Origin of the sequence: Marinobacterium aestuariivivens (genome assembly GCF_042661465.1) — a bacterium.
Lineage (GTDB): Bacteria > Pseudomonadota > Gammaproteobacteria > Pseudomonadales > Balneatricaceae > Marinobacterium_A > Marinobacterium_A aestuariivivens.
Genome location: NZ_JBHSWE010000001.1, coordinates 963733 through 1079075 on the forward strand (window position 1 = coordinate 963733; position 115343 = coordinate 1079075).

Below are 115343 nucleotides of genomic sequence, written 5' to 3' on the forward strand. Positions count from 1 at the left end.
TTAGCGGCGCAATGGCGATCGATTCGACCGTCCGGCACCCGGTTCGGGCGCCGCGTAACCCGTCATAGGCGCCGCAGGCGCCTTGATCTCCGCCGGCAGAGTCCCAATGGGGGTTTGCCCCCTATTACCCTTTACTCGAAAAACGCTATCGGCCGGTGCACCGAAACCTGCAGCCGCACCTGATCGCCGACCCTGTGGTTGGCCTGCTGCCGCACCTCCGACTCGACACGGCGCCCATTGGGCAGCTCCAGGGTGTACAGCGTCTGTCCACCCAGGAATTCCCGCGTCAGGATGCGTGCTTCGACCGAGCCGTCGCTCCCCGGATGCAGGTCGGCCGGCCGGATAAAGAGCCTGACGGTCCGTCCGGCCGGCGCACAGAAGGGCTCGGCGAACTCGAGCAGTCCGAGCTCCGTCTCGACACAGGTCTCGCTGACGCAGATGCCCTCGAACAGGCTGCCCTTGCCGACGAAACCGGCGACCATAGGATTGGCCGGTTCGTAATAGAGGGTCTCCGGCCGTCCCCACTGCTGCAGCTGACCGCCGGCGAGTATTCCGAGCCGGTCGCTGATGGCAAAGGCCTCCTCCTGATCGTGGGTCACGACAATGGCCGCTATACCCTGATGCTTGAGAATATCCCGCACTTCGAGCGAGAGTTGCCGGCGCAGCTCGGTGTCGAGGTTCGAGAAGGGCTCGTCCATCAGCAACAGCCGGGGCTTGGGTGCCAGCGCCCGGGCCAGCGCCACACGCTGCTGCTGACCACCCGAGAGTTCGTGGGGGTAGCGTTTGGAGAGGTCGGGCAGCTGCACCAGCTCCAGCATTTCGGCGACCGCACGCCCCTTGTCGGCCCGACCGGCCCCGTTCAGACCAAAGGCGATATTTTCGAAAACGGTCAGATGCGGGAAGAGCGCATAGTCCTGAAACACCATGCCCATCCGGCGCTTTTCCGGCGCCAGCGCAAGCTCAGGTGTCGAAACGACCTCGCCCTCCATGCGGATGGCACCGCCCCTGAGCCGATTGAAGCCGGCCAGGGCCCGCAGCACCGTCGTCTTGCCACAGCCACTGGGTCCGAGCAGACAGGCGATTTCGCCGACGCCCACCGCAAAGGACAGGTCACGTACCACCACGCTGTTCTGATAGGCACAACTGACCGACTCGACTTGCAGCAACTGACTCATGTTTCTCCGATGGAACTGGATGTTCGGTGGCAGCGACCGATCACCGGTGATTCTTTAAGGTGACGCGTGACGCATTACGCAGGGCGCCAAGAGCGCAGCGAATCGCGCCGCGCCCAACCAACGCAGTCCAATGATAAACGAAACCATTTCCCAGCTAAATCAATAGATTCGACAACGCCTCAGCTGTTATCCGTGACTGTCGCCGACTATCGTGCCGTCGGTGACAAATCGATCTGCAATACGATCGATATGATGGGTCCGCGATGCCCGGGCCGCGAGGTAACTGGAAGACAGTGTCGTTGCATCGCTTGACCCATCCTACGTATTGTCACACGTACCGCTTAACCGGTAACTCCGTCAATATATCCGCGTCTCCAGTCCGGCCACCGCCATCAGCGCGATGAAGAGCAGCCAGAGCAGCAGCGCGCGACCGCTGAGCCGCTGCAGCGCCTCCATTTCATCGGCGCCGCGCTGCGCCAGGTTGCCGGCGGGACCGGAGCTTCCCGCATAGTCGCCCACCGCGCCGAGGGCGATCCGGAACAGCCAGCGGATATCGTTGCGCTGAAGGCTGCTGCGCCTCAGAGCCTCCCAGGCACCGACCCCGCTGCCGGCGATAAAGAAACTGAACCCGAGCAGACGCACCGGCAGCCATTGCACGGCATAGGCCAGCTTCGACGGCCTGGTCAACTCGAGCTGGGGCTGCATCAGGACCGCCAGCAGCAGGCCGGGAATGCCCGCGAGCCAGAACCAGAACAACGGTACGAAGAGTGTCACCAGAAGCTGCTGCAGGTAGCACTGGCAGATACGGTAATGCAGACGCTGCGGCCTATCCGCCCGCTCATGCCGGTGCATTCCCAGCTCCGCTTCCGCATGGCGCGAAGCGCCCTCGTAGGCCCCGCAACGCCACAGAGCGGCGTATTCGCGCAGCAGGTTGCCCGGTGTCGAACGCCCGAGCCAGTAGCCCAGCAGCAGCACCTCGAGCAGCAGAACCGGCAGACCATAGCCGACCCCGGCATTTTGCCAGAGGGCCCACTCCAGGCAGAGCGACAGGAATACCCAGATGATGAGCCGGTCCCGGGTAGCGCCCGCGCCGGGATTGAAGGGCCGGCTGTGGGGCGAAAACAGGAGCCGGCTGACGAACATTGCCAGCAGGATGGCGAGAAACTTCATGGAAGCGCCTCCCCGAGCAGAGAACGGTAACGCCCCCAGTCGAAGGCAGGCCCCGGATCCGTCTTGCGACCGGGCGCTATATCGCTGTGCCCCCGGATCCTGTCCGTCGTAATCCGCGGATAACGCCCTTGCAGCTCCCGGGTGACCTCGACAAGCACCCGATACTGGTGGTCGGTATAGGGCTCGTCGTCGGTGCCCTCGAGTTCGATACCGATCGAAAAATCGTTGCAGTTGTCACGTCCGCAAAACGAGGAACGCCCCGCATGCCAGGCCCTTTTGTCGAAGGGCACGAACTGCACGATTTCACCACTGCGCTCGATCAGCAGGTGAGCCGACACCTCGAGCCCCTCTATCGACCTGAAATAGGGATGGGCCTCCCGGTCGAGCCGGTTGCAGAAGAACCGCTCGATACAGCCGCCGCCGAACTGGCCGGGCGGCAGGCTGATATTGTGGATCACCAGCAGCGAGATCTCGACGCCGTCGGGACGTTCGTTGAAATTCGGACTCGGCACGAAACGGGCCTGCTTCAAGATTGCAGTTTCTTCTGGCATCGATATTCCATCTTCTCCAAAGCCGGGCAGATTTAACCCATGCCGGAGCACACTGCAGGAGCCCACTCTGTGGGCGAATGATCTCGGTGCCACATTTGTTCGCCCAGAGACTGGGCTCCTACAACAAGGGGACTCCGTCCCCCAACACTGTTAGCTCTAGGCACTTTCCGTTATATTACGCAGCTCGACAGCCAACCGAAACAGACCGATCCCATGCTGACCGAAGAAAACCTCAAAGACAGTATCCAGCAAAGCGTTGCCATTGCCCTGGCGGAGGATATCGGCGATGGTGACATTACGGCCCGCCTGATACCCGAGGAACAGCAGGGCCATGCCCGGGTGATTTCACGCCAGCAGGCGGTCATATGCGGCCAGGACTGGGTCAACGAGGTTTTCCGTCAGGTCGACCCGAATGTCGAACTGAGCTGGCATGTCAGCGACGAGGAGAGCGTACAGCCGGATCAGCTGCTGTTCGAGGCCAGGGGCGCCGCCCGTTCGCTGCTGACCGCCGAGCGCGCGGCACTGAACTTCCTGCAGACGCTCTCCGGCACCGCAACCATCAGCCGTCACTATGCGGACCTTGTCAGGGATACCGGCGTCAAGCTGCTGGATACCCGCAAGACCCTGCCGGGCCTGCGCAAGGCGCAGAAATACGCCGTCACCTGCGGCGGCTGCTTCAACCACCGCATCGGCCTCTACGACGCCTTCCTGATCAAGGAAAACCATATCCTCGCCTGCGGCGGCATCGAGGCGGCCATCCGCACCGCCCGCACGAACGAGCCCGGCAAGCCGGTCGAAATCGAGGTCGAAACCCTGGCCCAGCTCGACGAAGCCCTCGCCGCCGGCGCCGATATCGTGATGCTGGACAACTTCAGCCTCGGGGACATGCGCACCGCCGTCAAGACCACCGCCGGCCGCGCCAGCTCGAAGCCTCCGGCGGCGTCAGCGAAGAAACCTTGAGGGGATCGCCGAAACCGGCGTGGACTATATCTCGATCGGCGCCCTGACCAAGCACTGCCAAGCAGTCGATCTGTCGATGCGGTTGGTTTAAGAGGTTGTAAGTACGTAGGGTGGAATGAACGCCGAAGGCGTGAATTCCAGCGTCACTTGATGTACCCCGGTCTCATGGCGGAATTCGGTTCCCTCATTCCACCCTACAGGGCGCCTTGCCGATAAGCTTCCACTCATCCTCCTGCTGAATTCTCAGCAGGTCGTAGACTTCCACTGACGTTTCGTTCAGCCCCCTGGCCTGCAGCAGCTTGCAGACATCCCCGGCCGCGCCATCCTTGTTGCCGCCGTCGTTGATCATGCCGACGGCCAGAATCGAGCCTTCGTGCCACCAGACGGGGCGCGCGGGGAAGCGGGGGTCCTGCATCAGCTCCTGCTCGAGGGCGACACGAACGGGATCAGGCACCGACTCCTGCTGCTGGTTCAGGTAGAGGGTCACGCCGACGGACAGTGCAATCAGGGCAATCAGGATTATTCTTTTCATGGAGCAGAGTCTGGCGTGAACAGCGGCGGGAGGGAATTAGACGTTGGTGGAGATGGACGAGTTTACAGTTTGTAGATAACAGTGAACAGTTTGGCGACCGTAGTGCGCCTCCCTCGTACTTCAAGGGAGCACGCTTGGTTATCGCGAACCTCCATCCAATGGACTCGATAGGGCCGTCATTAAAAGCAAGAACCCCGGACCAAAGCCGGGGCTCTTAATTGGGGTCTGTTCCCTATTTCCCTAGTTACGGTTTGCATGCACTAGGAAGGATTTCGGGAGCAGTGGTTAACAAACTACCTGCATCACCACTAATGCCACCAGGAGCAGTCGCCCATCCTCCGTCACCATTACAAATCCAATCCACCTCAGTACCAGCATTCAGATTGCCAACGACATAAAGAGTTTCATCGGTGAGCTTAGAAGCCACCTCACCAGCGCCTCTGTATGTTACGAGCATGCCACAGTACGCGGCAGACGCATCATCTGCCCCTACCTGAACTGATAAAACATAACTGCCGTCAATGTTTTCATCATCATCGATACCGTATGTGGTAGCGTCAGAAGCTACGTTATTTGGGCATACCCCTAAATCGGCATAATGCTCCTGAATTGCAACCTTTATCCCATCAGTAATAGTTAAACCTTCAGACGCTTGGCTTCGTGCCACGTAGTCCTGGTAGGCCGGGATTGCCAGCGCGGCCAGGATACCGATGATCGCGACCACGATCATCAGTTCGATCAGGGTAAAACCCTTTTGTACCATCTTGATCGATCTGTTCATTTTTTCTGTCTCCAGCGAGTTTTCCATTTCTTCAGTCTTCCTTGATCGGGCGAGCCCGACCGGCCGGCACTGTTACAGTACAGTCAGATGCGTCCGGACCACCTTAACAGGATCGCACCGAACCGTATCAAATCTGTTACACCCCAGTGACCAAGGTTCAGTATAGTCGGCATTTTCAAAGAATCACGCAAGTGCTATGTTACATCCTGATCCGAATCAATATATGGACAGGTCTTTCCGGGAGCCAAGGTGAACGCTTTTCAACCCCTGAGCGGTTTGGCCAAGCGGCTGGTCAATGACGGCGTCTTCTCGGCCGAGGTGGCCATGGATGCGATCCAGCAGGCCCGGGCGGCGCAGAAGCCCTTTATCAGTCATATCATCGAGAAGCGCCTGGTCAGCGCGCACCGGGCGGCCTGCGCGGCGTCCGACGAGTTCGGCCTGCCGCTGCTCGACCTCGATGTGATCGCCCGCGAGGCCCTGCCCCAGGGGCTGGTCTCCGAGGCCCTGATCAGCAAGCACCGGGCGCTGCCGCTGATGAAGCGGGAGAACCGCCTCTTTATCGCCATCGCCGACCCGACCAATATCCAGGCGCTGGACGAGATTAAATTTCATACCGGCACCACCACCGAAGGCGTCATCGTCGAGGAGGACAAGCTGCGCCGGATGATCGACGCCTTCCTCGACAACCAGCACAGCGCCCTGGACGACCTGGCCGATGCCGACCTCGAGAACCTGGATATCAGCCAGGGCGAGCCGGAACAGTCCGATACCGCCGAGGAGGCGGCCAACGATGCGCCCATCGTCCGCTTCGTCAACAAGATCCTGCTCGACGCCATCAAGAACGGCGCCTCCGATATTCACTTCGAGCCCTACGAGCGCAGCTACCGCATCCGCAGCCGCATCGACGGCATCCTGCAGGAGATCGCCAAGCCGCCCTCGAACCTGGCACCCCGTCTTGCCGCGCGACTCAAGGTGATGTCGAAGATGGACATCTCCGAGCGGCGGATGCCGCAGGACGGCCGTATCAAGATGAAGATCTCGGCCAAGCGCTCGATCGATTTCCGTGTCAACAGCCTGCCGACCCTCTGGGGCGAGAAGATCGTGCTGCGTATCCTCGATCCGGCCAGCGCCAAGATCGGCGTCGATGCGCTGGGCTTCGAACCGGATCAGAAGGAAGCCTACCTGACGACCCTCGCCAGACCCCAGGGCATGATACTGGTCACGGGTCCGACCGGCAGCGGCAAGACCGTCACCCTCTATACCGGTCTCAATATCCTCAACGAGGAAGAGCGCAATATCTCCACCGCGGAAGACCCGGTCGAGATCAACCTCGAGGGCATCAACCAGGTCCACGTCAACACCAAGGTCGGCCTGACCTTTGCCGAATCGCTGCGCGCCTTCCTGCGCCAGGACCCCGATGTCGTGATGGTCGGCGAAATCCGCGACCTCGAAACCGCCGAGATCGCGATCAAGGCCGCCCAGACCGGCCATATGGTGCTCTCGACCCTGCATACCAACAGCTCGCCCGAGACGCTCACGCGGCTGCGCAACATGGGCGTGCCGGCCTTCAATATCGCCACCTCGGTCTCGCTGATCATCGCCCAGCGACTGGCGCGCCGGCTCTGCGAATCCTGCAAACGCCCGGCCAGCATTCCGGAAGTCGCGCTGCTCGAAGAAGGCTTTACCCGGGAACAGCTGGAAAAGGCTACACTCTACGAAGCCAACCCGGATGGCTGCCCGAAGTGCAATCGCGGTTACAAGGGGCGGGTCGGCATCTACGAGATGCTGCCGATGAGCGGGGAGATCGCCGATGTGATCATGAACAACGGCAACTCGCACGATATCGTCAAGGTCGCCTTGACCCAGGGCTTCAAGACACTGCGGATGTCGGGACTTATCAAGGTCGCCAAGGGCATTACCAGCCTCGAAGAGATGAACAGGGTAATCGTGACATAAGTATGTGTAGGAGCGGCGCCTCGCTGCGAACAAAGGCGGCACCTTTGATTGATCGTGAGGCGTGAGGCGTGAGGCGTGAGGCGTGGCCAGTGTGCAGGATGGGTTAGCCGCCGGCGGCACTGTCGGTCCGATTACGACAGACCTGTAGCGGCGGCGTAACCCGTCGCAGGCGCCGGAGGCGCCTTGCCTTCGGTTGGCACATTGCAGTGACGCTCCACCGGGTGGCGTTCCACCGGGTGGCGCTCCACCGGGTAACGGCATTTCATTGGTGGAGTTCGCAAGCTCATTCCACCCTACAGAACAGAGATGGATCATCTATGGCCGTAAAACAGATAGAACTCAAGACCTTCGAGTGGCAGGGCAAGGACAAGAGCGGCAACGCCACCAAGGGCAAACTCGATGCGGCCGACCTGGCGGCGGCCAAGGCCCACCTGCGGCGCCAGGGCATTATTCCGAAGAAGGTTTCCAAGGAACGCTCCTCGATCTTCAGCAACAAGAACAAGGCGATCAAACCGCTCGATATCGCCTTCTTCACCCGCCAGATGGCAACGATGCTGAAATCCGGCGTACCGCTGATCCAGGGGCTGGAGATCGTCGCCAACGGCGCGGAGAAGGACAAGCTCAAGAAGATGATCTACCAGGTCCGCGACAGCGTCAGCAGCGGTACCGACTTCTCCACCGCCCTGTCCCAGTTCCCGATCCATTTCGACGATCTCTACTGCAACCTGGTGAAGGCGGGCGAGCAGTCCGGCGCCCTGGAAACCATGCTCGACCGCATCGCCTCCTACAAGGAAAAGGTCGAGGCGCTGAAAGCCAAGATCCGCAAGGCCATGACCTACCCGGCGGCGGTGGTGGTGGTCGGCATACTGGTCACGGCGATCCTGCTGGTCAAGGTGGTACCGGTATTCGAGGACCTCTTCGTCAGCTTTGGCGCCGATCTGCCCGCCTTTACCCGCTTTGTCGTGACGCTGTCCGAATACGCGCAGAAATGGTGGTTCGTCGCCCTGCTGCTGCTGGCGCTCGCGGGCTATCTGTTCCAGTCGACCCACCGCAAATCGGAAAAATTCCGCAACTGGGTCGACCGAACGGTCCTGAAAATTCCCGTGATCGGCAAGATTTTGCACAAGGCGGCCATCGCACGCTTCGCGCGCACCCTGTCCACCACCTTTGCGGCCGGCGTACCCCTGGTCGAAGCGCTCGACTCCGCGGCCGGCGCGGTCGGCAATGTGGTCTACCGCAATGCCATTCTGCAGATCCGCAACGGGGTTTCCACCGGCCAGTCACTGCAGAACGCCGTGCAGATGACGGGGATCTTTCCCAATATGGCGATCCAGATGATCGGCATCGGCGAGGAAGCGGGCTCGCTGGAAACGATGCTCGACAAGGTCGCGAGCTTCTACGAAGACGAAGTCGACAACGCGGTCGATGCTCTTTCGAGCCTGATGGAACCGATGATCATGGTCGTGCTCGGCACCCTGGTCGGCGGCCTGGTGATTGCGATGTACCTGCCCATCTTCCAGCTCGGCAACGTGGTGGGGTAAGAAGGTGACGGGTGACGGGTTACGCGTGATGATTGTAGGATGGGCGGAGCGCAGCGAAGCCCATCAGCTCGGGCTCAGCCAGGTGCCAACCGCGACCAATCGATCTGCAATGCGACCGCTATGGCGGGTTTCGCGTTGCCCATACAGAGTGCGAAACGTTTCGGCTGGTTGTACTGCATCGCTCTACCCACCCTCCGGTCCGTGCCTTCGACAACACCGAGAACGTAACAACTCACAAATTACTCCGAACAGGTAACGCGTCACGCGTAACCCTTAAATGGTGAGCAGACTGCCACCCCGTCCAACAATCACGGACTTGGACTGAACCTTCAGATGCATTTCGAATTCCTGGCGGACACGCCCATCGCCGCCGTCGCCCTCGCCTTTGTCTTCTCGCTGCTGGTCGGCAGTTTCCTCAACGTGGTGATCTATCGCCTGCCGCTGATGATGGAGCGGGAATGGCAGCTAATGGCCTCGCAAGCCCAGGACAGCGCCACTGCCGACGAGGAACCGCCACCCTTCAACCTGGCGGTACCCGCCTCCCGCTGCCCCCATTGCGAGCACAGGATCCGCTGGTACGAGAACATCCCGCTGATCAGCTATCTGGCGCTGCGCGGCAGGTGCTCGAACTGTTCGGCGTCGATTCCGCTGCGATACCCTGTGGTGGAACTGCTGACAGGCCTGGCAAGCGCCCTGGTGGTCTGGCAGTTCGGCCTCAACGAACAGGGGCTGAGCCTGATGCTGCTGAGCTGGGCGCTGCTGGCACTGACCTTTATCGACCTCGATCATCAACTGCTGCCCGACCGCATCACCCTGCCGCTGCTCTGGCTCGGCCTGATCCTGAACAGCTTCGAGGTCTTCACCAGCCTGCAGTCGGCACTCTGGGGCGCCGTGATCGGCTACCTGTCGTTCTGGTCCATCTACTGGGTCTTCAAACTGCTGACCGGCAAGGAAGGCATGGGCTACGGCGACTTCAAGCTGCTCGCTGCCCTAGGCGCCTGGTGCGGTGCCCTGCAGCTGCCCCTGATCATCCTGCTGTCGTCCTTTGTCGGCGTTATACTGGCGCTGATACTGATGCTGCTGCGCCGTCACCAGGCCGCCAACCCCTGCCCTTCGGCCCCTACCTCGCCATCGCCGGCTGGATCGCCGTGATCTGGGGACCGGATATCACCGGCGCCTATCTGGGGATGTTTTGATGTACATCGTCGGCCTTACCGGCGGCATCGGCAGCGGCAAGAGCGCTGCCGCCCGGATTCTCGAACAGCAGGGCATCCTCGCCGTCGATGCCGACCAGGTGGCTAGAGAGGTGGTCGAGCCGGGCGAGCCGGCGCTGACACGGATTGCGGAGCATTTCGGTGCCGACGTCATCCAGGCCGATGGCCGGCTGGATCGCGCCCGGCTGCGCCAGATCGTCTTTGCCGACGAGCAGGGCCGGCACTGGCTCGAGGCGCTGCTTCATCCGCTGATCCGCCAGCGTATCGAAGAGCGGCTCGGAAACGCTAGCTCCCTCTACGCCCTGCTGGTTTCACCGCTGCTGCTGGAAACCGATCAGCGCCGGCTGGTCGATCACGTCGTGGTGATCGACGTCCCGGAAGAGACCCAGATCGAACGCACGGTATCACGGGACCATAACAGCCGCGAGCAGGTCGAGCGGATCATCGCGGCCCAGATGGATCGGCAGAGCCGCCTTGCGAAGGCGGACAGCATCATCGACAATTCGGGAACACCGGAGGCTCTGACCGAAGCAATGCTGAAACTGCACCAGAGGTTGCTGGGCCTCGCCCCCAAACGGAGAGACCGATGACCCGAAAGAGTACCGCGAAAACCATCAAATGCCCGCAGTGCGGCAAACCGTCCGAATGGAGCCAGGACAACAGCAACAGACCCTTCTGCAGCGAACGCTGCCGCATGATCGACCTCGGCGCCTGGGCCAGCGAGGAATACCAGATCCCGGTGGACAAGTCCGAAGACGAATACAGCACCGGACTGGACGAAGACGAGCGCAGGTTTACGCCCGTGAGGCATTGAGGAAGGTGACGCGTTACGCGTAACCCGTCACGCGTCACGCGTCACCGTTTTTTCACCACCACTCGCTGATTGCGGCGATGCCCTGGGCGCCATTTACCCAGGCGGTCTCGAGGTCCGCTTCGCCCATGCCACCGAGGGCGTAGACCGGCAGCGTCGCCTCGCCGCAAAGTTCGGCGAAACGACGCCAGCCCAGCGGCGCTGTTTCGGGATGGGAAGCGGTCGTTGCGACTGGCGACAGCGTCACGAAATCGAGCCCGAGCGCCGCCGCCATCGCCAGCTGGTCGCTATCGTGGCAAGACGCGCTGAGCCAGCGAAATTGGGGACAGACCCCACTTCTGCGAAATGGGGTCTGTCCCCAATTCGCCAGCCGCTCGCCGTTCAGGTGCAGGGCCCGGGCGCCCAGGCGATTCGCCAGTTCGACACTGCAATTGACGGCGAGCATGGCGCCGGCCGCATCGCAGACGGGCCTTAGCGCCCGGTACAGTTCCGCGAAGGCCTCCTCCGAAACTTCCGGCGCCCTCAACATGACCCAGCGGATTCCGCCTTCGAGCGCCTTCAGCGTTCTCGCACGCAAGTCATCGACCGAGACGACCGGGCCCGTGATCAGCAGCCGGTCCGGCAACCGGGCCGCGGCCAGTATTGGCCGGTTGGCCGCCGGGAAGTCGTAATCGTCGAGTTCCGACGCCCTGACCCAGCGCACCGGCTGGCCTTCGCGGCCGTGGGCCTCTCCGCTGAAGCCATCCACCAGGAAGACATCGAGCAGCACCGACTTGTCGGCATAATGGTGCGGTATGCGAATCAGCGGCCGGGCCTGTTCGACCCGGATACCCAGCTCTTCATGCAGTTCGCGATCGAGCGCATCGAGCACGGGCTCGCCCGGTTCGACCTTGCCTCCCGGAAACTCCCAGAGCCCGCCCTGATGCTTGTCATCGGGCCGGCGCGCCAGCAGGATACGACGGTCCTTATCGAGGATAACGGCGGCGGCGACATGGATGAGTTTTGCGGGCGTTTGAGACATGGGGATTCTGGCAGATTGGTTGGTCGCGGTTGGCACCTGGCTGGGTGGGGTTGATGGGCTCGCTGCGCTCCGCCCATCCTACAATCGTCACCCGTCACGCTTCCTTCAGCTGCGGTAATCCGCATTGATGCTGACGTATTCCTGGGAGAAGTCGGTGGTCCAGACCGTTTCGGTCACATCGCCCCGCGCCAGCACCACGCGAATCAGGATCTCCTCCTGCCGCATGACCCGCTGGCCCTGCTCTTCGGTATAACCCGGCGAGCGGCCACCGTTTTCGACAATGCAGACATTGTCCAGGTAGATGCGCAGCGCATCGAGATCCAGGTTCTCGATACCGGCACGGCCGACCGCAGCCAGGATGCGGCCCCAGTTCGGGTCGCTGGCGAAGAGCGCGGTCTTCACCAGCGGCGAATGGGCGATGGTGTAGGCCGTCTGCAGCGCCTCCTTGCCGTCGCGCGCCTCCTCGACACGGATGGTGACGAACTTGGTCGCCCCCTCGCCGTCGCGGACGATGGCGTGTGACAGCTCCAGCAACACCGCCTCGACGGCCTCGACGAACTGCGCCATAAGCGCCGGGTCCTGGTCGCCGACCTCGACACCGCTCTGACCGGTCGCCGCCAGAATGCAGCTGTCGTTGGTCGAGGTGTCGCCGTCGATGGTGATGCGGTTGAACGACTTGTCGGCCGCCGCGGCGAGAATGCGCTGCAGCAGGGTCGCCTCGACCTTCGCATCGGTGCCGATATAGGCCAGCATTGTCGCCATGTTCGGCATGATCATGCCGGCACCCTTGGAAATACCGGTCAGGGTGACGGTCTTGCCCTGGTACTCGAACCGGCGCGAACTGGCCTTGGGACGGGTGTCGGTGGTCATGATGCCGCTGGCCGCTTTTTCCCAGCCGTTGTCATCGAGCGCCGCAAGCGCCGCCGGCAGCGCATTGACGATCTTGTCGACCGGCAGCTTCTCGCCGATGACGCCGGTGGAAAACGGCAGCACCCGTGTGGGCGGCTCGCCGACCAGGTCCGCCAGAGTTTCACAGCAGCGAACCGCATCCCGGTAGCCTTCCTGACCGGTGCCGGCATTAGCGTTGCCGGTGTTGATCAGCAGGTAGCGCGGTGCCGACTGCAGATGCTTCCTGGCGATCTGTACGGGAGCTGCACAGAACGCATTGAGCGTGAACACGCCGGCAACGGACGCGCCTTCGCACAGCTCCATCACCACCAGATCCTGCCGGCCGGGCTTCTTGATGCCCGCCGAAGTGGTACCCAGGCGCATGCCCTTGACAGCATGCAGTGTCGGTAAGGTTCCGGGACCTACAGCCATAATTCGTTATCCTATGAAATAAACCGCAAATCAGAAACGTAGGATGGGTGAAGCCGCCGTGGCACGCCTTTACCTGTGAGCAGCGGACTCGCCGCGGCGCAACCGCCAGGGACGGCGGAAATCCGACCGCGGCCCGCCCGAAAATGCAGGAGCCTTTTTCGGGGAACCCATCAATAATGCCAGCAGGTACGGCGCTAAACCGGCACCCCGCGATGGGTTACACGACGCTTCAGCAGCCTCAGGATCGGATAATCCGTGCCCGAGCGTCGTTCCACCCATCCTACAAACTGTGCCAACCGATGCCAATCGATCTGCAATACGATCGATATGACGGATCCGCGATGCCCGGGCAACGAGGCAGCTGGAAAATGGTGCCTTTGCATCGCTTGACCCATCCTACGGCGGTTAACTCAGCTGTCCGTGACAGTGCTTGTACTTCCTGCCGGAGCCACAGGGGCAGGGGTCGTTGCGCCCGACCTTGGGGGCCTCGCGCACGAAAGTTTCGCCATGCTCGGCCTGCTTTTCGCCTTCCGGCGCCGCCTCGGGCTCGCCGGCCTTCATGGCACTGGTCTCGGCATGCTGGTAGTTCATCTGCTGACGCTCGGCCTGCTCGCGACGCTGCTGCTCCATCGCCTCGACCTCTTCCGGCTGTCGCACCTGGACATGACAGAGAATCTTGACGACGTCGCGCTTGATGTTCTCGAGCAGCTCCTGGAACAGCTGGAACGCTTCGCGCTTGTATTCCTGCTTCGGGTTCTTCTGTGCATAGCCGCGCAGATGAATGCCCTGACGCAGCTGGTCCATGGTCTGCAGGTGTTCCTTCCAGAGGGTATCGAGCACCTGCAGCATCACCTGCTTCTCGAAGGTGCGCATGCCCTGGGCGCCCACCAGCGCCTCCTTCTGCTCGTACTGCTCGACGACCGCGGCGAGGATCTTCTCGCGCAGCGTCTCCTCGTGCAGGGATTCATCCTCGTCCAGCCACTGCTGAACCGGCATCCGCACCCCGAACTCCGCGTCCAGCGCCTTCTCGAGCCCCGGAATATCCCACTGCTCCGACAGGCTCTGCGGCGGGATGTACTCGCTGATGGTGTTCTCGACCACCTCGGCGCGCACATCGCGCACGATCTCGGAGATATCGTCACTGGCCATCAGCTCGTTGCGCTGGCGGTAGATGACGGTACGCTGATCGTTCGCGACATCGTCGTATTCGAGCAGGGTCTTGCGGATGTCGAAGTTGCGTCCCTCGACCTTGCGCTGCGCCTTCTCGATGGCGTTGGTGACCATCTTGTGCTCGATCGCCTCGCCACGCTCCATGCCCAGCGCCTGCATGAACTGACGCACCCGCTCGGAGGCGAAGATGCGCATCAGGTCATCCTCCAGCGACAGGAAGAAACGGGACGAGCCCGGGTCGCCCTGGCGGCCGGCACGGCCACGCAGCTGGTTGTCGATACGACGGGATTCGTGACGCTCGGTACCGATAATATGCAGACCGCCGGCTTCGAGCACCTGCTCGTGCCGTTCCCGCCAGGCCTCGGTGGCCGCCGCGACCTGCTCCTCGGTGGGATTTTCCAGCGCCGCCAGCTCCGCCTCGAGCTTGCCGCCGAGCATGATATCGGTACCGCGACCGGCCATGTTGGTGGCGATGGTCACGGCCCCCGGCCGGCCGGCATCGGCGATGATGCCGGCTTCCATCGCATGGTTCTTGGCATTGAGCACGTTGTGCGGCAGCTTCTGTTGCGCAGCAGCGTGGAGATCAGCTCGGACGACTCGACCGAGGCGGTACCGACCAGCACCGGCCGCCCCTGCTCCTGGCACTCGCGGATCTCCCTGATGATCGCTTCGTACTTCTCTTCCATCGTCAGGAAAACGATGTCGTTGGAATCCTTGCGCGCGACCGGGCGGTTGGTCGGGATCACGACCACGTCGAGACCATAGATCTGGCGCAGTTCGAATGCCTCCGTATCGGCGGTGCCGGTCATGCCGGACAGCTTGTCGTAGAGGCGGAAGTAGTTCTGGAAGGTGGTCGACGCCAGGGTCTGGCTCTCGAGCTGCACCGGCACGTTTTCCTTCGCCTCGACCGCCTGGTGCAGCCCCTCCGACCAGCGTCGCCCCGGCATGATGCGGCCGGTGTGCTCGTCGACGATCACCACCTGGTTGTCCTGGACGATATAGTCGACGTCGCGCTGGAACAGGTTGTGCGCCCGCAGGGCCGCCAGCACATGGTGCAGCAGGCTCAGGTTCTGCGGCGCATAGAGGCTCTCGCCCTCGCCCAGCAGGTCGTTCTTGACCAGGATCTCTTCGACCAGCTGATGGCCGGCTTCGGTCAGCTCGACGGTGCGGTTCTTCTCGTCGACGACAAAGTGTTCGTTGATGACCTGGGTGTCGTCCTTCGGATCGATCTCGCCCTCGAAACGCTTGAGCTGCGGAATCAGGGTATTGATCTTGCGGTACATCGCCGAGCTGTCCTCGGCGGGCCCGGAGATGATCAGCGGGGTGCGCGCCTCGTCGATCAGGATGGAGTCGACCTCGTCGACCACGGCGAAATTGAAATCGCGCTGCACCTTGTCGGCGAGGCTGAACGCCATGTTGTCGCGCAGGTAGTCGAAACCGAATTCGTTGTTGGTGCCGTAGGTGACATCGCAGCCATAGGCGGCACGCTTGGTGGACTGGTCCTGACCGGACAACACCACACCGACGCTGAGCCCCAGGGCCTCGTAAAGCGGGCGCATCCATTCGGCATCGCGGCGGGCGAGATAGTCGTTGACGGTCACGACATGGACCCCCTGACCGCCCAGCGCATTGAGATAGACCGCCAGGGTCGCCACCAGGGTCTTGCCCTCGCCGGTGCGCATCTCGGCCACCTTGCCTTCGTGCAGCGCGATGCCGCCGATCAGCTGAACATCGAAATGGCGCATGCCCATGGCACGCTTCGAGGCCTCCCGCACCACCGCAAAGGCTTCGGGCAACAGCTGATCGAGGCTTTCACCCTGCTCCAGCCGCTGACGGAACTCCGCCGTTTTGGCCTTGAGCGCTTCATCACCCAACTGCTCGATTTCGGACTCGAGCGCATTGACCTGATCGACAACCTTGCCCATGCGCTTGAGTTCCCGGTCGTTTTTGCTCCCGAAAACCTTTTTCAGTAGTGATGTCAGCATAATCCGAATTTCAACCAGTTGAATACAAAGCGTTTTACGCACCCATGACGAAAAACAACTCGACATTCTACCCATATTGGGGCGCCGAGTAGAATGTTAAAGGCAATTATTTTGGGGGACAGTATGACGGGGGACCGGGGGACGGATGTAGGATGGGTGGAGCGCAGCGCAACCCATCACCTCGCCGCAGCCAAGTGCCAGCCACAACCAATCGATCTGTAATGCGATCGATATGGCGGGTTCCCTGACAACTGCTCCTGCGTTGTCAGGATTTCCACCGTCCCTGGAGGTTTCGCGATGCCCATACAAGATGCGAAGCGTTTCGGCTGGTTGCAATGCATCGCTCTACCCACCCTCCGGTCCGTGCTTTCGAAAACACCGAGATCGTAGGATGGGCGACCCATCAACCAGTGTTGGGTTTCGCGTCACACGTAACCCGTCACCTTTTTACGCCACCGCCGGGCCGGCATAGGAGATCGGCGACTTCTCGGTCTCGTCCTCGAAGGTGACGACCTCGTAGGCATCCTCGGTCGCCAGCAGCTCGCGCAGCAGCATGTTGTTGAGATAGTGACCGGACTTGTGGCCGATGAACTCGCCGATCAGGCTCTTGCCCAGCAGGTAGAGATCGCCGACTGCGTCGAGGATCTTGTGCTTGACGAATTCGTCGTCGTAGCGCAGCCCATCGCTGTTCAGAATGCGGTAATCATCGACGACGATGGCATTGTCGAAACTGCCGCCGAGCGCCAGGTTCTGAGAACGCAGATACTCGATATCGCGCATGAAACCGAAGGTCCGGGCCCGGCTGACCTCCTTGACGAACGAGGTGCTGGAGAAATCCAGACTGGCTTTCATGTTGCGGTTGGCAAACGCCGGATGATCGAATTCAATGGTGAAGCCGACCTTGAAACCGTCGAACGGCTTGAAGGTCGCCGACTTGTCGTCCGCGGTCACGGTCACTTCGCGCTTGATGCGGATAAACTGCTTCGGCGCGTCCTGCTCGAGAATGCCGGCGGACTGAATCAGAAACACGAAAGGCGCGGCGCTGCCGTCCATGATCGGCACTTCCTCGGCACTGAGCTCGACGATGACATTGTCGATACCCAGGCCTGCCAAGGCCGACAGCAGATGCTCGACGGTCGCCACCCGCACGCCGTCCTCGTTGGACAGGTTGCTGGACAGGGTGGTATCGACCACCTTGTCGGCGAACGCCTTGATCTCGACGACGGGATCGAGGTCGACACGACGGAACAGTATCCCGGCATCGACCGGCGCAGGCTTCAGGGTCAGATACACTTTCTGACCGGTATGCAGGCCAATCCCCGTCGCCTTGATGCTGTTCTTCAGAGTACGTTGTCTGATCATGCTCCCCGCCAGAAAAATAGAGTTCACCCAGAATAGCGGCGAATAGTAACAAAGGTGCGGCAACCGAGGCAAACCGGCCTACTTGGTGACGCGTCACCGCCAGGGATGGCGGGACGACTAAAATTGCAGGAGCTAACTTCAGCGAAACGTGCCGTCTCTGCCGCGCAGTTCGCTTCACGTAGGGCACCTTGAGCGCAGCGAAACGTGCCTCTCTACCGCGCAGTTCGCGTCGCTCAGTGCGCCCTACGTCCCTGCAATCCCATCAATCCGCCTGGCGGCGCAGGAAGGTCGGAATGTCCAGGGCGCCGTACTCCGACTGACCGGTACCGGTCTGGCGCAGCTTGGTGCTCCGGGGTTCCTGCTCGATCTGCCCCTCCGGCTCGTCCAGCAGCGCCTCCTGACGGCGGCGGCGCAGCACCGTCGGCAGTTCGATCTGCTGCATGTCGAGGCCCGGCTCGGGCTTGTGGGCCCGGTTGTCGCTGACCACGCGGATCTCCTCGCGGCGCTTGTCGAGACCGGTGGCCACGACCGTCACCTTGATATCGTCGGTCAGTTCCGGATCGATGACGGTGCCGACCACGATGGTGGCATCGTCCGAGGCGTATTCCTCGACGATATTGCCGACTTCGGTGAACTCGCCCAGGCTCAGATCGAGACCGGCCGTGATATTGACCAAAATACCGCTGGCGCCCTTGAGGTCGACGTCCTCGAGCAGCGGGCTCTTGATCGCCGCCTCGGCCGCCAGGGTCGCGCGCTCGTCGCCGCGGGCCACACCGGTGCCCATCATCGCCATGCCCATCTCGGACATCACGGTGCGCACGTCGGCGAAGTCGACGTTGATCATGCCCGGACGGGTGATCAGGTCGGCAATGCCCTGCACCGCGCCCTTGAGCACGTCGTTGGCGGTGTTGAAGGCGTTCATCAGGCTGCAGTTGCGCCCCAGCACCTGCATCAGCTTCTCGTTGGGAATGATGATCAGGGAGTCCACCGATTCGCGCAGCTCCTTGATCCCCTCGTCGGCGATGGTCATGCGCTTGCGACCTTCGAACGGGAACGGCTTGGTCACCACCGCCACCGTCAGGATGCCCATTTCCCGCGCCACTTCGGCGACGATCGGCGCCGCCCCGGTGCCGGTACCGCCGCCCATGCCAGCGGTGATGAACACCATGTCGGCCCCGCGGATCATCTCGGCGATGCGCTCGCGGTCCTCCAGCGCCGCCTGCCGTCCGACCTCCGGGTTGGCGCCAGCGCCGAGCCCCTTGGTCAGTTCGCCGCCGATCTGCAGCACAGACCGGGAGGCCATGTTGTTGAGTGCCTGGGCATCCGTGTTGGCACAGATGAACTCGACGCCCTCGACTTCACTGCTCACCATGTGGTGAACCGCGTTGCCGCCGCCGCCGCCGACACCGATCACTTTGATTACCGCGCTTTGCGGAACATTATCGACTAGTTCAAACATCTCCCCTTCCCTCCGTTGTAGCGCCTTTTGCTAACTTCCGGCACTTTGACAGACCCGTCGGGCCTGCCGAACTTTAGAATCCGTGGCTGAGCCGCCAGCGGCTCAGAAATTGCCCTGAAACCAGGTTTTCATGCGCCCGAACAGGCTGCCGAGGCTCGGCACCTCCGCGCGGCTGCGCGGCGGCTGCGGCTTCGGCGCCCGTGCCGGCCCGCGCACCGCCGGCAGCTTCTCGGCCGGTGCCTGGTACTGATGTTCCTGACGCGCATAGTGCAGCAGGCCGATGCCGGTGGCGTAAATCGGGTTGCGCAGCACATCCTCCATGCCGAAGACGCCGCTGGGCAGCGACAGCCTCACCGGCATATGGAAGATCTCCTCGGCCAGCTCGACTGCACCCTCCATCTTGGCGGTGCCACCGGTCAGCACGATGCCGGCTGCCACCAGGTCCTCGAAACCGCTGCGCCGCAGTTCCGCCTGGATCAGCGAAAACAGCTCGTCGTAACGCGGCTCGACGACTTCGGCGAGGGCCTGGCGCGAAAGATCCCGCGCCGGCCGGTCGCCGACACTGGGCACCTTGATGGTTTCGCCGACGCCGGCCAGCTGGGCCAGGGCACAGGCGTACTTGATCTTGATCTGCTCGGCATGGGGCGTGGGCGTGCGCAGCGCCATGGCGATATCGTTGGTGACCTGGTCACCGGCGATCGGAATCACCGCCGTATGGCGGATGGCGCCGGCGATGAAGATGGCGATGTCGGTGGTACCGCCGCCGATATCCACCATGCAGACGCCCAGCTCCTTCTCATCGTCGGTCAGCACCGCAAAGCTCGAGGCCAGCTGCTCGAGCACGATATGATCGACTTCGAGGCCGCAGCGGCGGATGCACTTCTCGATATTCTGCACCGCATTGGTGGCGCCGCTGACCAGGTGCACCCGCGCCTCCAGCCGCACGCCGGACATCCCCAGCGGCTCACGGATCCCTTCCTGATTGTCGATCAGGTACTCCTGCGGCAGGATATGCAGGATCTTCTGATCCGCCGGAATCGCCACTGCCCGGGCCGCGTCGATCACCCGCTCAAGGTCGTGCTCGGTGACCTCCCGGTCCTTGACCGCGACGATGCCGTGGGAATTCATGCTGCTGATATGGCTGCCGGCGATACCCACCGTCACCGAATGGATCTTGCACCCGGCCATCAGCTCCGCCTCCTCGACCGCCCGCTGTATCGAGCTGACCGTCGATTCGATATTGACCACCACGCCGCGCTTGAGGCCGCGGGATGGCTGCGAGCCGACACCGACGATCTCGATGCGGCCGTCCGGCCCGACTTCGCCGACCAGGCACACCACCTTGGAGGTGCCGATGTCGAGCGCTACGATCATATTACTGTCAGACATAGTCTTAACCCGCTGTTGTGTCTGCCTCGGGCTGCGGTTTCCACTTCACCGCAACCCCGTTGGTATACCTGATATCCACCTGTTCGATCCGCTGGGCCTCCGATGCCAGGCGCTGGCGATAGACCTGGATGAAGCGTCCCAGGCGTTCGGTCACCCGCTCGCGGCCCAGCAGTACCCGGATGCCGTTGTCCAGTTCCAGGGTCCAGGCCCCGCGGGCTTCCAGCGAGAGCCCGCTCAGTTTCAGCCCCGACGCCTGAAACATCCGGTTCAGGTCGTGGAACTGCGCCATCACCCGGCCGGTATCGCTGGCCGGCCCGTTCAGGCGCGGCAGCACGCCGTACTCGGGCTTGAGCTCGGGCCAGAAGATATCGCCCTGGTGATTCAGCAAGCCCTTGTCGCCCCAGCGCGCCACCGGCACCTCCTCGTCGACCCGTATCTCGATCGCCGGCGGCCAGTCCCGCTTCACCCTTGCCCCGTGCACCCAGGGTTCCTCGAGCAGCCGTTCCTGCAGCCGCTCGAGATCAAGCTGCAGCAGAGGCTTGTCGAGCCCTGCCGCCAGATGACCCGCCAGGGCAGCCTTGTTCAGATGGCGCGCCTCGCCCAGCACCCGCACCTCGGTCACCGGCCGGTCCAGCCACTGCCAGACCTGTTGCGCCAGCGACCAGAGCAGCGCAGCGAACAGCCCCAGCGTGCCCAGCAGCACCAGGGACCGTCCCCAGCCACCGCCGTTGCCGGGCTGTACAGCCGCTTCCGGTTGCCGGGCCGCCGCATTCATCAGCCGGCACCCTTCAGGATGCGCACCGCCAGCTCCCCGAAACCGATCCCGGCCCGCTGCGCCGCCATCGGCACCAGGCTGTGATCGGTCATGCCGGGCGCCGTGTTGACCTCGAGCAGGTAGAACCGCCCCGCGTCATCCTGCATCACGTCGATGCGCCCCCAGCCACGGCAGCCGACCACCTCGAATGCCTCGATGGCCAGTTTTCTGAGCTCGGCCTCCCGCTCCGGCTCGAGACCGTGCTCGAACAGGTAGCGGGTATCGTTCGCCTGGTATTTGGCGTCATAGTCGTAGAACTCGTGGGGCGTCTCCAGACGGATGACCGGCAAGGCCTCGCCGTCGAGTACCGCCACCGTGAACTCGGCGCCGGAGATCCACTGTTCGGCAATGACGCTGCGATCGAAGCGGACCGCCTCGCCGAAGGCACGGTCCAGCTGATCGCGATCACGCACCTTGCTCATGCCGATACTCGAGCCCTCGTGGGCAGGCTTGATCATCATCGGGTAGCCCAGGCGCTGCTCGGCCTCGTCGAGCCGGTCCGCCGACGCGAGTACCGCAAAAGGCGCCGTCGGCAGGCCGGCGCCGACGAACAGCTGCTTGGAGCGCAGCTTGTCCATGCCCAGCGCCGAGGCTTCGACCCCGCTGCCGGTATAGGGGATGCGCAGCATCTCCAGCACGCCCTGGATGACCCCGTCCTCGCCGCCGCGCCCGTGCAGGATCAGGAAGGCACGGTCGATCGGCTGCGCCTGCAGCTGGGCGATCGGACACTGGTCGCCCTGCTCGCCGTAGAGGTCGATACCGAAGGCATCGACGCCGGCGCGCTGCAGTGCGCTCAACACAGCGTCGCCGCTCTTGAGCGAAACGGGACGCTCGGCCGAGTCGCCGCCCATGATCACGGCGACGCGGCCGAGGCTCGCGGCCTCTTCGGCGGTCACTCGAAATTCGGTAGCAGCTTGCATCCTTCTATGCCTCTCGGTTGTGCGTCAGCGTCAGCGACTTCAGTTCATGGGCCAGGGCGGTAATGTTCCCCGCCCCTTGGGTCAACAGCAGGTCACCCGGGCGCAGAATGTCCCTGAGCACCTCGGATACCTGTTCGGGACTCTCGACATAGACCGGATCGAGCCGTCCGCGCTGGCGGATACTGCGACACAGGCTGCGGCTGTCCGCCCCCGGGATCGACTCTTCACCGGCCGCGTAAACCTCCATCAGCAGCAGGGTGTCGACGTCGGACAGCACCTGCACGAAATCCTCGTACAGATCGCGGGTCCGGCTGTAGCGATGCGGCTGGTAGATCATCACCAGCCGGCGATCGGGCCAGCCCTCGCGCACCGCGCTGATCACCGCCTGCACCTCGCGCGGATGATGACCGTAATCGTCGACCAGCATCGCGCTGCCGCCATCGACCGGCACCTCGCCCAGTACCTGGAAACGGCGGCCGACGCCTTCGAACCGCTCCAGCGCCCGGCAGATCGCTTCGTCGCCGATACCCTCGTCGGTCGCCACGGCGATAGTGGCCAGGGCATTGAGCACGTTGTGACGGCCCGGCATGTTCAGCCTGACCTCGAGATCGGCATGGCCATCCGGGCGCACGGCCCGGAAGCGGGTCTGCATACCGTTCTGAGTCACGTCGACCGCGCGGAAGTCGGCCTCCTCGTTGAAGCCGTAGGTCAGCATTGGTCGACCGACCTCCGGGAGGATCTCGCGTACCGTCTCGTCGTCGGTGCAGACCACGGCCAGGCCGTAGAACGGCAGGTTGTGCAGGAAATCGACGAAGGTCTTCTTCAGGCGGTTGAAGTCGCCGGCATAGGTGTCCATATGGTCGGCGTCGATATTGGTGACGATCGCGACCATCGGCTGCAGGTGCAGGAAGGATGCATCGCTCTCGTCTGCTTCCGCCACCAGGTAGCGGCTGCCGCCGAGCTTGGCGTTGGTGCCGGCACTGTTGAGACGTCCGCCGATGACGAAGGTCGGATCCAGGCCGCCCTCGGCCAGCACCGATGCCATCAGGCTGGTGGTGGTGGTCTTGCCGTGGGTGCCGGCAACCGCGATGCCGTGGCGGTAGCGCATCAGCTCGGCCAGCATCTCGGCCCGGCGCACCACCGGTACCCGGCGCTCCCGCGCCGCGGCCACTTCCGGGTTCTGCTCGTTGACCGCGGTCGAAGTCACGACCACATCCGCCTCGGCTACATGCCCGGCGGCATGGCCGATGAAGATGCCGGCGCCCAGGGACTCCAGACGCTCGGTGGTGGCGGACTCGCGGATATCGGAGCCGGTGACGCTGTAGCCCTGGTTCAGCAGTACCTCGGCGATGCCGCACATGCCGACCCCGCCGATACCGACGAAATGAATGCGGCGGATTCTTCGCATTTCCGGAACTTCAAACACTGTCGGACTCTTCTGCATCATTCTCACTTCATCGATTCAATACTTGTGGAGCGCTGCGACGTCGCGGCTGGCCCCATGCATTTCCGGGCGGCACCCTGGCCGTCACGTCATCGTTTCCATACAGATCCGGGCAACGTCGCGGCTGGCTTCGGGCCGTCCCTGGGCACGCGCGATCCTCGCCATTTCGAGCAGCCTGTCGCGACTGCCCAGCTGTTGCAGTATCTGTTTCAGGCCGGCCTCGTCGAGATCGCGCTGCTGCACCAGCATCGCGGCCCCGGGACCGGCCAGATAACCGGCGTTGCCGGTCTGGTGATCGTCCACCGCATGGGGAAAGGGCACCAGCACCGAGGCGACGCCGGCGATCGACAGCTCGCTCACCGTCAGAGCCCCGGCGCGGCAGAGCACCAGGTCCGCCCAGCCATAGGCCTCGTCCATGCGCTCGATAAAGGGCACCACCTCGGCCTCGACACCGGCCTGGCGGTAGTATTCCCGCGTCTCGTCGAGCAGTTTCCTGCCGGTCTGATGACGTACCAGCGGACGCCTTGCGGCGCCATCGAGGCCAGCACCTTCGGTACCAGCGCGTTGATCGCCCGGGCACCGAGGCTGCCCCCGACCACCAGCAGCCGCAGAGGCCCTCGCGCCCGGCCAGCCGCTCATCGGGCGGCGCCAGCTCGAGGATAGGCCCGCGCACCGGATTGCCGGTCGAGGTCACATCGCCGCGCCCGCCGAAGGCGCCGCTGAAGGCCTCCAGTACCCGACGGGCAAAACGCGCCAGTATCCGGTTGGTCATGCCGGCGATGGCATTCTGCTCGTGGATCACCAGCGGACGCCCCGCCAGCCAGGCAGCAACGCCACCGGGACCGGAGGCGAAACCGCCCATGCCCAGTACCAGATCAGGCCTCGCCCGGCGCACCACCGCCATGGCCTGCCACAGCGCCCGCGCCGGCGCCAGGGCGCCAGCAGCAGGCTCAGGCGTCCCTTGCCGCGCAACCCGGTCACCTCGATGCAGTGCAGCGGGATACCGGCCGCCGGCACGACCTCGGCTTCGATACCCCGACGGGTACCGAGCCACTCGACTTCGACGCCCTGGCGGCGCAGCTCGTCCGCCGTCGCCAGCGCCGGAAAAACATGACCGCCGGTACCGCCGGCCATGATCAGCACCTTTTTCCCCTGACCGGCGTTCATGTTCTCTGCTCCCGCGGGACCGACCCCTTGCGCCGGCTGCGGTTGCCCGCCTTCCTGCCGGCACCGGCGGCGCCGAAACGCTGACACTTGAGTTCGTAATCGATGCGCTGGACGATCGCGATCATCGCCGCGCAGACCAGCAGGCTGCTGCCGCCGTAACTGAGCAGCGGCAGCGTCAGCCCCTTGGTCGGCAACGCGCCGACATTTACGCCGATATTGATCAGCGCCTGACCGGCGAAAATGAAACCGAAGCCATAGGCCGCATAGGCCATGAAAAACGCCTTCTGCTTTTCGGCCTGGCGCCCGATCAGGAATATCCGCGTCACCAGCACAACGTAGAGCGCGATCACCAGCAGCGCGCCGATCAGGCCGAACTCCTCGGCCAGCACCGAAAACACGAAATCGGTATGGGCTTCGGGCAGGTAGAACAGCTTCTGCACGCTGTTGCCAAGCCCCGTACCGAACCAGTCGCCGCGGCCGAAGGCGATCTGCGCCTGGGACAGCTGATAGCCGGCACCGAAGGGATCGGCCCAGGGATCCTGGAACGATTTGAGGCGCTCCATGCGGTAGGGCTGGGCGATCGCCAGCAGCGCGACCAGGCCGCAGGCCACCGCCAGTACCAGCAGGAACTGCCCGAAACGCATGCCTCCGAGAAAGATCATGCCCATGACGGTGCCCATCAGCACCACCGCGGCGCCGTAGTCCGGCTCCATGATCAGCAGGCAGACCAGCAGCGCCAGCGGCAGTGTCGGCTTGATCACGCCGCTCCAGCTGTTGCGTACCTCCGACAGACGCCGCACCAGGTAGCCGCTCAGGTACAGCACCATGAAAAACTTCGCCAGCTCCGACGCCTGCAGGTTGACTGGTCCCAGCCCGATCCAGCGGCGGCTGCCGTTGACCTCGCGACCGATGCCGGGCACCAGCACCAGTACCAGCAATACCGCCCCCACAAGCAGCAGGTGGGGGCCGAAACGGTGCCAGACAGAAACCGGGATCCGCGACACGACGACTGCGGTAATCAGCGCCAGGACCATGAAGACCCCATGGCGGATCGAAAAGAAGAAGGCGCCGCCGTACCTTTCCGCCGCCACATCCATCGACGCCGAGGTGATCATGACGAAGCCAATCAGCACCAGGCAGACGGCGGCCAGCAGCAGCCAGGGATCGAAGGGTATCGTCCCCGGCTGAATCGGCTGCCAGCTCCGCCAGTACCTGCGTATCATTCGAGCCTCCCGACGGCGTCAACGAACTGGCGGCCGCGATCGGCATAACCGGAGAACATGTCGAAACTGGCGCAGGCCGGCGACAGCAGCACGACATCCCCCGGCCGCGCCAGCGCAGCCGCCCGGGCCACGGCGTCCTGCATCGACCCGGCATGGACCTTCGAGCCGAGGCCGGTGACGGCCGCATCGACACGGGGAGCGTCGCGACCGATCAGCACCAGGGCACGGCCGTAACGGGTCAGCGGCGCATCGAGTTCGACGAACTCGGCGCCCTTGCCGTCGCCGCCGGCGATCAGCACGATGCCGGCATCCGGCGCCAGCGTCGGCCCAAGGCCGTTCAGCGCCGCGACGGTGGCGCCGACATTGGTGCCCTTGGAATCGTTGAACCAGGCCACGCCGCCCTTCTCGGCCACCCACTGGCAACGATGCTCGAGACCGGCAAAGGTGCGCAGTGTCCGCAGCATCGCCTCGCGCGGCAGCCCCCGCGGTACCGATTGCCAGCGCCGCCAGCGCATTGGCGACATTGTGCAGACCACGGATGCGCAGTTCCGAGACCGGCAGCAGCCGCTCCAGACCCAGTGCCAGCCAGGGCTGTCCCTGGTCATCGTCGAGCAGGCCGAAGCATTTCAGGTCCGGCTTGCCGAGACGGTAACCCCAGATTTCGACGCCCTTGGGCAGCAGCGGATGGGTCAGCGGATCGTCGCGGTTCTCCACCACCTTGCGGGCACCGCGGAATATGCGATGCTTGGCGCGGTAGTAGTCCTGCATGCTGTCGTAACGGTCGAGGTGATCGGGGCTGACATTGAGCACCGTGGCCACTTCGGCCCGCAGATCCGAGGTGGTTTCGAGCTGGAAACTCGACAGTTCGAGGACGTACAGCGCCTGCTCGCCGTCTGCCAGCATGTCCAGCACCGGCGTGCCCAGGTTGCCGCCGACACCGGTATCGATGCCGGCCGCCTTCGCCATCTCGCCGACCAGGGTGGTGACGGTGCTCTTGGCATTGGAGCCGGTGATGGCGATGATCGGTGCCTTGACCCTGCGGCAGAACAGGTCGATATCGCCGGTCAGCCGGGCTCCGCGGGCCACCGCTTCGCGGATTGCCGGATGCCGCTGGTCGACGCCGGGGCTGAGCACCAGCTCGCAGGCAGCGGCCAGGAATTCGGGATCGAGCTCGCCGCAGCGCACCTCGACCCCGGGTGCCAGCGCCTTGAGCTCTTCGAGCCCCGGCGGCTGTTCGCGGGTATCGGCGACGGCGAATCGCTGCCCCTGGCGCAGCAGATGGCGCACGCAGGAGAGCCCGGTCTGCCCCAGACCGATCACGACCGACAGCCGATCACTCGAAATCAGACTCATGACTGCTTCACCTGCAACAACGTCATTTCCTTCCTTACTCAGCGAATCTTCAGGGTCGCCAGACCCACCAGCACCAGCACCACCGTGATGATCCAGAAGCGCACGATCACGCGCGGTTCCGGCCAGCCTTTCAGTTCGAAATGATGGTGAATCGGCGCCATCCGGAAAATTCTGCGCCCGGTCAGCTTGAACGAGGCCACCTGCAGGATCACCGAGATGGTCTCCATCACGAAGACCCCGCCCATGATCACCAGCACCAGCTCCTGGCGCACGATAACGGCGACGGTGCCGAGTGCCGCACCCAGCGCCAGGGCGCCGACATCACCCATGAACACCTGCGCCGGGTAGGTATTGAACCAGAGGAAACCGAGCCCGGCGCCGACGATCGCACCGCAGAAGATGATCAGCTCGCCGGCACCGGCGACGTAGGGGATGTGCAGGTAATCGGCGAACTGGCTGTGGCCGCTGAGATAGGCAAACACAGCCAGGGCGCCGGCGACCATCACGGTCGGCATGATCGCCAGGCCATCGAGGCCGTCGGTCAGATTGACCGCATTGGAACTGCCAACGATGACGAAATAGGTGAAGACGACGAAGAACAGCCCCAGCGGGATCGCCACCTCCTTGAAGAAAGGTACGATCAGTGCCGTTTCGACCGGCGTCTGGGCGCTGGCATAGAGCGCGATGGCGGCGCCGAAGCCGCCAACCGACTGCCACAGATATTTCCACTTCGCCGGCAGGCCGCGGGAGTTCTTCTGCACCACCTTGCGCCAGTCGTCGACCCAGCCGACGGCACCGAAAATAAAGGTGACGCCGATCAGGATCCAGACGTAGCGGTTGCCGAGGTCGCTCCAGAGCAGTGTGCTGATGCCGATCGCCAGCAGTATCAGGGCCCCGCCCATGGTCGGTGTGCCGGCCTTGCTCAGGTGCGACTGGGGACCATCATTGCGAACCGACTGACCGATCTGGCGACTCTTGAGCTGATCGATCAGCCGCGGTCCCGCCAGTAGCGAGATCGCCAGCGCCGTGAGGACACCGAGGATTCCACGCAGCGTGATGTACTGGAATACGGCAAAGCCCTTGAAATACTGCGCCAGGAATTCGGCGATATAAACCAACATCTATGCTTCCATCAGGCCCTTGACGACCCGCTCCATGGCGGCACTGCGCGAACCCTTGACCAGCAGGGTCAGATCCGCGTGCACCTTTGTTTTAAGGTAATCGATCAGTTGTTCGCGATCGTCGAAGGCGCGGCCGTCGATACCGCCGGCGGCCCTGTAGGCCCGCACCGCCTCCCGGCTCAGCGGGCCGACACCGAAGAAATGGTCGATGCCCTTCTTCGCCGCATGGATACCGATCCCAGCATGCTGGTCGGCCGAATCGGCCCCGAGCTCCGCCATGTCGCCAAGCGCCAGCGCATGAACCCCCGGCAGCCCCGCCAGCACCTCGATGGCGGCGCGCACGGAGGCCGGATTGGCGTTGTAGCTGTCGTCGATCAGCCGGCAGCCGGCAAGACCCGACAGCGGCTTCATGCGACCGTTCACCGCCTCGAAACGCCCGAGGCCCTCGGCGATCGGTGCGGGCTCGAGGCCTACCGCCGTTGCCGCCGCGGCCGCGGCCAGCGCATTGGCGACATTGTGACGCCCCAGCACCTGCAGCCGCACCGGCACCCGCTGCGGCCCCACCGCCAGGTCGAAACCGTAGCAGCCGCTGTCCAGGTGATGGAGTTCCCGGGCCGACACCTCGACATTCTGGCGCTCGAGACCGAACCGCAGCACCCGGCGCCCGGCCAGCTGCGTCAGCCAGACGCCGGCATGGGCATCGTCGGCATTGACGATGGCGGTACCGTCGCCGGCCAGGCCGTTGAAGATCTCGCCCTTGGCCCGCACCACCCCTCGAGGGAGCCGAAGCCTTCGAGATGGGCGCCGGCGGCATTGTTCAGGATGGCGATGTCCGGCTGTGCCAGCCGGCTGACGTAGTCGATCTCGCCGGGACCGCTGGCCCCCATCTCGATCACCGCGTAGCGGTGCTGCGGCTCGAGCCGGAACAAGGTCAGCGGCACCCCGATGTCGTTGTTGAAATTGCCCTTCGTCGCCAGCGTCGGTCCTGCGCCGGCGAGTATGGTAGCAAGCATTTCCTTAACCGAGGTTTTACCGCTGCTGCCGGTCACCGCCACCAGGGTGCCGCGAAAAAGGCGCCGATTGTACTGGGCCAGGCGCCCCAGCGCGAGCCGGGTATCCCTGACCACCAGCTGCGGCAGATCGAGCGCCAGCGCATGATCGACCACCGCCGCGGCGGCGCCCTTTGTCATCGCCTCGGCGACGAAGTCATGGGCGTCGAAATGCTCGCCCTTCAGCGCCACGAAAAGATCGCCGGACTCGATCTGACGGGTATCGGTGCTGATGCGCCCGACGTCGAGATCCGCGCCCTCGAGGCGCGCCTCCAGCGCCTGTGCCAGTTCCGACAATCCGAACGAACGCATCATGATGCCTGCCCCCGCTGTGCCAGCGCCTGCCGGGCGACCTGCTGGTCGCTGAACGGCTGGCGCCGGCCGTTGATTTCCTGGTAATCCTCATGGCCCTTGCCGGCGATCAGCACGATATCGCCCGCCTTCGCCTCGAGCACTGCCCGGCGAATGGCCGTGGCGCGATCCGGCTCGACCTCAACCTCGGCACCGCCCTCGATGCCGGTCAGGATCATCTCGATAATGCGCTGCGGATCCTCGGTGCGCGGATTGTCACTGGTCACCCGGACACGACCGGCAAGCCTTGACGCGATCGCACCCATCTCCGGTCTTTTGCCGGTATCGCGGTCACCGCCGCAGCCGAAGACGCACCAGAGTTCGCCCTCGACATGCGCCGTCAGCGCCTCGAGCGCCTTTTCAAGCGCATCGGGGGTATGGGCATAATCGACCACCACCAGCGGCTGCTCGCCGCCGCCGAAACACTCCATGCGCCCGCACACCGGCTGCAGGCTGCACAGCCCCTGTCGCAGCTGCGGCGCATCCAGCCCGGCCAGCGCCAGCACCGCGGCGCAGAGCAGCAGGTTGCTGAGATTGAAATGACCGAGCAGCCGGTTCTCGACCTCGATCTCGCCGGCCGGCGTATGCAGCCGCGCCCGGAGGCCCGTGCTGTCGAGCCGGCTCTCGAGCGGATAGAGATCGCAGGCGGGCGAGGTGCCGAAAGCCAGCGCCTTCTCTACATGCGGGCCCTGGCGCGACAGCAGGGTGCGGCCGAAGGCATCGTCGGCATTGATCGCCTGTAGCGGCACGTCCATCGCGTCGAACAGCCGCGCCTTGGCCCCGCCGTAAGCCTCCATCGAACCGTGGTAGTCGAGGTGGTCGCGACTGAGGTTACTGAAGGCGGCGATATCGAAGGCGATGCCGGCGACCCGTCCCTGCTCCAGCGCATGGGACGACACCTCCATCACCGCCGCCTTCGCGCCCCGGGCGACATAGTCGGCCAGCAGCCGCTGCAGCGCGATCGGGTCCGGCGTGGTGTGGCTGGCCGGCACCAGGGCGCCGGGAAAACCGTTGCCGACGGTGCCGAGCAGCGCCGTCCTGATGCCGATGCCGTTGAGGGCCTGGGCGATGTAGTGGCTGCAGGAGGTCTTGCCGTTGGTGCCGGTGACGCCGACCATCCTCAGCTGGCGGCTCGGTTCGCCGAAGAACAGAGAAGCCGCCGGGCCGATGCGGAACGCCAGTTGCTCGACCGCCAGTACCGGAATGCCAAAATCCTGCCCGGCCAGCTGCGCCTGCTCGCTGCTGTCGACCAGGGCGGCGACCGCGCCCCGCTCGGCCGCCGCCGCGATGAAGTCCAGGCCGCGATGACGCGTACCGGCGCGGGCGAAGAACAGATCGCCGGGTACGAGGCTGCGGCTGTCCTGGGACAGCCCCCGATAACGAGCGAAGCCAGAGGGGTTCCCACCACCTCTGGCAACAGTTGTTGCAATGTGCACTCTCGGATCCGGGTCATCACTTCATTGCCATTCGCTTGCCTTCATCGCCGGGCCAGCTGTCCGGCGCTACATTGAGCAGTCGCAGCGCACCCGCCGCGATCCGGGAAAATACCGGCGCCGCCACCTCGCCACCGTAATATTCCTGCCCCTTGGGGTTGTCCACCATCACCACCAGCACGATGCGCGGATCGCTGACCGGCGCCACGCCGGCAAACACCGAAACATACTGATCGTTGATATAGCCGCCGGCACCGATCTTGTGGGTGGTGCCTGTCTTGCCGGCAATGCGATAGCCCGGCACCCGGGCGCGGGTGCCGGTACCGCCGCTCTGGGTAACGGTTTCCATCATCGCCAGGACATCGCTCGCGACCTGCTCCGGCATCACCCGGGTCGCCGACGGGACCTCCTGCTGTTTCAGCAGCGAGACCGGACGGATAACGCCGCCGCTGGCGAACGGGAGGTAGGCATGGGCCAGTTGCAGCGGCGTGACCGACAGGCCATAGCCATAGGACATGGTCGCCCGCTCGACCACCTGCTTTTCCGAGATCCAGGGCAGTGAGCCTGTCTGCTCGCCCGGAAACCCGGTGCCGGGCGCCTGACCGAGGCCTACATTGACCATCAGGTTGCGTACCGCGTCGTGATCCATGCTCAGCGTCAGCTTGGTAACACCGACGTTGCTCGACTTGGTGATGATGCCGGTCAGGTCGAGCGTCTTGTAATTGCGGTGGTCGCGAATGGTATGGCCCTTGAGGCGGATATAGCCGGGCGAGACGTCGACTTCGGTATCGGGCCTGTACCGACCGCTCATCAACGCCGCCGCCACTGTCAGCGACTTCATCGGCGAGCCGGGCTCGAAGACGTCGGTCAGGGCGCGGTTGCGCAGGCGCTGCTGCTCAGTTCGCTGCGGTCGTTCGGGTTGTAGGAGGGCTGGTTGACCAGCGCCAGCACCTCGCCGGTGTGGGCATCGAGCGCCACCGCGGCGGCACCGTCGGCGCCATGGGCCTGCACCGCCGCCTTCAGCTCGCGGTAGGCCAGGTATTGCAGCCGCAGATCGATGCTCAGCTGCAGGTCGTCGCCGGCATTGGGCTCTTCCAGGGAACGGATATGCTTGATGGTGCGTCCTAGCCGGTCCTTGAGCACCAGCTTGCGGCCGGGCTCGCCGCGCAGCCAGTCGTTGTACGCCAGCTCCATGCCCTCCTGGCCCTCGCCGTCGACATTGGTGAAGCCCACCAGGTGGCTGCTGACCTCGGCGGCCGGGTAGTATCGCCTGTATTCACGATCGACATGGACACCCGGCACGCGCAGCGTGGCAATCTGCTGTGCCAGTTCAGGCGTGACCTGACGGCGCAGATAGAGGAACTGACGTTCCCGGAACTCGTTGAGACGGCCGATCAGCTCGCTGCGATCCATTTCCAGCAGCGCGGCCAGCCGGCCGACGGAGGGGTGGTTGACATCGGCCTTGCTGGGGTCGGCCCAGATGGTCGCCACCGGCGCACTGACCGCCAGCGGTTCGCCGTTGCGATCGGTGATCTGGCCGCGGTGCGCCGGAATCAGGGTGGTGCGCAGTGTCCGGGCATCCCCTGGCTCTGCAGAAAATCCTGGTCCTGCACGTAGAGCGACAGCAGCTTGAACAGGATCGCCGATGCGATCAGTGCCAACAGGCCGAACAGCAGCAGCAGCCGCCAGCTGCGGGCCGCCTGATTCTCGGTGCTGTCGGAGCTGTTGGCTTCAGCGTTCATGCCGCACTATCTCTATCATCCCTGGCTCGGGAACCAGCATTTCCAAACGTTTGCTTGCAACCTGTTCGATGCGGTTGTTCGCCGCCCAGGCGCTTTCTTCGAGAACCAGCTGGCCCCATTCGACCTGCAGCTCGTCCCAGTTGGTCACCAGATTCTGGTGCTGATTAAACAGCACCCGGTACTGGTAGGCGCTATAGGTAACCGCCAGCGCGCTGCCGACCACCATGAAAACCAGAACGGCCAACACCAGGGCCGGACGCGCCAGCGCATCGGCATCCAGCAGCGGTGCCGGCGCCTCCACCCTGCCCCGGCGGTCACCGGGCGTCGCGTCGCGCCTGGGCAAGCCGGGTACCAGACGGCGCCAGTCCATGGCGGGCAGTTTCACTTTATTCGCTCCGCCACCCGCATCACGGCGCTGCGCGCCCTGGGATTCTGACCGACCTCCGCAGCGCCGGCCTTGACGGCCTTGCCGATGGACTTCAGTCGCTGCGCCAGCATATCCTGGGTCACGGGAATACCCGGAGGCAGATGCTCGTCACCCTTGACATGCTTGCGGATAAACCGCTTGACGATACGGTCCTCCAGCGAATGAAAGCTGATCACCACCAGGCGGCCACCTATCGACAGCAAATCCAGCGCCTGTTCCAGGCAACGCTCGAGGTCTTCCAGCTCCCGGTTTATATGGATCCGGATGGCTTGAAAGGCTCGCGTTGCCGGATGTTTCCCCTTCTCCCAGGCGGGATTTGCATCGGCGATAATTCTGGCCAACTGCGCCGTGGTGGTGATCGCAACCTCTTGCCGCGCCGCAACGATGGCCCGCGCCATCCGCCGTGCGAAGCGGTCTTCTCCGTACGTGAAAATCACGTCGGCGATTTCCTTTTCGTCGGCGCTGGCGACCCATTGCGCCGCACTCTGGCCGACATCGGGGTTCATCCGCATATCCAGCGGCCCCTCGTTGAGAAAACTGAATCCGCGCGCCGGGTCGTCCAGCTGCGGCGAGCTGACGCCCAGGTCCAGCAGGATGCCGCCGACCCGGCCCTCCAGGCCGCGCGCCCGGACGAACGTCTCCATGTCGGCGAAGGATCCGCGCTCGATCTCGAAGCGCGGCTCGTCGGCTAAGCGTGCCCGGGCGTAGGCAATCGCCTCCGGATCCTTGTCGATACCCAGCAGGCGGCCGCCGGACCCGAGGTGCTCGAGGATCAGGGCGCTGTGACCACCGCGCCCGAAGGTGCCGTCTATATAGAAGGCATTGGGATCCTGCACCAGCGCATCGACCGCTTCACGCAGCAGCACGGTGGTATGACTGAAATCCTGAATCATCTGCGCTCGATAACCTGTAAGAGGGACCCGCGAACAGGTCCCTTCGCTGTAATCGTTCCGGTTACAGTGACAGCGTCTGCAGGTCATCCGGCAGCGCCATACCACCCTCTACTTCTTTCAGGTACTGCTCGCGGGTCCGGTTCCAGTGCTCTTCGCTCCAGATCTCGAACTTGCGGCCCTGCCCGAGCAGTACCACTTTTTTGTCCAGTTCGGCGTATTCGCGCAATGGCGCCGGCAACAACAGCCGGCCACTGCCGTCCATCTCCAGATCGGTGGCATGACCGATCAGCAGGCGCTGGATACGCCGGGCCGCGGGATTGAAGCTGGGCAGGGCTTCGATCTTCTGCTGGATACCTTCCCATTCGGGCAGCGGATACAGCAGCAGGCAGCGCTCCTCGGTATCGATCGTCGCCACCAGATAGCCGTCACAGCTCGCCTGGATCTGCTCGCGGTAGCGTGCCGGAATCGCCATGCGACCTTTGGCATCGAGATTGATCGGATTAACGCCCCGGAACATTCAGGCTTTCCTGTGTTCTTTTACGCCACTTTTATCTTGTGGAACCCAAAATTACCCACATTCACCCACTTTATCCCACTCGCGCACACTATAGAAATTAACCACAGGCAATGCAAGGCGACGAGACCTGCGCCATCCGTGGTTATGACAGGGTTAATTAGAAATTTTGAGGCCGGAAATGAGGACCATTCAGCGGCTTGTGGATAACAGCTTTGAAAATCAGCGAATTAGCATCATCACGATGGGCCTGGACGACCCTGAAGGCTGTTTAACATGAGGAAATTACAGCTTATTCAAAAAGGGAAGTGGAGGAGTTCGCCTGTAAGCCGGGTTCTGTCTTGAACAGTCATTCATCTACGGTGGCCGTCACCGGACACCTTTAGCAACCTACCCGGACCCGGCGCGGGCCACGCCTCAAGGGTCCCTATTTGGTCTTGCTCCGAGTGGGGTTTACCGTGCCGTGGAATGTTGCCACCCACGCGGTGCGCTCTTACCGCACCCTTTCACCCTTACCGGCATCCGAAGATGCTTAGGCGGTCTGCTCTCTGTTGCACTGGCCGTCGGCTCACGCCGCCCAGACGTTATCTGGCACTCTGCCCTCTGGAGCCCGGACTTTCCTCCCCTGCGCGAACGCAGCAGCGACTGCCCGGCGAACTCCTCCGGACGCAAGAATACCAGCTTGCAGGTGCCGCGTCACCAGATAAGGTGACGGGTGACGGGTGACGGGTGACGGGGCAATGTTGCGACACCTAGGGCACGAACGGAAAGGGTAGGATGGGTCAAGCGATGCAAGGAAACGATCGCTCAGCCACCTCGCAGCCAGGGCATCGCGGGCCCATCATATCGATCGCATTTCAGATCGATTTGTCACCGAGGGCACGACAACAAACGACAGCTCATAGCCCGGAATGAGTGCAACGAACTCCGGGGCCGATGCCGACGTATGCCTGAAGGCGTTACATGGTGCCCCATCACGCGTCACGCCGATCCAGCGCGGCCTGATAAAGGGCGTTCTTCTTGACGCCGGTGATCTTCGACGCCAGCGCGGCCGCCTGCTTGACGGGCAGCTCTTCGAGCAGCAGATCGAGCACCCGCAACGCCTCGGGGTCAAGCGTATCAGTGTCCGGTGCCGGAGCACCCTGCACCAGCACCACGAATTCCCCTTTCTGCTGATTGCTGTCGGCATGCATCCACTCGAGCAGCTCGCCGAGCGGTGCGCCCTGGACGGTTTCGAAGGTCTTGGTCAGCTCCCGTGCAACCACCACGAAACGCTCCGGACCGAAGCAGGCCTGCATATCCTCCAGCGACGCCAGTATCCGGTGCGGCGACTCGTAGAACACCAGTGTTCTCGGCTCCGCCACCAGGGCCTCGAGATGCTGACGCCGCGCGCCCGCCCTGGCCGCCAGAAAGCCCTCGAAAACGAAGCGGTCGGACGGCAGACCCGCGACACTGAGTGCAGCCACCAGCGCACTGCACCCGGGCACCGGCACCACCCGGAACCCCGCCTCGCGAACGGCCCGCACCAGCACAAAGCCCGGATCCGATATCAGCGGCGTACCGGCATCCGAAATCAACGCGATACTCTCGCCCAGACCCAGTTGCTGCAGTATCCGCTCGATACGCTGCCGTTCATTGTGATCATGCACTGAAATCATCGGCGTTTTAATGTTAAAGTGCGCCATCAGACGTCCACTGTGGCGGGTATCCTCCGCCGCGATCAGTGACACCGACTGCAACACCTCAACCGCACGCGGCGTCATGTCTGCGAGATTGCCGATCGGTGTTGCGACAATATACAGAACCGCTTCCGACATCGTGAATCCATCCATATTTGGGGTGACAGAGTATATGACGAATCCGCTGCGCCTGTCTCTCGCCGCCGGCCTGCTGGCGGCCCTGCTCGCCGGCTGCGGCACGCAAGTCATGCACGAGCCCGCGCCCGCCGCCACGCCGGCCGAACGCCAGCAGAACCAGATCGCGGAACTGCTGGACCAGGCCACCCGGTCGCAGCCGATCCGTGCCGCCGAGCTGCGTACCGAGGCCGCTCGCCTGCTGATCCGGCTCGACCGCCGCGACGAGGCGATCCGCCTCCTCGAACAGATCGACACCCGACTGCTGCCACCGATCCTGCGCTTCGACATCGCCAAACTGAAGGCAGGCACCGCCCTCGAACGCCAGGACAGCCAGCAGGCCCTGTTCTACCTGGCCGAGATGCCCAGCAGCGAACCCCTGCCCACCGCCCAGGCCATCGAGCTCGGCGAACTCCGCGCCCGGGCCTACCAGCAACAGCAGGATCTGGAAGGTGAGCTGCGCGAACTGATTCAGGTGGCGCAGATCCAGCAGGATACGCAGGCCCGCCAGGCACTGCACGAGCGCATCTGGGCCCTGCTGGGCGAAATTCCGACCGAGCAGCTGCAACAGCTGGCCCAGGGCACCAGCGGCTCCTATTACGAGCAGGGCTGGTACGAGCTGGCCTACAGCCTGCGTACCAGCACCGACCTGGCCCGGCAATACAGCAACCTCAACGACTGGCAACTGCTGTGGCAGTCGCATCCGGCCATGCAGCAGCCGCCCCAGGCCGTCAGCGCATTGCTGGACGCAAGCATCGCACCGGCCGGCCGCATCGGCCTGCTGCTCCCCCAGAGCGGCCCCCTGACCAAGGCAGCGGGCGCCATCAGCGACGGCTTCATGGCGGCCTACTTCGAAGCCCGGCGCAACGGCATGCCGGTACCGGAGCTGCAGCTGCTGGACTCGACCCTGGTCAGCAGCCCGGAACAGCTCAACGACCTGATCCGGACACTGCAGCTGGACATGGTGATCGGCCCGCTGGACAAGGACTTCGTTGCAGCCATCGCCCGCGGCGACACCCCGCCGGTACCGATACTGGCACTGAACAACAGCGAGGGACCGACACCGGACAACTTCTTCCAGCTGGGACTCGCCGCCGAGGACGAAGCCGAGGCCGCGGCGCAGCGCGCCTGGCGGGACGGTCACCGCCGCATGCTGATGATGATTCCCGAAACCGACTGGGGCTCCCGTGTCGGCCAGGCCTTTATTCGCCAGTTCGAGCAACTCGGCGGCAGCGTCGTCGGCGCCATCAGCTTCGGCGACCAAAATGCGCTCGCCACCCAGGTATCGGCGCTGCTCAATACCGACCGCAGCGCCGCCCGCGCCAAGCGCCTGCGCCAGGTAATCGGCAACCGCATCGAGTTCGAGGAGCAGCCGCGCACCGACGCCGACGCCCTCTTCCTCAGCGCCCTGCCGGTGGATGCCCGCCAGATCAAGCCACTGCTGGCCTACAACTACGCCGGCGGCCTGCCCGTCTATTCCACCTCGCACCTCTACAGCGGCAGCCCCAACAGCATCAGCGATATCGACCTCAACGGCATCCTGTTCTGCGACATCCCCTGGGTGCTGGGACCGCCCAGCACGCTGAAACTGAGCATGAGCCAGGAGCGCAACGACACCGACAGCCGCTTTGGTCGCCTCTACGCCCTCGGGGCGGACGCGTACCGCCTGCATCCCTACCTGGAACAGCTCCAGGCCAGCCCGATGGCACGGATCGACGGCGAAACCGGTCAGCTGTACCTCAAGGACGGCAGCCGCGTGGCGCGGGACCTGCCCTGGGCCGTGTTTGACAGCGGCGTCCCCAGACTGCTGCCTGCGGACGACAACTGATGGATCGGCAGGCCAGTGGACGCGCCGCCGAGGACCGCGCCCTGAGCTGGCTTCAGCATCAGGGCCTGCACCTGCTCGAGCGCAACTTCCGCTGCCGCCTCGGCGAGATCGACCTGATCATGGAAGACCGGGACTGCCTGGTCTTCGTCGAGGTACGCAAGCGCGGCCGCACCAGCCGGGTCGATGCCGCCTCATCGGTGGACAGCCGCAAGCAACAGAAAATCATTCTTACCGCCCAATACTACCTGAGTCGATTTCCCCAGCGGGCCAACCAGCCCTGCCGCTTCGATCTGATTGCCCTGGCATCGGATTCGGAGACGGCGACCCCGCTATGGTATAAAGACGCCTTCAGACCCTGAGACCGGAACAACTGCTGAATGGAACTTGAAGACCGTATTGTCAGCCAGTTTCACAGCTCGATGGATATCAACGCCCACACCATCGAGCACTACACACCGATGATCGCCCATGCCGGCGAAATGCTGCTGCACTGCCTCGTCAACGAAAGCAAGATTCTCTGCGTCGGCAACGGCGGCTCCGCCGCCCTTGCCCAGCATTTCAGCGCGCTACTGCTGAACCGCTACCGGCACGAGCGCCCGGGACTGCCGGCGATCGCGCTGTCGGCCGACAGCGCCGCCCTGACCGCGATCAGCGAGGACAGCAGTTTCAGCGACATCTACTCCAAGCAGATTCGCGCCCTGGGCCAGCCCGGCGACATCCTGCTGGTGATCTCGACCCACGGCCGCGCCAGCAACCTGGTGCAGGCCATCCAGGCCGCCCATGATCGCGACATGGTGGTCATCGCACTGACCGGTTACGACGGCGGCAACACCACGGCACTTTTGCGCCCCGACGAGATCGAAATCTGCATTCCGGCCGATGACGACGTCCTGATACACGACGCCCACCTGCTGGTACTGCACTGCCTGTGCGACCTGATCGACTACCAACTGTTTGGAGCCTGAAACCGATGAGTAAACGCCTTGCCGCCACCGCCCTGAGCACCCTGGTCCTGCTATCCGGCTGCTCGAGCATGATCAGCGCCACCCGCGAAGCCCCGATCCAGGAAAACCGCGGCCACCGCACCCTGGGCAACTACCTCGAAGACGAAGTCATCGAAACCAAGATCCTGGTCAATCTCGACAAGGCGTCGACTGCACTTCGCACCGCTCACGTCGGCGTGACCAGCTATAACGGCCTGGTTCTGCTGACCGGCCAGGTACCGTCGCCACAGACCCGGGAAGAGGCGGAGCGCGTCGCCGGGCAGATACGGGAAGTACGCAAGATTCACAACGAGCTACAGATCGCCGGCCCGACCTCGGCCATCGTGCGCAGCAACGATGCCTATCTGACCAGCCGGGTCAAACTGCAGCTGCTGGCCGAGCGCAATATAGAAGGCGGCCGCATCAAGGTGGTCACCGAAAACGGCACCGTCTATCTCATGGGCCTGGTGACACAGGCGGAAGCAGACCTCGCGGTCCGGGTGGTACGCCAGATCACCGGCGTACAGAAGATCGTGAAAGTGTTTGAATACATCTGAAATGCGTTACGCGTTACGCATTACGCGTAACGCGTAACGCGTCACCATCGTACCGGCCGCCACCAAAGCCGCCGGCCGACGCGTCACTTCACGACCTTCAGCTTGGGCCGACCGCCACCCTTCGGCGGCTCCGGAGGCTCGGGGCTCCCATCATCCGAAGACGGCTCCGCGACCGGCTGCAGCCGCTCGTACAGATCGGCACCCGGCTCCATGCCGAACCCCATACCCATACCGTTCTCGCGCGCGTAGATCGCCAGCAGGGCACCGTAGGGTACCCGCACCTGCATCGGCACACCGCCGAAACGGGCACCGAAGGTCACCTCGTCACCCTCCATCACCAGATTGCGCACCGCCGATGGCATCACGTTGAGCACGACCTGACCGTCCTGAACGGCCTGCTGCGGCACCACGACGCCGGGCGCCTCGGCATTCACCAGCAGGTGCGGCGTACAGTCGTTGTCGAGTATCCACTCATAGAGAGCCCGGACTATGTAGGGGCGACTCGGATTCATAGTTTTCTCCGGTTGGCGGTGCGGTTCGCGCTGCTCACCAGCACCCTACAAAAGCCGGAAGCGACGTAGGGTGCCGGTAACCACCAAGGACGGTGGGAATGCTGTGAGCGCAGGAGCGGTTCACAGTGAAGCGAAGCGCACCGCACCATTTAAACGTAACGCACAACAGGCGCCAAGGTGTAACGCGACAGACGCCGCTCCTCGGCTTTGGCATCCTGCGTCGCTCTACCTCTTACATCCATGTAATCGTGCGCATAAATGCCATGCGCCCGCGGCATACAACCGCCACGGACGGCGGGAATGCGAAAAATGCAGGAGCATTTTTTCGCCGTTCATCCTGAACATCGCCGCTCCTGCGCATCCATGCGTCCGCGGCATACCGTTCATCCTGAACATAAAAAGGGACGAGGTCTCCCCATCCCTTGAACTCAACCAGAACTACCGCGGCAATCAGTCACGCATTTCGCGTTCGGCGTCGGACAGGCTCTCCTGGAAGGAGTCCCGCTCGAAGATGCGCTTCATGTAACGAACCAGCGGCTTGCACTGCGCCTCGGGCAGCTCGATACCCATCACTGGCAGACGCCACAGCAGCGGCGCCAGGCAGCAGTCCACCAGCGAGAACTCCTCGCTCATGAAGAAGTCCTTCTCGCCGAAGATCGGCGAGATGGCGACCAGGCCATCGCGAAGCTCCTTGCGGCAACGCTCGATTTCTGCATCCGCGGCCTTGCCGGCCAGGATGGTATCAGCCAGCACGCACCAGTCGCGCTGGATGCGATACATGTAAAGCCGGCTTTCGGCACGCGCCACCGGATAGACCGGCAGCAACGGCGGATGCGGAAAACGCTCGTCGAGGTATTCCATCATCACGTTCGGCTCATACAGCACCAGCTCGCGATCCAGCAGAGTCGGCAGGCTGTTGTACGGGTTCAGTGACGACAGATCCTCTGGCAGATCATTTTCTGTGCAGTCGACGATATCGACCGCAACCCCTTTTTCAGCCAGCACGATACGCACGCGGTGGCTGTAATGGTCTTCACCATTGGAAAAGAAGGTCATGGAAGAACGCTTGGCCACTACTCCCATCGGATATTCCCCGTCAGTGTAAAAAAATGGTTGCGGCCTGATCCCTCAGACCGCAATCCGGCAACACCAGACCGCCAGGCGGCTTAGTGTATGTCTTTCCAGTATTCCTTCTTCAGCGCAAACGCGAAGACGAAGAAGATGGCCAGGAAGATCAGCACCTTGGTACCGAGACGCTCGGACTCGAGGCGGTACGGCTCGCCCATGTAAGCCAGGAAGTTGGTCAGATCATAGATGGTCTGATCGAACTCCTCAACGCTCTGCTTGCCGGTACCCTCGACGACCGTCAGACACTGCGACATCCGGTCACCGGTCAACGGATCGATCTCGGTCTTGCCTTGATGCAGCAGCTCTTCCGGCGTGCAGTGATTGACCTGCACACCCTGGAGATCCTCCAGCACGTTCGGCATGCCGACATCCTTGAACACCACGTTGTTCACGCCCCAGGGACGTGACGAATCCTGGTAGAAGCTGCGCAGATAGGTGTAAATCCAGTCCGGACCACGCAGACGCGCCTCCAGCGACAGATCCGGCGGCGGGTTGCCGAACCAGTTCGCCGCATCTTCCTTGCTCATGGCGTTCTTCATCTGCTCGCCAACCTTCTGGTCGCCGAAGATCATGTACTCCTGTACCAGCTCCGGCGGCATTTCCAGGTCAGTGGCCGCGCGCTGATAACGCTGGTAGTCGGCGGAGTGACAGCCCAGACAGCGGTTGACGAAGGTCGCCATGCCGCGCTGCAGCGAGGCCTTGTTCTCCAGGTCCACCTCGATATGGTCCAGCGGCACGCCGGCCCCGGCCGCCATTGCCGGTACCGGCAACACGGCCACGATCAATGCAAAAAGATACTTTTTCATTAGCCTGTAACCCTTTCCGGAACCGGTTTAGTGCTTTCCATCCTGGTATAGATCGGCATCAGCAGGAAGTACGCGAAGTACAGCGCGGTGCAGATCTGGGCCACCAGCGTACGGGTCGGCGTCGAGGCCACAACACCCAGATAGCCGAGGATGACAAAGCTCACCGCGAAGACCGCCAGGAACACCTTGCTGATCATGCCCTTGTAGCGCATGGATTTGACCGGGCTGCGGTCCAGCCAGGGCAGCACGAACAGGATGGCGATCGCCGCACCCATCACCACGACACCCGGGAACTGGGAGCCGGCGATCGGCGGAATCGCCCGCAGCATGGCGTAGAAGGGCGTGAAGTACCAGACCGGCGCGATATGCTCAGGCGTCTTCAGCGGGTTGGCCGGCTCGAAGTTCGGCGCCTCGATGAAGTACCCACCGCCTTCCGGGAAGAAGAAGACCACGACACTGAACACGAACAGGAACACCACCACGCCGACGATATCCTTGACGGTGTAGTAGGGGTGGAACGGAATACCGTCGCGCGGCACGCCGTTCTCGTCCTTGTTGGCCTTGATTTCGATGCCGTCCGGGTTGTTGGAACCGACTTCGTGCAGCGCGATGATGTGCAGCACCACCAGCGCCAGCAACACGATCGGCAGCGCGATGACGTGCAGCGCGAAGAAACGGGTCAGGGTAATGCCGGAGATCAGGTAGTCGCCGCGAATCCAGAGCGCCAGATCTTCACCGACCACCGGTACCGCCGAGAACAGCGAGACGATAACCTGGGCGCCCCAATAGGACATCTGCCCCCAGGGCAGCAGGTAACCCATGAAGGCCTCGGCCATCAGCGCCAGGTAGATGGTCATGCCGAAGATCCACACCAGCTCGCGCGGTTTGCGGTAGGAGCCGTACATCATGCCGCGGAACATGTGCAGATAGACCACCAGGAAGAAGGCGGACGCCCCGGTGGAGTGCATGTAGCGCAGCAGCCAGCCGTACTCGACATCACGCATGATGTATTCGACGGAGGCAAAGGCACCTTCGGCACTGGGGTTGTAGCTCATGGTCAGCCAGATGCCGGTGAGGATCTGGTTGACCAGCACCAGCAGCGCCAGGGAACCGAAGAAGTACCAGAAATTGAAGTTTTTCGGCGCGTAGTACTTGGAAAGATGGTCTTCCCACATCTGGGTCGCCGGAAAGCGATCGTCGATCCAGCGCATCAGGCCGCTTTCGGCCTTGCTCTTGTTCGGGTTAGCCATTATGCGGTCTCCTGATCTACGCCGACGATGATGACGTTCTCGTCTTCGTATGCATGAGGCGGAATCACCAGATTGGAAGGCGCTGGAGACCCTTTCAGCACGCGACCGGAGAGGTCAAAACGGGAACCGTGACAGGGGCAGTAGTATCCACCGACCCAGTCATCCCCAAGATCTTCGGGCGCCACTTCCGGACGGTAGGTCGGAGAACAGCCCAGATGGGTGCAGATGCCGACCAGCACAGCGATATCCTTGCGCAGGGAGCGGCTGGAGTCGTGCGGAATATAGTCCGGCTGCTGCGGCATTTCCGATGCGGGATCCGACAGGCGATCCTCGATCTTTGCCAGATTGGCCAGTGCCTCCTCGCCCCGGCGCACGATCCAGACAGGCTTGCCGCGCCACTTGACGACCATCTGCTGCCCCGGTTCCAGCTTGCTGACATCGGCTCGCACCGGAGCGCCCGCAGAACGCGCCTTGGCACTGGGCTGCCAGGAGGCCACGAACGGAACGGCAACCCCGACTGCGCCGACCGCCCCCACCGCCGAGGTGGCGCCGACCAGCAGCCGACGCCGCCCCTTGTTCACGCCGTCATTGCTCATTAAGTTTCTCTCCCCTCATTCGATCCGCCATAGTGCGACAGCTGTTTCGCACATGATCAGACCGCTCGATAAAAAACCACCAAACACAGGATTTTTAAAATGGCACAAATGGTAATGAAAATACCCTTTTCTTACAAGGACATTAGCCCCATTTGACCGAACCATTGACCTGGGTCCCATAGATAAAAAAAACGCCCGAACCATAAGGGGTTCGGGCGCTTTTTCGAAGCGGCTCTCCGACCAAAGTCGGAAGCGAATTAACGCTTGGAGAACTGCGGACGCTTACGTGCTTTACGCAGGCCGACTTTCTTACGCTCGACCATACGGGCGTCACGGGTCACGAAACCAGCCTGACGCAGAGTCGGGCGCAGGGTCTCGTCGTACTCCATCAGCGCACGGGTGATACCGTGACGGATAGCGCCAGCCTGACCGAAGCCACCGCCACCGGCAACGGTGACATAGACGTCGAATTTCTCGACGGTGTCGGTCAGTTCGAGCGGCTGCTTGACGATCATGCGCGCAGTCTCGCGACCGAAGTATTCTTCCAGGCTGCGATCATTGATCTTGATAGCACCAGTACCCGGACGCAGGAAGACACGGGCAGTGGAGGTTTTACGACGACCGGTACCGTAATACTGAGTAGTGGACATAGTCTGCCTTCCCCTTAAATGTTCAGTTCTTTCGGCTGCTGAGCCTGATGCGGATGTTCGGTGCCAGCGTATACTTTCAGTTTGCTGTGCATGGCACGACCCAGCGGACCTTTCGGCAGCATGCCCTTGACCGCGATCTCGATGACACGCTCCGGATGGGAATCGATCATTTTCTGGAAGGATGCTTCACGCAGACCACCCGGGTAACCGGTGTGACGGTAGTACATCTTGTCCTTGCGCTTGTTGCCGGTCACACCGATTTTCTCGGCGTTGACTACAACAATGTAGTCACCGGTATCAACGTGCGGAGTGTATTCCGGCTTGTGCTTGCCACGCAGACGGCGGGCAATTTCGGTAGACAGACGACCCAGGGTTTTACCCTCGGCATCGATAACATACCAGTCGCGCTTCACTTCGGCTGGTTTAGCAACAAAAGTTTTCATCTGTATATTGCCTTCATTTAACTCAGCTCTCGCCACAGCCCCGAAGGACCTGCCGCCGAACTGACTTATAATTCTTGGTTGTGCCGGGACCCACCCCGACGCAACGGACACACCCTAAAAAAGGGAGGCGCGCATTATAGGCGAGCCGCACCGAAAATGCGATAGCCACCTAAGTAAATTTTGCCCGCCTGCGACGTAGGGTGGAATGAGCGCCGAAGGCGGGAATTCCACCGGTGACATCAGATACCGGCGGGGCTTCTCGCCCCCGGACCAACCTGATACCACCGGTGGAATTCGTTGAACCGCACTCATTCCACCCTACGTCAGAATAAAACGCGGCGCTGCCTCCAGCGTCGTTATGCCCTGTGCGCCCGCGCCAGGTATTCGTGGGACTGCATCTCCAGCAGCCGGCTCTGGGTACGCTGGATCTCGAACTCCAGCCGCCCTTCGGTGTAGATCTCGTGAATGGGCGCGGCGGCCGACAGGATCAGCTTGACGCCGCTGTCGTAGAACTCGTCGACCATGTTGATGAAGCGACGCGCCGCGTCATCGTTGCTGCGACCGAGCCGGGGCACGTTGGACACCAGCACCGCATGGTAGACCTTGGCCAGTTCGATATAGTCGTTCTGGGAACGCGGCCCCAGGCAGATATCGGTGAAATCGAACCAGACCACATCCTCGCAGCAGCGCCGCGAACGGATACCGCGACCGTTGACCTCTAACACCTCACCTTCGACCGCCTCCTCCAGGTCCGGCGCCAGCGCCTCGAAACTGCGGTTGAGGCTCTCGTCGGCACGGCCATCGAGGGGGCAGTGGTAAAGCTCTGCCTGCTCCAGCGCGCGCAGACGGTAGTCGACGCCACTGTCGACATTGACCACGTCGGTGTACCGGTTCAGCAGCGCGATCGCCGGCAGAAAGCGGGCACGCTGCAACCCGTCCCTGTAAAGACCATCGGGAACGATGTTGGACGTGGCGACCAGGGTCACGCCATTGGCGAACAGCTGCTCGAGCAGCCCGCCGAGAATCATCGCATCGGTAATATCGGAGACGAAAAACTCGTCAAAACAGATGACACGCGCCTCGGCGGCATAGCGCCGGCCGATCTCCTCGAGCGGGTTCTTGGTGCCGGCCAGGGTTTTAAGATCCTGATGGACCCGCTGCATGAAGCGATGGAAGTGGGTGCGCGTTTTCTGCTCGAACGGCAGCGTATCGTAGAAGGTGTCCATCAGGTAGGTCTTGCCGCGTCCCACCCCGCCCCAGAAATAGAGCCCCTTCAGCGGTTCGCGCTGCGGTTTTTTCCAGCCTCCCGCCAGACGCTGCATCAGCCCACGCCGGGGCTCGACAGGCGTCGCGACCAGCTCATCGAACAGCCGCTGCAGATGTTTGACCGCCTGCTCCTGTGCCGGATCGTAGGAAAAATCATCCCGCTCGAGATCTCGCTTGTAGCGTTCCAACGGCGTCATACCCGCACAAACCCCTGTCGTTCAAAATTCGTGCGCGCACTTTACCCAGAGGAAAAGAAAGCTTCAAGCCGGAGGAGCCCGGCCTCCGGGCGAAGATTCATATCTATCGCCGGCATTCGCAGCGAGGCGCTGCTCCTACAAGACCTCATCTTCGCTATACTGTCAGCGCCTCAACCTTTTCCGAACGGAGTAGTTGAATGAAAAGGATTTTTTGCCTGTCGCTGACCGCCGCCCTGACGACCGCCCCCACCCTTGCCGCCGAGACCGGCAACGAACAGACCGTCAAGGACGGCATCTATGCGGCCTGCTTTCGCATGAACATCGAAGCCAAGAACACCTACAAGCGCATCGTCGCCAACGACAAGCGCAGCCTGACGATCAGCCAGGAGCATCGCAACGGCCAGCTCAGCGTCGAGGAAGCCCTCGGCGAAGCGGAACAGATCCTGAAGCAGCAACGCGTTGCCTACGACCATCTGGCCAACGTGCTGACGGCCACCAGCCGCCTGGGCTGCCCCGACACCGCCGGCCTCCTGGGTGAAGTCGAAATGCAATAGCCCGTAGCCTGGAATGAGTGAAACGAATTCCGGGAAGATCTCCGGCTTTCATCCGTCGGAATTCGCTACTTCGTTGCTCATTCCAGCCTGTGCCCTTTCAGCTTGCGGCTTTTTCCTCACTAAACATTTGTTTTTAAAAAAACACTTGACATCATTCCGCCCCGGCGTAGAATTTGCGCCCAGTTCAGCGCGATCTGGTTCAAACAGGTCCGCCGGGCACTGGTTCGGGGTGTAGCTCAGCCTGGTAGAGCACTGTCTTCGGGAGGCAGGGGTCGTAGGTTCAAATCCTGTCACCCCGACCAACACAATTTCCCGCTTCAACAACTGCATCGCAGTTGGGCCCCAGGGCCACAATCAGAACGGATATGTCGGGGTGTAGCTCAGCCTGGTAGAGCACTGTCTTCGGGAGGCAGGGGTCGTAGGTTCAAATCCTGTCACCCCGACCATTCTGTTCGATCTTCGCGTCATCTCAGCTTTCAAACCTGTAGCCTGGAATAAGTGAAACGAATTCCGGGAAGATCTCCGGCTTTCATCCGTCGGTATTCGCAACTGCGTTGCTCATTCCAACCTACATACTGCTAGACTTTCCTTTGGTGCTACTCCAGCCCGGACTTGGCGATATGCGGCTGCCGACATTGGCCTGCTTATTGCTACGACAACGGAAACACCAGCCCTACCCGAACCAGCGCCACCAAAAAGGGCACCCAAGCGCCAGCTTGGCACAGGCGACGCCCTGAATAGGTGCCAACGCTGCAACAGGATCTTGCAGAAGGCCTCAGTCATGAGTATCAACTGGAAAGAGTATGACCCTGGCAATATCTTCGACGAACTGATCAGCACGCCCGGCAACCCGCGCGTACCGGCACGCAAGCTTGCGAACTATCTGGCCGGCCTCGAGGAGGCGGAGCTGGAGAAGCGGCGCCAAATGGCCGAAGCCACCATCCAGGAGATGGGCGTCTCCTTTACCGTCTACACGGAGGAGGGCAATATAGACCGCGCCTGGCCCTTCGACCTGATACCGCGCACCATCTCGCGCAAACAGTGGGACAAGACTGCGGCAGGGCTGGAGCAGCGGCTGCGGGCGCTAAACCTCTTTATCGACGACCTCTATCACGACCAGCGCATCCTCAAGGACAAGGTCGTGCCGCGCCATCTGATCGAGAACTCGAGCAACTTCCGCCGCGAATGCATCGGCATTTCGCCGCCGTTCGGCGTCTGGGCCCATATCTGCGGCACCGACCTGGTGCGCGATTCCGACGGCGAGTTCTACGTGCTGGAGGACAACCTGCGGGTCCCCTCCGGCGTCTCCTACATGCTCGAGAACCGCGCCATCACCAAGCGGGTCCTGCCGGAGCTGTTCGAGAACGACAATATCATGCCGATCGACGATTACCCGGCCAGGCTGTTCGATACCCTGGCCGCCCTGTCGCCGCGCCGCGTCAAGCAGCCGGAAATCGTCGTGCTGACCCCCGGCATCTTCAATTCGGCCTATTTCGAGCATGCCTTTCTGGCCCAGCAGATGGGCGCCGAGCTGGTCGAGGGCAGCGATCTGGTGGTCGGCGACGACGACCATGTCTACATGCGTACGATTGATGGCCTGAGCCGGGTCGACGTCATCTACCGCCGCATCGACGACCTCTTCCTCGACCCCGAAGTGTTCAACAAGGAGTCGGTGCTTGGCGTCCCGGGACTGATGCGCGCCTGGAAAAAGGGCACTGTCGCCCTGGCCAATGCACCGGGTGCCGGTGTCGCCGACGACAAGGTGATCTACGCCTACGTACCGAAGATCATCAAGTACTATCTCGACGAGAGCCCGCTGATCAACAACGTCGAAACCTATCTCTGCGAAGATGACAAACAGCGCGAGTATGTACTGGCCAACCTCGACCAGCTGGTCGTCAAGCCGGCCAACGAGTCCGGCGGATACGGCATGCTGGTCGGCCCCCATTCGACCAAGAAGGACCAGGCGCGCTTCGCCGAGCTGATCAAAGCCAACCCGCGCAACTACATTGCCCAGCCAACGCTGGCCCTGTCGACCGCGCCGACCCTGGTCGACAATAACCGCCTGGAACCGCGCCACCTGGACCTGCGCCCCTTCATCCTGCAGGCGGAAAAAACCTATGTCACCACCGGTGGCCTGACCCGGGTGGCGATGAAGAAAGGCTCCCTGGTGGTCAATTCGTCCCAGGGCGGTGGCAGCAAGGATACCTGGATCGTCGATACGGAGGCGAAATGATGCTGTCCCGCGTAGCAGAACGGATGTACTGGGCGGCACGCTACCTGGAGCGTGTCGAAAATACCGCCCGCCTGGTGAGCGTCTACGACAACCTGCTGTTCGACCTGCCCCGCAGCGTCAATATCGGCTGGTTCAACCTGGTGGTGATCAACAGCAGTACCGACCTGTTCCACGAGCGCTATCGGGTGCAGGACGAACGCAACGTGGTGAAGTTTACCCTTGCCGACGATACCAACCCCAGCTCGATGCTGTCGTCGCTGCTGTTGGTGCGCGAGAATATCCGCACCGCCCGCGATGTCCTGCCGAGCGAGGCCTGGGAGCTGGTCAACGAACTGCAGCTGTTTGCCAGTCACAACATCCAGCAGGGCATCAACCGCAACGGCCGCCATGCCTTTCTCAACGAGATCATCGAAGGCTGTCAGGGGATCAACGGCCTGTTCGGCAGCAACATGAGCCGCGACGCCGCCTGGCACTTCCTCCGCCTGGGGTGCAACCTCGAGCGCGCCGACATGACCACCCGCCTGCTCGATGCCGGCGCGGCAGCACTGTTGCTATCCAGCGAAACGGAGGCGGCCAATCTCGATCAGATCGTCTGGGGCAATGTACTGCGTTCGGCCAGCGCCTATATGGCCTACCGCCGTACTGTACGCACCGCCGTCAGCGGCGCCGAGGTGGCACGCTTCCTGCTGCAGGACGAACAGTTCCCCCGCTCGGTGCAGTTCTGCCTTGGCCAGATCGGCTCGGCCGCCGATCGTCTGCCCGGCAGCAGCCAGCAACACCAGGCCATCAGGCCCAGTCTCCCGGCCTACGGCATCGAGGAAGACACGCCACTCGATGAAGACTTCCGCGACTATCTCAACGACCTGCAACTGATGCTGGCCGAAGTCCATCACCGCATTTCCGGCAACTGGTTTCTGCACGACTGAATGGAACGTCCCGGTCCGCCGGCCCCGTCGGCGGTCTCAGACTCAAGAAAGGGGTCAACATGACCATTCGCACCAAGATCCATCACGTGACAGGCTACAAGTTCGATCGACGGGTGAACCTCTCGCCCCATGTGCTGCGCCTGCGCCCGGCCGCCCATTCCCGCACCCGGATCCATGGCTATTCGCTGCGGATCCGCCCGGAAAACCACTTCATCAACTGGCAGCAGGACCCCTTCGGCAACTTTCTGGCACGCCTGGTCTTTCCGGAAAAGAGCGACGAGCTGCGTATCGAGGTCGAGGTGATCGCGGACATGACGGTGATCAACCCCTTCGACTTCTTCGTCGAGGAGTACGCCGAGCACTTCCCGTTCCGCTATGACGCAAGCCTCACCAAAGAGCTGCTTCCCTACCTCGAAGCCTCGGAGCAGGACAGCCCGCTGCTGCAACAGTGGGTCGAATCGGTGCCCCGCGAAAAGATCCACATCATCGACTTCCTGGTGGCGCTGAATCAGCGCCTCGAACAGGAGCTCGAGTATGGCATCCGCCTCGAACCGGGTATCCAGAGCTGCCAGCAGACCCTGGCGCTGAAAAAGGGCTCGTGCCGCGACAGCGCCTGGCTGCTGGTCCAGATTCTGCGCCACCTCGGGCTGGCCGCCCGCTTCGTCTCGGGCTACCTGATCCAACTGACCCCGGACGTCAAGGCGCTGGACGGACCGTCCGGACCCGAAGCCGACTTTACGGACCTGCACGCCTGGTGCGAAGTCTACATTCCCGGCGCCGGCTGGGTCGGTCTCGACCCCACCTCCGGCCTTTTCGCCGGTGAAGGTCATATCCCGCTGGCCTGCACACCGGATCCGGCCTCGGCGGCCCCGATCAGCGGCTTTACCGACGAATGCGAGGTCGAATTCGAATACAGCAACCAGGTCTACCGCATCCACGAGGATCCGCGGGTGACCCGGCCCTACAGCGACGAGCAGTGGCAGCAGATCATGGCCCTCGGCGATGCCGTCGATGCCGACCTCGACGCCCTCGACGTGCGCCTGACCATGGGCGGCGAGCCGACCTTCGTCTCGATCGACGACATGGAATCGGCGCAGTGGAACACCGAGGCCCTCGGCGCCGACAAGCTGCGCCTGGCCAAGGACCTGCTGCTGCGCCTGCGCGAGCGCTTCGCACCGAAGGCCCTGCTGCACTATGGCCAGGGCAAATGGTATCCCGGCGAGGAACTCCCGCGCTGGGCCCTGGGCTGCTTCTGGCGCCTCGACGGCGAGCCACTGTGGCACGACCCGAAACTGCTGGCCCGGGTCGACCAGGATCTCGGTTACGGCCTGGCCGAGGCCGAGCGCTTTGTCCACCAGCTGTGTCTCGAGCTTGGCCTTTCCGCCGACTTCATACATCCGGCCTACGAGGACGCCCTGCACTATCTCGACATGGAGCAGGATCTGCCGATCAATGTCGACCCTCTGAACGCAGACCTATCGGACAGCCTCGAACGCAAACGCCTGGCACGGCTGCTTCAGCGTGGGCTCGATAGCGTCAGCGGCTTTGTGCTGCCGCTTGGCTGGGACCATGACCACTCGGCCTGGCGCAGCTGCCGATGGGAGACGCGCCGCGAGACGCTGGTGCTCATTCCGGGCGACTCGCCGATGGGCTTTAGGCTGCCGCTCGAAGCCCTGCCCTGGGTCCCCCGGGAGAAGCGCGAGATAGAGCCGGAACGCGACCCCTTCGCGGAGCCGGTTCCACTGCCGGCCTACAGCCTCGGCGAGCCCTCCAACCCGGTCGACAGCCGCAGCCTGATGGAAGACTGCGCCGACGACCGGCCTCCGTCCGGAGACGAGGCCCGGGTGCTGCACACCGCCCTCTGCGTCGAGCCGCGCAACGGCCGCCTGCACCTGTTCCTGCCGCCGCTCAAGCACCTCGAGCACTATGTGCTGCTGATCAATGCGCTCGAACGCACCGCCGCGCAATTGCAGCTGCCGGTGGTGATCGAGGGCTACGAACCGCCACGGGATCCGCGTCTGCAGCGCCTGCTGGTCACGCCGGACCCCGGCGTCATCGAGGTCAATGTTCATCCGGCAGGCAGCTGGCGCGAGCTGGTCGGCAATACCCAGGCGCTGTACGACGAAGCCCACCAGTCGCGACTGGGCACCGAGTCCTTCATGCTCGACGGCCGCCACAGCGGTACCGGCGGCGGCAACCACATTACCCTGGGCGGCGCCACGCCGGCCGACAGCCCCCTGCTGCGCCGCCCCGACCTGCTGCGCAGTCTGGTGACCTACTGGCAGCACCATCCGAGCCTGTCGTATCTGTTCTCCGGCATGTTCATCGGCCCCACCAGCCAGGCGCCGAGGGTCGACGAAGGCCGTGACGAGGCTCTCTACGAACTCGAGATCGCCTTCTCCCAGATGCCCGACGGCGTCATCGACCAGCCCTGGCTGGTCGACCGCCTGATGCGCAATCTGCTGGTCGACATCACCGGCAATACCCACCGCTCGGAATTCTGCATCGACAAGCTCTATGCCCCGGGCAGCGCCTCCGGTCGCCAGGGCATCCTCGAGTTTCGCGGCTTCGAGATGCCACCCCACCCGCGCATGGCGCTGGTGCAGGCCCTGCTGCTGCGCGCACTGCTGGCGCGCTTCTGGAAGAAGCCCTATCGCAAGCCACTGGTGCGCTGGGGCACCGAGCTGCACGACCGTTTCATGCTGCCCCACCATGCCTGGGCCGATATCCGCGACGTGGTCCAGGACCTGCAGCGACACGGCTACCCGTTCCAGCTCGACTGGCTGGCACCGTTCGAGGAGTTCCGCTACCCCCATTACGGCCGCGTGAACATCGACGATATCAGCCTCGAGCTGCGCTGGGCCATCGAGCCCTGGCATGTGCTGGGCGAAGAGATCAGCAGTTTCGGTACCGCCCGCTATGTCGACTCCTCGGTGGAGCGCCTGCAGGTCAGGGTCAACGGCCTCACCGACGGGCGCTACGTGCTGGCCTGCAACGGTCGCCGGGTGCCACTGCACAACACCGGCCGCCAGGGCGAATATGTCGCCGGCGTGCGCTTTCGCGCCTGGCAGCCCCCTCGGCGCTGCACCCGACCATCGGCGTCCACAGCCCGCTGGTATTCGACCTTATCGATACCTGGAACGGCCTGTCCATCGGCGGCTGCACCTACCATGTCAGCCACCCCGGTGGCCGTCATTACGACAGCTACCCGGTCAACGCCTTCGAGGCCGAAGCACGGCGCGTCAACCGTTTCTGGGACCATGGCCATACGCCGGGGCCGCTGACCCCGCCGCCCGCCTTCAACGCGATTCGCGAATTTTTCCCGCACCAGACGCCGCCGCGGCCGATGGCGCCCCTCCGGAGGAACCGAGCGACGAATATCCCCATACCCTGGATTTGCGCCGCAACCTGTAAAGCGCGGCACCGACCGCCGTATACTATGACTTTGCCAACAGCGCGCAGGACAACGGGATGACTTTCACCGAACAGCCGGAGGCACCGGACCCGGCCGCCGTCCAGCTCTACCCCCGCCCGCCGGGGCTGACGGACGAGGTCTATGACGCCGACGGCCGGATGCGGCGGCACTGGCAGTACCTGCTTGGCAGCCTGCATCAACTCGGCAGCGACACCCTGCACGAGCGCCAGCGCAAGGCCGAACGCATACTGCGCGACGATGGCGCCACCTATTCCCAGACCAGCGACGACCTGGCCAGCCGCACCTGGGGACTGGACCCGGTACCGCTGCTGCTCGAGAGCGAGGAGTGGAGTCAGATCGAAGCGGGCCTTGCTGAGCGGGCCGAGCTGTTCGACCTGCTGCTCGGCGATATCTATGGCCGGCGCGAACTGGTGCGCTGCGGCCTCCTGCCACCGGAACTGCTGTTCAGCCACAAGGGATTCCTGCGTCCCTGCCAGGGCATCCGGCTGCCGGGCGACAACCAGCTGATCCTGCACAGTGCCGATATGGTGCGCGACGCCGACGGAAAGATCGTGGTGATCGGCGACCGCACCCAGACCCCGAGCGGGGCCGGCTATGCGCTGGAAAACCGTACCGTGATGCGGCGCGTCTTTCCCAGCCTTTTCGCGACAGCCATGTGCACCGGCTGTCGCTGTTCTTCAATACCCTGCGCCGTACCCTGAGCCGGCTGGCGCCGCCGGGCAACCTCTCCGGCGGCGACCTGCCCACGGTGGTGATCCTGACCCCCGGCGCCTACAGCGAGACCTATTTCGAGCACACCTACCTGGCCAACTACCTGGGCTATCCGCTGGTTCAGGGTGGCGACCTGACGGTGCGCAACGGCTTTGTCTGGATGAAATCCCTCGACGGCCTGACCCGGGTCGATGTCATCCTGCGCCGGGTCGACGACAGCTTCTGCGACCCGGTGGAACTGAAAAGCGATTCGCGCCTCGGCGTCCCCGGCCTGCTGGAGGTGGTACGCGCCGGTCGGGTCGCGGTGGCCAACCCGATGGGCAGCAGCGTGCTCGAAAACCCGGCGCTGTTGAAATATCTGCCACAGATCAGTCAGTTCTTCCTCGGCCACGCACTGCAACTGGCGTCGGCACCCGCCTGGTGGTGCGGCGATCCGGACGACCGGGCCTACGTGCTGGCCCACCTCGACCAGCTGGTGATCAAGCGCTGCTCGCGCCAGGCCGGCGAATACAGCCAGTTCGGTTTCGATCTGTCCAGGACCCAAAGGCGCCAACTGGCCGAGCGCATCCGCCTGCATCCGCAGCAGTATGCAGCCCAGGCCTTCGTCTCGCCATCCCAGGTCCCGAGCTGGCAGGGCGGCAACCTGCAGCCGCGACCATCGCTGCTGCGCAGTTTCACCGTCGCGGGCCAGGGCGCCTACGCCGTCATGCCCGGCGGCCTGACCCGGGTCGGCCTCGAGCAGGAAAGCCGCCTGATCGCCAACCAGATCGGCTCGATCAGCAAGGATACCTGGGTGCTGGCCTCGGAACCGGAGAAACAGCTGAGCCTGCAGCCCCGCCCCGGCGCCGACACACTGCCGCAGTTGCGCCAGTACACCAACCTGCCGAGCAGGATGGTGGAAAACCTGTTCTGGATGGGCCGTTATGGCGAGCGTGCCGATACCGCCATCCGCCTGCTGCGCACCGTGTTCGTCCAGCTCAACAGCGCCTACCGGCTGCCGGAAGGCGCCGACCGGCTGCTGCTGCGTGCCGTGACCGAGGTGACCCTCACCCTGCCGGGCTTTACCGTCGACGACCCCGGGCTGTTCCGCAAGCCCGAGCCCGAACTGCTGTCCGTCATCAGCGACAGCCGCCGCACCGGCAGCGTCAAGGCCTCGCTGATGGCGATGCTCAACTGCGCCGAGGAGGTCAAGGAGCTGCTGTCGGCCGATATCCAGCGCATCATCAACGATATCCGCGACGAGCTCAACGGCCTCGAAGGCGCCGTGTCCCGCGGCATGACCTCGGCGCCGGAAGAGACACTGGATCCGCTGATCACCGCCCTGCTGGCACTCAGCGGCCTCTACCAGGACAGCATGTTCCGCGGCCTGGGCTGGCGCTTCCTGCAGATCGGCCGGCGCCTCGAGAAGGCGCAGCAGGTCGCCACCCTGCTGCGCGCGCTGCTGGTGCCCGTGCACGGCGACAGCAGCGAAGACCTGGCCCTGGAGTCGGCACTGCTGACCGCCGAGGCACTGAATACCTACCGCCGCCGTTATCGCGCCGAAACCAATATCGTCAGCGGGCTCGGACTGCTGCTGATCGACCGCAGCAACCCGCGCTCGCTGATCTACCAGCTCGACAAGCTGCGCAAGGACCTGGCCGAACTGCCCGCCCGAAGCAAGGGGCCGGAGCTGCCGCGGGAACAGCGCCTGGTGCTGGAGGTTTATTCAGCCGTCCAGCTCACCGACATGAGCCTGCTGGCCGGCGCCGCAGACAACGACAAGAGCCGCAAGGCGCTCGACGAACTGCTGCGACTCGTACAGCAGCGCCTCAACCAGGTGGCCCTGGCGATCAGCGACGATTTCTTCGATCATACCGGCGGCCCGCAGCAGCTGGTGAATACCGGATGGAACAGCGAACTATGATCTACCGCATCCGCCACCTGACCGAATACCGGTATCAGCAACCGGTCAGCCTCTGCTACAACCTGGCCCACCTGCAGCCACGCAATACGCCGTACCAGAGCTGTGTCAGCAGCAAGCTGCATATCGACCCGATGCCGTCCTACAGCCGCAAGCGCAAGGACTATTTCGGCAACAACATGCTGCACTTCTCGATCGAGGTGCCGCACCGCAAGCTCGCCATCGAAGTGATCAGCGACATCCGCATCGACGAAGCCCGCACCAGCCCCGAGCTGAATCTGGACCTGGGCAACACCTGTGCCCAGGCACTCGAAGCGCTGCATGACAGCCAGAACCGAGCCACCCTCGATGCGCGGGAGTTCGTGCTTGAATCGCCGATGGTGAAAATGATTCCGCAGCTGCGCGAATATGCCGAGGCCTCGTTCCTCCCGGACCGCCCTCTGCTGTCGGCGGCCCGGGATCTGACGCAGCGCATATTCAGCGACTTCACCTACGACCCGCACTTCACCACCGTCGCCACACCGCTGTCGGATGTGCTGGAACATCGCCGCGGGGTCTGCCAGGATTTCGCCCATCTGGCGATCGGCTGCCTGCGCGCCCTGGGCTACCCGGCCCGCTACGTCAGCGGCTATCTGGAGACGCTGCCGCCGCCGGGCAAGGAGAAACTGGTCGGCTCGGATGCCTCCCATGCCTGGTTCGCGGTCTACTCCCCGGACGAAGGCTGGTTCGAATTCGATCCGACCAACAACAACATGCCGGCCCACCAGCACATCACCACGGCCTGGGGACGGGACTACTCCGACGTCGCGCCGCTGCGCGGCGTGATCTTCGACGGCGGCAAGTCCCAGGCACCGAAGGTCGCCGTCGATGTCGAGCGGCTCGATAAACCCTGAGGCATCACGCGCAACCCGAATCAACAGGTCTATCGGAAACTCACTATTTTCCAATAGAATGCGGCCTTTCAACCCAACACCGAGGTTTTTGAGATGCCCAAAGCATCCGAATTGAAGCGGGGCCATGTCGTCGAACTCAATGGCCATGTCTACGTGGTGCAGAATGTCGATGTGCGCAACCCCACCTCCCGTGGCGCCAACACCCTGTACAAGGTCCGTTTCAGCCAGTTGCCCGACGGCGGCAAGCACGATGTCACCTTCACCGGCGACGACACCGTCAAGAACGTCGCCCTGGAACGGCGCCAGGTCTCCTATCTCTACCGCGAGGACGATCTGCTGACTTTCATGGACATCGAGGACTACAACCAGTACAGCCTCAATGCCAGCGCCATCGAAAACCAGGCACCCTTTCTGAGCGACGGTCTCGAGGGCATCACCGCGCTGCTGATCGACGGCCAGATCGTCACCGTCGAGCTGCCCTCCTCGGTGGTACTGGAAGTCACCGAATGCGTTCCGGGCATGCAGGCGGCCAGCGCCACCGGCCGTACCAAGCCGGCGAAGCTGTCCAACGGACTGGAGATCCAGGTGCCCGAGTACATCAAGCAGGGCGAGAAGGTCAAGGTCAATACCGAAACCGGCAAGTTCATGACCCGGGCCTGAGCCCCCGGTCCGAAACAGGAGAGCGAAGCGACTATGCGTACCGTAACCAAGGCCGTCATTCCGGTCGCCGGACTCGGCACCCGCGTACTGCCGGCCAGCAAGGCGATCCCGAAAGAGATGCTGCCCGTCGGCGACAAGCCGGTGATCCAGCATGTCGTCGAGGAAGCGATTGCCGCCGGGATCACCCAGATCATTCTGGTCACCCGTTCGGGCAAGGAGGCGATCGAGAACCACTTCGACGCCAACTACGAGCTCGAGGCCGAACTCGAGATCAAGGGCAAGATCGCCGAGCTGGCCTCGGTGCGCAACATCCAGCCGCCGGAAGTCGAGATCGTCTCGGTACGCCAGCCGCGCGCCCAGGGCTCGGCCATGCGGTGCTCTGCGCCGCCGGCATCGTCGGCAACGAGCCCTTCGCGGTCCTGCTGCCGGATGTGCTGATCAACCGCAGGGTCACGGATCCCCACCCGGCCGATATGGCCGGCATGATGGCCGCCTTCGCCAAAGAGGGCACGGCCCAGATCATGGTCGAACCGGTACCCGAGGCCCATGTCGAGCGCTACGGCATCGTCGACTGCGGCGGCGCCAGCCTGTCGGGCGGCGATTCGCACCCGATTCGCGGCATGGTCGAGAAGCCGGCCCGGGACAGCGCGCCGTCGAATCTTGCCATTGTCGGCCGCTACATCCTGCCGGCACGCATCATGCAACTGCTCAAGACCACGCCCCGCGGCGCCGGCGGCGAAATCCAGCTGACCGATGCCCTGGCCGCGCTGCTGCAGCAGATGCCGGTCGAGGCCTTCCACATGCATGGCAAGTCCTACGATTGCGGCAACAAGCTCGGCTACCTCCAGGCCAACATGGTCTATGGCCTGCAAAACCCGCAAACCGGCGACGAGCTGCGCGCCTTCCTTAAAGAGCAACTGTAGGGTGGAATGAGCCTGCGAATTCCACCGGTGAGTCGCACTCCGGGTGGTCCCGGCCACCGGTGGAGCCGAATCAAAACACCCACGGATCATCGGCCGGGCAATCCGAAACCGCCGGTGGAATTCGTTGAACAGCACTCATTCCACCCTACACAAGAGTTGATCAACGAGGTCAGCGGTGATGCCTCAGCCGTAATACTCCCTGAACCAGCTGACGAAGCGCTCAACACCCTCGTCGAGCCCGGTGCAGGGCCGGAAACCGGTGGCGTCGAACAGCTGTTGTGTCGAGGCCCAGGTGTGCGGCACGTCTCCCGGCTGCATCGGCAGCAGGTTCATCCTCGCCTTCAGGCCCAGCGCTTCCTCCAGGGCACGGATGAAATCCATCAGCCCGACCGGCTGGCCGGCGCCGATATTGTAGACCGCATAGGGCGCCGAGCTATGGTTGCGCGCGCCCGTCTCGGGCGTCCAGCCGGGCCGAGCCTGCGGGATGGTATCCATCACCCGCACCACCCCCTCGACAATATCGTCGATATAGGTGAAGTCGCGGCTCATCTGCCCCCTGTTGTAGACATCGATCGCATCGCCCGCACTGATGGCGCGGGCAAACCTGATCGGCGCCATATCGGGACGCCCCCAGGGGCCATAGACCGTGAAAAAGCGCAGGCCCGTGCTGGGCAGGCCATAGAGGTGGGAATAGGAATGGACCAGCAACTCGCCGGATTTCTTGCTGGCGGCATAGAGCGAAACCGGGTGGTCCACCGCGTCCTCCTCACGGAACGGCACCCGGGTATTGAGGCCGTAGACCGAGCTCGAGGAGGCATAGACCAGATGGGCAAGCTGCTGCGCCCGGCAGCCCTCCAGAATATTGACCAGCCCCGCCAGATTGGCATCGACATAGGCGCGGGGATTGTCGAGTGAATAGCGCACGCCCGCCTGGGCCGCCAGGTGGACAACGCGATCGAATCGGCTCACCTCGAACAGTGCGGCGATGGCCGCGCGATCGGCCAGATCCGCCGCCACGAAACTGAAGCCTGGCTCCGAGTCCAGCCGTGACAGCCGGGCACGCTTGAGCGCCGGGTCGTAGTAATCGTTCAGGTTGTCGAGACCCGTTACCCGACAGCCGCTCGCCAACAGTCGCTGCGCGACATGAAAGCCGATAAAACCGGCGACACCGGTGACCAGCACCTTCATGCATTCTCCTTGCTGCTCCAGCCCCTTGCTGGACGCTCACTATAGCACCGGGAGCCACTTCCCTGTAGGTTGGGTGCAGTGCCGGAGGCACATAACCCAACAACCGCTCTGCCAACCGATACCAATCGATCTGCAATACGATCGATATGGCGGGTTCCCTGAAAACCGCTCCTGCGTTTTCAGGCGGGCCGCGTTCGGATTTCCACGGGGTGGCCTTCCACCATCCCTGGCGGTTTCTCGATGCCCGTACAAGGTACGAGGCGTTTCGGCCAGATGGGACGCATCGCTCTACCCACCCTCCGTCCGCGCCTTCGATAAGCAAAAAGGCCGCTCGTTAGAGCGGCCTTTTCTGTATAAAACCGGGGCCCCGGAGGGGCCAAGCCAAGGGATTTGGAAAGGGTCTTTCCAAAGTGCTACAGCACCAAGCGACGGATATCGCTCAGCAGACTGTTCAGGTAGGTCAGGAAGCGACCGGCATCGCCGCCGTTGATCGCACGGTGGTCGTACGACAGGCACAGCGGCAGCATCAGACGCGGCTCGAACTCCTTGCCGTTCCAGCGCGGTTCGATGTCCGCCTTGGAAACGCCCAGGATACCCACTTCCGGCGTCGGTACGATCGGCGTGAAACCGGTACCGCCGATGCCGCCGAGGCTCGAGATCGTGAAGCAGGAGCCCTGCATCTCGTTCGGCTTCAGCTTGCGGTCCTTGGCCTTGCCGGCCAGCTCGACCGCCTCGCGGGACAGCTCGTAGATCGACTTCTTGTCGGCATCCTTGATCACCGGCACCATCAGGCCGTTCGGCGTATCGACCGCCAGACCGACATTGATGTACTTCTTCAGGACGATATGCTCGCCGTCGGCGTGCAGCGAGGCGTTGAACTTCGGATTTTCCTTCAGCGCCAGCGCCACGGCCTTGATCATGAACGGCAGCGGTGTCAGCTTCACACCCTCTTTGGCCGCCGCATCCTTCATTTCCTTGCGGAAGGCTTCCAGCTCGGTGATATCGGCCTTGTCGAACTGCGTCACATGGGGCACGTTGAGCCAGCAGCGGGTCATGTTCGCCGCCGTGACCTTCGCCACCTTGCTCATCTTCTGCATCTCGATCTCGCCGAACTGGCTGAAATCGATCTCCGGCACAGCCGGGATGCCGCTACCGCCGGTCACCGCCGCCGCTGCCGGCTGCTTGGACAGGCGCTTGAGCGCATCCTTGACGAACCGCTGCACGTCTTCCTTCAGGACACGGCCCTTGCGGCCGCTGCCGCTGACCTGCGCCAGCTCGACACCGAATTCACGGGCGACGGCACGCACCGCGGGACCGGCATGCACCTTGCGATTCTTCTGTTCCAGCGCAACCAGGTCCGCCGTGGCAACCTCTTTGGCCTCCTGGCGGGCAGGTGCAGCAGCCGGCGCCGGGGAAGCGGCTTTCTGCGCCGCAGCCGGAGCCGACACGGCGGCAGCGGATTCAGCCTCGGCTGCCGGGGCGCTGCCGGCCACTTCCAGAATCAGGATCAGATCACCTTCGTTGCAGGTGCCGCCTTCGCTGATCTTGACCTCCTTGACGGTGCCGCCCATCGGCGCCGGCACTTCCATCGAGGCCTTGTCGGTTTCCAGCGCGATCAGGCTGTCGCCCTCGCTGATGACATCGCCGGCCTTGACCAGCACTTCGATGACGTCGACATCGGTGGCGCCGCTCAGATCCGGTACCCGGACCTCTTCAGTGCCGCCTGCTTTCGCAGGCGCCGCGGCCGGAGCTGCGGCAGGTGCTGGTGCCGCGGCCTGGCCGGAGCCGCCGCTGCAGGCGCATCGGCCTGAGCGCTGCCGGCCACTTCCAGCGTCAGAATCAGGTCACCCTCGTTGCAGGTGCCGCCTTCGCTGATCTTGACCTCCTTGACGGTGCCGCCCATCGGGGCCGGCACTTCCATCGAGGCCTTGTCGGTTTCCAGCGCGATCAGGCTGTCGCCTTCGCTGATGACATCGCCGGCCTTGACCAGCACTTCGATGACATCGACGTCGGACGCGCCGCTCAGGTCCGGCACCCGAACCTCTTCGATGCTGGCGGCCGCGGCGGGCGCAGCCGGCTCGGCTTTGGGCGCTTCGGCGGCAGGCTCAGCGGCTGCAGCCGGTGCCGGGTCGGCCTGCGCCGGCGCCTCGGCCGCGGCGGCCGCGGTTTCCAGCACCAGGATCTGGTCGCCTTCGTTGCAGACGCCGCCTTCCTGAATGACCACTTCCTTGACCGTGCCACCGTGGGTGGACGGGACTTCCATCGATGCCTTGTCGGTTTCCAGCGCGATCAGGCTGTCGCCTTCGCTGATCTGGTCGCCCGGCTTGACCAGCACCTCGATGACATCCACATCGGAAGCGCCGCTCAGGTCTGGAACTGTAATGGTGATTGTGCTCACGATAATGTCCTCAAAATCATTCTCAACCGTTACGAAGTTCTGAACGCCCGCCGGACGGATCCGGCGGGCTCGCCGGGAATCAGACGGTCCAGGGCGCCGGCTTTTCCGGGTTCAGATTGAACTTCTGCATCGCCTTGGCGACGTCGGACGCCGGCACCTTGCCCTCTTCCTGCAGCGCTTTCAGCGCAGCCAGAACGACATAGTGACGGTTGACTTCAAAGAACTCGCGCAGCTTGGTGCGGGTGTCGGAACGACCGAAGCCGTCGGTACCCAGCACCTTGTAGCGGGCCGGAATGTACTCGCGCAGCTGATCGGCGTACATCCGCATGTAGTCGGTCGAGGCAATGACCGGCCCCGAGCGATCCTTCAGGCACTCGGTGACGTACGGCACCTTCGGCTCCGCTTCCGGATGCATCAGGTTCCAGCGCTCGGCGGCCTGGGCATCGCGGCGCAGTTCGTTGATCGAGGTGGTGCTCCAGACATCGGCCTCGACACCGAACTCCTCGCGCAGGATGGTGGCGGCTTCGCGCACCTCGCGCAGGATCGAGCCACAGCCCATCAGCTGAACCTTCAGCTCCGCGTCCTTGCCCTCTTCGAGCAGGTACATGCCCTTGACGATGCCCTCTTCGGCACCGACCGGCATCTCCGGATGGCTGTAGTTCTCGTTCAGGGTGGTGACGTAGTAGAACTTGTTCTCCTGATCCCGGTACATGCGCTTGAGGCCGTCCTGGACGATCACCGTGAGCTCGTAGGCATAGGTCGGATCGTAGCTGACGCAGTTCGGAATCATCTGCGCCATCAGGTGGCTGTGACCGTCCTGGTGCTGCAGGCCTTCCCCGTTCAGGGTGGTACGGCCGGAGGTCGCACCGATCAGGAAACCACGCGCCTGGCTGTCGCCGGCGGCCCAGGTCAGGTCCATGACACGCTGGAAGCCGAACATCGAATAGAAGATGTAGAACGGCACCATCGGGCAGTTGTTGTTGCTGTACGAGGTCGCACAGGCCAGCCAGGCGGAGAAGGCACCGGCTTCGTTGATCCCCTCTTCGAGGATCTGACCGGTCTTCGACTCCTTGTAGAACATGATCTGGTCGGAGTCCTGCGGCACATAGCGCTGACCTTCCGAACTGTAGATGCCGAGCTGACGGAACATGCCTTCCATACCGAAGGTACGGGCCTCGTCCGGCACAATCGGCACGATACGGTTACCGATCTGCTTGTCCTTGACCAGGGTGTTGAGCACGCGGTTCAGCGCCATCTGGGTCGAAAGCTCGCGCTCGCCGCTGGATTTCAGCTGGCTGGAGAAGGCATCGAGTGCGGGCGTCTCGAGCTTCTGGAAGTCGGCGCGGCGGGTCGGATAGAAGCCGCCGAGCTGCTTGCGCCGCTCGAACATGTACTTCATTTCCGGCGAGTCGGGCGACGGACGGTAGTACGGCACTTCCTTGAGCTGATCGTCGCTCAGCGGGATGTTGAAGTTGTCGCGGAAACTCTTCAGGTCGTCCATCGCGACCTTCTTGATCGAGTGGGTGTCGTTCTTCGCCTGGCCGGAGGTACCGGTGCCGTAGCCCTTGACGGTCTGCGCGAGGATGACGGTCGGCTGCCCCTTGTGGTGGTAGGCCTCGTGATAGGCCGCGTAGACCTTGTAGGGGTCGTGGCCGCCGCGGTTCAGCTTCATGATGTCGTCGTCGGACAGGTCGGACACCATTTCCGCCAGCTCCGGGTATTTGCCGAAGAAGTGTTCGCGGGTGTAGGCGCCACCGTTGGCCTTGTAGTTCTGCAGCTCGCCGTCGACGACCTCGTCCATGCGCTTCTGCAGCAGACCCTTTTCGTCTTTCTCGAACAGCGGGTCCCAGTGACGGCCCCAGAGGCACTTGATGACGTTCCAGCCGGCACCACGGAAGATGCCTTCGAGTTCCTGGACGATCTTGCCGTTGCCACGAACCGGGCCATCGAGGCGCTGCAGGTTGCAGTTGATGACGAAGATCAGGTTTTCCAGCGACTCGCGGCCGGCCAGGGAGATCGCGCCCAGGGTTTCCGGCTCGTCGCATTCGCCGTCGCCGAGGAAGGCCCAGACCTTGCGGTCGCCGCGATCGATCAGGTCGCGGGCCGACAGGTAGCGCATCACATGCGCCTGGTAGATCGCCTGGATCGGCCCCAGACCCATGGACACGGTCGGGAACTGCCAGAAGTCCGGCATCAGCCAGGGTGCGGGTAGGATGACAGACCGTTGCCGTCGACTTCGCGGCGGAAGTTGTCCAGCTGCTCTTCGGTCAGACGCCCTTCCAGATAGGCGCGGGCATAGATGCCGGGCGCGATATGACCCTGGAAGAACACCATGTCGGAGTCCTGCTCGCCCTCGTTGCCACGAAAGAAATAGTTAAAGCCGATGTCGTACAGTGTTGCCGACGAGGAAAAACTCGAGATGTGGCCGCCCAGCCCTTCCTTGTTGTCGTTGGCACGCATGACCATGGCCATGGCGTTCCAGCGGATAAAGGAACGAATGCGGCGCTCGACGAACAGGTCACCCGGCATGCGGGCTTCATCTCTGGGCGCAATGGTATTGCGGTAGGGGGTGGTCATGGTACCGGCGCCGCCGACACCGATATCGGTCGCTTTCTGACCCAGTTTTTTCAGAATGTAGCGAGCACGCTCATCGCCGTCACTCTTGGCAACGGATTCCAGTGCATCCAGCCACTCCTGGGTTTCAATCGGGTCAATATCTTCAACGAAATCTAGCACTTTGCCTTCTCCACTCATTATTGTTCGAGCAGTCAATCCCACTTAAGCGTCAAGGCTGACAACCTGTTGTGCAGGTCTCGCCCCGCCGACCATCGTCTGGTTCTTATTATCTTGTAGTATTACTACATAATGGTGTCACCGATTATGCACATATCGGTAAAAGATCGCAACATCCCCGGATTTTCCAGACACTCTTGTAGTAAAAATACCTTTCACATCCGAGGCCGGTAAAACCAGGCCCGGGGCGGCGTCCCGACCGGCCCGTCAAGCGGACGCGACGGAAGCCGCTACTGGCTGGTGTTGGCCCGGCGCAACGCGCGCTCCAGGCGGGTATGCTCCCGCTCACCCTCGAGCAGCGCCTCTTCGACGTAGGACAGGTGGTGGTGCGCAGCCTTGCGCGCATTGTCCGGCTCACCGGCAAGGATAGCATCCATCAGCACCCTGTGCTGATCGTGGATCTTTTCCCGGTAGCCCGGGCGCGGATAGATATTCAGCAGGTTGTCGGTTATGTGCTGGCGCAGAAGACTGAACAGTGCGCGCATCATGTGGAGAAGCACCATGTTGTGGGTGGCGGCGGCGATCGCGAGATGAAAGTCCACGTCGGCGTTGACCTCCTTCTCGAACTCCCTTGCGCTATGAAAACGCTGCAGGTCGTCGTAGCGCGCCTGTATCTCCTCGCGGTCGGCGGCGGTGCTGCGCAGGGCGGCATAGTAGGCCGACACGCCCTCCAGCGCATGACGAAACTCAAGCAGGTCGTATTGCGCTTCGGGGTGGGTCTTGAACAGCTCGAGCAGCGGGTCGGAAAAGGACCCGCCAAGCTCCTCGGATACATAGGTACCCCCGCCCTGCCTGCTGATCAGCAGGCCCTTAGCCGTCAGCTTCTGCAACGCTTCGCGCAGCGACGGCCGGGAGACTTCGAACTGCTTGGCGAGCTCCCGTTCCGGCGGCAGTTTCTGCCCCGGTTTGAAGGTACCCTCGAGAATCATCTCTTCCATCTGCTGCACGATGACATCGGAAATCCTGGGTTGTTTTACCCGCTGGTAGGCCACTGAATCTCTCCCTCCGACGACGCTGATGACGGCAACGGCAGGAGCGGTTCGGCACGCCGTCAACGACCGGACCCCCGCCTGTGACTTGAACGCAAAAGCCGGAACGACCGACAGGCAAAATTGGTTTTACCAATTATCAACCTCAAGCGCCCCCAAGTTCAACCACCCCTCCTATCGTCCAGGTATTGAATATCACGAAAGCATTGACAACCGCCGAACAAAAAAAATACAGTACCCACTCAGGCGATGGTAAATTGGTATGACCAATTATGAAAGTGACGGCCAGCGGTGACTTTAGCCTGGCCACCCCCACCGCCGAAGCAACAACAACAACTAAGCCTTACCGAGGATGCTTCATGAAAAAGTTCGCCAAGTCCCTGCTTTCCGTCGCCGTACTGGGCGCCACTCTTGCCGCCGCAACCACCCAGGCACAGGCCGCCGACAAGGTACTGCTGAAAACCCCGGTCGCCTTCGGCACCAACCTGCCGGCCCTCGGCACCACCATCACCTGGGTCGCCGACCGTCTCGACAAGGTCAGCGACGGCTCCATCCGGATGAAGGTCTACGAGCCGGGCAAACTGGTCAGTCCGCCCGAGATCCTCGATGCCGTCTCGTCGGGCAAGGTCAATTCCGGCTATGCCACCGCCGGCTACTGGCAGGGCAAGATCCCGGCCGCGGCGCTGTTCTCCGCCGTGCCCTTCGGCCCCGAGGCCGGCGAATACATGGCCTGGCTCTATTACGGCAACGGCATGAGCCTCTACCAGGAGATGTACGACAGCGCGGGCTACAACGTGAAGGTGCTGCCCTGCTCCATCCTGTCGCCGGAAACCTCGGGCTGGTTCTCCAAGCCGATCGAGAAGCCGGAAGACCTGCAGGGGCTGAACATGCGCTTCTTCGGTCTCGGCGCCTCGGTGATGGAAAAACTCGGTGTCGGCACCGTGCAACTGCCGGGCGGCGAGATCTTCGGCGCGCTGGAGAAGGGCGCCATCGATGCCACCGAGTTCTCCCAGCCGGCGATCGACCAGCGCCTGGGCCTGAACAAGATCGTCAAGTACAACTACTTCCCGGGATGGCACCAGCAGGCCACCATCTTCGAGCTGCTGATCAACAAGGACGCCTGGAACGGCATGAGCGAAGGCCAGCAGGCCATCGTGGAGACCACCTGCATGGCCTCGGTGACCAACTCCATCGCCGAAGGCGAGGCGATGCAGTTCCCGGTGATGGCCGATGCGAAGCAGAACGGTGTCGAGATCCGCTACTGGAACGAGACCATGCTCGATACCTTCAGCGAGAAGTGGCAGGAAGTCGCGGCCGAGAAATCCGTCGAGGATCCCTTCTTCAAGAAGGTCTGGGATGACCTGAGCCAGTTCCGTGAAGGCTACGACCTCTGGGAAGCCAACGCCTTCCTGCCGCGCAAGCAGGCGAATTGATCGAGGTCAGGCGTTACGGGTAACCCGAAAAAGTAGGGTGGAATGAGAGCCGAAGGCCCGAATTCCACCGGTGACATCAGGCAAGCGCGGAACCAGGCCAATCCAGCTTTGGGGCCGGCCAAGAGCACCGGTGGAATTCGCCTCAGGCTCATTCCACCCTACATGTCTAGGTCGATACCCTTTCGTTACTCTCTGCAAGTTTCCTTCGAGGTACATTCAAACGTGCATGACAACAACAAGCTGCCGGCCGTGGCGCTGGCGGACCGCATCGACGCGGCCATCCAGCGCCTGACGCTGGGCATCGGCTGGTGCTATGTGCTGCTGGTGCTGGTCATCATTCTGCAGGTGACGCTGCGCAAGGGCTTCTCCCACGGCCTCATCGCCCTCGAGGAACTGCAGTGGCATCTCTACGCCATCGGCGTGATGTTCGGCCTGGCCTACGCCCAGACCACCAATTCCCATATCCGCGTGGACCTGTTCCACACCGGTTTCAGGACCCGCAACAAGCGCATCATCGAGATCCTCGGCATCCTGGTGCTGCTGCTGCCGTTCCTGGCCGTGATCTTCCTGCACAGCCTCGACTTCGTCGCCGATTCCTGGCGCATCAACGAGAGTTCCTCGGCGCCGTCGGGCCTGCCCTGGCGCTGGCTGATCAAGTCGGTGATCCCGGCCAGCATGGCGCTGCTGGCGCTCGCCGTGCTGTCGCGGCTTTACCGTGAAGTCGTTTTGCTGAGCCGGGGGAGTAGTCCAATGGAAGCGAATGAAATTCTTGTGATCGCGATGTTCCTGTCGTTCATCGCGCTGCTGTTCACCGGCTTTCCGGTGGCCTGGGTGCTGGGCGGCATCGGCATCCTCTTCGCCTTTATCGGCCAGCTCTCCGATACCTATTTCGACACCATCACCGGGCTCGACTTCCTGACCCTGGGGCTGGTGGTGAACCGGCTCTGGAAGATCATGGACAACTGGATCCTGGTGGCCCTGCCGATGTTCATCTTCATGGGCATCATGCTCGACAAGTCCGGCGTCGCCGAGCGGCTGATGCACTCGATGCAGGAGCTGTTCGGGCGGGTGCGCGGCGGGCTCGCGGTCACCGTCACCGCCATCGGCATCATCCTCGCGGCCTCGACCGGCATCATCGGCGCCTCGGTGGTGCTGCTGGCGGTGATGTCGCTGCCGGCGATGACCAAACAGGGCTACTCGATGCCGCTGGCGCTCGGCACCATCGCCTCGGCCGGCACCCTCGGCATCCTGATTCCGCCGAGCATCATGCTGGTGATCATGGCCGATCAGCTGGCGCTGTCGGTGGGCGACCTGTTCATGGGCGCGGTGGCGCCGGGCCTGATGCTGGGCGGCCTCTATATCCTCTATATCCTCGGCTACGGTCTGATCAAACCCGCGGCGGCGCCGGTACCGCATGATGCCAAGCCGGTGACCTTCAAGGTGGTGTTCAACGTGCTGCGCGACGTGCTGCCGACGCTGCTGCTGATCCTTGTGGTGCTGGGCTCGATCTTCGCCGGTATCGCCACCCCGACCGAAGCCTCCGGCGTCGGCGCCCTGGGCGCCACCCTGCTGGCCGTCTACAACCGCAAGTTCAGCCTCAGGGTACTGAAGGACGTGGTGGCCGGCACCACCAACACCACCGCCTACATCTTCGCGATCTTCATCGGCGCCACCTGCTTCGCGCTGGTGCTGCGCGAGCTCGGTGGCGACGAGCTGATCGAGTCCTTCCTCACCGGGCTGCCGTTCGGCCCCTACGGCATCATCTTCTTCATCCTCGGGGTGATCTTCCTGCTCGGCTTCTTCCTCGACTGGATCGAGATCACCCTGATCGTGCTGCTGCTGCTGGCGCCGGTGATCTCGGCACTGGGGCTGTCCATCGACGGCTACGGCGTGGTCGACAACCCTGAGCTGGTGTGGTTCGTGATGCTGGTGGCGATGACGCTGCAGACCAGTTTCCTGACGCCACCGGTCGGCTTCGCGCTCTTCTACCTCAAGGGCGTCTGCCCGCCGGGCGTCAAGCTCAGCCAGATCTACCGCGGCGTGATCCCGTTCATCGTGCTGCAGCTGATCGGCCTGCTGATCCTGGTGTTCAGTCCCGAACTGGTGCTCTGGCTGCCGGCCAAGGCGTACGGCTGAGAGTGCCGTGAGTGGGAGTGGCTTTAGCCGCTCCCACCAACGCCTCAAGCATTTTAAACGAGGTCCATAACAATGAAACCGGCCTATCAGGCTTTTCTGCACGAGCTGAAAACCTTTATTCCCGAATCGCGGCTGATCATCGACCCGCTGCGTACCCTGGCCTATGGCACCGACGCCAGTTTTTACCGGCTGATTCCGCAGATCGTGGTCCGGGTCGAGTCCGAGCAGGAGGTGATCGGGCTGATCGGCCGCGCCCGCGCCGCGCAGATCCCGTTGACGTTCCGCGCCGCCGGTACCAGCCTTTCCGGTCAGGCGATCACCGACTCGGTGCTGGTGCAACTCGGAGACGGCTGGAACGGCTATCGGGTGCTGGACGATGCGCGCCGGATCAGCCTGCAGCCCGGCGTCATCGGCGCCCAGGCCAACCGCGCTCTGGCGCCGTTCAACCGCAAGATAGGCCCGGACCCGGCATCGATCAATGCTGCCAGAATTGGCGGCATTGCCGCCAACAACGCCAGCGGCATGTGCTGCGGCACGGCCCAGAACAGCTACAGAACCCTGGCATCGATGCGCATGGTTCTGGCCGACGGTACCCTGATCGACACCGCCGATCCCGATTCGGTCGCCGCCTTTCGCGAGAGTCACCGGAAAACGCTCGGTGAACTCGACCGCCTGGCCCGTGAAACCCGGGCCAATGCGGCGCTGCGCGCCCGCATCGAGCACAAGTACCGGCTCAAGAACACCACCGGCTATGCCCTCAATGCTCTGGTCGACTTCGAGGATCCCGTCGAAATTCTTCAACACCTGATGATCGGTTCGGAAGGCACTCTCGGTTTCATCGCCGAAATAAGCTACCACACCGTCGACGAGCATCCCCACAAGGCCTCGGCGCTGATCTTTTTCGACCGGGTCCGGACCTGCTGCGAGGCGGTCGCGCTGCTCAAGTCCACCCCGGTCTCGGCGGTGGAGCTGATCGACCGCGCGGGCCTGCACTCGGTCGAGGACCAGCCCGGCCTGCCCGCCTTTATACGCGAGCTGCCCGGGGACGCCGCCGCCCTGCTGGTCGAAACCCGTGCCGCGACGCCGGAACAGCTCGAGACGCAGGTCGCCGTCATCAGCTCGGCGATTGCCCAGCTGCCGACCAGCCAGCCGCTGCGCTTCACTTCGGACGCCGCGGAATACGGCCGCTACTGGGCCATCCGCAAGGGGCTGTTTCCCGCCGTCGGGGCGGTACGGGCGACCGGTACCACCGTGATCATCGAGGATGTCGCCTTCCCGGTGGAGCGACTGGCCGAAGCCGTCGCCGAGCTCCACGGCATCTTCGCGAAGTGGCATTACCCCGAAGCCCTGATCTTCGGCCACGCGCTCGAAGGCAACCTGCATTTCGTCTTCACCCAGGCTTTCGACACACCGCAAGCGCTGGAACGCTACGAAGGGCTGATGGACGACGTGGCGCAGATGGTGGTCGGTCGCTTCGACGGTTCCCTGAAGGCCGAACATGGCACGGGCCGCAACATGGCACCCTATGTCGAACTCGAATGGGGACAGGAGGCGTATGCGCTGATGTGGCAGCTCAAGGCGCTGCTCGATCCCGAAGAGATTCTCAACCCCGGCGTGCTGCTGAACCGCGACCCGCGGGTACACCTGAAAACCTCAAGCCGCTGCCGGCGGCCGACCCGCTGGTCGACAAGTGCATCGAGTGCGGCTTCTGCGAGCCAAGCTGTCCGTCCCGGGACCTGACGCTGACCCCGCGCCAGCGGATCGTCATCTGGCGCGAAATCGCCCGCCTCGAGGCCAGCGGCGAGGACCCGGAACGCCTCGCGGTCCTGCGCGAGGAGTACCGTTACCAGGGCACCGAAACCTGCGCCGGCTGCGGCCTCTGCTCGACCAGCTGCCCGGTCGGCATCAATACCGGCGACCTGACACGCTCGATCCGCAGCCGCGACAATGAAAACCATGCCCGGCTGGCGCAGTGGCTGGCCGACCACTACGGCGGCGTCAGCCGCACCAGCAAAACCCTCTTCAGCCTGGCCGATGCCACCCACGGGCTGATCGGCACCGACCGCATGCAGCGCCTGACCGGCGGTATCCGGCGCCTGTCCGGCAACCGTCTGCAGCAGTGGACACCGGCGATGCCGAGGGCGGCCGCCAAAATCAAACCCGACACCGGGCTCCCCGAAGCTGCGCGGCCAAAGGTGGTCTACCTGCCCAGCTGCGCCAGCCGCACCATGGGGCCGCCCAGGGGCGCTGCCGACAAGCGGTCGCTATTCGAGGTGACCGAACAGCTGCTGCGCAAGGCCGGCTACGAGGTGATCTACCCACAGGACCTCGAAGCACAGTGCTGCGGCATGCCGTTCCAGTCCAAGGGCCTGTTCGATGCCGCCGACCAAAAAGCGCAGGAAACCGAGCGACTGCTGCTGGCGGCGACCGAAAACGGCGCTCTGCCGGTCTATTCCGACACCAGCCCGTGCAGCCTGCGCCTGAAGGACAAGCTGGATCCGCGCATACGCCTCTACGACAGCGTCGACTTCATCGACCGCTTTCTGCTCGACCGGCTGCTGTTCGAGCCGCTCGACGCGCCCGTGGCGCTGCATGTGACCTGCAGCGCCACCCGTATGGGCCAGACCGAGAGCCTGAAGCGGATCGCCGGCCGCTGCAGCCGCCAGTTGGTGATCCCGGAGCAGATCGGCTGCTGCGGCTTTGCCGGCGACAAGGGATTCAGCACGCCGGAACTCAACGCCTCGGCACTGCGTACCCTGAAAGGCGCCGTGCAGCACTGCAGCGAAGGGGTATCGACCAGCCGTACCTGCGAGATCGGTCTGACCCACCACAGCGGCATCGACTACCACTCGATCGTCTACCTGCTAGACCGCTGCAGCAGCGCAAAGGGGACGCCCCGGTAGGGTGCCGGTAACCGCCGCGAACCGCACCGACGCTTTCGGTGCGCTTCACTCCGTTCAGCAGCACCCTACGATAATTCCGCGCCTTGCCCAATGAGCGGCTGCAGAGCGCAGCCTGGATCGCGAGGCATGCCAATACATGCCCATGACGCCCGGCCGGGTTCACAGTATCATGGACGCTGCCTGGCCGGGTCGTCGCTGCAACCGCGGCCGTAAGGAACTCAGGTTACCGGCGGCCTGCCGGCGATCCAGATTAAGGACATTCGATGGACGGTACCACCTACTCGCTGCTGGAGCGGATCTTTCAGGTCGTTTTCCCGTTGCTGGCGATCGTCACGGTCGGCTACTTCTATGCCCGGCGTATCCATACCGACATGTCGGTCGCCAACCGCATCAACATGGATGTGTTCACGCCGGCTCTGATCCTGTCGGTCATGGCCGACAAGTCATTCGATCTGGCGCTCTACCAGCCACTGGCGATCGGCGCCCTCTGCGTGGTGCTCGGCTCCGGCCTGCTGCTGCTGCCGCTGTGCCGCCTGATCGGCATCCACCCGAAGACTTTCCTGCCGCCCATGATGTTCAACAACAGCGGCAACCTCGGCATTCCCCTGGCCGTACTGGCGTTCGGCGAACAGGCGCTGCCCGCCGCCGTGGTGCTTTTCCTGGTCGAGAATACGCTACATTTCACGGTCGGCATGTACATGCTCAACCCGAAGATCCATCCGCTGTCGCTGCTGCGCATACCGATGATCCTGGCCGCCATCGCCGGTCTTGTCTTCAGCAGCACCGGTGCGGTGCTGCCGGTGTATCTCAAGACCTTCATCGACATGCTCGGCCAGATCGCGATTCCGCTGATGCTGTTCTCCCTCGGGGTACGGATGCTGAGCATCGACTTCTCCAACTGGCGCAGCGGCCTGTTCGGTGCCGTGCTCTGCCCGGTCAGCGGTATCCTGATGGCACTGGGCGCCCAGCAGCTGCTGCGGCTCGATCAGACCCAGTTCCACTATCTCCTGCTGTTCGGTGCCCTGCCCCCGGCCCTGCTCAACTACCTGGTGGCCGAACGTTACAACCAGGAACCGCAGCAGGTCGCCTCGATCGTGCTGCTGAGCAATATGGCGAGCCTGATCATCATTCCGCTGACGCTGGCGTTTATTTTGTAAGAGAGTTACGAGTTGACAGGGAACAGCTCACAGCCCTGCACTGGCAACCTGCTTCTGTAAACTGTCTTCTGAAAAATGGCGACCCGAAAGGGCCGCCGGAAGGATTTTTCTGCCTACTCCGCCGGGGCGGGAGAAACGCTGATCAACTCGCGGTTCTTATCGATGGTCGCGCTGCCGATGCCCTTGACGGCTGTCAGCTGGTCGACGCTGGTGAAAGGCCCGTTGGCTTCGCGGTAGTCGACGATCGCTTGAGCCTTTGCAGGCCCGACACCGACCATCACGCTGGATAGCTGGTCGGGGCTTGCGTTGTTGATATCGAGGGTTTCGGCCTGAACGGCCGAGACGGGTATGAATGCAAGGCTGAGCGCCAACAGCAGCGCCCGGATCAGGGGACTGTTCATCATGAACCTCCATGTTTTTCCATTTGGGTCACCGAGCTTCCCGCCCGGTCCTCAAAACGAATAGCACAGAGGTCTCATCCCCGCCAGTCGAATGCGGGAATTCAGGCGCCGCGAGCCGCCTCTATTTCGGCCTGAATGCGATCCAGCATGGCCAGGGGATCTTCGGCCCGGGTTATCGGACGCCCGATCACCAGGTAGTCACTGCCGGCCACAACCGCCTCGCCCGGGGTCATGATGCGACGCTGATCGCCGGCCTCGGCGTCGGCCGGACGGATACCCGGCGTCACCAGTTTGAAGTCCGCGCCGATCCGCTCGCGCAGCGGACGCACCTCCTGCGCCGAGCAGACCACGCCATCAAGACCGCTCTGCTCGGTCAGCGTAGCCAGTCGCTTGACATGCTCGAGCGGCTCGACGTCGATGCCGACCTCACGCAGGTCCTGGTGCTCCATGCTCGTCAACACCGTCACGGCGATCAGCAGCGTACGGCGCGCACCCGCCACCTTCTCCAGCTCATTGCGGGCGGCCTCCATCATTCGCCGGCCACCCGACGCGTGAACGTTGACCATCCAGACACCCAGTTCCGCCGCGGCCCTGACCGCCATCGCCGTGGTGTTGGGGATATCGTGAAACTTGAGATCGAGGAAGACGTCGAAACCGCGCGCCTGCAGGTCTTCGACCACAGCCGGGCCACTGCGGGTGAAAAGCTCCTTGCCGACCTTGAGACGACACCGCTGCGGGTCGAGTCGCTGCGCCATGGCCAGGGCCTGCTCCCGGTCGGGATAATCGAGCGCCACCAGTATCTGTTTGGAATCTTGCGTCATGAAATTTCTCGCCAACTCAACTTATTCGCCCTCCAGGCCCCGGATCGGCCTGGTCGTGCCCCAGCTTTTGCAGGACGGGCATTGCCACAGAAGGGTACGGCCGGAAAAGCCGCAATGATTGCAATGATAGACCGGCTTGCTCTGCTCGAGCTGTCCGGCAAGACCGCGCAGCACCTGCAGACCGTCCCGCGCCTTTTCCGGACCCTGTTCGATATGGATGTCGATCAGCCGATTGAAGCCCTTGATCGACGGCCGTTTTTCCAGTTCTTCGGTGATGAAGGCAGCGGCACTGTCGAGGCCGCGCGCTTCACCTATCCGCTCGGCCAGCGCCAGGATCAGACTGGCAGAGGGCGCCACGCTCATCATCTGGCGCAACCAGCTGTCGTACTCGTCGAGCAGCCCCAGCTCGCGATAGCAGCGGGTCATCGGCGCCAAAACCTCGGATACGAACTGCGCATCCTGCCCGGGCACCCGCTGCAGCGAACGCAGCGCGTCGCGCCAGCGCTGCCGAAGCATCCGCACACGCGCCCGCAACAGGCTGGCGCGTACCGAGTCCGCATCCAGCATGAGCGCCCGCCCGAGCCAGGCATCCGCCGACTCGAGCTTGTCAGCCCTGAGGTCGACCTCGGCCAGCTCACAGCAGTAATGCGCCAGTTCACTGCGAATATCGTTGAAATCGTCCCGACCCAGGCGCTCGGCGGCATCCAGCGCCAGACGCCATTCGCCCTCTTTTTCGTACAGCTTGATCAGCAGACGCAACGCCTCGCAGAGCTGATCCCGGGGCGGGTTTTCCGCCACGATCTCCTGCAACAGGGCTTCGGCCCGGTCCAGCAGCCCCACGGCATCGTAATCACGGGCCAGGGCCATGCGTACACGCAGACGGTCGCTGCCGGACAGGTCCGAACGCCGGAGCAGGTCCTGGTGCAGCCCGATGGCCCGCTCGACATCACCCTTCCTGCGCAGCAGCTTGGCCAGCGCCAGATGGGCCGGAAGGGTATCGGAGTTGACCTCGAGCGCCCGAATGAAGCTTTCGATCGCTTCGTCGGTACGCTCGTTGACGAGGTAATCCAGGCCGGTGAAATAGTCACGGCCGATGGACGGGTGCTGTGCGAGGTTACGCCGCGACCCTTCGCGCCGGCCGAGCCACCAGCCCGAGGCGACCGCCATGAACAGCGGCACCATCAGCAGAACGTCGGCCATTTCAGGCGTGGTCTTTGCTGCCCGCGCTACGAAGCTGATCGAGTTCACGGTGCGCCTGCACAGAACGCCGGCGCGCCGAACGCAACCTTGTTTTCAGGCCCAGTATGGCGAAGCTGCTCAGCAGCACGCCGAGAATGCCGCCGCAGACAAAGGCCGCGATGAGCCAGAGCGACAGGCTGGCCTGCGGCAGTTGCACGAAGATCAGATCGATCGCGACCTTGTCGGTATTGTGTATCGTAAACAGAATACCGACGAGCAGAATAAGCAGGCATACAAGGCCTGTCAGCAAGGATTTCAACCAGCGCACTTGGGTCGGGCCTCCGGCGTGAACAACTACAGACTGGGGTGTTCGGACAAACTGTCATTGACCTGCTCTCGCAGCTCCTTGCCCGGCTTGAAATGGGGTACATGCTTGGCCGTCAGCGGAACCGACTCTCCCGTTTTCGGATTCCGGCCGACGCGCGGCGCGCGATAGTGTAGCGAAAAACTGCCGAAGCCGCGAATCTCGATCCGGTCGCCATGGGCCAGCGCTTCGGTCATGTGGTCCAGCATCGTCTTGACCGCCAGCTCGACATCTTTCACAGACAGCTGATTATGACGATCGATCAGTCGTTCTATCAGTTCCGACTTGGTCATGACAACTCTCCCAAAGATTCAGGCCGCCCTGCAGCCTCAGGTTCCGCAACGCGCCGAACGAAAAAGCCGGGGAGCGCCTCAGCGCTCCCCGGTCCTTCAGTCCTTGTCCGACTTGTTCATCTGCGCCTTGATCAGGTCACCGATAGTCGTGGGCCCGGCGGTCTCGACGGGCTGCTGCTTCATCGACTTCAGCGCCTGCTGCTCGGCCTGCATGTCCACCTGCTTGACCGACAGCTGGATATTGCGGTTGCGGCGATCGATGTTGATGATCGACACCTCCACTTCGTCACCGACCTTGTAGAGGCTGTGCAGGCTGTCGATACGCTCGCGGGACGCTTCGGCAATGCGCAGCTGTCCGGTGATGCCCTCGGCCAGCTGCAGCGTCGCCTGACGATCATCGAGCTCGGTTACGGTACCCTTGACCACGGAACCCTTGCCGTGGGCGACGACGTAATCGCTGAACGGGTCACCTTCCAGCTGCTTCACGCCCAGGGCGATACGTTCGCGTTCGGCATCGATGGACAGTACCACAGCGGTCAGCTCGTCGCCCTTGTTGAGGGTCTTAACCACCTGCTCGCCGGGCTGATCCCATGAGAGATCGGACAGGTGAACCAAGCCGTCGATACCGCCGTCGAGCCCGATGAAGACACCGAAATCGGTGATCGAACGGATCTTGCCGGTGAGGATGTCGCCCTTGCTGTAACGGCTGGCGAAGGCCTGCCAGGGATTTTCGCTGCACTGTTTCATGCCCAGCGAAATGCGGCGGCGTTCGGTATCGATATCGAGAATCATCACCTCGATCTCGTCGCCGATCTGCACCACCTTCGACGGGTGAATGTTCTTGTTGGTCCAGTCCATTTCGGAAACGTGAACCAGACCCTCGACACCGCTCTCGAGCTCCGCGAAGCATCCGTAATCGGCAACATTGGTGACCTTCGCCTTGACCCTCGAGCCGATCGCGTAGTTGTCCATCAGCTGGGTCCAGGGGTCCTCGGTCAGCTGCTTGAGGCCAAGGGAGACACGGTTGCGTTCCCGGTCGAACTTCAGCACCTTGACGTTGATCTCGTCACCGACGTTCAGAACCTCGCTCGGATGCTTGACGCGCTTCCAGGCAATGTCGGTGATGTGCAGCAGGCCGTCGATGCCGCCCAGGTCGATAAAGGCACCGTAATCGGTCAGGTTCTTGACGATACCCTTGAGCACCACGCCTTCCTGCAGTTGCTCGAGCAGTTTCTCGCGCTCTTCGCTGTGGGCTTCCTCGAGCACCGCGCGCCGGGACACGACGATGTTGTTGCGCCGCTCGTCGAGCTTGACCAGCTTGAATTCGAGGTCGCGGCCTTCGAGGTGGGCGGTATCCCGGGTCGGACGCACATCGACCAGGGAGCCGGGCAGGAACGCCTGCACCGTGTCGAGACTGACGGTGAAGCCGCCCCGGACCTTGCCGACGATCTGGCCCTTGACCACTTCGTCGTTCTCGTAGGCCTTCTCCAGTTCCTTCCAGGTCTCGGCGCGCCGGGCCTTCTCGCGTGACAGCAGGGTCGTGCCAAAGCCGTCCTCGACGGCCTCGAGGGCGACCTGCACCTCATCGCCGACGGCGACGGTCAGCTCGCCGTTTTCGTCTTCGAACTGCGAGCGGGGGATGATGCCTTCCGACTTGAGACCGGCATGGACCGTCACAACCTCAGTATCGATCGCCACCACCGTACCGGTCACGATCGATCCGGGCGCCATTTCGATGTCCTTGAGGCTTTCCTCAAAGAGCTCGGCAAAACTTTCGCTCATGAATGCACCACCCTCGCCATGGGGACCCTACCAGGTCAACCCCTTGTGCCTTGCCTGTTCCAGTACCACGCTCAGAACCTCGTCGATCGTCATCGAGGTGGAGTCCAGAATCACCGCATCCGCCGCGGGCTTCAGGGGGGCCACCGGTCGCTTCATATCACGGTCGTCACGTGCCTGAATATCAACCAATATCGCTTCAAGGCTAGCACCGACCCCCTTATTTATCAACTGCTTATAACGGCGCTGAGCACGTTCTTCCGCGCTGGCATCGAGGTATATCTTCAACTCGGCAGCGGGAAACACCACCGTGCCCATGTCGCGGCCATCGGCGATCAGCCCCGGCGCCTCGCGAAACGCCCGCTGGCGCTCGAGCAGCGCCTCGCGCACCGCCCCGCTGGCGGCGACCTTCGAGGCGGCGTTGCCGATCTCCTCGGTACGGATCGCCTGGGTCACCTCCTCCCCTTCGAGGAAGATCTGCACCTCCTCGTCCTCCCCGCGGGCGGTAAAGCGCACATCCAGGTGCGCGGCCAGCACGACCAGCGCCTCCTCGTCATCGAGCGCCACACCGTGGTGGTGAGCCGCCAGCGCCGTCAGCCGGTAAAGAGCGCCGCTGTCGAGCAGATGCCACCCCAGCTGCCGCGCCAGTAGCCGACAGATGGTGCCTTTTCCCGATCCGCTGGGCCCGTCGACACTGATTACCGGCACCGGCTTGTCTTTTGCGGCCATCAGCCTTCCTCCTTACGTATTCTGATCCCCGCCCGGCGGGCGAGGGCTACAAACTCGGGGAACGATGCCGCCACGGCGGCACAGTCCCCTATGCGAATTTCATCTTCGGCACGCAACGCGGCCACCGCCAGCGCCATTGCGACCCGGGTATCGCCGCCACTCTCGAAGTCGCCGCCGCCGAGGCGTCCGCCACGAATGCGGGCACCTTCGTCATCGAGCCGGGCATCGATGCCCAGCGCCACCAGCGTGGTCACCATGGCGCGGAGCCGCTCTGTCACCTTGGCGGCACGCCCGCCCACCGCCGGGACAAGGGTCTCGCCGCTGGCGCAGGCGGCCGCCACCATCAGCAATGGGCACTCGTCGAAAGCCGTCGGCACCAGATCCGCCGGTACCCGGACGCCGCTCAGCGGCCGGTAGCGCACGCGGATATCGGCCACGGGCTCGGCACCCACGTTACCGGCATTGAGCAACTCGATATCGGCGCCCATCAGCCTCAGGATATCGACGATGCCCCGGCGGGTCGGATTGACGCCGACATGCTCGAGTAGAATCTCCGAGCCCGGCGCAATCGCGGCCGCCGTCATGAAAACCGCCGCCAGCGAGATATCCCCCGGCACCGACAGTCGCGACGCCTGCAGCGAGGCCCCCGGCACGACTTCGACGCAGCCGTTCCCCGTGCGGACCTCGCAACCGAGTCCCCGCAGCATGCGCTCGGTGTGATCCCTTGTCTGCGAGGGTTCCAGCACCCGGGTATCCCCGTCGGCATAGAGCCCCGCCAGCAGGATCGCCGACTTGACCTGGGCGCTGGGCGACGGGAGGCGGTGTTCGATACCCTGCAGCCGCTGCCCCCCGCGAATGCGCAGTGGCGGCAGACCGCCGGCGCCGCTGTCGATACAGGCGCCCATCTGTCGCAACGGTTCGATCACCGCCATCATCGAGCGCTTCGAGAGCGTCGCGTCGCCGATCAGCTCCGAATCGAACGGCTGGGCCGTCAGCAATCCCGCCAGCAGCCGCATCGAGGTCCCCGAGCTGCCAAGATAGAGAGGCCCCGGCGGCGAGTGCAGGCCCCAAAGCCCCACCCCGTAGATCTTCACCGCCCCCTGGTGCGGCCCCTCGATCACCACGCCCATGTCACGGAACGCCTGCAGGCTGGCGAGACTGTCCTCGCTTTCGAGAAAGCCCTCGATCTCGGTCACCCCTTCGGCCAGGGAGCCGAGCATGATCGCCCGGTGCGAGATGGATCGGTCGCCCGGCAGGCGCAACCGGCCGGACAGCGCGCCGCCCGGCTGCGCCCTGAAGGTTACAGGACCGGTATTCTGTTGCTGTGAATAGGCGGACGCGGAAAGAATGCGGCTGAAGTGATCCCGGGAGGCCTTGGCGCGGGTGAAGATCCCGAGCATGGCCTGACTGTCGCCGCTGGCGATCGCCTGACGCAGCTTTTCGACGCCTGCCGCGAAACGGTCAATCTGCCCGAGTATGGCATCGCGGTTGGCCAGACAGATGTCGTGCCACATGGTCGGATCCGAGGCGGCAATGCGGGTAAAGTCGCGAAAGCCGCCGGCCGCGTAACGGAAGATATCGGTGCTCTGGGCTTCCGCCGCCAGTGTATCCACCAGCGAAAACGCCAGCATGTGGGGCAGATGGCTGGTCGCCGCCAGCACCTCGTCGTGGCGCCCCACTTCCATCTGCAGCACTTCGGCGCCGGTCGACTGCCACATGCGCGCCACCGCCAGCGTCGCCGCGGCGGAACTGGTTTCGGTCGGGGTCAGGATCACCTTGTGGCGCTCGAACAGCCGGGCATCGGCGGCCGCCACGCCGCTCTTCTCGGAGCCCGCGATCGGGTGCCCCGGGACGAAGGTCGGCGGCAGCTCTCCGAAAATGCTCCGCGCCGCCGCGACCACATTGTTCTTGGTGCTGCCGACATCGGTCAGCAGCGTCTCGGGACGCAGTGCAGGCCGTATCTCGCAGAGCACCGCATCGGTGGCCTTGACCGGGACCGCCAGCACCACCAGATCGGCGCTGCGCACCGCCTCGCACAGGTCGCTGGCGGCCTCGTCGATCACGCCCAGCGCCAGCCCGGCTTCTAGCTCTTCGGCATTGCGGTCGTAGCCGACCACGGTCTGGCAGTAGCGGCGCTGTCGCAACGCCTTGGCCAGAGAACCTCCGATCAGGCCGAGACCGATCACCAGTACACGCTTGATGCTGCTCCTCACGCCGACAGAACCTCGGCCAGTCCCTGCAGACAGCGGGCGTTTTCGACGTCCAGCCCGATGCTGACACGCAGGTGGTTCGGCATCCGGTAGTTGCCCACCGGGCGCAGGATAATGCCAAGCTGCAGCAGCTGCTGATAGAGCGGCCCGGCCGGGCGGCCGAGGTCGACGCAGATAAAGTTGCCGACCGATGGAATGTAGTCGAGACCGAGACCGCGAAAACCCTGCTCCAGCTGCGCCATGCCTGCGCTGTTGGTGGCAATCGTGCGGGCCAGGTAGTCGTGATCCTCCAGTACCGCCTCGGCCGCCGCCAGCGAGGGGCCGGCGACGTTGAACGGCTGACGCACGCGGTTCAGCAGGTCGGTGATGACAGGGTCGGCAGCCGCATAGCCGCAGCGCAGGCCCGCCAGGCCCCAGGCCTTGGAGAAGGTGCGGGTCACCACCAGGTTGGGATAACGCGCCAGCAACGCCAGCCCGTCGGGAAAACCGGGCGCCTGCACATACTCGGTGTAGGCCTCGTCCAGCACCACGATCACCGACGCGGGAACGGCATCGAGAAAGGCCGTCAGCTCGGTTTCGCTGAGCCAGGTGCCGGTGGGGTTGTTGGGGTTGGCGATAAAGATCAGCCGGGTGCGCTCGGTGATCGCCGCCTGCATCGCCGCCAGGTCGTGACCCCAGTTCCGCGCCGGCGTCACGACGGCGGTCGCCCCGCTGGCCTGGGTGACGATGGGGTAGACCAGGAAGGCATATTCGGAATAGATGACTTCGTCGCCGGGACGAATGAAGGCTCGCGCCAGCAGCTCCAGCACATCGTTGGAACCGTTGCCCAGTGTCAGCTGCTCGGGCGCCAGGCCATGGACCCGCTGCAGCGCCGTCTTCAGTCGGTAGCCGCTGGCATCGGGATAGAGGTGCAGACTGCCGAGCGCCTGTTGCGCCGCCGCCAGTGCCACCGGACTCGGCCCCAGCGGGTTTTCGTTGCTGGCAAGCTTGACCACCTGACGCAGGCCGAGCTCGCGCTCCAGCTCATCGGCGGGCTTGCCCGGTACGTAGGGCTGCAGCCCCTGAACGCCAGGCGTAGCCAGGCTGATAAAATCACAATCCATATTGACGACTCCGATACTTCAGCCGCTTTAACCGGACCATACGGCCGTCGCCGTTGCGTCGGTCCCATGGCCCGGACGGGAAATCAGCCCCTGACGGGGCTCCGGTTCTACAGCACCGCCTGCGGGTAGGAACCAAGCAGCTTCAGCTCGACCGACTCCGTCTCCAGCGCCCTGAGCACGTCCTGAACCTGGGGCTCGGAGATATGGCCTTCGAAATCAATATAGAACACCGTATTCCAGGGCCCGGACAGGGTCCGGGTTTCAATACGGGTCAGGCTGATATCCCGCAGCCGGAAAGGCGCCAGCAGGTCGTAGAGCGCCCCCGGCTTGTCGTGGGTGCAGACCAGGATGGAGGTCTTGTCCTGACCACTGGGCCCGACCTCCTGCCGGCCGAGAATCAGGAAACGGTTGCTGCTCTCGGCCTGGTCCTCGATGTTGCGCACCGCGACCTGCAGCGGATAGAGCTCGATTGCCAGTTCGCTGCCGATCGCCGCGCCGAGACCGACATCGACATCGCTGGAGGCCTGCCGCGCCGCCTCGGCGTTGGTGCCCACGGTGATACGCTCCACCGACGGGTAGTGGGCATCGAGCCAGCGCCGGCACTGCGCCAGCGCCTGCTGGGTGGCATAGATACGGCTGACGTGATTGCGATCGCCCCCGGGGGCATCAGCAGATGGTGATGGATTTTCAGCTCCACCTCGCCAACGATCGACAGCTGGAAGCGGCCGAACAGGTCCAGGGTGTGGTTGACCATGCCTTCGCTGGAATTCTCGATCGGCACCACGCCGTAGTGGGCGGTGCCGGCCTCGACCTCGCGAAACACCTCGTCGAGGGTACCCAGGGCGCCGTGATGGCCGAAAGGCCGAAATGCTTGACTGCGGCCTGCTGGGTGAAGGTGCCTTCGGGGCCCAGGAAGGCGATGCGCATCGGCTGTTCCAGCGCCAGGCAGACGGACATGATCTCGCGGAACAGCCGCGCCACATCCGGCGCGGGCAACGGACCGGCATTGCGCTCCATCACACGCCGCAACACCTGGGCTTCGCGCTCGGGACGATAGAACACCGCATCGGCATTACCCTGGTATTTCTGCTTGACTTCCGCCACCTGCTGCGCGCAGGCCGCGCGCTGGTTCAGCAGGGTCTGGATCTGCTGATCGATCCGGTCGATCTGATCGCGCAGTATCCGCAGCTCCTTTTCCTGGTCACTCATCACTATGCCGCTCTTTTTTGTTCATCGCACCTTGCAGGTATCGGTGCTACGCCAACCCGGCACCTTGTCGCCGACCATGCAGGGTGCCGGTGACGCGCAGCGAACCGCACCGCAACGGCTGCACCGCCGGTTTCGGTGCGCACCGGATCTTCAGCCATTATCCTTCTCAAAATCGCGCATAAAGTCGATCAGCACATCCACCGCCGCTTCGGACACGGCATTGTAGAGGCTGGCGCGCATGCCGCCAACCGAGCGATGCCCCTGCAGGTTCAGCAGCCCCGCCGCCTCGGTCTGCTCCAGGAAGAGACCGTCGAGCCGGCTGTCGGCCAGCGTGAAGGGAATGTTCATCCAGGAGCGGCTGCCCGGCTCGATCGGGTTGGCATAGAAACCGCTGCGGTCGATGAAACCATAGAGCTTCTCGGCCTTGCGGCGGTTGACCGCCTCCATGGCCTCGACGCCGCCCTGGCGCTTGAGCCACTGGAACACCAGACCGGCAAGATACCAGCCGAAGGTCGGCGGCGTATTGTTCATCGAGTCCGCATCGGCATGGACCTTGTAATCGAACATCGTCGGCGTGCCCGCGGCCGCCGTGCCGAGCAGGTCCTCGCGCACGATGACCACGGTCAGACCGGCGGGACCGATGTTCTTCTGGGCACCGGCGTAGATCAGCCCGAAGCGGCCGACATCGCAGGGACGCGACAGGATGTTCGAGGACATGTCCGCCACCAGCGGCACCGCGCCGCTGTCGGGCACGTAGCCGAACTCGACACCGCCGATGGTTTCGTTGGGCGTGTAGTGCAGATACGCCGCCTGCGGGTCCAGTTCGAGCTCCTCCTGCGCCGGAGCGCGGGAGAAATTGCTGTCCTCGCTGCTCGCCACGACGCGCACCTCGCCGTAACGGCGGGCCTCCGCGATCGCCTTCTTCGACCAGATGCCGGTATTGATGTAATCGGCACGCCCTGGCACCCAGCAGATTCAACGGCACCATCGAAAACTGGCTGGTGGCGCCGCCCTGCAGGAACAGCACGCGGTAGTTGTCCGGGATACCCAGGAGATCCCGCAGATCCCGGGTCGCCTGCTCGGCGACCGAAACGAAGGCATCGCTGCGGTGGCTCATCTCCATGATCGAGAGCCCCTGGCCATGCCAGTCCAGCATCTCGTCACGGGCCTGCTGTAGAACCTCTTCCGGCAGCGCCGCCGGACCTGCACTGAAATTGAATTTGCGGCTCATTTTCTCGTTCGAACTCGACACTGTTTAGCGAAAACTGTAACCGGGAAGTCGCCGGCCACGCCGGCGGCTCCCGCTGTCAGCCGGGGCGGATCACTCCGCGTTGTCGTCACCGTCGGCCGCCGGTTCCGGCGACGCTTCCGCCGCGGCCGGCACTTCGCCGTCCTCGGCCGTTTCGTCCCCGTCCGGCAGCTCGACCTCTTCCGGCTCCTCGATGCGCGCCAGGCCGACCAGGGTTTCGTCTTCGGCGACCCGGATCAGCATCACGCCCTGGGTATTGCGGCTCAGCTCCGAGATCTCCTCGGTACGGGTCCGCACCAGCGTACCGCGGTTGCTGATCAGCATGACGTCGTCGCCCTCGAATACCTGCACAGCCCCGGCCAGACGGCCGTTGCGATCAGTGCACTGCATCGCGATAACGCCCTGGCCGCCACGGCCCTTGATCGGGAAGTCGTCGATCGGCGTCTTCTTGCCGTAACCGCGTTCGGAAGCGGTCAGCACCTTGCCGCCCTCCAGCGGAATGATCAGCGAGATCACGGCGGCATCGCCCGCCATGCGAATACCGCGTACGCCGCGAGCCGTACGGCCCATGGCACGTACCGGGCTTCGTCGAAACGCATTGCCTTGCCGGCACTGGTCACCAGCAGCACATCATCGTCGCCGCTGGTGATGGCGGCACCGATCAGGGTATCCCCTTCATCCAGTCCCAGCGCGATCAGGCCGCTGGTACGCGGGCGGGAGAAGCTGTCGAGCGGCGTCTTCTTCACGGTGCCGTTGGCGGTGGCCATGAAGACGAAACGGTCTTCGCGGTACTCGTTCACCGGCAGGATGGTGGTGATGCGCTCATCCGCTTCGAGCGGCAGTATGTTGACGATCGGCCGCCCGCGGGAGGTGCGACTGGCCTGCGGGATCTCGAACACCCGCAGCCAGTAGACCTTGCCGCGGCTGGTGAAGCAGAGAATGGTGTCGTGGGTGTTGGCGACCAGCAGATGCTCGATGAAATCCTCGTCCTTCATCGACGTCGCCGACTTGCCGCGACCGCCGCGACGCTGCGCCTGGTAGTCGGCCAGCGGCTGGGTCTTGGCATAGCCGCCGTGGGAGATGGTGACCACCATGTCCTCTTCGGTGATGAGGTCGGCCACGGTCAGGTCGCGACGCGACGCGGTGATCTCGGTGCGGCGTTCGTCGCCATACTCCTCGAGGATCGCCTCGAGTTCTTCCCGGATCACTTCCATCAGGCGGGCATGGGAGCCCAGGATCTTCAGCAGTTCCGCGATTTTTTCCAGCAGCTCGCGGTACTCGGCAATCAGTTTCTCGTGCTCGAGGCCGGTCAGACGGTGCAGGCGCAGATCGAGAATCGCCTGCGCCTGGACAGGCGACAGATGATACTGGCCGTTGCGCAGACCGTACTGTTCTTCCAGGCCTTCGGGGCGGCAGGCATCCTCGCCGGCACGCTCGAGCATCTGCAGCACATCGCCCGGCGCCCAGCCACGCGCGACCAGCGCCTCCTTTGCCTCGGCCGGCGTCGGCGAGGTCTTGATCAGCTCGATGACCGGGTCGATATTGGCCAGCGCAACGGTCAGACCCTCGAGGATATGACCGCGTTCGCGCGCCTTGCGCAGCAGGTACACGGTACGTCGGGTCACCACTTCGCGGCGATGACGGATGAAGTTCTCGAGCAGCGCCTTGAGATCCAGCGTCTTCGGCTGACCGTCGACCAGCGCCACGACGTTGATGCCGAAAACGCTTTCCATCTGGGTCTGGGCGAAGAGATTGTTGACCACCACATCGGGCACCTCGCCGCGGCGCAGTTCGATCACGATGCGCATGCCGTCCTTGTCGGACTCGTCACGCAGTTCGGAGATCCCCTCGAGGCGCTTCTCCTTGACCAGGTCGGCGATCTTCTCGATCAGCCGCGCCTTGTTGAGCTGGTAGGGGATCTCGGTGACGATGATCGCATGGCGATGGGTCTTCGGATCCTCTTCGATATGGTGCCGGCACGAACATAGATACGGCCACGACCGGTGCGGTAGGCCTCGAGGATCCCGGCGCGACCATTGATGATGCCCCCGGTCGGGAAGTCCGGCCCCGGAATGAACTCCATCAGCTCATCGACGCTCAGCTGGCTGTTGTCGATCAGCGCGATACAGCCCCGCACCACTTCCGAGAGGTTGTGCGGCGGGATATTGGTCGCCATGCCCACGGCGATACCGGAAGAGCCATTGATCAGCAGGTTCGGAACCCGGGTCGGCAGGACGTCCGGAATCTGCTCGGTACCGTCGTAGTTGGGCACGTAATCGACGGTTTCCTTGTCCAGATCGGCCAGCAGCTCGTGGGCGATCTTGGCCATGCGGATCTCGGTGTAACGCATCGCCGCCGCGGAGTCGCCATCGACCGAGCCGAAGTTGCCCTGGCCGTCGACCAGCGGATAACGCAGCGAAAAGTCCTGGGCCAGGCGTACGATGGTGTCGTAAACCGCGCTGTCGCCGTGCGGGTGGTATTTACCGATGACATCACCCACGATACGGGCGGACTTCTTGTACGGTTTGTTCCAGTCGTTGCCCAGTTCGCTCATCGCGAACAGCACCCGGCGATGCACCGGCTTGAGCCCGTCACGCACATCCGGCAGCGCCCGGCCGACGATGACGCTCATGGCATAATCAAGGTACGACTGCTTGAGCTCGTCCTCGATATTGACTGGCAGAATCTCTTTGGCTAGATCACCCATTCGTCTCAGCTTTCCTTAGATCCGGTCTGCTCGTAGAGCCGGTATCCCCGGCAGTTTTAACCGACCGAGTATACCACAAAGCAGGGTAAAGACTCCCTATAAAAGAAGGCGTTAACATCGATGACGAGGCGATGATAGAATGACCGGCACCCTTATATACCCCGGCAGCAGCTACCTCCATGACCGATTCGCAGAACCTCAATATCGACCCGGACGAGATCGCCAAATTCGAAGAGCTGGCCAGCCGCTGGTGGGACCGCAACAGCGAATTCAAGCCGCTGCACGACATCAACCCGCTGCGGGTCGGCTATATCGACCGCATCGCCTCGCTGGCGGGCAAGAAGGTGCTGGACGTCGGCTGCGGCGGCGGCATCCTGTCCGAGTCCATGACCCAGCGCGGCGCCACCGTCAGCGGTATCGACATGGGCGAAGCACCACTGAAGGTCGCGAAACTGCACAGCCTCGAGAGCGGCCTCACCATCGACTACCGCCAGGTCACGGTCGAGCAGCTGGCACAGGAAAGCCCGGAAAGCTTCGATGTCGTCACCTGCATGGAGATGCTCGAGCATGTGCCGGACCCGGCCTCCATCGTGCGCGCCTGCGCGCGGCTGACCCGGCCAGGCGGCAAGCTGTTCTTCTCGACCCTGAACAAGAATCCGAAAAGCTACCTGTTCGCGATCGTCGGCGCCGAAAGGCTGCTCAAGCTGGTCCCCAGGGGCACTCATGATTTCAACAAGTTCATCCGCCCGTCACAGCTCGGCGGCTGGGTCCGGGCCGCAGGCCTGCGGCTCGACGACATCACCGGCCTGGTCTACAACCCGCTGACCAGAAGCTACCGGCTCGACCCGAAGGATGTCGACGTCAACTACATGCTCGCCGCCACCAGGCCACAGTGACATGACCCAGCCCCTGGACGCCGTACTGTTCGATCTCGACGGCACGCTGCTCGATACCGCGCCCGACTTCATCTGGGTCATCAACCGCCTGCTGCAACAGGAAGGGCGACCAGCGATGGAGTTCGCCCAGCTGCGCGAACAGGTATCCAACGGCGCCAGCGCCATGATCGGCACAGCCTTCGGCCTGCCCGAGACCGATCCGGCGTTTTCCCGATTGCGACAGCGCTTTCTCGACATCTACGGCGACCACCTGGCCATCGAAACACGCCCCTTCAGCGGCGTCACCGAGTTGCTGGACTGGCTCGACGCGCTGGCCCTGCCCTGGGGCATCGTGACCAACAAGCCGGAACTTTATACCCGGGGCCTGCTGCAGAAACTCGATCTCGAAAGGCGCGCCGGCAGCATCGTCTGCCCGGAGCAGGTACGCGAGCGCAAGCCACACCCGGAATCGCTCTGGCTGGCCTGCCGCGAACTGGACAGCCACCCGGAACGCTGCCTCTATATCGGCGACCACGTCCGCGACATCGAAGCCGGCCGCAATGCCGGCATGACCACGATCGCAGCCCTCTATGGCTACATCGCCCCCGGTGACGACCCGACCCTCTGGCGCAGCGACCACAGTGTCGACAGCGCCGAGGCCATTAAACCGCTGCTACAATCCCTTTATAGCCTGGTCTGACCGAGGCCCACAGTTTGCAAGGAAACGCCATGTTCGACTACAGCGCACCGGAACACCTGCTACAAGACCGCATCATCCTGGTCACCGGAGCGCAGGGTTGCGATCACGGTATCGGCCGCGCGGCGGCCAATAAGCCGCTGCTACAATCCCTTTATAGCCTGGCCTGACCTAGGCCCACCCAGTTTGCAAGGAAACGCCATGTTCGACTACAGCGCACCGGAACACCTGCTACAAGACCGCATCATCCTGGTCACCGGAGCGGGCGACGGCATCGGTCGCGCGGCGGCCAAAGCCTATGCAGCCCATGGCGCGACCGTCATCCTGGTCGGCCGCACCCTGGATAAGCTCGAAAAGGTCTACGACGAAATCGAAGCCGCAGGCCACCCGCAGCCGGCCATCGTGCCCCTGAACCTCGAAAGCGCCACCGAACACGACTACCAGGAGCTGGCCAACACCCTGGAGCAGGAATTCGGCCGCCTCGACGGCCTGCTGCACAACGCCGGCCTGCTCGGCCTGCGCACGCCGATCGAATCCTACGACCCCGTGGTCTGGAACCAGGTCATGCAGGTCAACGTCACGGCCGCCTTCATGCTGACCCAGGCACTGCTGCCACTGCTGGGAGAGTCGGAGGATGCCTCGGTGATCTTCACCAGCTCCAGCGTTGGCCGCAAGGGCCGCGCTTTCTGGGGGCCTACAGTGTGTCCAAATTCGCCACCGAAGGGCTGGCACAGATCCTCGCGGATGAACTGGAGAATACCACCCGGATCCGCATCAACTGCATCAACCCGGGCGCAACCCGCACCCAGATGCGCGCCAATGCCTACCCGGCCGAAGACCCGAGCACCAACCCGGCACCGGAAGAGATCTTGCCGCTATACCTCTATCTGATGGGGCCCGACAGCAAGGACACCAACGGCCAGTCGCTGGATGCGCAGTAAAAGGCAAAAAAGACACCTTCCGGTGCCTTTTTTGCCTTTTCGTAGGAGTGGCGCCCCCGCCGCGAATGTAATCGGCGCCCACCTCGTTCGCTGCGAGGCGCCGCTCCCACACCCCGTCACGCTTTTGGCTTATGCCGCGGTCCTTCCTCGCGGCGGCTGCGCTGACGCTTGTAGCGGCGCTGCAGCACCTCCTTTTCACTGGACTTGAGCCGCGTCGGCTTTTTCTCCTGCAGCCCCAGCATCTTGCCGAGCCCGGCAACTTCCTTGACGGTCAGCTCCTTCCAGGTACCGACCGGCACGTCGCTGGGCAGGAACAACGGCCCGTATCGCACGCGCTTGAGCCGGCTGACCTGCACGCCCTGCGACTCCCAGAGACGACGAACTTCACGGTTGCGCCCTTCCATGACGACACAGTGGAACCATTTGTTGGCCCCCTCGCCATCGAAGAACTGCACATCGGTAAAGCGAGCCATGCCGTCTTCGAGCAACACGCCCTCCTTGAGACGCTCGATCATCGGCTCGTCGACATTCCCGAGCACCCGCACGGCATACTCGCGGTCGATCTGCGCCGACGGATGCATCATCGCATTCGCCAGTTCGCCATCGGTGGTAAACAGCAACAGCCCGGTCGTATTGATATCCAGACGACCGATGGCGATCCAGCGCCCCTGACTCAACGGTGGCAGGTGATCGAACACCGTCTTGCGACCTTCCGGGTCGTGACGGGTCGATATTTCGCCCAGAGGTTTGTTGTAAATCAGCACCCGGCGCTGACTTTCACGCTCGAACACCAGCTTCACCGGCCGGCCGTCGAGCGTCACCCGGGCATCGGGCCCGATGCGATCGCCCAGCCCCGCCGGGTTTCCGTCGATGCTGAACCTGCCTTCTTCTATCCAACGCTCCATCTCACGACGTGAGCCCAAACCGGAGCGCGCCAACACTTTTTGCAGCTTTTCATCTGACATTAGACGCTTCCTGATAAAGTTACGCGTTACGCGCTGGTGACGCGCTACGCGTAACCCGTCACCAAAAATGCCGCTCCTGCGCATCCATGCGCCCGCGGCATACCGTACATCCTGTACATAAAAAAGCCCCCGGGCGGACCCCGGAGAGCTTCGTCGAATCATAGCACGAAGTTACTTGATCCGCGTATCTTCCTTGGTGACGCCGTGCTTCTCGAAATACTCCTTGAATACCACGGGCGTACGGCCGCGACCGGACCACTCGTGCGTCTCGCCATTTTCATCCGTGATGCGATATTTGGCTTCGACCTTGCGCTTGCTGCCTTCGCCTTCCTTAATCGCCTTGAGGTCATCGAGGCCAATTCCGGCCTCCTCCATATGCTTGCGAATTTCTTCAATCTTCGCCAATCGCTGCTGCTCCGCCACCTGACGCTCGGCCTCTTCCGCACGACGCTCCTCGAGAATTTCGTTCAGATCGGCAAGTGCCTTTTCAACGTCGGAAACGGACAGCTCCTGACATTGCTTGCGCAGCGAGTTTTTACGGGTAAGGACTTTCACAAAATCTGACATTGTCGTCGGGCGCTCTTAATTGGATGGAAGTGATAATGCAATTATCGTTATAAATAATACATTTTCAAGGAAGAACATCATTTTTAAAACGACCGCGACAAACTGTCGCAGACAAGCCACAAAGCGATACCCGGGGATTAGCCTTAACCGGAACGAAATGACGACTCATTCAAAGTCGTCGGCTGGCGCTGCGCCATAGCGAATGACCTCGGGCACACCCTCTACCAGATTAACCACCGTGGTCGCCTCCATCCCGCAATAGCCGCCGTCGATGACCAGGTCGACACTATGCTGCAAAAGGTCACGTATCTCATAAGGGTCGGTCAGAGGCTGGTCATCGCCGGGCAGTATAAGGGAGGTACTCATAATGGGCTCTCCGAGCGCCGCCATCAGCTCCAGCGCGATGGGGTTATCCGGTATGCGGATACCGATGGTGCGCCTCTTGGGATGCATCAATCGTCTCGGAACCTCGGAGGTGGCATTCAGTATGAAGGTATAGGCACCGGGCGTATGGGCCTTTATCAGCCGATAGCACTGATTATCCATCTTCGCATAGGTGCCGATCTCGCTGAGATCCTTGCAGACCAGCGTAAAGTTGTGCCTGTCATCAAGCTGACGAATACGCTGAATGCGCTCCATTGCCCGTTTGTCGCCCAAATGGCAGCCGAGCGCATAGGCGCAGTCAGTGGGATAAACCACCACGCCGCCCTTGTTGATAATTTCAACGGCCTGATTGATCAGCCGCTTCTGCGGGTTTTCCGGGTGGATCTGAAAAAACTGACTCACTTTTAACCTGCCCTGTCGTCGACGCTCGATATAGCAGGCAGTGTAGCCGAGGAAGGGCCCCTAAAGAAGCAACTCGAGCACATGCCCCTCGTCGGAGGCAAGCGGCATAAAGCGCCCCAACTCGACCCAGACCTGCTCCGGGCGGTGAAAATCACTGCCGGCCGAGAGCCTTAATTTCAGCTGGCGTGCAACTTTCTGCAATTCACGCTGGTGTTCGGGCTTGACGCCGGAATAACTGACCTCGACCGCCACCCCTCCCGCATCGGCAAACTCGGACAGCAGCGTTCTCAGCCGCGTAAAGGTCAGGCGGTACTTGGTGGGATGAGCCAGCACCGAAACTCCGCCCGTCTGATGCAACAATTCCAGCGCCTCTTTCATCGTCGGCCAGGGCATTTTGACGTCCCCGATCTTGCCCGGACCGAGGTAACGCTTGAATGCCTGCTGCTCGCTTTCACAGACATTGGCCGCCACCAGGGCGGCGGCGAAGTGCGGCCGCCCCACCTGACCGCCGGCCGATCGCTCCAGCACCGCGGGCAGCAGATCGGGCAGATTGCGCTGCTGCAGTTTTTGGGCAATGCGCTGCGCGCGCTCGAAGCGCAGCGCATCCAGCCGGCGCAGATAGTCCTGCAGCGCGGCCGCCTTCCAGTCAAAGCCAAGCCCCACCAGATGGACCACCTGACGCCCCCAGGAAGCGGTCAGCTCGACCCCGGTCAGCAACCGGACACCTTCGGCCGCGGCACTGTCGAACGCCTCGTCGAGGCCGCCGACGGTATCGTGATCGGTGATGGCCAGCACTTCCACCCCCACCCCCGCCGCACGCCGGACCAGCTCGGTCGGCGCCAGGGCTCCGTCCGACGCGGTGGTATGACAATGCAGATCGTACTTCGGTAATGGCATCCCAGGATCCGGTTCAAAAAAGAATGGCAATCCCGGCCAGGCTGTACCCCGGGGCGCAGCAGACCAGAGATTCGTTGAGACTTGTTCGGAGGCTCCTTTATACTGAGGGTCCACCCAGTAGACATCAAGCCCATGAAACTGTTACTCGATTTTCTCCCCGTTATCATTTTCTTCATCGTCTACAAGGCGACGGACAATATCATACTGGCCACGGCCGTGCTGGTCCCGGCCACCCTGCTGCAGATGCTGTACACCTGGGTTCGGACCCATCGCATCGAGAAAATGCAACTGGTCACCCTGGTACTGGTCGTCGCGCTCGGCGGCGCCACCGTGCTGTTCCAGGACAAGACATTCATTCAATGGAAGCCCACCGTCGTTAACTGGCTGTTCGGCATAGCCTTTCTTGGCAGCCAGTTTATCGGCAGCAAGCCCATCGTCCAGCGGCTTATGGAAGCCAACCTGTCACTGCCCGATTATGCTTGGCGCAAGCTCAATTTCGCCTGGGTGGTGTTTTTCTGGTCATGGGCATCCTCAATCTGGTGGTCGCCTACAACCTGAGCGAGGAAGCCTGGGTAAATTTCAAGCTGTTTGGCATGCTGGGACTGACCCTGATCTTCATCCTGGCCCAGGGCCTCTACATGTCCCGCCACATTCAAAGCGATTCCCGGGAATAATAGAAAATCCGGAAACAGGGAGAAACTGTAACATGTATTACGCAATCATGGCCGAAGACAGGGCCAACAGTCTGGAAAAACGCCTCCAGGCCCGCCCGGACCACCTGGCCCGGCTGGAGCAGCTTAAATCCCAAGGACGCCTGCTCGCGGCCGGCCCGCACCCGGCCATCGACAGTGAAGATCCGGGTCCCGCCGGCTTCAGCGGCAGCCTGGTCATCGCCGAATTCGCGTCACTCGACGATGCACGCCGCTGGGCCGATGAAGACCCCTACATAAAAGCCGGCGTTTACGAAAGAGTGGTCGTTAAACCTTACAAAAAAGTTTTACCCTGAGCCCCAAAACGGTATGTTAGTCGGTGGTCGATTTGATGTAATCTAGCCGGCAGCTGACTGCAGCTATCAAACACCTCTGGATACCACGGACTGGTGACGGTTACATTCAATCGTCGTTAAGGAACCGTGGGAGAAAATTTGAGCTATTTTTATAGACTGATCCCCCCACAACAGGCACAAGGAATCTCACGATGAAAAAGTTTGCTCTCTCCGCCGGTGTCGCCCTGGCCATGACGCTGTCTGCCGTGGCGCAGGCGCACCCGACCAACCAGGGCTACGTAGAAGACTCCAGCGCGACCATCTGGCGCAACAGCTTCGGCGAATGCTGGCACACAGGCTTCTGGACCGAAGCCGATGCCAAGGTTGAAGGCTGCGACGGCTACCAGGCCATGGCAGCCGCGCCGGCAGAACCCGCTCCCGCCCCGGCCGAACCGATGATGGTAAGCGCGGACAAGAAATTCAGCCTCTTCTTTGACTTTGACAGCGCCAAAGTCGAAGAAGACATCAGCGCCATCGTCAACCACATCGGCTCCCTGGCCGTGCTGAACAACGTTGACCTGGTCGGCAACGCCGACTTCATCGGCAACGCCGACTACAACATGCGCCTTGGCCAGCGTCGTGCCGAAGCCGTTGCCGCCGAACTGCGCGACGCCGGCGTCGATGGCAGCAAGATCACCGTCAGCTCCATGGGTGAATCCGCTCCGGTCGCCAGCTGCTCAGGCCGCGGTGCCGCTCTGATCGCCTGCCTGCGCGCCGACCGCCGCGTCGACGTCATGATCTCCGGCGAAGCGAAAGAGATGTAAGCACAAAGCGCTACGAAAAAAGCCGACCTCCGGGTCGGCTTTTTTGTTGCTGACTGTTAGCTTGAAGCTTGAAGCTTGAAGCTTGAAGCGACAGGCTACGCCGACGGCGTCACCTGTCGCGCTTTCTTACCCCACCCAGACCCGGGCGTTGCGGAACATGCGCATCCAGGCACCGTCTTCCTGCCACTCGTCCGGTGCCCAGGAGTTCTGCACCGCACGGAACACCCGCTCCGGATGCGGCATCATGATGGTGACGCGACCGTCCGGCGTGGTAACACCGGTGATACCCGCCGGCGAGCCGTTGGGGTTGGCCGGATAGCGCTCGGTTGCCTGGCCGCAATTATCCACATAGCGCAGTGCCACCTTGCCAGCCCCCTGCAGACCGATCAGGTGCGACTCGTCACGGAATTCGGCACGCCCCTCGCCGTGAGCGATGGCGATCGGCATCCGCGATCCCTGCATGCCCTGCAGCAGGATCGAAGCGCTCTGCTGCACCTCGACCATCGCCACCCGCGCCTCGAACTGCTCCGACAGGTTGCGCACGAAGTGCGGCCAGAGCTCGGCACCCGGAATCAGCTCGTGCAGGTTCGACAGCATCTGACAGCCGTTGCAGACACCGAGGGCGAAGGTATCGGTACGATTGAAGTAGGCCTCGAACTGCTCCCGCGCAATGGCGTTGAACAGGATCGATTTGGCCCAGCCTTCCCCGGCCCCCAGGACATCACCGTAGGAGAAGCCGCCACAGGCGACCAGCCCCTTGAACTCCTCGAGCGTGCGACGGCCGGCGATAATATCGCTCATGTGCACGTCGACCGCCGCGAAGCCGGCACGATCGAACGCAGCGGCCATCTCGACCTGGCCATTGACACCCTGCTCGCGCAGCACGGCAATCCGCGGCTTCACCCCGGTATTGATGAAAGGCGCCGCGACATCTTCGTTGATATCGTAGGTCAGTTCGGCGTGCAGGCCCGGATCCTCGCGATCCAGCAGCGCATCGAACTCCTGCCGTGCGCAGTCCGAATTGTCGCGCAGCGCCTGGATGCGATAGGAAGTTTCCGCCCAGCAGCGCTGCAGTTCGCCGCGGGAGGCGCTGTAAACCTCCTCGTCGTCGAAGTAGATGCACAGCCGATCGTCCGGATTCAGTGCGCCGACCACCTTGGCGATGTCGCCGAGGCCCGCCGCATTCAGTTCCGTCAGCACCTGCTCGGTATTTTCACGGGCGACCTGGATGACCGCCCCCAGCTCCTCGGCAAAGAGCGCCGCCGCCAGTTCGCTGTCGTCCTGGGCCAGCAGATCGAGATTCAGATCGACGCCGGTATGACCGGCAAAGGCCATTTCGGCCACCGTTGTCAGCAGGCCGCCGTCGGCACGGTCGTGATAGGCCAGCAGCAGCCCCTGCTCGTTGAGCTCCTGGATCGCCGCAAAGAAGGCCGCCAGCTGCCCGGCATCGTCGACATCGGGCACGTCCCGGCCCACCTCGTTATAGACCTGCGCCAGTGCCGACAGCCCCAGGCGGTTCTGGCCATTGCCAAGATCCAGCAGGATCAGGTCGCTCTCGCCGCGGTCGGTGCGCAGCTGCGGTGTCAGTGTCTTGCGTGCGTCCAGCACCGGCGCGAAGCCCGAGATGATCAGCGACAGCGGTGCCGTGACGCTCTTCTGCTCGCCGTTGTCGTCCCAGACCGTGCGCATCGACATCGAGTCCTTGCCCACCGGAATGGTAATGCCGAGCTCGGGGCAGAGCTCCATGCCGACCGCACGCACGGTGTCGTACAGTTTCTCGTCCTCCCCGGATGACCGGCGGCACACATCCAGTTGGCCGACAGCCGCACCTCGGCGATATCGCCGATACGTGCCGCTGCCAGGTTGGTCAGGGTTTCGCCGATCGCCATGCGACCGGAAGCCGGCGCATCGACCAGTGCCAGCGGTGTACGCTCGCCCATCGCCATCGCCTCACCCGCGTGGGTATCGTAGGCGGCGGTGGTGACGGCACAGTCGGCGACGGGTACCTGCCAGGGGCCGACCATCTGGTCGCGCGCCACCTGACCGGTAATGGAGCGGTCGCCGATGGTGATCAGGAAGGACTTGGACGCCACCGCCGGCAGGCGCAACACCCGCTCGATGGCATCGGCCAGCTCGATACGGGCGGTATCAAAGGCCGGCACCTCGTAGGCGATACGCTCGACACTGCGGTGCATCTTCGGCGGCTTGCCGAACAGCACGCTCATCGGCAGGTCGACCGGTTTGTTCTGGAAGTGGCTGTCGCCGAGGGTCAGGTGGTGCTCTTCGGTCGCCTCGCCGACGACGGCGTAGGGGCAGCGTTCGCGCGCGCAGATCGCTTCGAAACGCGCCATGTCCGCCGGCAGAACCGCCAGTACATAGCGCTCCTGGGCTTCGTTGCACCAGATCGCCAGCGGCGTCATGCCCGGCTCGTCATTATTGACGTTGCGCAGCTCGAAGTCGCCGCCACGCCCGCCATCCTTCACCAGCTCCGGGAAGGCATTGGACAGGCCGCCGGCCCCGACATCGTGAACGAAGGCGATCGGGTTGGCGTCGCCGAGCTGCCAGCACTGGTCGATGACCTCCTGACAACGGCGCTCCAGCTCCGGGTTGTCGCGCTGTACCGAGGCAAAATCGAGATCCTCGGTCGAGGTACCGGAGGACATCGACGATGCCGCACCGCCACCGAGACCTATCTGCATGGCCGGGCCGCCGAGACAGATCAGCTTGGCGCCGACCTCGATCTCGCCCTTCTCGACATGCCCGCCACGGATATTGCCCATGCCGCCGGCGATCATGATCGGCTTGTGGTAGCCACGCACCTCGTCGCCGGCCGCTCCCGCGACCTGCTGCTCGAAGGTACGGAAGTAACCGGTCAGCGCCGGCCGCCCGAACTCGTTGTTGAACGCCGCGCCGCCGATAGGGCCCTCGATCATGATGTCGAGCGCCGAAACGATGCGATCGGGCTTGCCGTAGTTCGACTCCCAGGGCTGCTCGAAGCCCGGGATCTTCAGGTCGGAGACGGAGAAGCCGGTCAGACCCGCCTTGGGCTTGCCGCCACGGCCGGTGGCGCCCTCGTCGCGGATCTCCCCGCCGGAACCGGTGGCAGCGCCGGAATGGGGCGCGATCGCGGTCGGGTGATTGTGGGTCTCGACCTTCATCAGGATGTGGATATCTTCCTGATGGTAACCGTATTCCCGGGTTTCGGGATCGGGGAAGAAGCGGCCTGCACGGGTGCCGGCCACGACCGCCGCGTTGTCCTTGTACGCCGAGAGGACGTTCTCGCCGCCCTGCTCGTAGGTATTCTTGATCATGCCGAACAGCGACTTCTCCTGCTCGACACCGTCGATATCCCAGCTGGCATTGAAGATCTTGTGACGGCAATGCTCGGAGTTCGCCTGGGCGAACATCATCAGCTCGACATCGGTCGGGTTGCGCCCGAGATCCCCGAAACTCTGCACCAGGTAGTCGATCTCGTCATCGGCCAGCGCCAGACCCAGGGCGCTGTTGGCTTCGACCAGGGCTTCGCGGCCGCCGGCGAGGATGTCGACACGGCTCAGCGGCCTCGGCGACTCCTCGACAAAGAGGCCAGCGGCCTGGTCGACGCTTTCCAGCACCGCTTCCACCATGCGATCGTGCAGCTCGGCCCGAATCGCCTGACGCTGTGCTTGATCCAGCGCTGCGGATGACTGAATATAGTACGCCACGCCGCGCTCCAGGCGCTTGACGCTGTCGAGACCGCAGTTGTGGGCGATATCGGTGGCCTTGGACGACCAGGGCGAAATGGTGCCCGGGCGGGGCACGACCAGCATCAGCTCACCGCTGGGTTCGCCGGCTTCGGCCCTGGGACCGTAGCGGAGAATTCGGTCCAGCACTTCCTGCTGGGCTGCGGTCAGGTCCTGCTTGAGGTCGGCAAAATGCATGAACTCGCCATAGAGCGCAGTGATTGCCGGAACCTTGGATTGCAGTGCGGACAGCAGCTTTTCGTGACGGAATGCAGAAAGAGCAGGCGCTCCACGCAGTACGAGCATGTCGTTCTCGAGCCTCTTTGAAAGTGAGTCTGGACGTACAGGGATGACGAAAGAAAAACAGGCCCCGAATTTTACCCGAAACCGCCCTCCGGATACCAGAAAAGCCCGTACGATGTTGCCGAACCTGCGCCATCGCAAGAACACCCTGGCCCTGCTCGGCCTGCTGGTACTGCTGAGTTTTCCGGCCCTGGTCAGCTACAACAGCAAAAGTCACCTCGAGGTGATCCAGGACCGAGGCGTGCTGCGTCTGGCAACCCTCAACAGCCCCAGCGATTACTATCTCGACAAGGGCGAACCGGCCGGATTCGAATACGAACTGGTCCAGGCCTTCGCCAGCGACCTCGGCGTCCGCCTGGAGCTGCAGCTGTCGACCGGCGTGCCGGAGCTGATGCGCCGGGTGAAGCAGCGCGATGCGCACCTCGCCGCCGCAGGCCTTACCGTAACCCCTGCGCGCGAACGCCTGGTGGCGTTCGGCCCCCGCTACCTCGAAAGCGCCGCCACCCTGATCTATCGTGAAACCCGCGGCCAGCCGCCCCCACCCGTATCGAGGACCTGATCGGCAAACAGATCCGGGTGGTCGCAGGCTCCAGCCACAGCGCCCTGCTGCGCCGCTACCGGCAGGATCATCCGCAGCTGAGCTGGGAGGAGAGCAGCGACCGGGGATCAGCGACCTGCTGGAGCAGGTGCAGAACGCCGAGATCGATTACACGGTCGTCGACAGCATCCGCTTCGACGGCCAGTACAGCTTTTTCCCAGCCTGCGCAAGGCGTTCACGCTGGAAGAGCCCCAGCCGCTGGCCTGGATGCTGCCCCGTCTGCAGGACGGCTCCGTCGGTACGGCACTGGAGCGCTTCTTTGACAAGCCGGAGACGGCACTGCTGATCGCCCGGCTGCAGGCGAAATATTTCGAGCGCAGCAACGAACTCAACTACTTCGACACCCAGACGTTCAAGCGCGATCTGCGGGAACGGCTGCCGCGCTACGAACAGTATTTCTACATGGCGGAGCAGGAAACCGATATAGACTGGACACTGCTGGCCTCGGTCGCCTATCAGGAGTCTCACTGGAATCCCGACGCGGTCTCGCCGACGGGCGTGCGCGGCATCATGATGCTGACCAACGATGCCGCCGCCGAAGTCGGCGTCGATGACCGGACCGACCCGATCGAGAGCATCATCGGCGGTGCCCATTACCTGGTCAGCGTCAAGGCCAAGATACCGGACCGCATTCCGGAGCCCGACCATACCGGCTGGCGCTGGCCGGCTACAATGTCGGCTTCGGCCACCTCGAGGACGCCCGGGTCCTGACACAGCGCGCCGGCAAGAACCCGGACCGCTGGGAGGACGTGCGCGAGCATCTGCCACTGCTGACAAGGGAAAAGTATTACAGCACGGTGCGGCTCGGCTACGCCCGGGGCTACGAGCCCGTGCTCTACGTCAGCAACATCCAGAAATATATCGAGCTGCTGAAATGGGAAAAGCGCCTGGACAGGATTCGCAGCAACCGCAGGAACGGACTTTCCGGCGATCACGGCCTGCCGGACGACCTGCTGCCCGACACCCTGCCGCCGACGCTATGACGCCTCGCCACCCTCGCCGGCCAGGCGCTTGCGTGCCTTCTGCTCGGCGCGCCGACGACGAAAGAAGTCGCTGATCCGCTCGCCGCAGCGCTGCGCCTCAACACCGCCCAGCACCTCGACGCGATAGTTCATCCAGGGCTGCGCCAGCAACTGACCATTGCTCGCCACCGCGCCGGACTTCGGCTCGCGGGCGCCATAGACGAGGCGCCGGATACGGGCATGAACGATGGCCCCGGCACACATGGTGCATGGCTCGATGGTGACATAGAGATCGGCGCCGACCAGGCGATAGTTGCCGACAGTCGCGGCGGCGTCGCGCAACGCCATGATCTCGGCATGGGCGGTCGGGTCCTGCCCGCTGATCGGATGGTTCCAGCCGCGTCCGATGACCCGGCCGCCCAGCACCACGACCGCACCGACCGGCACTTCGCCGGCCGCCTCGGCGTTGTCCGCCAGCGCCAGCGCCTCCCGCATCCAGTAGCGGTCCTGCAGTTGCTGCTCGTGGGTGGTCATGGGGATCGCGGGTTATCCGGGCCACGGGAGTGAGCCAAACGTTGTACCGTTAAAGGTGACGCGTGACGGGTTACGCGATACGCGTAACCCGTCACCGCTTCACTCCCACTCGATGGTGGCCGGCGGCTTGCTCGAGACATCGTAGGTCACGCGGGAAACGTGCGCGATCTCGTTGATGATCCGGCTCGAGACGGTTTCCAGCAGCTCGTAGGGCAGATGCGCCCAGCGCGCGGTCATGAAGTCGATCGTCTCGACAGCCCGCAGCGCGATGACGTACTCGTAGCGGCGGCCGTCACCGACCACGCCGACCGACTTGACCGGCAGGAAGACCGCGAAGGCCTGACTGGTCTTGTGGTACCAGTCGAAGCGGTGCAGTTCCTCGATGAAGATCGCATCGGCTTCGCGCAGGATATCGGCGTATTCCTTCTTCACCTCACCCAGGATGCGCACGCCCAGACCCGGCCCCGGGAACGGATGGCGGTATACCATGTCGTAGGGCAGACCCAGCTCCAGACCGATCTTGCGCACTTCGTCCTTGAACAGTTCGCGCAGCGGCTCGACCAGCTCGAACTGCATGTCTTCCGGCAGGCCGCCGACGTTGTGGTGGGACTTGATCACATGCGCCTTGCCGGTCTTGGCGGCGGCCGATTCGATCACGTCCGGATAGATGGTGCCCTGCGCCAGGAACTTCACATCCGTGAGCCTGGTGGCCTCCTCGTCGAACACCTCGATAAAGGTGTTGCCGATCAGCTTGCGCTTGCGTTCCGGGTCGTCGACGCCCTGGAGCCGGCTGAGGAACTTGTCCTCGGCATCGGCGCGAATCACCCGCACGCCCATGTTCCGGGCGAACATGTCCATCACATGATCGCCCTCGTCCTTGCGCAGCAGCCCGTTGTCGACGAAAACACAGGTCAGCTGATCACCGATTGCTTCGTGCAGCAGCGCCGCCACGACCGAGGAGTCGACACCGCCGGACAGACCCAGCAGCACCTTGTTGCCGCCAACCTGCTGGCGCACCTTGTCGACCAGGTCGCTGATGATGTTCGCCGCAGTCCAGAGACCGTCGGTACCGCAGATCTCCTTGACGAAGCGCTCGAGGATACGACCACCCTGCTTGGTATGGGTCACCTCGGGGTGGAACTGCACCGCGTAGAGCTTGCGCTTGGGATCGCACATGGCGGCCACCGGCGCCGAGTCGGTAGACGCTATGGCGGTGAAGCCCTCCGGCAGCACGGTAACCTTGTCGCCGTGACTCATCCAGACATCCAGCAGCAGCGCGCCGTTGTTGGCCAGGTGATCCTCGATCCCCTCGAGCAGACGGCTCGGGCTGTCGGCCAGGCGCACCTTGGCGTAACCGAACTCGCGCTTGTCCGAGGACTCGACCTTGCCGCCGAGCTGCTCGGCCATGGTCTGCATGCCGTAGCAGATACCCAGGATCGGAATACCGAGGTCGAATACCGCCCGGGGTGCCCGCGGCGAATCGAATTCGGTCACCGACTCCGGCCCTCCGGCAAGAATGATCCCCTTGGGCGCGAAGGCGCGAATCGCCTCTTCATCCATATCCCAGGGATGAACTTCACTGTACACACCGATCTCGCGGACCCGGCGCGCAATCAGCTGCGTGTACTGGGAACCGAAGTCCAGGATCAGAATCCGTTGTGCATGAATATCTTGCGTCATTCGTCAGTGTCTCCACCGGATGCCGGCCTCACATCGAGACCCGCAAAAAAACGGAGCGGCTGGATACCGCTCCATTTATCGGAGATTGTTCGGCCTTAGCCGACACGGTAATTCGGCGCTTCCTTGGTGATGCTCACATCGTGCACATGGCTCTCGCTCATGCCGGCACTGGTGATGCGAACGAACTTCGGCTTGGTGCGCATGTCATCGACACTGGCGCTGCCGGTATAACCCATGGAAGCCCTCAGGCCGCCCATCAACTGATGGATCACGCCGGCAACCGGCCCCTTGCAGGGCACGCGCCCCTCGATACCTTCCGGCACCAGCTTCTCGACACCCTTGGAGGCGTCCTGGAAATAACGGTCGGAGGAACCGGTGGTCTGCGCCATTGCCCCCAGCGAACCCATGCCGCGGTAGGACTTGAAGGCACGCCCTGGAACAGCTCCACTTCGCCCGGCGCCTCATCGGTACCGGCCAGCATCGAGCCGACCATGATGCAGGACGCGCCTGCGGCAACCGCCTTGGCCAGATCGCCGGAGAAACGGATACCGCCATCGGCGATCACCGGAATGCCGCGCTCGTTCATCACCGCGGCCACGTTGGCCACCGCGCTGATCTGAGGGACACCGATACCGGCGACGATTCGGGTGGTGCAGATGGAACCCGGACCGATACCGACCTTGACGCCATCAGCGCCGGCGTCGGCCAGCGCGATCGCGGCTTCCGCCGTGGCGATGTTGCCGCCGACCACCTGCACCTGCGGGAAGTTCTGCTTGACCCAGGCCACGCGATCAATCACGCCCTGGAGTGGCCATGGGCGGTATCGACGATGATGACGTCGACGCCGGCCTCGACCAGCGCCTTGACACGCTCCGGGGTGTCGGCGCCGGTGCCGACGGCGGCACCGACGATCAGACGTCCCTGGGAGTCCTTGGCGGCGTTCGGGTAGGCCTTGGCCTTGAACATGTCCTTGACCGTCATCATGCCGGTCAGCTTGAAGTTGTCGTCAACCACCAGGATGCGTTCGATGCGATGCTTGCGCAGCAGGTTGCGGACCTTCTCGGGATCGGCACCCTCCTTGACGGTTACCAGACGCTCCTTCGGCGTCATGATGGTGGAGACCTTCTCGTCCAGGTACTGCTCGAAACGGACATCGCGGCTGGTAACGATACCGACCAGCTCGCCGTCGTCGACCACCGGAAAGCCGGAATAGGTCAGACGCTCGGACAGGTCGCGCAGCTGGCCCACGGTCATGTCGGAGGTGCAGGTCACCGGGTCGTTGACGATGCCGGCCTCGAACTTCTTGACCTTGCGCACTTCATCGGCCTGCTGCTCGATCGGCAGGTTCTTGTGAATAATGCCGATGCCGCCTTCCTGGGCCATGGTGATCGCAAGCCGGGATTCAGTCACGGTGTCCATCGCCGCAGACGCCAGCGGAATGTTCAGCTCGATGCTTTTTGTCAGCCGGCTCTTCAGCGACACATCCTTCGGCAGTACGTCGGAGTACCCCGGCATCAGCAGAACATCATCAAAAGTGAGCGCTTCTTCAACGATTCGCAACATTATCAGCGGCCCATGTTCGTGTTAAAAGGTTTAAAAGTGGCTAAAAAAGTAAACGCGAAATTATACAGGAGCAGCGGGAAAAAGTACAAAGTCCATAACGTAGGTTGGGTGCAGGTCCGCAGGGCCGTAACCCAACACCGTTCCGACGTCGTGCCAGCGGACAGCAATCGATCTGTACGGCGATCGATATGGCGGGTTTCGCGAGGTGCCTCCCGTAGGTTGGGTGGAGGACCGAAGGGCCGTAACCCAACGCTGCTCCACCATCCGTGCCAACCGCAACCAATCGATCTGCACCACGATCGATATGACTTCAGCAATATCACTACAGCCACGGCTTGTCAGTTTCCCACCGCCTCCTTAAGATGCGTGCATGACCGTCGCAGCCCAGACCCACGCCTTTACCGTCTCCGAACTGAACCGCCAGGTACGCTCGCTGCTCGAGAGTTCCTTCATGCTGATTCAGGTTCAGGGAGAGATTTCCAATTTCGTCCGCCCCAGCTCCGGACACTGGTACTTCACGCTGAAGGACGAACGCGCCCAGGTGCGCTGTGCGATGTTCCGCAACCGCAGCCAGTTCCTGAAATACCGCCCGAAGGACGGCGACCAGGTGGTCGTGCGGGCCCGGGTCTCGCTGTACGAGGGGCGCGGGGAATACCAGCTGATCTGCGAATACATGGAAGAAAGCGGCATCGGCCGTCTGCAGCAGGCCTTCGAAGAACTCAAGCGGCGCCTGCTGGCCCAGGGCCTGTTCGCCGCCGAGCACAAGCAGCCGCTGCCGCCCCATCCGCGCCACCTCGGCGTCGTCACCTCACCGACGGGCGCGGCCATCCACGACATTCTCAGCGTGCTGCGACGCCGCTTCCCGGGCCTGCCAGTGACCCTCTATCCCACCGCGGTACAGGGGGACGAGGCGGCGCCGGGCATCGTCCGGGCACTCGAGCAGGCCCAGCGACACGCGGCCTGTGATGTGCTGATCGTCGGTCGCGGCGGCGGCTCCCTCGAGGATCTCTGGCCATTCAACGACGAGCGGGTGGCACGGGCCATCTACAACTGCCGGATTCCGGTGGTCAGCGCCGTCGGGCACGAGACCGACGTGTCGATCAGCGACTTCGTCGCCGATGTGCGGGCACCGACGCCCTCCGCCGCCGCCGAACTGCTCAGCCCGGACAGCCAGGCGCTACAGCAGCGGCTCGACCAGGCCCGCCGACGCCTGCTCCAGCGCCTGCAGCAGCACATCGGCCAGGGCCGAGAACGCATCCGCTCGCTGCAGAGCCGGCTGCGTCACCCCGGTGACCGGCTGCGTGAACGCAGCCAGCGCCTGGACGAGCTGGAACTGCGACTGCGCCGGGCCACACAGCGGCTGCTTCAGGACCGGCGCAGCCGCCTCGACCGCCAGCAGGCGCGACTGGTGCAAATCCGCCCCGAGCGACAACTGCAGCAGCAGCGCGAGCGCATTCGGAACCTGCACCAGCAGCTCGGGCGCCAGATGCAGCACCTGCTGCACGACAAACGCCTGCGCAGCGCGGCCCTCGCCGGCCAGCTCAACGCGGTCAGTCCGCTGGCGACGTTGGAGCGCGGCTACGCCATCGTTCAGGACCCGGCCGGCCGGGTCATCGACGATGTCGCCCAGGTTTCCTGCGGCGAGCTGATCGAAACGCGACTGGCTCGCGGCCGGTTGCGCAGTACCGTCACCGAAACCCTGCCCCCGAGGAAACCGCCTGATGCGCGCCCTGCTCCCCGACCCTGTTTTGTGGTAGCCTGCGCGTTTTCACACAAACAACGGGACTTGCGATGTCTGAAGTGAAACTCGACACCCTGGAACAACATGCCAGCTACGGCATCGGCCGACAGATGGGCGATCAACTCGCCCAGGGCGGCTTCGATGGCCTCGATCTCGATGCGGTCGCCGCCGGCATCAAGGATGCCTACAACAACCAGGCATTGCGCGTGAAAGTGGAGGACATCCAGACCGCCTTCACCGAGATCAACCGCCGCATCCGCGAACAGAAGGAAGCCGAAGCCAAGGAAATGTCCGCGACAGGCGAAGCCTTCCTGGCGGAAAACGCCAAGCGCGACGGCGTCGTGGTGCTCGAATCCGGCCTGCAATACGAAGTGATCAGCGAAGGCGATGGCGGCGAGAGCCCGACCCGCGACTCCAAGGTACGGACCCATTACCACGGCACCTTTATCGACGGCAAGGTCTTCGACAGCTCCTACGACCGCGGCCAGCCGGCCGAATTCCCGGTCGGCGGCGTGATCGCCGGCTGGACCGAAGCACTGCAGCTGATGACCAAAGGCGCCAAGTGGCGTCTCTACGTGCCCTACAAGCTGGCCTACGGTGCCCAGGGCTCGCCGGGCGGCATCCCGCCCTACTCGACCCTGGTCTTCGACGTCGAACTGCTCGAGATTCTTTGATCCGGGTGTTGGGTTTCGCTGCGCTCCACCCAACCTACGTCGGACTGGGATCCAATCGTAGGTTGGGTAGAGCACCGAAGGTGCGAAACCCAACATGAATGCATCGCTGTACCCACCGTCCCCATCATTCCGGAACCGACATGAAACTGCATCACCAGATCCAGGGCGAAGGCCGGCCGCTGCTGATTCTGCACGGCCTGTTCGGCAGCCTCGACAACTGGGCCAGTCAGGCCAAGGCACTGGCGGACGAATACCAGGTCATCAGCGTCGACCTGCGCAACCACGGCCGCTCGCCCCACAGCGATGAGATGAGCTATGACGCCATGGCCGCCGATCTGGTCGAGCTGCTGGACGATCTCGGCATCGCAGGCGCCTGCGTGCTGGGCCACTCGATGGGCGGCAAGGCGGCGATGCAACTGGCACTGAACCATCCCGAACGCATCGAACGCCTGATCGTCGTCGATATCGCGCCGGTACAGTACCCGCACCACCACGACGACGTCTTCAAGGGACTCTTTGCCGTCGACCTGAGCACCGTTCGCTCGAGAGGCGATGCCGAGAAGCAGCTGACCGGCTTTGTCGCGGACCCTATGGTGCGCGCCTTCCTGCTGCGCAATCTCTATCGCACCGAGACCGGCAGCTTTGCCTGGCGCATCAACCTCGAGGGGCTGCACCAGGGCTATGCCGGTATCAGTGCCGCGCCCGAAGGAAAGCCCTTCGACGGTCCCACGCTCTTTATCAAGGGCGGCAACTCCGACTACATCCGTGCAGAGCATCGTGACGCCCTGCTCGGCCTGTTCCCGAAGGCCACCTACAAGGTCGTCGAAGGGGCCGGCCACTGGCCGCAGGCAGAAAAGCCGGCATTGATGACGAGGCTGATCCGAAACTTCCTGGAGAGCTGAATCAGGCCACTGGCACCCTCTCAGGCCCAGAAAAGCCGGCATTGATGTCGAGGCTGATCCGAAACTTCCTGGAGAGCTGAATCAGGCCACTGGCACCCTCTCAGGCCCAGAAAAGCCGGCATTGATGACGAGGCTGATCCGAAACTTCCTGGAGAGCTGAATCAGGCCACTGGCACCCTCTCAGGCCCAGAAAAGCCGGCATTGATGACGAGGCTGATCCGCAGCTTTCTGCAATCATAGAAGGCGGCACGCATCGCTTCGCTCGGGGTGCCCTACGACGTCCGGTGCCGTGTAGGGTGCCGTGAGCGCAGCGAACCGCTGCCATGGATGCGTCACCCGTCACCATCTATTATCCCAAGACTCCAATAGCATTCAGGAAGATCACCAGAATGCCGACCGGAACCGCATAGCGAATTAAAAACAGCCAGACCCTGTAGCCCAGCCCATCACCTACTTCATCGCGAGTGGCCGCCCGGCTCATGATCCAGCCGGTGAAGATCGCCATGGCCAGGCCACTGAGCGGCATGATCCAGCCACTGGTCAGGTAGTCGAGCACGTCGAAGAAGGTCTTGCCAAAGAGCTTGTGCTCCTCCCAGATATTGAACGAGAACACCGAGCCCAGGCTCAGCAGCCAGATGCCGGCGGACGTGAGCACTCCAGCCTTGAGGCGGGACAGGCCGCGCTTTTCCGTCAGCCAGGATACGGCCGGCTCGAGCAGCGAGATGGCCGACGTCAACGCCGCGAATGACAGCATGATGAAGAACAGCGTACCCACCAGCTGACCCAGCGGCATCTGCCCGAAGGCCAGCGGCAGGGTAACGAAGATCAAACCGGGGCCGGCACCGGGCTCGAGGCCGTTGGCGAACACGATCGGGAATATCGCCAGCCCCGCGATCAGCGCGACCAGGGTATCGAGCAGACCGATCGTCAGCACCGTCTTGCCGAGCGAGACCCTCTTCGGCAGGTAGGAGCCGTAGGTCATCATGCCGCCACCGGCGATGCTCAGTGTGAAGAAGGCATGCCCCAACGCCACCAGCACGCTGGAACCGTTCAGCTTGCTGAAGTCCGGGCTGAACATGAACTCGAACCCATGAACGAATTGCCCGGTCGTCATCGAATAGCCGACCAGGATCAGCAGGATCAGCAGAAGCCCCGGCATCATGATGGTGACCGCGCGCTCCAGCCCCTGTTTCACACCCTTGATCACGATCGTGGTCGTGATCGCCAGCACCAGGGTGCCCCAGAGTGTCGAGGCCAGCGGATCCCCCACGAGACTGCCGAACAGGCCGCCGATCCGGTCGCTGGAGGCGCCGGCAAAAGCGCCGCCTCCGGCGTTGAAGACATAGGCCAGGGCCCAGCCGGCCACGACCAGATAAAAGCTCAGCAGCACGAAGCCCGTTATCACCCCGACCCAGCCGACCAGTTGCCAGCGCGGACTGACGCCCGCCTCGATGGCCAGCGTTTTCATCGCATCCGGCGGACTCTGCTTGCCACGGCGGCCGATCAGGATCTCGGCCATCAGCAGCGGTATGCCGATCAGGGCGATGCAGCCCAGATACAGCAGCACGAAGGCGCCGCCGCCATTCTCGCCGGTGATGTAGGGAAACTTCCAGATATTACCCAGACCGACGGCCGAGCCGGTCGCCGCCAGAATGAACGCGAGCCGGGTCGACCACTGGCTACGCCCTGGGCCACCCCGTTCTGAGGGACCGAAGCCGCGCCGGCGACAGCTGAAATACCATTATTGCTCATGAGTAAAAGCTTCCTGATGGTTATAGTTATTTGTAGGAGCCCGGTCCTCCGGGCGAACCGCTCAGGTCACGGCGGTCAGTTTCCTGAACCCGGGCTTGTCCCATTCCCCGCTCGCCATGATCTCGGCCAGCGCCTCGATGCAATCCCAGAGATCGACATAGCGCACGTAGAGCGGCGTGAAACCGAATCGCAGGATATCCGGTGCGCGGAAGTCGCCGATGATGTTGCGGGCGATCAGCGCCTGCATGATGGCGAAGCCCTGCTCATGGGTCAGCGATACCTGGCTGCCACGAACTGCCGGATCCTTCGACGAGGCGAGGCCGAAGCCGTATTCGTCCAGGCGCTGCCCGACCAGCTCGATGAAGAGTTCGCCCATTTTCAGCGACTTTTCGCGGATCTGTTGCATATCGGCCGAGGCCATGATATCGACGCCGACTTCGAGCAGACTGGCGCCGATGACCGGCGTGGTGCCGCAGAGAGTGCGTTCGATGCCGGGTGCAGGCTCGTAGTCGTCACGCATCGCAAATGAATTGGCATGGCCGAACCAGCCGCTGAGCGGCTGTTGCAGCTGAGCCTGATGGCGCTGCGCCACGAACAGGAAGCCCGGCGCGCCCGGACCGCCATTGAGATATTTGTAGCCGCAACCGATGGCAAAATCGGCATCGACTTCGTTCAATGCCACCGGCACCGCACCGGTGCTGTGGCTCAGATCCCAGAGCACCAGCGCCCCCTTTTCATGGGCCCTGTTGGTGATCGCCTTCATATCGAACATGGCGCCGCTCTTGTAGTGGACGTGGGTCAACACCACCAGCGCGGTATCTTCGTCGATCGCATCGAGGATCTCGTCGCGGTGCACTGTGTTCAGACGCACCCGGCCATCGTGGAATTTTTCCAGCCCCTGCAGGATATAAAGGTCGGTCGGGAAGTTGCCGGGCTCGGACAGTATCTTGCCGCGTCCCGGACGCAGCTTCACCGCGGCGGAGGCCAGCTTGAACAGGTTGACCGAGGTGGAATCGGCCACCACCACCTCGCCCGGCGCGGCACCGATAAGCCCGGCAATCTTGTCGCCGACACGGCGTGGCAGGTGGATCCAGTCGGCGCTGTTCCAGCTGCGGATCAGGCCCTGGCCCCACTCCTGTTCGACCACCTCGCGGGCGCGCGCCTTCGCGGCCTTCGGCAGCACACCCAGGGAATTGCCATTGAGATAGATATGCCCTTCCGGCAGGTCGAACTGGTCACGATAATCGGCCAGAACGTCCTGGCAATCCAGTTCGACGAAATATTCACGCGTCAGTGTGGTCATGTTCAGAGACTCCGAAGCAAGGCCCGTACGGGCGAGGCGTCAAGGTTGTTCAGTTTCAGCGGCGGTGCGATCAACTCGTAATGGCCGGTTGGCACGCCATCCAGCACCAGGCCTTCGAGGATCGCCATACGGTTGCGGCGCACGGCCTGGTGCGCCGCCATCGCCTTGGATTCCTGGGGGTCAAGCGACGGGCTGTCGACACCGATCAGCCGGGCGCCGCGTTCGGCCAACAGCTCGACCGCTGCGGCGTCGATCGCGGTAAAGTCCGGCTCCCAGCGCTCGTGGGGGAACTGCCTGAAGGTACGCAACAGCACCCTTTCCACCCGCTCCGGCAGTTGATAGACAATATGCTCCGGCCGTACCAGCCCCTCGGCCGCCGTCACGTCAATCAGTACGCAGGGACCGATGTAGGTCTCCAGCGCCACCCCGGCAATCGGCAGACCGTCCGCGTCGTAGTGCAGCGGCGCATCGGCATGGGTGCCCGAATGGGTCGAGAGGCGAAAACGCCCGACATTGACCGGACAGCCGTCATCCAGCACCCAGTGGGGCTCGGATTCGAAGGCCGTATCCCCGGGCCAGACCGGCAGCCCCTGGCGCAGGGTTTGCGAGATATCCCAGATTCGACTCATGCCCGGCACCTCAGATAGCGGTCCGCGCGGACCAGAGTTCCGGGAAGAACTGCAGGTCCAGCGCCTTGCTCAGGTAGCTCACGCCGGCGGTACCGCCGGTGCCCCGGCGATAGCCAATGATGCGTTCGACCGTCTTCATGTGACTGAAACGCCAGCGCTGAAAGTTGAACTCCATGTCGACCAGCTTCTCGGCCAGTTCGTACAGGTCCCAGTGCCCGGCGGTATTGCGGTAGACCTCGGTCCAGGCCGCCTCGACTTCGGGGCTGGCGCTATAGGGTTCGGCCCAGTCGCGTTCCAGATGGCTTAGAGGGATCGCGAATCCTCGTTTTTTCAGCAGCTGCAGCGTGATGTCATAGAGGCTCGGCGCGTTCAGCACCGCCTGCAGATGCTCGTAGTGCTGCGGATGCGCGCGGTGCGCCTCGGTCATGCGGGCATTCTTGTTGCCCAGCAAAAACTCCAGCTCGCGGTACTGATAGGACTGAAAACCCGAGCTCTGCCCCAGCGCGTCGCGAAAGCTCGCATAGTCGGCCGGCGTCATCGTCACCAGCACTTCCCAGGCCTGGATCAGCTGCTCCTGGATGCGGGCGACGCGTGTCAGCATCTTGAAAGCGGGACGCAGGTTGTCCTGGCGGATATGCCCGGCGGCGCCATAGGCCTCGTGCAGACAGAGTTTCATCCACAGTTCGGAGGCCTGGTGAATAACGATGAACAGCATCTCATCGTGTTCGTCGGAGACCGGATTCTGACAGGCGAGCAGCGGCGCCAGCGCCAGATACTGGCCATAGCTCATGTCCTGGTCCCAATGGACCTTCTCGTCATCGAGGCTGACCTGCTGCTTGCCGGACGGTTGGAACGGGCATCCGCTACTCATCGTTATTCACCACTGTTGTTATTCATTTGCGCAAAGTTTACGCAGCCGGATTTTCAGTGTAAATTTCATAAAATTGACAAAAACTATTAATTTTTTACATACACTATGAGCACCCGCGTCAGTACCCGGCACCTGCAGATGATTCTTGCGATCGCCAGCACCGGTAATGTTTCGGAGGCAGCGGCGCAGATAGGTCTGACCCAGTCGGCGCTGAGCCACCGCATCCGCGAAGCCGAGCGCCTGCTCAATACCGAGCTGTTCTATCGCAAGCACAAGAAGCTGATCCCGACCAGCGCCGGCAAGCGGCTATTGCAGTCGGCACGGGTGGTGCTGGGGGAGCTGGAGCGGGCGGAAAACGACATCAACAAGCTGTCGGTCGGTATCGAGCATGTGGTGCGGATAGGCAACGAGGCCTATGGCAGCTACCACTGGCTGCCGCGATTTCTGACGGGATTCATGGCGGAGCACCCGAGCATCAGCGTCGAGATCATCCCGGACGTCTCGATGGACCCCTATACTGCGCTGCGTAATGGCAGCATCGACCTGACGATCGTTTCCGGCACGATTGTCCAGAGCGGCTTTCGCACCCTGAAACTGTTCCGCGACGAAATGCTGGTGGTCATGCCCGAGGGTCACCCCCGGGCCGGCCAGGACTGGCTCTCACCTGAAGAGATTGCCGACAGCACCTACATCACCTACCACACAAACCCGGGGCCGGGACGCGAATACGAGCAGCTGTTCAGCCGCTATCAGCTGTTGCCGCCGCGGGTCATCCGCGCCGGCGTCACCGAGGCGGTGGTGGAGTTCGTGCGCGCCGGCGCCGGGATCACCATCATGCCGAGCTGGGCACTCGGCCCCTACCTGAAACAGGGTGGCCTCAACACGGCCGGGGTGACGAACGAAGGCCTCCATATCGACTGGCAGGTGGCGCTGCGCAGGGACGACCGTCGCGACTCGCCTGCCACCCTGCTGGCGCGGGCATTGAAGCAGGCGGATCTGCGGGGGCGGCAGTAACCCGACAGGATCATACCGGGCTACTGACTTGATTACTGCGAGGCAATGGCCGGCTGATGAATAACCTTGCCGCCCAGTATCGTCCACTCGGCGATGATATCCCTGATCCTCTCAGCCGGTACAGACAGGGGATCCTCCGAAAGGATCGCAAGGTCGGCCAGCTTGCCCACCTTGATGGAGCCGATCCTGTCCTCCATGCCAAGTCCGCGGGCCGCCCAGAGGGTATGCATTTTCAGAGCTTCCTCGGGCGTCACCGCCTCGCCGGCCCCGAGCACACCGGCCGCCGCTGTCTGCCGGGTCACTTCGCCCCACATCGCCAGGAACGGATCGAAGGGCGCCACCGGCGCGTCGGTACCACCGGCCGGCTGGAGTCCGGCATCGATGTAGGTCCGGTTCGGAATGGAACGGTTTGCCCGTTCAGCCCCCAGTATTCGAGCCATCCGGCCCCGAGCGTGTAGTTGTGCGGAACCTGGGTATGCGGAATCACACCAAGCTGCTTCATCAGGCCGATATCGGCCTCGCTTGGCAGGTAGGGATGCTCCAGTCCCCAACGCAGGTCAGCGATGGGGCAGCTCTCGTTCAGCCGTTGCCAGGCCTGCAGCACATTGGCAATTGCCTGGTCTCCGATGGCATGGACCGACAGTCGCCAGCCGTTAGCACAGGCATATTCTGAAACCGCCTCGACTTTTTCCAGCGGCGTGACCTCGATGCCCTTGAAGCCGGGAATATTGGTAAAATTCTCCTTCAGCAGCGAGGTCTCGACACCACCGTCATAGGTAATCTTGAGGCCGCCGATCCGCAGCATGTCGTCCCCCAGGCCCTGCGCCAGATCCAGCCCGGTCAGCATGCCGATATCCGTTTCGAGCGGTGCCCGCGGGTTGATCGACATCATCAGCACACCCCTCAGGCTCTGCTGCCCGTCAGCCACGACTGACCGCCAGGATTCCAGCAGCTCAGGCATCACATGCTGCGAACGCACAGTGGTGATACCTTTCTCCCCCAAGGCCTTCATTGCGGTCAGCAGAAACTGCCGAGTCTGGCCGGCATCCGGTTGCGGAAGCAGGGACTCGACCTGTTTCACTTTGGCAAATCCCTGAATCCAGCCGGTAAAGAGCCCGTTGTCGTCGCGGTCGTACTTGCCGCCCGCAGGGTCGGGATCGTCTTCGCCGATACCCGCCAGCGCCATCGCGGCGCTATTGATGACGGCATTGATGCCGCCGCGCTTGAGAAAGACTGGATGCTCGGGCGCGACGGCATCGAGCTCGACCCGGGTCGGGAAGCGCCCTTCCGCCAGCTGACTCTCATGCCAGTCGGTTGCGCCGACGACCCAGTGACCGGCGGGAAGCCGCTTCACCGCCTCG

87 protein-coding genes, 2 tRNA genes, 1 other RNA gene and 18 pseudogenes (1 of these 108 running past the window's edge) are annotated in these 115343 nt (G+C 63.2%); 41 read left to right on the plus strand and 67 right to left on the minus strand.

Translation table 11 applies throughout. The annotated features are described in order from the left end of the window. Positions 1–131 precede the first annotated feature (131 nt). From ACFQDL_RS05090 to ampD, 3 genes are all read right to left on the minus strand, one after another. Positions 132–1175: an ABC transporter ATP-binding protein gene (locus ACFQDL_RS05090; protein WP_379908095.1), complete on the minus strand. Its 1044-nt coding sequence runs from the start codon at positions 1173–1175 to the stop codon at positions 132–134. Between the two features lie 357 nt (positions 1176–1532). Continuing rightward, positions 1533–2345, minus strand: coding sequence for a hypothetical protein (locus ACFQDL_RS05095; protein WP_379908096.1), 813 nt, complete (start codon positions 2343–2345; stop codon positions 1533–1535). Further along, positions 2342–2896, minus strand: a complete 555-nt coding sequence (ampD, locus tag ACFQDL_RS05100; RefSeq protein WP_379908097.1) for a 1,6-anhydro-N-acetylmuramyl-L-alanine amidase AmpD — start codon at positions 2894–2896, stop codon at positions 2342–2344. The genes ACFQDL_RS05095 and ampD overlap by 4 nt, the downstream gene beginning before the upstream one ends. Before the next feature lie 213 nt (positions 2897–3109). Here ampD and nadC point away from each other — a divergent pair. Next, positions 3110–3947: pseudogene (gene nadC / locus ACFQDL_RS05105) on the plus strand (carboxylating nicotinate-nucleotide diphosphorylase). A 93-nt stretch (positions 3948–4040) separates the two neighbouring features. On the opposite strand, the gene ACFQDL_RS05110 reads toward nadC, so the two are convergent. Beyond that, a complete protein-coding gene (locus tag ACFQDL_RS05110; RefSeq protein ID WP_379908098.1) occupies positions 4041–4388 on the minus strand; it encodes a hypothetical protein in 348 nt (115 codons plus the stop codon). A 244-nt stretch (positions 4389–4632) separates the two neighbouring features. Further along, the gene (locus tag ACFQDL_RS05115) at positions 4633–5151 is read right to left on the minus strand and encodes a pilin (protein ID WP_379912885.1); all 519 of its coding nucleotides are present in this window, start codon (positions 5149–5151) and stop codon (positions 4633–4635) included. Positions 5152–5418: 267 nt separating this feature from the next. Between ACFQDL_RS05115 and pilB the strand changes: the two genes are divergently transcribed. From pilB to yacG, 5 genes are all read left to right on the plus strand, one after another. Then, on the plus strand, positions 5419–7125 hold the full coding sequence (gene pilB, locus ACFQDL_RS05120) for a type IV-A pilus assembly ATPase PilB (RefSeq protein WP_379908099.1): 1707 nt from the start codon (positions 5419–5421) through the stop codon (positions 7123–7125). A gap of 317 nt (positions 7126–7442) precedes the next feature. Then, positions 7443–8666, plus strand: coding sequence for a type II secretion system F family protein (locus ACFQDL_RS05125; RefSeq protein WP_379908100.1), 1224 nt, complete (start codon positions 7443–7445; stop codon positions 8664–8666). A 333-nt stretch (positions 8667–8999) separates the two neighbouring features. Then, on the plus strand, positions 9000–9818 hold the full coding sequence (locus tag ACFQDL_RS05130) for a prepilin peptidase (RefSeq protein ID WP_379908101.1): 819 nt from the start codon (positions 9000–9002) through the stop codon (positions 9816–9818). Between the two features lie 43 nt (positions 9819–9861). Next, positions 9862–10470 carry a dephospho-CoA kinase gene (gene coaE / locus ACFQDL_RS05135; protein WP_379908102.1) on the plus strand — a complete coding sequence of 203 codons (609 nt, stop codon included), beginning with the start codon at positions 9862–9864 and terminating at the stop codon, positions 10468–10470. Further along, positions 10467–10694 (plus strand): DNA gyrase inhibitor YacG, encoded by a 228-nt coding sequence (gene yacG, locus ACFQDL_RS05140; RefSeq protein WP_379908103.1) that lies wholly within the window; start codon positions 10467–10469, stop codon positions 10692–10694. Before coaE ends, yacG begins: the two co-directional genes overlap by 4 nt. Before the next feature lie 52 nt (positions 10695–10746). On the opposite strand, the gene ACFQDL_RS05145 is transcribed toward yacG, so the two are convergent. From ACFQDL_RS05145 to rsmI, 25 genes and pseudogenes are all read right to left on the minus strand, one after another. After that, positions 10747–11712, minus strand: coding sequence for a Nudix family hydrolase (locus tag ACFQDL_RS05145; RefSeq protein ID WP_379908104.1), 966 nt, complete (start codon positions 11710–11712; stop codon positions 10747–10749). A gap of 105 nt (positions 11713–11817) precedes the next feature. Next, positions 11818–13032, minus strand: a complete 1215-nt coding sequence (gene argJ, locus ACFQDL_RS05150) for a bifunctional glutamate N-acetyltransferase/amino-acid acetyltransferase ArgJ (protein ID WP_379908105.1) — start codon at positions 13030–13032, stop codon at positions 11818–11820. Between the two features lie 405 nt (positions 13033–13437). Then, positions 13438–16187 (minus strand): annotated as a pseudogene (secA, locus tag ACFQDL_RS05155) (preprotein translocase subunit SecA). Between the two features lie 447 nt (positions 16188–16634). After that, positions 16635–17549, minus strand: a complete 915-nt coding sequence (gene lpxC, locus ACFQDL_RS05160) for a UDP-3-O-acyl-N-acetylglucosamine deacetylase (RefSeq protein ID WP_379908106.1) — start codon at positions 17547–17549, stop codon at positions 16635–16637. Positions 17550–17811: 262 nt separating this feature from the next. Then, the gene (gene ftsZ, locus ACFQDL_RS05165; protein WP_379908107.1) at positions 17812–19008 is read right to left on the minus strand and encodes a cell division protein FtsZ; all 1197 of its coding nucleotides are present in this window, start codon (positions 19006–19008) and stop codon (positions 17812–17814) included. Positions 19009–19110: 102 nt separating this feature from the next. After that, entirely contained in the window at positions 19111–20397 is a 1287-nt protein-coding gene (gene ftsA / locus ACFQDL_RS05170) for a cell division protein FtsA (RefSeq protein WP_379908108.1), read from the minus strand. A 4-nt stretch (positions 20398–20401) separates the two neighbouring features. After that, entirely contained in the window at positions 20402–21172 is a 771-nt protein-coding gene (locus ACFQDL_RS05175) for a cell division protein FtsQ/DivIB (protein ID WP_379908109.1), read from the minus strand. Beyond that, positions 21172–22131 carry a D-alanine--D-alanine ligase gene (locus ACFQDL_RS05180; RefSeq protein WP_379908110.1) on the minus strand — a complete coding sequence of 320 codons (960 nt, stop codon included), beginning with the start codon at positions 22129–22131 and terminating at the stop codon, positions 21172–21174. Before ACFQDL_RS05180 ends, ACFQDL_RS05175 begins: the two co-directional genes overlap by 1 nt. 4 nt (positions 22132–22135) lie before the next feature. Next, positions 22136–23575, minus strand: a complete 1440-nt coding sequence (murC, locus tag ACFQDL_RS05185; protein ID WP_379912887.1) for a UDP-N-acetylmuramate--L-alanine ligase — start codon at positions 23573–23575, stop codon at positions 22136–22138. Between the two features lie 84 nt (positions 23576–23659). After that, a pseudogene (murG, locus tag ACFQDL_RS05190) lies at positions 23660–24742 on the minus strand (undecaprenyldiphospho-muramoylpentapeptide beta-N-acetylglucosaminyltransferase). Then, complete coding sequence (gene ftsW / locus ACFQDL_RS05195) at positions 24739–25965, minus strand: putative lipid II flippase FtsW (protein ID WP_379908111.1); 1227 nt, start codon at positions 25963–25965, stop codon at positions 24739–24741. Before ftsW ends, murG begins: the two are co-directional and overlap by 4 nt. Next, positions 25962–26489, minus strand: a complete 528-nt coding sequence (locus ACFQDL_RS05200; RefSeq protein WP_379908112.1) for a glutamate ligase domain-containing protein — start codon at positions 26487–26489, stop codon at positions 25962–25964. Before ACFQDL_RS05200 ends, ftsW begins: the two co-directional genes overlap by 4 nt. Before the next feature lie 22 nt (positions 26490–26511). Further along, positions 26512–27318 (minus strand): annotated as a pseudogene (locus tag ACFQDL_RS05205) (Mur ligase family protein); the annotation flags it as partial. 38 nt (positions 27319–27356) lie between these two features. Further along, on the minus strand, positions 27357–28439 hold the full coding sequence (gene mraY, locus ACFQDL_RS05210) for a phospho-N-acetylmuramoyl-pentapeptide-transferase (protein WP_379908113.1): 1083 nt from the start codon (positions 28437–28439) through the stop codon (positions 27357–27359). Further along, positions 28440–29207: a glutamate ligase domain-containing protein gene (locus ACFQDL_RS05215; RefSeq protein WP_379908114.1), complete on the minus strand. Its 768-nt coding sequence runs from the start codon at positions 29205–29207 to the stop codon at positions 28440–28442. Then, positions 29117–29803: a UDP-N-acetylmuramoyl-tripeptide--D-alanyl-D-alanine ligase gene (locus ACFQDL_RS05220; RefSeq protein WP_379908115.1), complete on the minus strand. Its 687-nt coding sequence runs from the start codon at positions 29801–29803 to the stop codon at positions 29117–29119. Before ACFQDL_RS05220 ends, ACFQDL_RS05215 begins: the two co-directional genes overlap by 91 nt. After that, complete coding sequence (locus ACFQDL_RS05225; RefSeq protein ID WP_379908116.1) at positions 29800–31275, minus strand: UDP-N-acetylmuramoyl-L-alanyl-D-glutamate--2,6-diaminopimelate ligase; 1476 nt, start codon at positions 31273–31275, stop codon at positions 29800–29802. Before ACFQDL_RS05225 ends, ACFQDL_RS05220 begins: the two co-directional genes overlap by 4 nt. 16 nt (positions 31276–31291) lie before the next feature. Further along, positions 31292–32113, minus strand: a complete 822-nt coding sequence (locus tag ACFQDL_RS05230; RefSeq protein ID WP_379908117.1) for a peptidoglycan D,D-transpeptidase FtsI family protein — start codon at positions 32111–32113, stop codon at positions 31292–31294. A gap of 26 nt (positions 32114–32139) precedes the next feature. Beyond that, positions 32140–32841 carry a peptidoglycan D,D-transpeptidase FtsI family protein gene (locus ACFQDL_RS05235; RefSeq protein ID WP_379912889.1) on the minus strand — a complete coding sequence of 234 codons (702 nt, stop codon included), beginning with the start codon at positions 32839–32841 and terminating at the stop codon, positions 32140–32142. Continuing rightward, the gene (locus ACFQDL_RS05240; protein ID WP_379908118.1) at positions 32826–33014 is read right to left on the minus strand and encodes a hypothetical protein; all 189 of its coding nucleotides are present in this window, start codon (positions 33012–33014) and stop codon (positions 32826–32828) included. Before ACFQDL_RS05240 ends, ACFQDL_RS05235 begins: the two co-directional genes overlap by 16 nt. Then, entirely contained in the window at positions 33004–33399 is a 396-nt protein-coding gene (gene ftsL, locus ACFQDL_RS05245; RefSeq protein ID WP_379908119.1) for a cell division protein FtsL, read from the minus strand. The genes ACFQDL_RS05240 and ftsL overlap by 11 nt, the downstream gene beginning before the upstream one ends. Beyond that, positions 33396–34334, minus strand: a complete 939-nt coding sequence (gene rsmH, locus ACFQDL_RS05250; protein WP_379908120.1) for a 16S rRNA (cytosine(1402)-N(4))-methyltransferase RsmH — start codon at positions 34332–34334, stop codon at positions 33396–33398. Before rsmH ends, ftsL begins: the two co-directional genes overlap by 4 nt. Positions 34335–34395: 61 nt before the next feature. Further along, positions 34396–34851 (minus strand): division/cell wall cluster transcriptional repressor MraZ, encoded by a 456-nt coding sequence (gene mraZ, locus ACFQDL_RS05255; protein WP_379908121.1) that lies wholly within the window; start codon positions 34849–34851, stop codon positions 34396–34398. Positions 34852–35157: 306 nt separating this feature from the next. After that, positions 35158–35509, minus strand: an RNA gene (gene rnpB, locus ACFQDL_RS05260) — RNase P RNA component class A. 313 nt (positions 35510–35822) lie between these two features. Next, the gene (gene rsmI / locus ACFQDL_RS05265; protein WP_379908122.1) at positions 35823–36665 is read right to left on the minus strand and encodes a 16S rRNA (cytidine(1402)-2'-O)-methyltransferase; all 843 of its coding nucleotides are present in this window, start codon (positions 36663–36665) and stop codon (positions 35823–35825) included. 34 nt (positions 36666–36699) lie between these two features. On the opposite strand from rsmI, the gene ACFQDL_RS05270 reads away from it, so the two are divergent. From ACFQDL_RS05270 to ACFQDL_RS05285, 4 genes are read left to right on the plus strand one after another with little or no spacing between them, the layout of a single operon-like run. Continuing rightward, the gene (locus tag ACFQDL_RS05270) at positions 36700–38529 is read left to right on the plus strand and encodes a penicillin-binding protein activator (RefSeq protein ID WP_379908123.1); all 1830 of its coding nucleotides are present in this window, start codon (positions 36700–36702) and stop codon (positions 38527–38529) included. After that, the gene (locus ACFQDL_RS05275; protein WP_379908124.1) at positions 38529–38888 is read left to right on the plus strand and encodes a YraN family protein; all 360 of its coding nucleotides are present in this window, start codon (positions 38529–38531) and stop codon (positions 38886–38888) included. The genes ACFQDL_RS05270 and ACFQDL_RS05275 overlap by 1 nt, the downstream gene beginning before the upstream one ends. 18 nt (positions 38889–38906) lie before the next feature. Then, positions 38907–39494 carry an SIS domain-containing protein gene (locus ACFQDL_RS05280; RefSeq protein ID WP_379908125.1) on the plus strand — a complete coding sequence of 196 codons (588 nt, stop codon included), beginning with the start codon at positions 38907–38909 and terminating at the stop codon, positions 39492–39494. 5 nt (positions 39495–39499) lie between these two features. Continuing rightward, positions 39500–40069 carry a BON domain-containing protein gene (locus tag ACFQDL_RS05285; RefSeq protein ID WP_379908126.1) on the plus strand — a complete coding sequence of 190 codons (570 nt, stop codon included), beginning with the start codon at positions 39500–39502 and terminating at the stop codon, positions 40067–40069. Positions 40070–40152: 83 nt separating this feature from the next. Here ACFQDL_RS05285 and ACFQDL_RS05290 read toward each other — a convergent pair whose 3' ends face one another. The 8 genes from ACFQDL_RS05290 to zapE all read right to left on the minus strand — a co-directional run bounded on the left by ACFQDL_RS05290 (position 40153) and on the right by zapE (position 46917). Then, a complete protein-coding gene (locus ACFQDL_RS05290) occupies positions 40153–40581 on the minus strand; it encodes a ClpXP protease specificity-enhancing factor (protein WP_379908127.1) in 429 nt (142 codons plus the stop codon). Positions 40582–41031: 450 nt separating this feature from the next. Further along, complete coding sequence (sspA, locus tag ACFQDL_RS05295) at positions 41032–41664, minus strand: stringent starvation protein SspA (protein ID WP_379908128.1); 633 nt, start codon at positions 41662–41664, stop codon at positions 41032–41034. A gap of 83 nt (positions 41665–41747) precedes the next feature. Further along, positions 41748–42515 (minus strand): cytochrome c1, encoded by a 768-nt coding sequence (locus tag ACFQDL_RS05300; RefSeq protein WP_379908129.1) that lies wholly within the window; start codon positions 42513–42515, stop codon positions 41748–41750. Further along, entirely contained in the window at positions 42515–43765 is a 1251-nt protein-coding gene (locus ACFQDL_RS05305; protein ID WP_379908130.1) for a cytochrome b, read from the minus strand. Before ACFQDL_RS05305 ends, ACFQDL_RS05300 begins: the two co-directional genes overlap by 1 nt. Further along, entirely contained in the window at positions 43765–44361 is a 597-nt protein-coding gene (gene petA / locus ACFQDL_RS05310; protein ID WP_379908131.1) for a ubiquinol-cytochrome c reductase iron-sulfur subunit, read from the minus strand. The genes ACFQDL_RS05305 and petA overlap by 1 nt, the downstream gene beginning before the upstream one ends. 257 nt (positions 44362–44618) lie before the next feature. Further along, positions 44619–45011 (minus strand): 30S ribosomal protein S9, encoded by a 393-nt coding sequence (rpsI, locus tag ACFQDL_RS05315; protein ID WP_379908132.1) that lies wholly within the window; start codon positions 45009–45011, stop codon positions 44619–44621. A gap of 14 nt (positions 45012–45025) precedes the next feature. Beyond that, the gene (gene rplM, locus ACFQDL_RS05320) at positions 45026–45454 is read right to left on the minus strand and encodes a 50S ribosomal protein L13 (RefSeq protein ID WP_379908133.1); all 429 of its coding nucleotides are present in this window, start codon (positions 45452–45454) and stop codon (positions 45026–45028) included. 356 nt (positions 45455–45810) lie between these two features. Continuing rightward, on the minus strand, positions 45811–46917 hold the full coding sequence (gene zapE / locus ACFQDL_RS05325; protein ID WP_379908134.1) for a cell division protein ZapE: 1107 nt from the start codon (positions 46915–46917) through the stop codon (positions 45811–45813). 197 nt (positions 46918–47114) lie between these two features. Here zapE and ACFQDL_RS05330 point away from each other — a divergent pair, with 197 nt between their 5' ends. The 11 genes and pseudogenes from ACFQDL_RS05330 to galU all read left to right on the plus strand — a co-directional run bounded on the left by ACFQDL_RS05330 (position 47115) and on the right by galU (position 59156). Continuing rightward, complete coding sequence (locus ACFQDL_RS05330) at positions 47115–47471, plus strand: hypothetical protein (RefSeq protein ID WP_379908135.1); 357 nt, start codon at positions 47115–47117, stop codon at positions 47469–47471. Positions 47472–47696: 225 nt separating this feature from the next. Then, positions 47697–47773, plus strand: a tRNA-Pro gene (locus ACFQDL_RS05335). A gap of 67 nt (positions 47774–47840) precedes the next feature. Then, positions 47841–47917, plus strand: a tRNA-Pro gene (locus tag ACFQDL_RS05340). 335 nt (positions 47918–48252) lie between these two features. Further along, entirely contained in the window at positions 48253–49707 is a 1455-nt protein-coding gene (locus ACFQDL_RS05345; RefSeq protein WP_379908136.1) for a circularly permuted type 2 ATP-grasp protein, read from the plus strand. Then, positions 49704–50633 carry an alpha-E domain-containing protein gene (locus ACFQDL_RS05350; protein WP_379908137.1) on the plus strand — a complete coding sequence of 310 codons (930 nt, stop codon included), beginning with the start codon at positions 49704–49706 and terminating at the stop codon, positions 50631–50633. Before ACFQDL_RS05345 ends, ACFQDL_RS05350 begins: the two co-directional genes overlap by 4 nt. A 59-nt stretch (positions 50634–50692) precedes the next feature. Next, positions 50693–54047 (plus strand): annotated as a pseudogene (locus ACFQDL_RS05355) (transglutaminase family protein). A 159-nt stretch (positions 54048–54206) separates the two neighbouring features. Further along, positions 54207–55450: pseudogene (locus ACFQDL_RS05360) on the plus strand (circularly permuted type 2 ATP-grasp protein); the annotation flags it as partial. A 243-nt stretch (positions 55451–55693) separates the two neighbouring features. Continuing rightward, positions 55694–56683, plus strand: a complete 990-nt coding sequence (locus ACFQDL_RS05365) for an alpha-E domain-containing protein (RefSeq protein ID WP_379912891.1) — start codon at positions 55694–55696, stop codon at positions 56681–56683. Beyond that, a complete protein-coding gene (locus ACFQDL_RS05370; RefSeq protein ID WP_379908138.1) occupies positions 56665–57573 on the plus strand; it encodes a transglutaminase family protein in 909 nt (302 codons plus the stop codon). Before ACFQDL_RS05365 ends, ACFQDL_RS05370 begins: the two co-directional genes overlap by 19 nt. Positions 57574–57666: 93 nt before the next feature. Continuing rightward, on the plus strand, positions 57667–58233 hold the full coding sequence (gene efpL / locus ACFQDL_RS05375) for an elongation factor P-like protein EfpL (protein WP_379908139.1): 567 nt from the start codon (positions 57667–57669) through the stop codon (positions 58231–58233). A 33-nt stretch (positions 58234–58266) separates the two neighbouring features. After that, a pseudogene (gene galU, locus ACFQDL_RS05380) lies at positions 58267–59156 on the plus strand (UTP--glucose-1-phosphate uridylyltransferase GalU). A 183-nt stretch (positions 59157–59339) separates the two neighbouring features. On the opposite strand, the gene ACFQDL_RS05385 reads toward galU, so the two are convergent. From ACFQDL_RS05385 to pdhR, 4 genes and pseudogenes are all read right to left on the minus strand, one after another. Next, complete coding sequence (locus tag ACFQDL_RS05385) at positions 59340–60344, minus strand: NAD-dependent epimerase (RefSeq protein ID WP_379908140.1); 1005 nt, start codon at positions 60342–60344, stop codon at positions 59340–59342. A gap of 413 nt (positions 60345–60757) precedes the next feature. Continuing rightward, a pseudogene (gene aceF / locus ACFQDL_RS05390) lies at positions 60758–62742 on the minus strand (dihydrolipoyllysine-residue acetyltransferase). 79 nt (positions 62743–62821) lie between these two features. Continuing rightward, positions 62822–65496 (minus strand): annotated as a pseudogene (aceE, locus tag ACFQDL_RS05395) (pyruvate dehydrogenase (acetyl-transferring), homodimeric type). Positions 65497–65765: 269 nt separating this feature from the next. Further along, the gene (pdhR, locus tag ACFQDL_RS05400) at positions 65766–66527 is read right to left on the minus strand and encodes a pyruvate dehydrogenase complex transcriptional repressor PdhR (RefSeq protein ID WP_379908141.1); all 762 of its coding nucleotides are present in this window, start codon (positions 66525–66527) and stop codon (positions 65766–65768) included. Between the two features lie 356 nt (positions 66528–66883). On the opposite strand from pdhR, the gene ACFQDL_RS05405 reads away from it, so the two are divergent. From ACFQDL_RS05405 to ACFQDL_RS05430, 6 genes and pseudogenes are all read left to right on the plus strand, one after another. After that, positions 66884–67957 carry a TRAP transporter substrate-binding protein gene (locus tag ACFQDL_RS05405; RefSeq protein ID WP_379908142.1) on the plus strand — a complete coding sequence of 358 codons (1074 nt, stop codon included), beginning with the start codon at positions 66884–66886 and terminating at the stop codon, positions 67955–67957. Between the two features lie 162 nt (positions 67958–68119). After that, positions 68120–68668, plus strand: a pseudogene (locus ACFQDL_RS05410) (TRAP transporter small permease subunit); the annotation flags it as partial. A 39-nt stretch (positions 68669–68707) separates the two neighbouring features. Continuing rightward, positions 68708–70093 carry a TRAP transporter large permease gene (locus tag ACFQDL_RS05415; RefSeq protein ID WP_379912893.1) on the plus strand — a complete coding sequence of 462 codons (1386 nt, stop codon included), beginning with the start codon at positions 68708–68710 and terminating at the stop codon, positions 70091–70093. Between the two features lie 72 nt (positions 70094–70165). Beyond that, on the plus strand, positions 70166–71833 hold the full coding sequence (locus tag ACFQDL_RS05420) for an FAD-binding oxidoreductase (RefSeq protein WP_379908143.1): 1668 nt from the start codon (positions 70166–70168) through the stop codon (positions 71831–71833). Positions 71834–71835: 2 nt separating this feature from the next. After that, positions 71836–72996: a (Fe-S)-binding protein gene (locus tag ACFQDL_RS05425; protein ID WP_379912895.1), complete on the plus strand. Its 1161-nt coding sequence runs from the start codon at positions 71836–71838 to the stop codon at positions 72994–72996. A 263-nt stretch (positions 72997–73259) separates the two neighbouring features. Further along, positions 73260–74153, plus strand: a complete 894-nt coding sequence (locus tag ACFQDL_RS05430; protein WP_379908144.1) for an AEC family transporter — start codon at positions 73260–73262, stop codon at positions 74151–74153. A 113-nt stretch (positions 74154–74266) separates the two neighbouring features. Here the strand turns inward: ACFQDL_RS05430 and ACFQDL_RS05435 are convergent, their stop codons facing one another. From ACFQDL_RS05435 to gyrA, 12 genes and pseudogenes are all read right to left on the minus strand, one after another. Beyond that, positions 74267–74557 carry a ComEA family DNA-binding protein gene (locus ACFQDL_RS05435; RefSeq protein WP_379908145.1) on the minus strand — a complete coding sequence of 97 codons (291 nt, stop codon included), beginning with the start codon at positions 74555–74557 and terminating at the stop codon, positions 74267–74269. Between the two features lie 98 nt (positions 74558–74655). Next, positions 74656–75375: an orotidine-5'-phosphate decarboxylase gene (pyrF, locus tag ACFQDL_RS05440; protein ID WP_379908146.1), complete on the minus strand. Its 720-nt coding sequence runs from the start codon at positions 75373–75375 to the stop codon at positions 74656–74658. A 21-nt stretch (positions 75376–75396) separates the two neighbouring features. Then, on the minus strand, positions 75397–76575 hold the full coding sequence (gene lapB, locus ACFQDL_RS05445; RefSeq protein ID WP_379908147.1) for a lipopolysaccharide assembly protein LapB: 1179 nt from the start codon (positions 76573–76575) through the stop codon (positions 75397–75399). 1 nt (position 76576) lies between these two features. Continuing rightward, entirely contained in the window at positions 76577–76882 is a 306-nt protein-coding gene (locus ACFQDL_RS05450) for a LapA family protein (protein ID WP_379908148.1), read from the minus strand. Positions 76883–76908: 26 nt separating this feature from the next. Next, positions 76909–77211 (minus strand): integration host factor subunit beta, encoded by a 303-nt coding sequence (gene ihfB / locus ACFQDL_RS05455; RefSeq protein ID WP_379908149.1) that lies wholly within the window; start codon positions 77209–77211, stop codon positions 76909–76911. Positions 77212–77307: 96 nt separating this feature from the next. Next, positions 77308–78993 (minus strand): 30S ribosomal protein S1, encoded by a 1686-nt coding sequence (gene rpsA / locus ACFQDL_RS05460; RefSeq protein WP_379908150.1) that lies wholly within the window; start codon positions 78991–78993, stop codon positions 77308–77310. Between the two features lie 27 nt (positions 78994–79020). Beyond that, positions 79021–79719, minus strand: coding sequence for a (d)CMP kinase (cmk, locus tag ACFQDL_RS05465; RefSeq protein ID WP_379908151.1), 699 nt, complete (start codon positions 79717–79719; stop codon positions 79021–79023). Further along, entirely contained in the window at positions 79719–81932 is a 2214-nt protein-coding gene (locus tag ACFQDL_RS05470; protein ID WP_379908152.1) for a bifunctional prephenate dehydrogenase/3-phosphoshikimate 1-carboxyvinyltransferase, read from the minus strand. Before ACFQDL_RS05470 ends, cmk begins: the two co-directional genes overlap by 1 nt. Further along, a complete protein-coding gene (hisC, locus tag ACFQDL_RS05475) occupies positions 81929–83032 on the minus strand; it encodes a histidinol-phosphate transaminase (RefSeq protein WP_379908153.1) in 1104 nt (367 codons plus the stop codon). Before hisC ends, ACFQDL_RS05470 begins: the two co-directional genes overlap by 4 nt. 107 nt (positions 83033–83139) lie before the next feature. Further along, positions 83140–84241 (minus strand): annotated as a pseudogene (gene pheA / locus ACFQDL_RS05480) (prephenate dehydratase). Between the two features lie 150 nt (positions 84242–84391). Further along, positions 84392–85472, minus strand: a pseudogene (serC, locus tag ACFQDL_RS05485) (3-phosphoserine/phosphohydroxythreonine transaminase). 90 nt (positions 85473–85562) lie between these two features. Continuing rightward, positions 85563–88197: pseudogene (gene gyrA, locus ACFQDL_RS05490) on the minus strand (DNA gyrase subunit A). A 179-nt stretch (positions 88198–88376) separates the two neighbouring features. Between gyrA and ubiG the strand changes: the two are divergent. From ubiG to ACFQDL_RS05510, 4 genes and pseudogenes are all read left to right on the plus strand, one after another. Beyond that, positions 88377–89093 (plus strand): bifunctional 2-polyprenyl-6-hydroxyphenol methylase/3-demethylubiquinol 3-O-methyltransferase UbiG, encoded by a 717-nt coding sequence (gene ubiG / locus ACFQDL_RS05495; RefSeq protein ID WP_379908154.1) that lies wholly within the window; start codon positions 88377–88379, stop codon positions 89091–89093. Between the two features lies 1 nt (position 89094). Beyond that, positions 89095–89772 (plus strand): HAD-IA family hydrolase, encoded by a 678-nt coding sequence (locus ACFQDL_RS05500; protein WP_379908155.1) that lies wholly within the window; start codon positions 89095–89097, stop codon positions 89770–89772. 29 nt (positions 89773–89801) lie between these two features. Further along, entirely contained in the window at positions 89802–89939 is a 138-nt protein-coding gene (locus ACFQDL_RS05505; RefSeq protein WP_379908156.1) for a hypothetical protein, read from the plus strand. Positions 89940–89970: 31 nt separating this feature from the next. Beyond that, a pseudogene (locus ACFQDL_RS05510) lies at positions 89971–90710 on the plus strand (YciK family oxidoreductase). 116 nt (positions 90711–90826) lie between these two features. Here the strand turns inward: ACFQDL_RS05510 and rluB are convergent. From rluB to ACFQDL_RS05530, 4 genes are all read right to left on the minus strand, one after another. Beyond that, positions 90827–91675, minus strand: coding sequence for a 23S rRNA pseudouridine(2605) synthase RluB (gene rluB / locus ACFQDL_RS05515; protein ID WP_379908157.1), 849 nt, complete (start codon positions 91673–91675; stop codon positions 90827–90829). A 171-nt stretch (positions 91676–91846) separates the two neighbouring features. Beyond that, the gene (locus ACFQDL_RS05520; protein WP_379908158.1) at positions 91847–92242 is read right to left on the minus strand and encodes an H-NS histone family protein; all 396 of its coding nucleotides are present in this window, start codon (positions 92240–92242) and stop codon (positions 91847–91849) included. A 165-nt stretch (positions 92243–92407) separates the two neighbouring features. After that, on the minus strand, positions 92408–93028 hold the full coding sequence (locus tag ACFQDL_RS05525; RefSeq protein ID WP_379908159.1) for an L-threonylcarbamoyladenylate synthase: 621 nt from the start codon (positions 93026–93028) through the stop codon (positions 92408–92410). A 60-nt stretch (positions 93029–93088) separates the two neighbouring features. Further along, positions 93089–93925 carry a PHP domain-containing protein gene (locus ACFQDL_RS05530; protein WP_379908160.1) on the minus strand — a complete coding sequence of 279 codons (837 nt, stop codon included), beginning with the start codon at positions 93923–93925 and terminating at the stop codon, positions 93089–93091. A 132-nt stretch (positions 93926–94057) separates the two neighbouring features. Between ACFQDL_RS05530 and ACFQDL_RS05535 the strand changes: the two are divergent. The 3 genes and pseudogenes from ACFQDL_RS05535 to ACFQDL_RS05545 all read left to right on the plus strand — a co-directional run bounded on the left by ACFQDL_RS05535 (position 94058) and on the right by ACFQDL_RS05545 (position 95734). After that, a pseudogene (locus ACFQDL_RS05535) lies at positions 94058–94599 on the plus strand (septation protein A). Positions 94600–94631: 32 nt separating this feature from the next. Beyond that, the gene (locus ACFQDL_RS05540) at positions 94632–94931 is read left to right on the plus strand and encodes a YciI family protein (RefSeq protein WP_379908161.1); all 300 of its coding nucleotides are present in this window, start codon (positions 94632–94634) and stop codon (positions 94929–94931) included. A 191-nt stretch (positions 94932–95122) separates the two neighbouring features. Beyond that, the gene (locus tag ACFQDL_RS05545) at positions 95123–95734 is read left to right on the plus strand and encodes an OmpA family protein (RefSeq protein ID WP_379908162.1); all 612 of its coding nucleotides are present in this window, start codon (positions 95123–95125) and stop codon (positions 95732–95734) included. A 126-nt stretch (positions 95735–95860) separates the two neighbouring features. Here the strand turns inward: ACFQDL_RS05545 and purL are convergent. Continuing rightward, positions 95861–99762 (minus strand): annotated as a pseudogene (gene purL / locus ACFQDL_RS05550) (phosphoribosylformylglycinamidine synthase). Positions 99763–99874: 112 nt separating this feature from the next. Here purL and ACFQDL_RS05555 point away from each other — a divergent pair. The 3 genes from ACFQDL_RS05555 to ACFQDL_RS05565 all read left to right on the plus strand — a co-directional run bounded on the left by ACFQDL_RS05555 (position 99875) and on the right by ACFQDL_RS05565 (position 101340). Next, a complete protein-coding gene (locus ACFQDL_RS05555) occupies positions 99875–100318 on the plus strand; it encodes a transporter substrate-binding domain-containing protein (RefSeq protein WP_379908163.1) in 444 nt (147 codons plus the stop codon). A 246-nt stretch (positions 100319–100564) separates the two neighbouring features. After that, positions 100565–101068 carry a transglycosylase SLT domain-containing protein gene (locus ACFQDL_RS05560; RefSeq protein WP_379908164.1) on the plus strand — a complete coding sequence of 168 codons (504 nt, stop codon included), beginning with the start codon at positions 100565–100567 and terminating at the stop codon, positions 101066–101068. A gap of 38 nt (positions 101069–101106) precedes the next feature. Continuing rightward, positions 101107–101340 carry a hypothetical protein gene (locus ACFQDL_RS05565; RefSeq protein WP_379908165.1) on the plus strand — a complete coding sequence of 78 codons (234 nt, stop codon included), beginning with the start codon at positions 101107–101109 and terminating at the stop codon, positions 101338–101340. Here ACFQDL_RS05565 and tadA read toward each other — a convergent pair. The 3 genes and pseudogenes from tadA to guaB all read right to left on the minus strand — a co-directional run bounded on the left by tadA (position 101335) and on the right by guaB (position 105096). Continuing rightward, positions 101335–101853: a tRNA adenosine(34) deaminase TadA gene (gene tadA, locus ACFQDL_RS05570; protein WP_379908166.1), complete on the minus strand. Its 519-nt coding sequence runs from the start codon at positions 101851–101853 to the stop codon at positions 101335–101337. The two genes, ACFQDL_RS05565 and tadA, sit on opposite strands and share 6 nt — an antisense overlap. Before the next feature lie 99 nt (positions 101854–101952). Next, complete coding sequence (gene guaA / locus ACFQDL_RS05575; protein ID WP_379908167.1) at positions 101953–103533, minus strand: glutamine-hydrolyzing GMP synthase; 1581 nt, start codon at positions 103531–103533, stop codon at positions 101953–101955. Positions 103534–103628: 95 nt separating this feature from the next. Beyond that, a pseudogene (gene guaB / locus ACFQDL_RS05580) lies at positions 103629–105096 on the minus strand (IMP dehydrogenase). Between the two features lie 370 nt (positions 105097–105466). On the opposite strand from guaB, the gene xseA reads away from it, so the two are divergent. From xseA to ACFQDL_RS05595, 3 genes are all read left to right on the plus strand, one after another. Continuing rightward, entirely contained in the window at positions 105467–106900 is a 1434-nt protein-coding gene (xseA, locus tag ACFQDL_RS05585; RefSeq protein WP_379908168.1) for an exodeoxyribonuclease VII large subunit, read from the plus strand. Continuing rightward, positions 106888–107511: an FKBP-type peptidyl-prolyl cis-trans isomerase gene (locus ACFQDL_RS05590; protein WP_379908169.1), complete on the plus strand. Its 624-nt coding sequence runs from the start codon at positions 106888–106890 to the stop codon at positions 107509–107511. Before xseA ends, ACFQDL_RS05590 begins: the two co-directional genes overlap by 13 nt. A gap of 140 nt (positions 107512–107651) precedes the next feature. Next, complete coding sequence (locus ACFQDL_RS05595) at positions 107652–108413, plus strand: alpha/beta fold hydrolase (RefSeq protein WP_379908170.1); 762 nt, start codon at positions 107652–107654, stop codon at positions 108411–108413. Positions 108414–108762: 349 nt separating this feature from the next. Here the strand turns inward: ACFQDL_RS05595 and ACFQDL_RS05600 are convergent, their stop codons facing one another. The 4 genes from ACFQDL_RS05600 to kynA form a co-directional block, all read right to left on the minus strand. Continuing rightward, on the minus strand, positions 108763–110067 hold the full coding sequence (locus ACFQDL_RS05600) for a sodium-dependent transporter (RefSeq protein ID WP_379912897.1): 1305 nt from the start codon (positions 110065–110067) through the stop codon (positions 108763–108765). Positions 110068–110226: 159 nt separating this feature from the next. Next, the gene (gene kynU, locus ACFQDL_RS05605) at positions 110227–111468 is read right to left on the minus strand and encodes a kynureninase (RefSeq protein ID WP_379908171.1); all 1242 of its coding nucleotides are present in this window, start codon (positions 111466–111468) and stop codon (positions 110227–110229) included. A gap of 2 nt (positions 111469–111470) precedes the next feature. Then, the gene (gene kynB / locus ACFQDL_RS05610) at positions 111471–112097 is read right to left on the minus strand and encodes an arylformamidase (protein ID WP_379908172.1); all 627 of its coding nucleotides are present in this window, start codon (positions 112095–112097) and stop codon (positions 111471–111473) included. 10 nt (positions 112098–112107) lie between these two features. Then, complete coding sequence (gene kynA, locus ACFQDL_RS05615) at positions 112108–112968, minus strand: tryptophan 2,3-dioxygenase (protein ID WP_379908173.1); 861 nt, start codon at positions 112966–112968, stop codon at positions 112108–112110. A gap of 138 nt (positions 112969–113106) precedes the next feature. Here kynA and ACFQDL_RS05620 point away from each other — a divergent pair, with 138 nt between their 5' ends. Continuing rightward, positions 113107–113982, plus strand: coding sequence for a LysR family transcriptional regulator (locus ACFQDL_RS05620; protein ID WP_379908174.1), 876 nt, complete (start codon positions 113107–113109; stop codon positions 113980–113982). A 32-nt stretch (positions 113983–114014) separates the two neighbouring features. On the opposite strand, the pseudogene ACFQDL_RS05625 reads toward ACFQDL_RS05620, so the two are convergent. Next, positions 114015–115343: pseudogene (locus ACFQDL_RS05625) on the minus strand (amidohydrolase); it runs 356 nt beyond the window's last position.

Coding starts and splice junctions, on each gene's coding strand:
- ACFQDL_RS05090 (WP_379908095.1), bottom strand. CDS start 1,175: ATGAGTCAGTTGCTGCAAGTCGAGTCGGTCAGTTGTGCCTATCAGAAC.
- ACFQDL_RS05095 (WP_379908096.1), bottom strand. CDS start 2,345: ATGAAGTTTCTCGCCATCCTGCTGGCAATGTTCGTCAGCCGGCTCCTG.
- ampD (WP_379908097.1), bottom strand. CDS start 2,896: ATGCCAGAAGAAACTGCAATCTTGAAGCAGGCCCGTTTCGTGCCGAGT.
- ACFQDL_RS05110 (WP_379908098.1), bottom strand. CDS start 4,388: ATGAAAAGAATAATCCTGATTGCCCTGATTGCACTGTCCGTCGGCGTG.
- ACFQDL_RS05115 (WP_379912885.1), bottom strand. CDS start 5,151: ATGGTACAAAAGGGTTTTACCCTGATCGAACTGATGATCGTGGTCGCG.
- ACFQDL_RS05125 (WP_379908100.1), top strand. CDS start 7,443: ATGGCCGTAAAACAGATAGAACTCAAGACCTTCGAGTGGCAGGGCAAG.
- ACFQDL_RS05130 (WP_379908101.1), top strand. CDS start 9,000: ATGCATTTCGAATTCCTGGCGGACACGCCCATCGCCGCCGTCGCCCTC.
- coaE (WP_379908102.1), top strand. CDS start 9,862: ATGTACATCGTCGGCCTTACCGGCGGCATCGGCAGCGGCAAGAGCGCT.
- yacG (WP_379908103.1), top strand. CDS start 10,467: ATGACCCGAAAGAGTACCGCGAAAACCATCAAATGCCCGCAGTGCGGC.
- ACFQDL_RS05145 (WP_379908104.1), bottom strand. CDS start 11,712: ATGTCTCAAACGCCCGCAAAACTCATCCATGTCGCCGCCGCCGTTATC.
- argJ (WP_379908105.1), bottom strand. CDS start 13,032: ATGGCTGTAGGTCCCGGAACCTTACCGACACTGCATGCTGTCAAGGGC.
- lpxC (WP_379908106.1), bottom strand. CDS start 17,549: ATGATCAGACAACGTACTCTGAAGAACAGCATCAAGGCGACGGGGATT.
- ftsZ (WP_379908107.1), bottom strand. CDS start 19,008: ATGTTTGAACTAGTCGATAATGTTCCGCAAAGCGCGGTAATCAAAGTG.
- ftsA (WP_379908108.1), bottom strand. CDS start 20,397: ATGTCTGACAGTAATATGATCGTAGCGCTCGACATCGGCACCTCCAAG.
- ACFQDL_RS05175 (WP_379908109.1), bottom strand. CDS start 21,172: ATGAATGCGGCGGCCCGGCAACCGGAAGCGGCTGTACAGCCCGGCAAC.
- ACFQDL_RS05180 (WP_379908110.1), bottom strand. CDS start 22,131: ATGCAAGCTGCTACCGAATTTCGAGTGACCGCCGAAGAGGCCGCGAGC.
- murC (WP_379912887.1), bottom strand. CDS start 23,575: ATGCAGAAGAGTCCGACAGTGTTTGAAGTTCCGGAAATGCGAAGAATC.
- ftsW (WP_379908111.1), bottom strand. CDS start 25,965: ATGATACGCAGGTACTGGCGGAGCTGGCAGCCGATTCAGCCGGGGACG.
- ACFQDL_RS05200 (WP_379908112.1), bottom strand. CDS start 26,489: ATGTCGCCAATGCGCTGGCGGCGCTGGCAATCGGTACCGCGGGGGCTG.
- mraY (WP_379908113.1), bottom strand. CDS start 28,439: ATGTTGGTTTATATCGCCGAATTCCTGGCGCAGTATTTCAAGGGCTTT.
- ACFQDL_RS05220 (WP_379908115.1), bottom strand. CDS start 29,803: ATGATGCGTTCGTTCGGATTGTCGGAACTGGCACAGGCGCTGGAGGCG.
- ACFQDL_RS05230 (WP_379908117.1), bottom strand. CDS start 32,113: ATGAAGTCGCTGACAGTGGCGGCGGCGTTGATGAGCGGTCGGTACAGG.
- ACFQDL_RS05240 (WP_379908118.1), bottom strand. CDS start 33,014: ATGAACGCTGAAGCCAACAGCTCCGACAGCACCGAGAATCAGGCGGCC.
- rsmH (WP_379908120.1), bottom strand. CDS start 34,334: ATGATTCAGGATTTCAGTCATACCACCGTGCTGCTGCGTGAAGCGGTC.
- mraZ (WP_379908121.1), bottom strand. CDS start 34,851: ATGTTCCGGGGCGTTAATCCGATCAATCTCGATGCCAAAGGTCGCATG.
- rsmI (WP_379908122.1), bottom strand. CDS start 36,665: ATGTCGGAAGCGGTTCTGTATATTGTCGCAACACCGATCGGCAATCTC.
- ACFQDL_RS05270 (WP_379908123.1), top strand. CDS start 36,700: ATGACGAATCCGCTGCGCCTGTCTCTCGCCGCCGGCCTGCTGGCGGCC.
- ACFQDL_RS05275 (WP_379908124.1), top strand. CDS start 38,529: ATGGATCGGCAGGCCAGTGGACGCGCCGCCGAGGACCGCGCCCTGAGC.
- ACFQDL_RS05280 (WP_379908125.1), top strand. CDS start 38,907: ATGGAACTTGAAGACCGTATTGTCAGCCAGTTTCACAGCTCGATGGAT.
- ACFQDL_RS05285 (WP_379908126.1), top strand. CDS start 39,500: ATGAGTAAACGCCTTGCCGCCACCGCCCTGAGCACCCTGGTCCTGCTA.
- ACFQDL_RS05290 (WP_379908127.1), bottom strand. CDS start 40,581: ATGAATCCGAGTCGCCCCTACATAGTCCGGGCTCTCTATGAGTGGATA.
- sspA (WP_379908128.1), bottom strand. CDS start 41,664: ATGGGAGTAGTGGCCAAGCGTTCTTCCATGACCTTCTTTTCCAATGGT.
- ACFQDL_RS05300 (WP_379908129.1), bottom strand. CDS start 42,515: ATGAAAAAGTATCTTTTTGCATTGATCGTGGCCGTGTTGCCGGTACCG.
- ACFQDL_RS05305 (WP_379908130.1), bottom strand. CDS start 43,765: ATGGCTAACCCGAACAAGAGCAAGGCCGAAAGCGGCCTGATGCGCTGG.
- petA (WP_379908131.1), bottom strand. CDS start 44,361: ATGAGCAATGACGGCGTGAACAAGGGGCGGCGTCGGCTGCTGGTCGGC.
- rpsI (WP_379908132.1), bottom strand. CDS start 45,011: ATGTCCACTACTCAGTATTACGGTACCGGTCGTCGTAAAACCTCCACT.
- rplM (WP_379908133.1), bottom strand. CDS start 45,454: ATGAAAACTTTTGTTGCTAAACCAGCCGAAGTGAAGCGCGACTGGTAT.
- zapE (WP_379908134.1), bottom strand. CDS start 46,917: ATGACGCCGTTGGAACGCTACAAGCGAGATCTCGAGCGGGATGATTTT.
- ACFQDL_RS05330 (WP_379908135.1), top strand. CDS start 47,115: ATGAAAAGGATTTTTTGCCTGTCGCTGACCGCCGCCCTGACGACCGCC.
- ACFQDL_RS05345 (WP_379908136.1), top strand. CDS start 48,253: ATGAGTATCAACTGGAAAGAGTATGACCCTGGCAATATCTTCGACGAA.
- ACFQDL_RS05350 (WP_379908137.1), top strand. CDS start 49,704: ATGATGCTGTCCCGCGTAGCAGAACGGATGTACTGGGCGGCACGCTAC.
- ACFQDL_RS05365 (WP_379912891.1), top strand. CDS start 55,694: ATGGGCCGTTATGGCGAGCGTGCCGATACCGCCATCCGCCTGCTGCGC.
- ACFQDL_RS05370 (WP_379908138.1), top strand. CDS start 56,665: ATGGAACAGCGAACTATGATCTACCGCATCCGCCACCTGACCGAATAC.
- efpL (WP_379908139.1), top strand. CDS start 57,667: ATGCCCAAAGCATCCGAATTGAAGCGGGGCCATGTCGTCGAACTCAAT.
- ACFQDL_RS05385 (WP_379908140.1), bottom strand. CDS start 60,344: ATGAAGGTGCTGGTCACCGGTGTCGCCGGTTTTATCGGCTTTCATGTC.
- ACFQDL_RS05405 (WP_379908142.1), top strand. CDS start 66,884: ATGAAAAAGTTCGCCAAGTCCCTGCTTTCCGTCGCCGTACTGGGCGCC.
- ACFQDL_RS05415 (WP_379912893.1), top strand. CDS start 68,708: ATGGAAGCGAATGAAATTCTTGTGATCGCGATGTTCCTGTCGTTCATC.
- ACFQDL_RS05420 (WP_379908143.1), top strand. CDS start 70,166: ATGAAACCGGCCTATCAGGCTTTTCTGCACGAGCTGAAAACCTTTATT.
- ACFQDL_RS05430 (WP_379908144.1), top strand. CDS start 73,260: ATGGACGGTACCACCTACTCGCTGCTGGAGCGGATCTTTCAGGTCGTT.
- ACFQDL_RS05435 (WP_379908145.1), bottom strand. CDS start 74,557: ATGATGAACAGTCCCCTGATCCGGGCGCTGCTGTTGGCGCTCAGCCTT.
- pyrF (WP_379908146.1), bottom strand. CDS start 75,375: ATGACGCAAGATTCCAAACAGATACTGGTGGCGCTCGATTATCCCGAC.
- lapB (WP_379908147.1), bottom strand. CDS start 76,575: ATGGCCGACGTTCTGCTGATGGTGCCGCTGTTCATGGCGGTCGCCTCG.
- ihfB (WP_379908149.1), bottom strand. CDS start 77,211: ATGACCAAGTCGGAACTGATAGAACGACTGATCGATCGTCATAATCAG.
- rpsA (WP_379908150.1), bottom strand. CDS start 78,993: ATGAGCGAAAGTTTTGCCGAGCTCTTTGAGGAAAGCCTCAAGGACATC.
- cmk (WP_379908151.1), bottom strand. CDS start 79,719: ATGGCCGCAAAAGACAAGCCGGTGCCGGTAATCAGTGTCGACGGGCCC.
- hisC (WP_379908153.1), bottom strand. CDS start 83,032: ATGGATTGTGATTTTATCAGCCTGGCTACGCCTGGCGTTCAGGGGCTG.
- ubiG (WP_379908154.1), top strand. CDS start 88,377: ATGACCGATTCGCAGAACCTCAATATCGACCCGGACGAGATCGCCAAA.
- ACFQDL_RS05500 (WP_379908155.1), top strand. CDS start 89,095: ATGACCCAGCCCCTGGACGCCGTACTGTTCGATCTCGACGGCACGCTG.
- ACFQDL_RS05505 (WP_379908156.1), top strand. CDS start 89,802: ATGTTCGACTACAGCGCACCGGAACACCTGCTACAAGACCGCATCATC.
- rluB (WP_379908157.1), bottom strand. CDS start 91,675: ATGTCAGATGAAAAGCTGCAAAAAGTGTTGGCGCGCTCCGGTTTGGGC.
- ACFQDL_RS05520 (WP_379908158.1), bottom strand. CDS start 92,242: ATGTCAGATTTTGTGAAAGTCCTTACCCGTAAAAACTCGCTGCGCAAG.
- ACFQDL_RS05530 (WP_379908160.1), bottom strand. CDS start 93,925: ATGCCATTACCGAAGTACGATCTGCATTGTCATACCACCGCGTCGGAC.
- ACFQDL_RS05540 (WP_379908161.1), top strand. CDS start 94,632: ATGTATTACGCAATCATGGCCGAAGACAGGGCCAACAGTCTGGAAAAA.
- ACFQDL_RS05545 (WP_379908162.1), top strand. CDS start 95,123: ATGAAAAAGTTTGCTCTCTCCGCCGGTGTCGCCCTGGCCATGACGCTG.
- ACFQDL_RS05555 (WP_379908163.1), top strand. CDS start 99,875: ATGTTGCCGAACCTGCGCCATCGCAAGAACACCCTGGCCCTGCTCGGC.
- ACFQDL_RS05560 (WP_379908164.1), top strand. CDS start 100,565: ATGCTGCCCCGTCTGCAGGACGGCTCCGTCGGTACGGCACTGGAGCGC.
- tadA (WP_379908166.1), bottom strand. CDS start 101,853: ATGACCACCCACGAGCAGCAACTGCAGGACCGCTACTGGATGCGGGAG.
- guaA (WP_379908167.1), bottom strand. CDS start 103,533: ATGACGCAAGATATTCATGCACAACGGATTCTGATCCTGGACTTCGGT.
- xseA (WP_379908168.1), top strand. CDS start 105,467: ATGACCGTCGCAGCCCAGACCCACGCCTTTACCGTCTCCGAACTGAAC.
- ACFQDL_RS05590 (WP_379908169.1), top strand. CDS start 106,888: ATGTCTGAAGTGAAACTCGACACCCTGGAACAACATGCCAGCTACGGC.
- ACFQDL_RS05595 (WP_379908170.1), top strand. CDS start 107,652: ATGAAACTGCATCACCAGATCCAGGGCGAAGGCCGGCCGCTGCTGATT.
- kynU (WP_379908171.1), bottom strand. CDS start 111,468: ATGACCACACTGACGCGTGAATATTTCGTCGAACTGGATTGCCAGGAC.
- kynB (WP_379908172.1), bottom strand. CDS start 112,097: ATGAGTCGAATCTGGGATATCTCGCAAACCCTGCGCCAGGGGCTGCCG.
- kynA (WP_379908173.1), bottom strand. CDS start 112,968: ATGAGTAGCGGATGCCCGTTCCAACCGTCCGGCAAGCAGCAGGTCAGC.
- ACFQDL_RS05620 (WP_379908174.1), top strand. CDS start 113,107: ATGATTCTTGCGATCGCCAGCACCGGTAATGTTTCGGAGGCAGCGGCG.